At 68.6% G+C, this 112,254-nt stretch carries 105 protein-coding genes and 2 pseudogenes (1 of these 107 cut by a window edge); 60 read left to right on the forward strand and 47 right to left on the reverse strand.

Annotated elements, in window-relative coordinates; translation table 11 throughout:
- Positions 1-168: 168 nt before the first annotated feature.
- The 5 genes and pseudogenes from STARVERO_RS16595 to STARVERO_RS16615 all read left to right on the forward strand — a co-directional run.
- Positions 169-897, forward strand: a pseudogene (locus STARVERO_RS16595) (MBOAT family O-acyltransferase); the annotation flags it as partial.
- 13 nt (positions 898-910) lie between these two features.
- The gene (locus STARVERO_RS16600) at positions 911-2,020 is read left to right on the forward strand and encodes an alginate O-acetyltransferase AlgX-related protein (RefSeq protein WP_159600134.1); all 1,110 of its coding nucleotides are present in this window, start codon (positions 911-913) and stop codon (positions 2,018-2,020) included.
- 97 nt (positions 2,021-2,117) lie between these two features.
- Positions 2,118-2,657 carry a prolyl-tRNA synthetase associated domain-containing protein gene (locus tag STARVERO_RS16605; protein WP_159600136.1) on the forward strand — a complete coding sequence of 180 codons (540 nt, stop codon included), beginning with the start codon at positions 2,118-2,120 and terminating at the stop codon, positions 2,655-2,657.
- 76 nt (positions 2,658-2,733) lie between these two features.
- Entirely contained in the window at positions 2,734-3,663 is a 930-nt protein-coding gene (gene trxA / locus STARVERO_RS16610; RefSeq protein ID WP_159600138.1) for a thioredoxin, read from the forward strand.
- 60 nt (positions 3,664-3,723) lie between these two features.
- On the forward strand, positions 3,724-4,401 hold the full coding sequence (locus STARVERO_RS16615; protein ID WP_144341011.1) for an LON peptidase substrate-binding domain-containing protein: 678 nt from the start codon (positions 3,724-3,726) through the stop codon (positions 4,399-4,401).
- Positions 4,402-4,458: 57 nt separating this feature from the next.
- On the opposite strand, the gene STARVERO_RS16620 is transcribed toward STARVERO_RS16615, so the two are convergent.
- From STARVERO_RS16620 to STARVERO_RS16670, 11 genes are all read right to left on the reverse strand, one after another.
- Entirely contained in the window at positions 4,459-7,647 is a 3,189-nt protein-coding gene (locus STARVERO_RS16620) for an efflux RND transporter permease subunit (RefSeq protein ID WP_159600140.1), read from the reverse strand.
- Positions 7,647-8,906: an efflux RND transporter periplasmic adaptor subunit gene (locus STARVERO_RS16625; protein ID WP_159600142.1), complete on the reverse strand. Its 1,260-nt coding sequence runs from the start codon at positions 8,904-8,906 to the stop codon at positions 7,647-7,649. The genes STARVERO_RS16620 and STARVERO_RS16625 overlap by 1 nt, the downstream gene beginning before the upstream one ends.
- Positions 8,903-9,640, reverse strand: a complete 738-nt coding sequence (locus STARVERO_RS16630) for a TetR/AcrR family transcriptional regulator (protein ID WP_159600144.1) — start codon at positions 9,638-9,640, stop codon at positions 8,903-8,905. The genes STARVERO_RS16625 and STARVERO_RS16630 overlap by 4 nt, the downstream gene beginning before the upstream one ends.
- A gap of 416 nt (positions 9,641-10,056) precedes the next feature.
- Positions 10,057-10,569 (reverse strand): RNA pyrophosphohydrolase, encoded by a 513-nt coding sequence (locus STARVERO_RS16635; RefSeq protein WP_144341015.1) that lies wholly within the window; start codon positions 10,567-10,569, stop codon positions 10,057-10,059.
- Between the two features lie 98 nt (positions 10,570-10,667).
- Positions 10,668-11,210 carry a hypothetical protein gene (locus STARVERO_RS16640; protein WP_159600146.1) on the reverse strand — a complete coding sequence of 181 codons (543 nt, stop codon included), beginning with the start codon at positions 11,208-11,210 and terminating at the stop codon, positions 10,668-10,670.
- 147 nt (positions 11,211-11,357) lie between these two features.
- Entirely contained in the window at positions 11,358-12,707 is a 1,350-nt protein-coding gene (locus STARVERO_RS16645) for a S41 family peptidase (protein ID WP_144341016.1), read from the reverse strand.
- Positions 12,704-14,014: a murein hydrolase activator EnvC family protein gene (locus tag STARVERO_RS16650; RefSeq protein ID WP_159601843.1), complete on the reverse strand. Its 1,311-nt coding sequence runs from the start codon at positions 14,012-14,014 to the stop codon at positions 12,704-12,706. The genes STARVERO_RS16645 and STARVERO_RS16650 overlap by 4 nt, the downstream gene beginning before the upstream one ends.
- 156 nt (positions 14,015-14,170) lie before the next feature.
- Positions 14,171-14,653: a 23S rRNA (pseudouridine(1915)-N(3))-methyltransferase RlmH gene (gene rlmH, locus STARVERO_RS16655; RefSeq protein ID WP_159600148.1), complete on the reverse strand. Its 483-nt coding sequence runs from the start codon at positions 14,651-14,653 to the stop codon at positions 14,171-14,173.
- 6 nt (positions 14,654-14,659) lie between these two features.
- On the reverse strand, positions 14,660-15,073 hold the full coding sequence (gene rsfS, locus STARVERO_RS16660) for a ribosome silencing factor (RefSeq protein ID WP_144341018.1): 414 nt from the start codon (positions 15,071-15,073) through the stop codon (positions 14,660-14,662).
- A 262-nt stretch (positions 15,074-15,335) separates the two neighbouring features.
- Positions 15,336-15,917, reverse strand: a complete 582-nt coding sequence (locus STARVERO_RS16665) for a nicotinate-nucleotide adenylyltransferase (protein WP_159601845.1) — start codon at positions 15,915-15,917, stop codon at positions 15,336-15,338.
- Positions 15,918-15,982: 65 nt separating this feature from the next.
- The gene (locus STARVERO_RS16670; protein WP_244616927.1) at positions 15,983-17,224 is read right to left on the reverse strand and encodes a glutamate-5-semialdehyde dehydrogenase; all 1,242 of its coding nucleotides are present in this window, start codon (positions 17,222-17,224) and stop codon (positions 15,983-15,985) included.
- Between the two features lie 343 nt (positions 17,225-17,567).
- Between STARVERO_RS16670 and STARVERO_RS16675 the strand changes: the two genes are divergently transcribed.
- From STARVERO_RS16675 to STARVERO_RS16720, 10 genes are all read left to right on the forward strand, one after another.
- Entirely contained in the window at positions 17,568-18,401 is an 834-nt protein-coding gene (locus STARVERO_RS16675) for a YihY/virulence factor BrkB family protein (RefSeq protein WP_144341020.1), read from the forward strand.
- A gap of 146 nt (positions 18,402-18,547) precedes the next feature.
- Positions 18,548-19,003, forward strand: a complete 456-nt coding sequence (locus tag STARVERO_RS16680; protein WP_159600152.1) for a baeRF12 domain-containing protein — start codon at positions 18,548-18,550, stop codon at positions 19,001-19,003.
- A gap of 71 nt (positions 19,004-19,074) precedes the next feature.
- Positions 19,075-20,031 (forward strand): hypothetical protein, encoded by a 957-nt coding sequence (locus STARVERO_RS16685; protein ID WP_159600154.1) that lies wholly within the window; start codon positions 19,075-19,077, stop codon positions 20,029-20,031.
- A 237-nt stretch (positions 20,032-20,268) separates the two neighbouring features.
- Entirely contained in the window at positions 20,269-20,745 is a 477-nt protein-coding gene (locus STARVERO_RS16690) for a TspO/MBR family protein (protein ID WP_159600156.1), read from the forward strand.
- Between the two features lie 31 nt (positions 20,746-20,776).
- The gene (locus tag STARVERO_RS16695) at positions 20,777-20,980 is read left to right on the forward strand and encodes a twin transmembrane helix small protein (RefSeq protein WP_144341024.1); all 204 of its coding nucleotides are present in this window, start codon (positions 20,777-20,779) and stop codon (positions 20,978-20,980) included.
- 17 nt (positions 20,981-20,997) lie between these two features.
- Complete coding sequence (locus STARVERO_RS16700; protein ID WP_159600158.1) at positions 20,998-21,594, forward strand: cob(I)yrinic acid a,c-diamide adenosyltransferase; 597 nt, start codon at positions 20,998-21,000, stop codon at positions 21,592-21,594.
- Positions 21,595-21,605: 11 nt separating this feature from the next.
- A complete protein-coding gene (locus STARVERO_RS16705; protein WP_144341026.1) occupies positions 21,606-22,325 on the forward strand; it encodes a rhomboid family intramembrane serine protease in 720 nt (239 codons plus the stop codon).
- A 196-nt stretch (positions 22,326-22,521) separates the two neighbouring features.
- A complete protein-coding gene (locus STARVERO_RS16710; protein WP_144341027.1) occupies positions 22,522-23,271 on the forward strand; it encodes an electron transfer flavoprotein subunit beta/FixA family protein in 750 nt (249 codons plus the stop codon).
- A gap of 14 nt (positions 23,272-23,285) precedes the next feature.
- A complete protein-coding gene (locus STARVERO_RS16715) occupies positions 23,286-24,239 on the forward strand; it encodes an electron transfer flavoprotein subunit alpha/FixB family protein (RefSeq protein WP_200837924.1) in 954 nt (317 codons plus the stop codon).
- Between the two features lie 49 nt (positions 24,240-24,288).
- Entirely contained in the window at positions 24,289-25,170 is an 882-nt protein-coding gene (locus STARVERO_RS16720; RefSeq protein ID WP_144341029.1) for a 3-hydroxybutyryl-CoA dehydrogenase, read from the forward strand.
- A gap of 13 nt (positions 25,171-25,183) precedes the next feature.
- On the opposite strand, the gene STARVERO_RS16725 is transcribed toward STARVERO_RS16720, so the two are convergent.
- Positions 25,184-26,167: an aldo/keto reductase gene (locus tag STARVERO_RS16725; protein ID WP_244616794.1), complete on the reverse strand. Its 984-nt coding sequence runs from the start codon at positions 26,165-26,167 to the stop codon at positions 25,184-25,186.
- Between the two features lie 82 nt (positions 26,168-26,249).
- Between STARVERO_RS16725 and STARVERO_RS16730 the strand changes: the two genes are divergently transcribed.
- Positions 26,250-27,071, forward strand: coding sequence for a LysR family transcriptional regulator (locus STARVERO_RS16730; protein ID WP_159600162.1), 822 nt, complete (start codon positions 26,250-26,252; stop codon positions 27,069-27,071).
- Between the two features lie 6 nt (positions 27,072-27,077).
- Here the strand turns inward: STARVERO_RS16730 and STARVERO_RS16735 are convergent, their stop codons facing one another.
- A complete protein-coding gene (locus STARVERO_RS16735; RefSeq protein ID WP_422802175.1) occupies positions 27,078-27,983 on the reverse strand; it encodes a DMT family transporter in 906 nt (301 codons plus the stop codon).
- Positions 27,984-28,200: 217 nt separating this feature from the next.
- On the opposite strand from STARVERO_RS16735, the gene STARVERO_RS16740 reads away from it, so the two are divergent.
- The gene (locus STARVERO_RS16740) at positions 28,201-28,503 is read left to right on the forward strand and encodes a hypothetical protein (protein WP_144341034.1); all 303 of its coding nucleotides are present in this window, start codon (positions 28,201-28,203) and stop codon (positions 28,501-28,503) included.
- On the opposite strand, the gene tlpA is transcribed toward STARVERO_RS16740, so the two are convergent.
- A complete protein-coding gene (gene tlpA, locus STARVERO_RS16745; protein ID WP_244616795.1) occupies positions 28,500-29,321 on the reverse strand; it encodes a thiol:disulfide interchange protein TlpA in 822 nt (273 codons plus the stop codon). The genes STARVERO_RS16740 and tlpA overlap by 4 nt on opposite strands.
- A gap of 27 nt (positions 29,322-29,348) precedes the next feature.
- On the opposite strand from tlpA, the gene argH reads away from it, so the two are divergent.
- Positions 29,349-30,734 carry an argininosuccinate lyase gene (gene argH / locus STARVERO_RS16750; RefSeq protein ID WP_144341035.1) on the forward strand — a complete coding sequence of 462 codons (1,386 nt, stop codon included), beginning with the start codon at positions 29,349-29,351 and terminating at the stop codon, positions 30,732-30,734.
- Positions 30,735-31,354: 620 nt separating this feature from the next.
- Here the strand turns inward: argH and STARVERO_RS16755 are convergent.
- Entirely contained in the window at positions 31,355-33,721 is a 2,367-nt protein-coding gene (locus STARVERO_RS16755) for a heavy metal translocating P-type ATPase (protein ID WP_159600166.1), read from the reverse strand.
- Positions 33,722-33,799: 78 nt separating this feature from the next.
- Between STARVERO_RS16755 and STARVERO_RS16760 the strand changes: the two genes are divergently transcribed.
- From STARVERO_RS16760 to STARVERO_RS16770, 3 genes are all read left to right on the forward strand, one after another.
- Complete coding sequence (locus STARVERO_RS16760; protein ID WP_159600168.1) at positions 33,800-34,273, forward strand: MerR family transcriptional regulator; 474 nt, start codon at positions 33,800-33,802, stop codon at positions 34,271-34,273.
- Positions 34,274-34,292: 19 nt separating this feature from the next.
- Positions 34,293-35,345: an aldose epimerase family protein gene (locus STARVERO_RS16765; protein ID WP_159600170.1), complete on the forward strand. Its 1,053-nt coding sequence runs from the start codon at positions 34,293-34,295 to the stop codon at positions 35,343-35,345.
- Positions 35,346-35,641: 296 nt separating this feature from the next.
- The gene (locus STARVERO_RS16770) at positions 35,642-36,448 is read left to right on the forward strand and encodes a Bug family tripartite tricarboxylate transporter substrate binding protein (RefSeq protein WP_159600172.1); all 807 of its coding nucleotides are present in this window, start codon (positions 35,642-35,644) and stop codon (positions 36,446-36,448) included.
- On the opposite strand, the gene STARVERO_RS16775 is transcribed toward STARVERO_RS16770, so the two are convergent.
- A complete protein-coding gene (locus tag STARVERO_RS16775; RefSeq protein ID WP_244616796.1) occupies positions 36,364-37,338 on the reverse strand; it encodes a LysR family transcriptional regulator in 975 nt (324 codons plus the stop codon). The two genes, STARVERO_RS16770 and STARVERO_RS16775, sit on opposite strands and share 85 nt — an antisense overlap.
- 119 nt (positions 37,339-37,457) lie before the next feature.
- Here STARVERO_RS16775 and STARVERO_RS16780 point away from each other — a divergent pair, with 119 nt between their 5' ends.
- The 3 genes from STARVERO_RS16780 (at position 37,458) to STARVERO_RS16790 (ending at position 40,282) form a co-directional block, all read left to right on the forward strand.
- Positions 37,458-38,948, forward strand: coding sequence for a CoA-acylating methylmalonate-semialdehyde dehydrogenase (locus STARVERO_RS16780; RefSeq protein ID WP_159600174.1), 1,491 nt, complete (start codon positions 37,458-37,460; stop codon positions 38,946-38,948).
- 170 nt (positions 38,949-39,118) lie between these two features.
- Complete coding sequence (locus STARVERO_RS16785) at positions 39,119-39,829, forward strand: helix-turn-helix transcriptional regulator (RefSeq protein WP_159600176.1); 711 nt, start codon at positions 39,119-39,121, stop codon at positions 39,827-39,829.
- 78 nt (positions 39,830-39,907) lie between these two features.
- The gene (locus tag STARVERO_RS16790) at positions 39,908-40,282 is read left to right on the forward strand and encodes a VOC family protein (protein ID WP_159600178.1); all 375 of its coding nucleotides are present in this window, start codon (positions 39,908-39,910) and stop codon (positions 40,280-40,282) included.
- A gap of 27 nt (positions 40,283-40,309) precedes the next feature.
- Here STARVERO_RS16790 and STARVERO_RS16795 read toward each other — a convergent pair whose 3' ends face one another.
- The 3 genes from STARVERO_RS16795 to STARVERO_RS16805 are packed head-to-tail and all read right to left on the reverse strand — an operon-like array spanning position 40,310 to position 43,343.
- Complete coding sequence (locus STARVERO_RS16795; protein ID WP_159600180.1) at positions 40,310-41,245, reverse strand: prephenate/arogenate dehydrogenase family protein; 936 nt, start codon at positions 41,243-41,245, stop codon at positions 40,310-40,312.
- Positions 41,235-42,380 (reverse strand): histidinol-phosphate transaminase, encoded by a 1,146-nt coding sequence (gene hisC / locus STARVERO_RS16800; protein WP_159600182.1) that lies wholly within the window; start codon positions 42,378-42,380, stop codon positions 41,235-41,237. The genes STARVERO_RS16795 and hisC overlap by 11 nt, the downstream gene beginning before the upstream one ends.
- A 60-nt stretch (positions 42,381-42,440) precedes the next feature.
- Complete coding sequence (locus tag STARVERO_RS16805) at positions 42,441-43,343, reverse strand: chorismate mutase (RefSeq protein WP_159600184.1); 903 nt, start codon at positions 43,341-43,343, stop codon at positions 42,441-42,443.
- Between the two features lie 132 nt (positions 43,344-43,475).
- Here STARVERO_RS16805 and metX point away from each other — a divergent pair, with 132 nt between their 5' ends.
- Both metX and metW read left to right on the forward strand, forming a co-directional pair.
- Entirely contained in the window at positions 43,476-44,675 is a 1,200-nt protein-coding gene (gene metX, locus STARVERO_RS16810) for a homoserine O-acetyltransferase MetX (RefSeq protein ID WP_244616797.1), read from the forward strand.
- On the forward strand, positions 44,675-45,343 hold the full coding sequence (metW, locus tag STARVERO_RS16815; protein WP_159600188.1) for a methionine biosynthesis protein MetW: 669 nt from the start codon (positions 44,675-44,677) through the stop codon (positions 45,341-45,343). The genes metX and metW overlap by 1 nt, the downstream gene beginning before the upstream one ends.
- A 6-nt stretch (positions 45,344-45,349) precedes the next feature.
- Here the strand turns inward: metW and STARVERO_RS16820 are convergent, their stop codons facing one another.
- Positions 45,350-46,078 (reverse strand): class I SAM-dependent methyltransferase, encoded by a 729-nt coding sequence (locus tag STARVERO_RS16820; RefSeq protein ID WP_159600190.1) that lies wholly within the window; start codon positions 46,076-46,078, stop codon positions 45,350-45,352.
- Between the two features lie 312 nt (positions 46,079-46,390).
- Between STARVERO_RS16820 and STARVERO_RS16825 the strand changes: the two genes are divergently transcribed.
- Positions 46,391-48,097, forward strand: coding sequence for a DEAD/DEAH box helicase (locus tag STARVERO_RS16825; protein WP_422802151.1), 1,707 nt, complete (start codon positions 46,391-46,393; stop codon positions 48,095-48,097).
- A gap of 135 nt (positions 48,098-48,232) precedes the next feature.
- Positions 48,233-48,514 carry a translation initiation factor IF-1 gene (gene infA, locus STARVERO_RS16830; protein WP_144341050.1) on the forward strand — a complete coding sequence of 94 codons (282 nt, stop codon included), beginning with the start codon at positions 48,233-48,235 and terminating at the stop codon, positions 48,512-48,514.
- A gap of 30 nt (positions 48,515-48,544) precedes the next feature.
- On the opposite strand, the gene STARVERO_RS16835 is transcribed toward infA, so the two are convergent.
- The 9 genes from STARVERO_RS16835 to ccmA form a co-directional block, all read right to left on the reverse strand.
- Positions 48,545-49,273 (reverse strand): GntR family transcriptional regulator, encoded by a 729-nt coding sequence (locus STARVERO_RS16835; RefSeq protein WP_159600194.1) that lies wholly within the window; start codon positions 49,271-49,273, stop codon positions 48,545-48,547.
- A gap of 72 nt (positions 49,274-49,345) precedes the next feature.
- Complete coding sequence (gene tenA / locus STARVERO_RS16840; protein WP_159600196.1) at positions 49,346-50,035, reverse strand: thiaminase II; 690 nt, start codon at positions 50,033-50,035, stop codon at positions 49,346-49,348.
- A 78-nt stretch (positions 50,036-50,113) separates the two neighbouring features.
- Positions 50,114-50,530: a F0F1 ATP synthase subunit epsilon gene (locus STARVERO_RS16845; protein WP_144341053.1), complete on the reverse strand. Its 417-nt coding sequence runs from the start codon at positions 50,528-50,530 to the stop codon at positions 50,114-50,116.
- A gap of 68 nt (positions 50,531-50,598) precedes the next feature.
- A complete protein-coding gene (atpD, locus tag STARVERO_RS16850) occupies positions 50,599-52,032 on the reverse strand; it encodes a F0F1 ATP synthase subunit beta (protein ID WP_144341054.1) in 1,434 nt (477 codons plus the stop codon).
- Positions 52,033-52,057: 25 nt separating this feature from the next.
- Positions 52,058-52,942, reverse strand: a complete 885-nt coding sequence (locus tag STARVERO_RS16855; RefSeq protein ID WP_144341055.1) for a F0F1 ATP synthase subunit gamma — start codon at positions 52,940-52,942, stop codon at positions 52,058-52,060.
- Positions 52,943-52,980: 38 nt separating this feature from the next.
- Positions 52,981-54,510: a F0F1 ATP synthase subunit alpha gene (atpA, locus tag STARVERO_RS16860; RefSeq protein WP_144341056.1), complete on the reverse strand. Its 1,530-nt coding sequence runs from the start codon at positions 54,508-54,510 to the stop codon at positions 52,981-52,983.
- Positions 54,510-55,064: a F0F1 ATP synthase subunit delta gene (locus STARVERO_RS16865; RefSeq protein WP_159600198.1), complete on the reverse strand. Its 555-nt coding sequence runs from the start codon at positions 55,062-55,064 to the stop codon at positions 54,510-54,512. The genes atpA and STARVERO_RS16865 overlap by 1 nt, the downstream gene beginning before the upstream one ends.
- Positions 55,065-55,407: 343 nt before the next feature.
- Complete coding sequence (ccmB, locus tag STARVERO_RS16870) at positions 55,408-56,079, reverse strand: heme exporter protein CcmB (protein ID WP_144341058.1); 672 nt, start codon at positions 56,077-56,079, stop codon at positions 55,408-55,410.
- Positions 56,080-56,114: 35 nt separating this feature from the next.
- Positions 56,115-56,741, reverse strand: a complete 627-nt coding sequence (ccmA, locus tag STARVERO_RS16875) for a heme ABC exporter ATP-binding protein CcmA (protein WP_159600200.1) — start codon at positions 56,739-56,741, stop codon at positions 56,115-56,117.
- Between the two features lie 216 nt (positions 56,742-56,957).
- Between ccmA and acnA the strand changes: the two genes are divergently transcribed.
- The 6 genes and pseudogenes from acnA to STARVERO_RS16905 form a co-directional block, all read left to right on the forward strand.
- The gene (gene acnA, locus STARVERO_RS16880; RefSeq protein ID WP_159600202.1) at positions 56,958-59,642 is read left to right on the forward strand and encodes an aconitate hydratase AcnA; all 2,685 of its coding nucleotides are present in this window, start codon (positions 56,958-56,960) and stop codon (positions 59,640-59,642) included.
- 325 nt (positions 59,643-59,967) lie between these two features.
- Complete coding sequence (locus STARVERO_RS16885) at positions 59,968-60,795, forward strand: DUF1223 domain-containing protein (RefSeq protein ID WP_144341061.1); 828 nt, start codon at positions 59,968-59,970, stop codon at positions 60,793-60,795.
- A gap of 320 nt (positions 60,796-61,115) precedes the next feature.
- Complete coding sequence (locus STARVERO_RS16890; protein WP_159600204.1) at positions 61,116-61,415, forward strand: hypothetical protein; 300 nt, start codon at positions 61,116-61,118, stop codon at positions 61,413-61,415.
- 87 nt (positions 61,416-61,502) lie between these two features.
- Complete coding sequence (locus STARVERO_RS16895) at positions 61,503-62,372, forward strand: hypothetical protein (RefSeq protein WP_159600206.1); 870 nt, start codon at positions 61,503-61,505, stop codon at positions 62,370-62,372.
- Positions 62,373-62,380: 8 nt separating this feature from the next.
- Entirely contained in the window at positions 62,381-64,750 is a 2,370-nt protein-coding gene (locus STARVERO_RS16900; RefSeq protein ID WP_159600208.1) for a tetratricopeptide repeat protein, read from the forward strand.
- Positions 64,744-64,953 (forward strand): annotated as a pseudogene (locus STARVERO_RS16905) (IS3 family transposase); the annotation flags it as partial. The gene STARVERO_RS16900 and the pseudogene STARVERO_RS16905, both read left to right, overlap by 7 nt.
- Before the next feature lie 51 nt (positions 64,954-65,004).
- Here STARVERO_RS16905 and STARVERO_RS16910 read toward each other — a convergent pair.
- Positions 65,005-66,084: a helix-turn-helix domain-containing protein gene (locus tag STARVERO_RS16910; RefSeq protein WP_159600210.1), complete on the reverse strand. Its 1,080-nt coding sequence runs from the start codon at positions 66,082-66,084 to the stop codon at positions 65,005-65,007.
- 112 nt (positions 66,085-66,196) lie between these two features.
- On the opposite strand from STARVERO_RS16910, the gene STARVERO_RS16915 reads away from it, so the two are divergent.
- On the forward strand, positions 66,197-66,586 hold the full coding sequence (locus STARVERO_RS16915) for a nuclear transport factor 2 family protein (RefSeq protein ID WP_159600212.1): 390 nt from the start codon (positions 66,197-66,199) through the stop codon (positions 66,584-66,586).
- Positions 66,587-66,869: 283 nt separating this feature from the next.
- Here the strand turns inward: STARVERO_RS16915 and STARVERO_RS16920 are convergent, their stop codons facing one another.
- Positions 66,870-67,274: an ArsR/SmtB family transcription factor gene (locus tag STARVERO_RS16920; RefSeq protein ID WP_144343894.1), complete on the reverse strand. Its 405-nt coding sequence runs from the start codon at positions 67,272-67,274 to the stop codon at positions 66,870-66,872.
- Positions 67,275-67,278: 4 nt separating this feature from the next.
- On the reverse strand, positions 67,279-67,932 hold the full coding sequence (locus tag STARVERO_RS16925; protein ID WP_159600214.1) for a peroxiredoxin: 654 nt from the start codon (positions 67,930-67,932) through the stop codon (positions 67,279-67,281).
- 96 nt (positions 67,933-68,028) lie between these two features.
- Here STARVERO_RS16925 and STARVERO_RS16930 point away from each other — a divergent pair, with 96 nt between their 5' ends.
- From STARVERO_RS16930 to arsB, 7 genes are all read left to right on the forward strand, one after another.
- A complete protein-coding gene (locus tag STARVERO_RS16930) occupies positions 68,029-68,970 on the forward strand; it encodes an MBL fold metallo-hydrolase (protein WP_159600216.1) in 942 nt (313 codons plus the stop codon).
- A 72-nt stretch (positions 68,971-69,042) separates the two neighbouring features.
- On the forward strand, positions 69,043-70,728 hold the full coding sequence (locus tag STARVERO_RS16935) for a bifunctional protein tyrosine phosphatase family protein/NAD(P)/FAD-dependent oxidoreductase (RefSeq protein WP_159600218.1): 1,686 nt from the start codon (positions 69,043-69,045) through the stop codon (positions 70,726-70,728).
- Entirely contained in the window at positions 70,728-71,513 is a 786-nt protein-coding gene (locus STARVERO_RS16940) for a sulfite exporter TauE/SafE family protein (protein WP_159600220.1), read from the forward strand. Before STARVERO_RS16935 ends, STARVERO_RS16940 begins: the two co-directional genes overlap by 1 nt.
- Positions 71,514-71,752: 239 nt before the next feature.
- Positions 71,753-72,124, forward strand: coding sequence for an ArsR/SmtB family transcription factor (locus tag STARVERO_RS16945; protein WP_144343898.1), 372 nt, complete (start codon positions 71,753-71,755; stop codon positions 72,122-72,124).
- The gene (locus STARVERO_RS16950) at positions 72,117-72,659 is read left to right on the forward strand and encodes an arsenate reductase ArsC (protein WP_159600222.1); all 543 of its coding nucleotides are present in this window, start codon (positions 72,117-72,119) and stop codon (positions 72,657-72,659) included. Before STARVERO_RS16945 ends, STARVERO_RS16950 begins: the two co-directional genes overlap by 8 nt.
- 10 nt (positions 72,660-72,669) lie before the next feature.
- Positions 72,670-73,101 carry an arsenate reductase (glutaredoxin) gene (gene arsC, locus STARVERO_RS16955; protein ID WP_159600224.1) on the forward strand — a complete coding sequence of 144 codons (432 nt, stop codon included), beginning with the start codon at positions 72,670-72,672 and terminating at the stop codon, positions 73,099-73,101.
- 8 nt (positions 73,102-73,109) lie between these two features.
- Positions 73,110-74,165 carry an ACR3 family arsenite efflux transporter gene (arsB, locus tag STARVERO_RS16960; RefSeq protein WP_159600226.1) on the forward strand — a complete coding sequence of 352 codons (1,056 nt, stop codon included), beginning with the start codon at positions 73,110-73,112 and terminating at the stop codon, positions 74,163-74,165.
- Positions 74,166-74,568: 403 nt separating this feature from the next.
- Here the strand turns inward: arsB and STARVERO_RS16965 are convergent, their stop codons facing one another.
- Positions 74,569-75,204: an NAD(P)H-dependent oxidoreductase gene (locus tag STARVERO_RS16965; protein ID WP_159600228.1), complete on the reverse strand. Its 636-nt coding sequence runs from the start codon at positions 75,202-75,204 to the stop codon at positions 74,569-74,571.
- A 76-nt stretch (positions 75,205-75,280) separates the two neighbouring features.
- Between STARVERO_RS16965 and STARVERO_RS16970 the strand changes: the two genes are divergently transcribed.
- Positions 75,281-75,904 (forward strand): TetR/AcrR family transcriptional regulator, encoded by a 624-nt coding sequence (locus tag STARVERO_RS16970; RefSeq protein ID WP_159600230.1) that lies wholly within the window; start codon positions 75,281-75,283, stop codon positions 75,902-75,904.
- Positions 75,905-76,064: 160 nt separating this feature from the next.
- On the forward strand, positions 76,065-76,763 hold the full coding sequence (locus tag STARVERO_RS16975; protein WP_144343904.1) for a GntR family transcriptional regulator: 699 nt from the start codon (positions 76,065-76,067) through the stop codon (positions 76,761-76,763).
- Positions 76,764-76,787: 24 nt separating this feature from the next.
- On the opposite strand, the gene STARVERO_RS16980 is transcribed toward STARVERO_RS16975, so the two are convergent.
- The gene (locus STARVERO_RS16980) at positions 76,788-78,224 is read right to left on the reverse strand and encodes an aldehyde dehydrogenase family protein (protein ID WP_200837927.1); all 1,437 of its coding nucleotides are present in this window, start codon (positions 78,222-78,224) and stop codon (positions 76,788-76,790) included.
- 85 nt (positions 78,225-78,309) lie between these two features.
- Between STARVERO_RS16980 and STARVERO_RS16985 the strand changes: the two genes are divergently transcribed.
- On the forward strand, positions 78,310-79,716 hold the full coding sequence (locus tag STARVERO_RS16985; RefSeq protein ID WP_159600234.1) for an aminotransferase: 1,407 nt from the start codon (positions 78,310-78,312) through the stop codon (positions 79,714-79,716).
- Between the two features lie 106 nt (positions 79,717-79,822).
- On the opposite strand, the gene STARVERO_RS16990 is transcribed toward STARVERO_RS16985, so the two are convergent.
- Together STARVERO_RS16990 and STARVERO_RS16995 are read right to left on the reverse strand one after the other, a co-directional pair.
- A complete protein-coding gene (locus tag STARVERO_RS16990; protein WP_159600236.1) occupies positions 79,823-81,877 on the reverse strand; it encodes a hydantoinase/oxoprolinase family protein in 2,055 nt (684 codons plus the stop codon).
- A gap of 20 nt (positions 81,878-81,897) precedes the next feature.
- The gene (locus STARVERO_RS16995) at positions 81,898-83,733 is read right to left on the reverse strand and encodes a hydantoinase B/oxoprolinase family protein (protein WP_244616799.1); all 1,836 of its coding nucleotides are present in this window, start codon (positions 83,731-83,733) and stop codon (positions 81,898-81,900) included.
- A 164-nt stretch (positions 83,734-83,897) separates the two neighbouring features.
- On the opposite strand from STARVERO_RS16995, the gene STARVERO_RS17000 reads away from it, so the two are divergent.
- The 4 genes from STARVERO_RS17000 (at position 83,898) to STARVERO_RS17015 (ending at position 88,017) form a co-directional block, all read left to right on the forward strand.
- The gene (locus tag STARVERO_RS17000) at positions 83,898-84,992 is read left to right on the forward strand and encodes an ABC transporter ATP-binding protein (protein WP_159600238.1); all 1,095 of its coding nucleotides are present in this window, start codon (positions 83,898-83,900) and stop codon (positions 84,990-84,992) included.
- 37 nt (positions 84,993-85,029) lie between these two features.
- Positions 85,030-86,211: an ABC transporter substrate-binding protein gene (locus STARVERO_RS17005; protein WP_159600240.1), complete on the forward strand. Its 1,182-nt coding sequence runs from the start codon at positions 85,030-85,032 to the stop codon at positions 86,209-86,211.
- 91 nt (positions 86,212-86,302) lie between these two features.
- Positions 86,303-87,154 carry an ABC transporter permease gene (locus STARVERO_RS17010; protein ID WP_159600242.1) on the forward strand — a complete coding sequence of 284 codons (852 nt, stop codon included), beginning with the start codon at positions 86,303-86,305 and terminating at the stop codon, positions 87,152-87,154.
- Positions 87,151-88,017, forward strand: a complete 867-nt coding sequence (locus STARVERO_RS17015) for an ABC transporter permease (protein WP_159600244.1) — start codon at positions 87,151-87,153, stop codon at positions 88,015-88,017. The genes STARVERO_RS17010 and STARVERO_RS17015 overlap by 4 nt, the downstream gene beginning before the upstream one ends.
- Positions 88,018-88,138: 121 nt before the next feature.
- Here STARVERO_RS17015 and STARVERO_RS17020 read toward each other — a convergent pair whose 3' ends face one another.
- Positions 88,139-89,185 (reverse strand): HPP family protein, encoded by a 1,047-nt coding sequence (locus tag STARVERO_RS17020; protein ID WP_244616800.1) that lies wholly within the window; start codon positions 89,183-89,185, stop codon positions 88,139-88,141.
- 151 nt (positions 89,186-89,336) lie between these two features.
- A complete protein-coding gene (locus STARVERO_RS17025; RefSeq protein WP_159600246.1) occupies positions 89,337-89,795 on the reverse strand; it encodes an RrF2 family transcriptional regulator in 459 nt (152 codons plus the stop codon).
- 74 nt (positions 89,796-89,869) lie between these two features.
- Here STARVERO_RS17025 and STARVERO_RS23780 point away from each other — a divergent pair, with 74 nt between their 5' ends.
- Positions 89,870-91,183: a PAS domain S-box protein gene (locus tag STARVERO_RS23780; protein WP_159600248.1), complete on the forward strand. Its 1,314-nt coding sequence runs from the start codon at positions 89,870-89,872 to the stop codon at positions 91,181-91,183.
- Here the strand turns inward: STARVERO_RS23780 and STARVERO_RS17035 are convergent.
- Genes STARVERO_RS17035 through hutC form a run of 8 tightly spaced genes read right to left on the reverse strand, consistent with a single transcriptional unit; the run spans position 91,172 to position 98,000 of the window.
- Entirely contained in the window at positions 91,172-91,666 is a 495-nt protein-coding gene (locus STARVERO_RS17035) for a TIGR02444 family protein (protein WP_244616929.1), read from the reverse strand. The two genes, STARVERO_RS23780 and STARVERO_RS17035, sit on opposite strands and share 12 nt — an antisense overlap.
- Entirely contained in the window at positions 91,666-93,129 is a 1,464-nt protein-coding gene (locus STARVERO_RS17040; protein ID WP_244616801.1) for an FAD/NAD(P)-dependent oxidoreductase, read from the reverse strand. Before STARVERO_RS17040 ends, STARVERO_RS17035 begins: the two co-directional genes overlap by 1 nt.
- Positions 93,119-93,427 (reverse strand): (2Fe-2S)-binding protein, encoded by a 309-nt coding sequence (locus tag STARVERO_RS17045; RefSeq protein WP_159600252.1) that lies wholly within the window; start codon positions 93,425-93,427, stop codon positions 93,119-93,121. Before STARVERO_RS17045 ends, STARVERO_RS17040 begins: the two co-directional genes overlap by 11 nt.
- Complete coding sequence (locus STARVERO_RS17050; protein ID WP_159600254.1) at positions 93,411-94,526, reverse strand: NAD(P)/FAD-dependent oxidoreductase; 1,116 nt, start codon at positions 94,524-94,526, stop codon at positions 93,411-93,413. The genes STARVERO_RS17045 and STARVERO_RS17050 overlap by 17 nt, the downstream gene beginning before the upstream one ends.
- The gene (locus STARVERO_RS17055) at positions 94,523-95,266 is read right to left on the reverse strand and encodes an aspartate/glutamate racemase family protein (RefSeq protein ID WP_159600256.1); all 744 of its coding nucleotides are present in this window, start codon (positions 95,264-95,266) and stop codon (positions 94,523-94,525) included. The genes STARVERO_RS17050 and STARVERO_RS17055 overlap by 4 nt, the downstream gene beginning before the upstream one ends.
- Positions 95,267-95,278: 12 nt before the next feature.
- Positions 95,279-95,881: a UbiX family flavin prenyltransferase gene (locus tag STARVERO_RS17060; protein WP_144343918.1), complete on the reverse strand. Its 603-nt coding sequence runs from the start codon at positions 95,879-95,881 to the stop codon at positions 95,279-95,281.
- A 14-nt stretch (positions 95,882-95,895) separates the two neighbouring features.
- A complete protein-coding gene (locus STARVERO_RS17065) occupies positions 95,896-97,215 on the reverse strand; it encodes a UbiD family decarboxylase (protein ID WP_159600258.1) in 1,320 nt (439 codons plus the stop codon).
- Complete coding sequence (hutC, locus tag STARVERO_RS17070) at positions 97,212-98,000, reverse strand: histidine utilization repressor (RefSeq protein ID WP_159600260.1); 789 nt, start codon at positions 97,998-98,000, stop codon at positions 97,212-97,214. Before hutC ends, STARVERO_RS17065 begins: the two co-directional genes overlap by 4 nt.
- Before the next feature lie 250 nt (positions 98,001-98,250).
- Here hutC and STARVERO_RS17075 point away from each other — a divergent pair, with 250 nt between their 5' ends.
- From STARVERO_RS17075 to STARVERO_RS17100, 6 genes are all read left to right on the forward strand, one after another.
- Entirely contained in the window at positions 98,251-99,747 is a 1,497-nt protein-coding gene (locus tag STARVERO_RS17075) for an aldehyde dehydrogenase (protein WP_159600262.1), read from the forward strand.
- A gap of 67 nt (positions 99,748-99,814) precedes the next feature.
- Entirely contained in the window at positions 99,815-101,503 is a 1,689-nt protein-coding gene (locus tag STARVERO_RS17080; protein ID WP_159600264.1) for a thiamine pyrophosphate-binding protein, read from the forward strand.
- Between the two features lie 138 nt (positions 101,504-101,641).
- Positions 101,642-102,655 (forward strand): ABC transporter substrate-binding protein, encoded by a 1,014-nt coding sequence (locus STARVERO_RS17085; RefSeq protein WP_244616802.1) that lies wholly within the window; start codon positions 101,642-101,644, stop codon positions 102,653-102,655.
- Between the two features lie 154 nt (positions 102,656-102,809).
- Positions 102,810-103,910, forward strand: a complete 1,101-nt coding sequence (locus tag STARVERO_RS17090) for an ABC transporter ATP-binding protein (RefSeq protein ID WP_159600268.1) — start codon at positions 102,810-102,812, stop codon at positions 103,908-103,910.
- Positions 103,907-104,770: an ABC transporter permease gene (locus STARVERO_RS17095; RefSeq protein WP_144343924.1), complete on the forward strand. Its 864-nt coding sequence runs from the start codon at positions 103,907-103,909 to the stop codon at positions 104,768-104,770. Before STARVERO_RS17090 ends, STARVERO_RS17095 begins: the two co-directional genes overlap by 4 nt.
- Before the next feature lie 11 nt (positions 104,771-104,781).
- Positions 104,782-105,576 carry an ABC transporter permease gene (locus STARVERO_RS17100; RefSeq protein ID WP_144343925.1) on the forward strand — a complete coding sequence of 265 codons (795 nt, stop codon included), beginning with the start codon at positions 104,782-104,784 and terminating at the stop codon, positions 105,574-105,576.
- Between the two features lie 76 nt (positions 105,577-105,652).
- Here STARVERO_RS17100 and STARVERO_RS17105 read toward each other — a convergent pair whose 3' ends face one another.
- Positions 105,653-107,005 (reverse strand): formimidoylglutamate deiminase, encoded by a 1,353-nt coding sequence (locus tag STARVERO_RS17105; protein WP_159600270.1) that lies wholly within the window; start codon positions 107,003-107,005, stop codon positions 105,653-105,655.
- A gap of 96 nt (positions 107,006-107,101) precedes the next feature.
- Between STARVERO_RS17105 and hutI the strand changes: the two genes are divergently transcribed.
- The 4 genes in view from hutI to hutU are tightly spaced (at most 11 nt apart) and all read left to right on the forward strand, a layout consistent with a single transcriptional unit that may run on beyond the window.
- Positions 107,102-108,304, forward strand: a complete 1,203-nt coding sequence (hutI, locus tag STARVERO_RS17110) for an imidazolonepropionase (protein WP_159600272.1) — start codon at positions 107,102-107,104, stop codon at positions 108,302-108,304.
- Positions 108,301-109,836 (forward strand): histidine ammonia-lyase, encoded by a 1,536-nt coding sequence (hutH, locus tag STARVERO_RS17115; RefSeq protein ID WP_159600274.1) that lies wholly within the window; start codon positions 108,301-108,303, stop codon positions 109,834-109,836. The genes hutI and hutH overlap by 4 nt, the downstream gene beginning before the upstream one ends.
- A gap of 5 nt (positions 109,837-109,841) precedes the next feature.
- Entirely contained in the window at positions 109,842-110,660 is an 819-nt protein-coding gene (hutG, locus tag STARVERO_RS17120; RefSeq protein WP_159600276.1) for an N-formylglutamate deformylase, read from the forward strand.
- 11 nt (positions 110,661-110,671) lie between these two features.
- On the forward strand, positions 110,672-112,254 hold the 5' portion of the coding sequence (gene hutU / locus STARVERO_RS17125; RefSeq protein ID WP_159600278.1) for a urocanate hydratase. The gene runs 97 nt beyond the window's last position; only the first 1,583 of its 1,680 coding nucleotides appear in the window; its start codon is at positions 110,672-110,674; the stop codon falls past the right edge of the window.

Raw genomic sequence — 112,254 nt, forward strand, 5'->3', positions numbered from 1 at the left:
GCGACAGACCATCGAATATCGGCGCTTGCAGCACCGCAAGCTCGCCGCCTAACATCACCCCCCAGACGAGGCCCGCACTCCGCTAATTTACGCCGCGAGTTGCGCCAAATGTTCTGACGACGGACAGACAGCACCAGCACGCCCAACCTCGGCGAGGCGTGGCTCGGCGTCAGCGCCTATGCGCTGCAGATCTATTTCGACTTCGGCGGCTATTCGAACATGGCCATCGGCCTGGCCCTCGCCATGGGGTTGAAGTTCCCGCGCAACTTCAACCTGCCCTACGGCGCGCTCTCGATCACCGATTTCTGGCGCCGCTGGCACATGAGCCTGTCGAGCTGGTTCCGCGACTACGTCTACATCCCGCTCGGCGGCAACCGGCGCGGCCATGTCAGCACGGCGGTCAATCTGTGGACCGTGTTCCTGCTCTGCGGCCTCTGGCACGGGGCGAGCTGGACCTTCGTCATCTGGGGCGTCCACCACGGCACCTTCCTGGTGCTGGAGCGCACGCGCCTCGGGGCGATGCTGCGGGAATCCCCGCGCCTCGTGCGCCACGCCTATGTGCTCCTCGTGGTGCTGACGAGCTGGGTCTGGTTCCGCGCTAACAGCCTGCCCGGCGCGCTCGACCTGTTCGCCGGCCTCGCCGGGCTCAACGGCGCGGGGCCGCTGTCGGTCAATCTCATCACCGAGCTCACGCCCATGGCCGTCACCGTCATGGTGCTCGCCTGGCCGCTCGCCATGTTCGGCCTGCCGCAGCCCGGCGCCCGCCGCCTGGCGACGAAGCTGCGGCTGGCGCTCTACGGGGCGGTCGATACCGTGGTGGTGGCGCTGCTGTTCGGCCTCTGCGTCCTGTCGGTGGGAGCGGCGACCTATTCGCCCTTCCTCTATTTCCGGTTCTGAGGGAGAGCGGACGATGCCCTTGCTCATGGCCTTCCGCCGCTGGTGGGCGATCTTCTTCGTCGCCGTCCTCGCCTTGCCGACCATCGGGCTGGTCACTCCCGACCTGCCCGGCCCCATGCGCACGGTGCTGGAGCCGGAGGAGCACTGGTGGGAGGACGCCGCCCGGCGCCTCGACCCCTACATCAACAACGCGTTCGGCTTCCGCGGCGCGGTGCTCGCCGCCCATCGCCGCTATCTGCGCTTCATCGACGCGCCGCAGGGCGAGCGCGTCCTGCAGGGCGAGAACGGCTCTCTGTTCATCCGCGACAACAACGCGCTCGAGCAGTCGATCGGCCAACTCGTGCGGCCGGACGCCATCGCCGACTTCGTACGCGTCACCGCCGCGCTCGACGCGAAGATGAAGGCCCTCGGCGGGCACTTCGTCGCGATGATCCCGCCCAACGCGCACACCGTCGAGTTCCAGGACCTGCCGTCCTATGCCCGCCGGCAGAAGAAGGCACCGACCGAATACGACCTCGTGGACGAGCGCATGAAGGCGGCGGGCATCCCCTTCGTCGACCTGCGCCCGATCCTCGCCGACGGCAAGAAGGATGGCCGGGTCTATTTCCGCTACGATACCCACTGGAACGAGCGCGGCGCGCTGCTGGCCTTCAACGCCGCGATGGCGGCGGCAGGCCGCCCCGATCTCGCCGTCACGCCCGAGGAGGCCTACGGCGCGCCCGTCGACAAGCCCAGCGGCGACCTGCTGCGCCTCGGCGGGCTCGACGCGCGCGACCCGCCGGACCAGAAACTCCCCTGGAAGGAGCCCTTCGCGGAGCGCGAGGAGGGCCTCACGCCGCTCACCGGCGTCATCGAAGGCGGCAAGGAGAGCAATCTCTTTCCCTCCCAGGCCTTCGAGACCGGCCATGCCGGCCCGCGCATCATGGTGATCGGCGATTCCTTCACCCACGGCTTCTGGCCGGGCCTGCTGGCGGCCCGAAGCTCCGCCTTCGTCTGGACGCATCACCAGCTCTGCAATTTCGATCAGGGCGTGATCGATCGCTTCCGGCCGGACATCCTCATCTACGCGCCGACCGAGCGCTTCTTCCTCTGCGCGGGCAAGAAAAGCGGCGCGGCGAAGTAGCAGAACGCCCATGCGCCGCTCAAGCGCCTTGCCCCCGGTCCGCCGGCGGCATTAGAAGGCCGGCAGTCACTTTTTCCGCCCAGGACGCCGAGCCGCTATGTCCGCCCCCCTATCCGCCCCCCTTTCCTCGCAGGATCTCTTCGCCCGCCTCGCCGAACTCGGCATCGAGACCCGCACGGTCGAACACCCCCCGCTGTTCACCGTCGAGGACTCGCAGGCCCTGCGCGGCGACATTCCCGGCGGCCACACCAAGAACCTTTTCCTCAAGGACAAGAAGGGCAACCTCTTCCTCGTCGTGGTGGAGGAGGAAGCGCGGGTCGATCTGAAGAGCCTGCACGGTCCCCTCGGCGCCGCCAGCCGGCTGTCCTTCGGCAGCGCCGAGCTGCTGGAGGAGGTGCTCGGCGTGAAGCCCGGCGCGGTCACCGCCTTCGGCCCGGTCAACGACACGCAGGGCCGCGTGACCGTGGTGCTCGACGCCGAGCTGATGGCGCACGCGGAGATCAACTGCCACCCGCTGGTGAACACCGCCACCACCACCATCCGCAGCGACGATCTCCTGCGCTTCCTGCGCGCCACCGGCCACGAGCCGCGGGTGATGGCGGTGCCGCGGCGGAGCGAGGCGGCGGACGAGGCCTGACCATCCCGCCCGTTGCATTCGCTGCGCGGCGGGCCATCTTAACGGCGAGCACGAGCGAGTATTGCGAGGACGCCCCATGTTGCTGAACCAGCCCTCTTCTCCGGCCCAGAACGGCGCCGACGCGCCCGCCGGCGACGATGTCGTGATCGACGTCACGACCCGGAGCTTCATGAAGGATGTCGTCGAGGAATCGCGCACCCGCCCGGTTCTCGTCGATTTCTGGGCGCCGTGGTGCGGCCCCTGCAAGCAGCTTACCCCCATCATCGAGAAGGTGGTGCGCGAGGCCAAGGGCAAGGTGCGCCTCGCCAAGATGAACACCGACGAGCACCCCGCCGTCGCCCAGCAGCTTGGCATCCAGTCGTTGCCCACCGTCTACGCCTTCGTCAACGGCCAGCCGGTGGACGGCTTCATGGGCGCCCAGCCGGAAACGCAGGTGAAGGCGCTGGTGGACCGGCTCGTCGCCGGCGCCGGCGGGGCCGACGACATGGCCGAGGTGGTCGCCTCCGGCGAGGCGGCGCTGACCGAGGGCGACCTCGTCGGCGCGGCGGAGATCTTCGCCGCTGTGCTCGCCGAGGAACCGGCCAACCTCAAGGCCATCGCCGGCCTTGCCCGCACTCAGCTTTCCGCCGGCAATGCCGAGCAGGCCAGGGCCACCCTCGCCCTCGCCCCGGAGACGGCCGCGAACGACGGCGCCATCGCCGCCGTGCGCGCCGCCATCGAGCTGGAGGAGGCCGCGAGCGCCCTCGGCGACGTGAAGGAGCTGGAGGCGAAGGTCGCCGCCAACCCGCTCGACCATCAGGCGCGCTTCGACCTCGCCGTGGCGCTCGCCGCGCATGACAAGCGCGAGGAGGCGGTCGACGAACTGCTCGCCATCGTGCGCAAGGACCGAAACTGGAACGACGACGGCGCCCGCAAGCAGCTGGTGCAGTTCTTCGAGGCCTGGGGCCCGACCGACGAGCACACGATCGCCGGCCGTCGGCGCCTGTCCTCCATCCTGTTCGCCTGACACGCCGGCGGGGCCCGCCCCGCCGCGCAACGCCGCCGGAACGCGCGGCAAGGAGCGCCGATGGCGATCAACCGACCCTATACCGGGCCGTCCGAACTGGCGCCGATCATCCCGCTGTTTCCGCTGGAAGGCGCGCTGCTGCTGCCGCGCTGCCAGCTTCCCCTCAACATCTTCGAGCCGCGCTACCTCGCCATGGTGGATGCTGCGCTGGCGGGCAGCCGGCTCATCGGCATCGTCCAGCCGGCGCTCGACGCCGCCGGCCATGCCATGGCCGGCGGGGCGGCGCTGCTGCCGGTCGGCTGCGTCGGCCGCATCACCGAGATCGCCGAGAGCGGCGACGGGCGCTACGTGATGAATCTCAGTGGCGTCGCCCGCTTCCGCATCGTGGCGGAGGTCGATGCCGGCACGCCCTACCGCCAGGCCCATGTCGACTACGAGCCGTTCCGCAACGACTTCACGCCGAATCTCGGCGCCGAGGCGGTCGATCGAGGCACGCTGCTGCGCACCCTCGCCGAGTATCTCGACGCCAACCGGCTCGAGGCGGACTGGGAGAGCATCAAGGACGCGCCCAACGAGGCGTTGGTGAACGCCCTCGCGATGATGGCGCCCTTCGGCCCGCGCGAGAAGCAGGCGCTGCTGGAAGCGCCGAGCCTCGCCGCCCGCGCCGAGATGCTGATCGCCGTCACCCAGATGTCGATGGCCCGCACCGGCGGCGAAGGCGACGGCTCGCTCCAGTAGGCCTGCACTCTGCCCCTGCGCTTCCCTCTTCCTCGCGCGGAAGAGGGAACAGGTTCCTCACTCCGCCGCGATGGGCGGGCGCGGGGTGGCGTGCGGCTCGGCATGCACCACCGCGTGCACGGCCGCCGGCCGGTGTTCCTCGGGCTCGTCGCGCGCGCCGATGAAGCGGCCGAAGACGCGGGCGAGGAAGCGGCCGAGATCATCCATCAGCGTGAACACCGCCGGCACGAAGACCAGCGACAGCACGGTCGAGGCCAGCAGGCCGCCGATCACCGCGATCGCCATGGGCGAGCGGAAGTCGCCGCCCTCCCCCAGCCCCATGGCCGAGGGCACCATGCCCGCCGCCATGGCGATGGTGGTCATCACGATCGGCTGGGCGCGCTTGCGGCCGGCCTCGATCAGCGCCGTCGTGCGGTCGATGCCGGAATGCACCGCCTCGATGGCGAAGTCGACCAGCAGGATCGCGTTCTTGGTCACGATGCCCATCAGCATCAGGAAGCCGATCACCACCGGCAGCGTCATCGCGTTGTTGGTGAGGAGCAGGGCGATGAAGGCGCCACCCACCGACAGCGGCAGCGCCACCAGGATGGTGATCGGCTGCAACACGTTGGCGAAGAGCAGCACCAGCACCGCCAGCACCATCATCACGCCGGCGCCCATGGCGGTGGCGAAGCCGCCGAACACCTCGCCCATGATCTCCGCGTCGCCGGTCTCCTTCAGCGTCACGCCGGCCGGCAGGTTCTTGGCCACCGGCAGCGCGTAGACCTCGGCCAGCGCCTCGCCGAGCTGGGTGTTGCCGGCGAGGTCCGCCTCGATGGCGATGCGCCGGGCGCGGTCGTAGCGGTCGAGGCTGGAGGGCCCGGTGCCGAAGCTGATGTCGGCCACCGCCGACAGCGGCACCGAGGCGCCGGCGGCGGTACGCACCTTCAGCGTCTCGAAGGTCGAGAGGTCCGCGCGCGCCGCCTCGTCGAGCTGCACCCGGATCGGCACCTGGCGGTCGCCGGCGGAGAACTTGGCGAGGTTCTGCGACACGTCGCCGATGGTGGCGATGCGCACGGTCTGGGCGATGTCGGCGACCGAGACGCCGAGTTCGGCCGCCTCCGCCAGCTTGGGCACCACACGCAGCTCCGGCCGGTCGAGCGCGGCGCTGGTCATCACATTGGTGAGGCCCTTCACCTTCTCGCGCACCTCGCGCTCCAGCTCGAGCGCCGATTTCTCCACCGTCGCGCCGTCCGAGCCGGACAGGATGACGGTGAATTCGCGCTGGCCCGGGCCGGCGCCGCCCGAGGCGCCGAAGTTGAAGCGCAGGTCGGGAACCTGCGCGATCTCGTCGCGCATGCGCATCTCGAACTGCTTCTGCGTCGCCTTGCGGTCGGCGCGCGGCACGAGATTGATGATGATCGTCGCCTTGCGCACCTCGCCCGCGCCGGTCACCGCGCCGCCGGTCGCGCCCGAGCCGGCGGTGGCGAAGACGCTCTGCACCTCCGGCTGCGCCTTCAGCCGGTCGGAGATATCGTCGACCACCTGCTGGGTGGCGTCCAGCGTCGCGCCGGGCGGCAGCTCCAGCGCCAGCACCGAGCGCGAGACGTCGGAGTTCGGGATGAAGCCCGAGGGCAGCAGGGTCGAGAGCCACATCGAGCCGATGAACAGCGCGATGCCGGCCGCCACGGTGACGAAGCGGTGGCGGATCGAGCGGTGCAGCAGCCCGACATAAAGCCGCATCAGCCAGCCGTCCGGCTTCTCCCGGTGCCCGTGGTCGCGCAGGAAATAGGCCGCCAGCATCGGGGTGAGCAGGCGCGCGACCAGCAGCGAGAACAGCACGGCCACCGCGACGGTGATGCCGAACTGGCGGAAATACTGGCCGGCGATGCCGCCCATGAAGCTGACCGGCAGGAACACCGCGACGATGGTCAGCGTCGTCGCCACCACCGCGAGGCCGATCTCGTCGGCGGCGTCGATGGCGGCGCGATAGGCCGACTTGCCCATGCGCATGTGGCGCACGATGTTCTCGATCTCGACGATGGCGTCATCGACGAGGATGCCCGTCACCAGCGTGACGGCGAGCAGGCTCACCCCGTTCAGCGAGAAGCCGAGCAGGTCCATCACCCAGAAGGTGGGCAGGATCGACAGCGGGATCGCCAGCGCCGAGATGATGGTGGCGCGCCAGTCGCGCAGGAACAGCATCACCACGATGACCGCCAGCACCGCGCCCTCGATGAGGGTCTGCATGGCGGATTCGTAGTCGGCGTTGGTGTACTTCACCGTCGAGTCGATCATGGTGATCTGCACCTCGGGGTGCTGCGCTTCCAGCTTGCGCAGCGCCTCGTCGGCGCGTTCGGCCACCACCACGTCGGAGAATCCCTTGGCGCGGTAGACGCCGAAGGCGACCACCGGCTTGCCGTCGAGCCGGGCGAAGATGCGCGGCTCGGCCGCCCCGTCCGTCACCGTGCCGAGATCGGCGAGGCGCACATGGCGCGACGACGCCCCCGCGCTGGCGGGCAGCGCGATGCGGGTCTCGGCGAGCTCCGCCACCGTCGTGGCGCCGCCGAGCGTGCGCACGGACTGCTCCTGCGTGCCGATCTCGCCCCGCCCGCCGGCGAGGTCGACATTGGTCGCGGCGAGCTGGCGGTTCACGTCCGCCGCCGTCACGCCGAGCGCGGCCAGCTTGTCGGGGTCGAGCGAGATGCGGATCTCGCGGTCCACGCCGCCCTCGCGGGTCACCTGCGCGACGCCGCGCACGCCCTGCAGGGCGCGGATCACCGTGTCGTCGACGAACCAGGACAGCTCCTCCGGCGTCATGCCGGGGGCCGAGGCGGCATAGGTGACGATCGCCATGCCCTCGACGTCGACGCGCTGGATCAGCGGCTCCTCGATGTCCTGCGGCAGGTCGGAGCGGACCTTCGTCACCGCGTCGCGCACGTCGTTGACGGCGCGGTCGACCTGCGTCTCGAGCTGGAACTCGACCACCGTCAGCGACATGCCCTCGGTGATGGTGGAGGTGATGTGCTTCACCCCCTGCACGCCGGCGACGGAGGTCTCGACGACCTTCGTCACCTGCGTCTCCAATTCGCTCGGCGCCGCGCCCGGCTGGGTGATGGTCACCGAGACGATCGGCAGGTCGATGTTCGGCATGCGCGTGATCGGCAGCCGGTCGAAGGTGAACAGGCCGATCGCGGTCAGCACCACGAACAGGACGATGGAGGGGACCGGCTTGCGGATCGCCCAGGCGGAAATGTTGAGAGCCATCAGGCGCCGCCCTTTTCCCCGGCGGCGAGCGGCACCGGCGTCACCCGGTCGCCGTCGCGCAGGAAGCCGCCGGCGCGGGCCACCACGCTCTCGCCTTCCTTCACCCCTTCCACGATCTCCACGAAGCCCTCGCCCTTGAGGCCGGTCTTCACCGCCCGGCGGCTGACCAGATCGCCCTCCACCACGAGAATGAAGGTGCCCTCGGGGCTGAACTGCACCGCCGACTGCGGCAGCGCGACGCCCTCGTGGCGGGCCATCTCGATGATGCCGCGCCCATAGGCGCCGGGCCGCAGCCGCTCATCCTCCGGCAGCGCCACCGCCACCCGGGCGAGGCGCGTCGCCGCGTCCACTTTGGCGCCGACGAGGCGCACCTTGGCGGCCACCGGCGCGTCGAAGCCGGCGGGCGTCACCGCGACCGGCAGGCCCGGCGTCACGCGCGGCAGCGCCGATTCCGGCACCTCGGCGTCGAGGTCGATGGCGCCGTCCTTCACGATGCGGAACAGTGGCTCGGCATTGGCCGAGAGCACGATGGCGCCGAGACGCGCCGAGCGGGCCGAGACGATGCCGGCCTCCGGCGCCGTGATGGCGGTGCGGGCGAGGCGGACCTCGATCTCGTCGCGGTTCGCCTTGATCTGCGCCGCGTCGGCCTCGGCGGCGCTCACCGCCTCCTCATTGGCGGTCACCTGCGCGGCCGCGACCTTCACCGCGCGCTCGCGCTGGTCGAGCACCTCCTGCGAGGTGGCGCCGGTCTTGATGAGCGTGCGGGCGCGCTCCACCGCGGATTCCGCCTCAGTGCGCTGGGCCAGCGCCTGCTGGAGCTGCGCCTTCTGCTGGGCGATGGCGGCCTGCGCCCGCGCGGCGTTGGCGGTGTTCTGGGCGAGCAGGGTCTCCAGCGTGTCGCGCGACAGGCGGGCGAGCACCTGGCCCTTCTCCACCCGGTCGCCCTCCTCGACGAGGATGTCGGTAATCCGGTAGCCGTCGATCTCCGGCCCGACCATGATCTCCTCGCGCGCCACCAGCGTGCCGGTGACGGGCAGCGTCTCGATCACCTCGCGCCGCGACGCCGGCACCACCGAGATGGTGATGCCGCGCACCTGCGCGGGATCGGGCGCGGCAACGTCGGCCTGCGCGGGATCGCTGACGCTGAAGCCGGCGGCGATGCGGTCGCGGAACGCATAGCCGGCGATGCCCACGACCACGGCGGTCATGGCGAGGGCGAGCGTCACCCGCCCGCGGAAGGATGGCAGCTTCACGGTCATGATTTCTCTTCCGGGGAAACGGTTCGCGGCGTGCCGGCGGCGGGCGCCGGCGCCAGCATGCGTCCGATCAGGCTGGTGAGCGCCGGCATCAGGCCGGCAAGCCCCAGATCGGGCTCGAAACTGTTGCGCAACACCAGCCCGTCGCCAATGGCGCCGATCACCAGCAGCACGGTGTCCGGGTCCAGCGTCGCGTCGATCTCGCCGCGCTCCTGCGCGGCGACGAAGCAGCGGCGGATCGCCTGGTTCATCTCGTCTTCCACCGCGTCGAAGGTGGGTTTCAGCGCCGGGTTGCGAGCCGCCTCGGCATAGATCTCGGGGCCGAGCTTGAGGCACATCATCGGCACCTCGCCGGAGAACAGCGCATCGCCCATGCGCGACAGCCCCTCGATGAAGCTCGGCGCCGTCTCCAGCATCTCGACGCAGCTCGCGCGCAATGCCCGCTCCTCTTCGACGATGGCGATGATGATCGCCTCCTTCGAGGGGAAGTAGCGGTAGAGCCCGCCCGGGCTCATCCCGGCCTGGGCGCAGATCTCGTGCATCGAGGTGCCGTGGAAGCCGTTGCGGCTGAAGCAGGTGGCCGCGGCGTCCAGCACGCGCCGGCGCGGGTCCGGCCGGGCGCCGGAGGTGGAGCCAGACGTGGAACCGGGCGCCGGCGTGCCGGCGGCAGCGGCGCGCGGACGGCCGGTTTCCTTCTTCGGCACGGCGGCGCGCGGGCGCTTGGCAATGGCGGTCATGCACGGTTCCAGAATGAGAGCGAACGTTCGTTCGCATTTATGCCGGCGCCTCGCGGCGAGTCAAGAACGAACGTTCGTTCGCATGACACTCCCCCGCGCCGCACCCGCGATCACTGCCGGGGAAGTTCCCTGCCACCTATGGCGCCAACATGGCTGACGGATGGCATCATTGGTGGGATATATGTCAGCTCTTGTCGGGCCCGCGCGTCGGCCCCCCGCCCGCACGGCGGGGAGCGCGCCACCATAGACCTGGGCGCCCGCGGGAGGGCGCCCGAATGGGATTATGATTAAGGAACGAGGCGGGTTCGCCGCGCCTGGAGCATTTTCGAGCGGAGTGGGCACCGGTTCGCGTAAAGAAAATGCGACAACTCAAAGATCTAGAGCGTTTCAATGCTTCCGCTAAACCATGAAACGCTCTAGCCCGCCTTGGCGACGAGCGGGAGAAACTCGGCCACCACGCGGTCATAGACCGGACGCTTGAACGGGATGATCAGCGCCGGCGTGCGCTCCAGCCGCTCCCAGCGCCAGCCGGTGAATTCCGGCTTGTGGTGCCCGCCGCCGGGATGGCGCACGTCGATCTCCGCCTCCTCGCCGGTGAAGCGCAGCGCCACCCATTTCTGCTTCTGGCCACGATAGCGCCCCTTCCAGGCCTCGCGGGCGATCGGCTCGGGCAGGTCGTAGGCGAACCAGTCGGACGCCACCGCCAGCGGCTCGACGGAGGACACGTTGGTCTCCTCGTAAAGCTCGCGCAGCGCCGCCTCCTCCGGGCTCTCGCCCTCGTCGATCCCGCCCTGCGGCATCTGCCAGGAGTGCAGCGCGTCGACATGCTCCGCTCCGCCGACACGCTGGCCGAGGAAGACGAGCCCGTCGCGATTGACGAGCACCACCCCGACGCAGGGGCGGTAGGGGAGCTGGTCGAAGGGGATCATGGGTGCAACCGACAGATGGAAGGCTCAGAGGGAGCCATCATCCTAGGCGATGATGACATCCGCGCGTAGGGCTCCCGAGCGGCGGCCTGCGCGCGCGGTTAACGCAGCGGCGGCACCGTCGCGCCGACCGCAGGCGTCGCGCCAAACGCTGTCGCCGTCTCGGCAGATGCGGCCTCGCCACGCGCCGGGGCGGCGGTCACGGTCGCGGCGGCGTCGAGCGCGCCCTGCACGTTCATCACCGCGCCCACGGGCGCGCCGGTATCCTCGCCATCCGCCGCGGCGATGCCCGCCACCCCGAAGCCGGGGCGCAGCATCGGCGCGTCGGCGCCGACGCCGGTCGCCGAAAGCCCGACGGCGGACAGCCCGTCCGTCAGCAGGTCGGAGGCGGTAAGCATTTCCCTCGCGGGGCCGAAGGGGGTTCGCGCCGAATCGTAGGCATCGGCGCCGCCGAAGGCATAGGCACCGACCGCCACGCCCAGCACGGAGAGCACGGCGAGGCTGAAGATGCCGACCGCCGCATAGTGCCGCGCGCTGTCGCAGCGGGCATCATGGCCCGGCAGCGCCTCGCCCTCGGTCAGGGTCATCGCCTCGCGGCGGAAGGCCCGTTCCGGGGCGGCATGATTGAACGTCACGCGATTCATGAGCGGCTTTGTCGGCGCCGACCAAGGCGGGATCGGGGCAAAATCGGGCAGAGGCGACGGCGGCGGTAAAAAAAGACCCCGCTCTCGCGAAAGAGCGGGGTCCGTTGCTCATCCGCCACAGCCGGCGCGGGCCGGCCGGGCGCGGGATCAGTTCGGCACGGCGGCCTTGGGATCGGCCGGATAGGCGGCGTTCTTCTGCACGCCGTGCATCAGGTCGATGGCCAGCTTGAGCTGCGTGTCGTCCTTCGGATCCGGCGGCACATAGGCCGGCGAGCCGGTCTGCTCGTCCTCGCCGTTCTTCAGGTGGCCCTTGAGCGAGGCCTCGCCGCGCGTGGTCTCCACGCCCGCGGCTTCCGCCTTCTCCTTGACGTCCTGCGGCACGTCCTGGACCAGCTCGATGTCCGGCTGGATGCCCTTGGCCTGGATCGAGCGGCCCGACGGCGTGTAGTAGCGCGCCGTGGTCAGCTTGATCGCGGCGTTGCCGGAAACCGGGATCACCGTCTGCACCGAGCCCTTGCCGAAGGAGAGCGAGCCGAGGACGGTCGCGCGCTTGTGGTCCTGCAGCGCGCCGGCCACGATTTCCGAGGCCGAGGCCGAGCCGCCATTGACCAGCACGATGATCGGCTTGCCCTCGGCGAGGTCGCCCGGCCGCGCGTTGCGCCGCTCGGTCTCCTCGGGATTGCGTCCGCGGGTCGAGACGATTTCGCCGCGGTCGAGGAAGGTGTCGGAGACGTCGATCGCCTGGTCGAGCAGTCCGCCCGGGTTGTTGCGCAGGTCGATGACGAAGCCCTTGAGCTTGTCCTCGCCGATCTGCTTGGTCAGGTCGGCGATCGCCTTCTTCAGGCCCTCGCCGGTCTGCTCGCTGAACGAGGTGATGCGGATATAGCCGATGTCGTCCGCCTCGACGCGCGAGCGCACCGACTTGATGTTGATGATGTCGCGCGTGAGCGTGAGCTCCAGCGGCTTGTCCTGGCCCTTGCGGATGATGGTCAGCTTGATCGGGGTGGCGACCGCGCCGCGCATCTTGTCGACCGCCTGGTTCAGGGTCATGCCCTTCACCTCTTCGCCGTCGAGCTTGGCGATCAGGTCGCCGGCGAGCACGCCGGCCTTGGCGGCGGGAGTGTCGTCGATCGGCGCGACGACCTTCACCAGGCCGTCCTCCATCGTCACCTCGATGCCGAGCCCGCCGAACTGGCCGCGGGTCTGCACCTGCATGTCGCGAAAGTCCTTCGCGTCCATGTAGGTCGAGTGCGGGTCGAGCGAGGAGAGCATGCCGTTGATCGCCGCCTCGATCAGCTTGCCGTCCTCCGGCTTCTCGACATAGTCGGCGCGCACGCGCTCGAACACGTCGCCGAAGAGATTCAGCTGGCGATAGGTGTCGGAAGCCGCCGCCACCGCCTGGCTCGGCTGGAGCAGCAGCCGCGGCTGGGTGGCGCCGACCGCGATCAGGGCGCCGGCCGCCGCACCGAAGAGAAATACTGACGTCCTACGCATCATCCGCGTACCTTCTCGCTTTCGCTCGTCGCCCACCATGGCGTTGGATCGATCGAGTTTCCATCCTTACGGAACTCGACGTAAAGAATAGGTTGGGCGGTTCCAAGGCTGGCCGACGAAACAAGTTGCGGTCCTCGCCCCATGACCGCCACCGGCTCGCCGGAGAGCACGAACTGACCCAGTTCCACGGTGATCTTATCCATTCCCGCCAGAAGAATATGGTATCCGCCGCCGGCGTTGATGATCAATAGTTGTCCATAAGAGCGGAACGGGCCGGCATAGACCACCCAGCCGTCGCTCGGAGAGGCCACCTGGGCCTCCACCCGCGTGGTCAGCGACATGCCCTTTTCCTGGCCGCCATAGCCGTCGTCGGTGCCGAACGCCTTCAGCACGGCGCCGCCCGCCGGCAGCGGCAGCATGCCCCTGGCCTCCGCGAAGGGCATCCCGGGCGAGAGGCGGCCGGGGTCCTTCAGCGCCGCCAGCCGGGCCGCGGGGCTTTGATCGGGCTGCGTTTGCGCGGCCTCCTGCGCCGCCTTGCGGGCGGCGGCGATCTCGGTCTCCATGCGCTCCATCAGCTCGCGCACATTGCCCGCCTCGGCGGCGAGGGCGGCGGCCCGGTTCTTCTCGTTGACCAGCGCCGCCTCGCCCGCGTCGAGGGACTTCTTCTTCTCCTCGATCAGCGCCGCGGTGCGCAGCCGCTCGTCGGCGAGGGAGGCTTTCAATTCTGCGAGAGCGTCACGCTCGCGCGCCGTCTCCTGCCGCACCCGCTCCTGCGCCGCGAGTTCGCTGGCCAGAAGGTCGGTCTCGGCCTTCAGCTCGGGCAGCACCGCGCCCAGCAGCATGGCGGAACGGATCGACTGCAGCGCGTCGTCCGGGCGGACCATCAGCGCCGGCGGCGGGCGGCGGCCGAGCCGCACCAGCCCGCCCAGCACCTCGGAGAGCACCTGCCGGCGCGAGTCGAGGGATTCGCGGATATCGGCGGCCTCGCGCCCGAGCTGGAGCAGCCGCTGCTCGCTGGCGTCGAGCTTGCTCTCCACGTCGCGCACCCGGACGGCGGTGTCGAGCAGCGCCGCGTTCAGCTTCGCCCGGTCGCCCTTGATGTCCTCGATCTCCCTGACGAGGCGCTGCTGCGCCGCCGTCGAATCCTTCAGCTCCGCGTCGAGCCGCTCGATGCGCTGCTTCTGCTGGGCGGTGGCGTCCGGCTGCCCGCTGCCGGGCTTCGCCAGATCCTTCGCGGCGGCATCCTTCGGCGCGGGACTCTGGGCAAGGGCCGGCCGGATCGCCGTCCCCGGCGCCGGCGCGAGCGCCATCGACAGGGCGCCGGCGAGCACGAGGACGCGCCGGCCCGCCCGGCGAGGCGGGAGGGGGGAGGAAGGCGAAGCGGTGCGGCGGACGGGCATCGGCGCAGAGGAGGGTCGACGTGGTTAATCTTCGGTTAGCGCGGGTCGGCCCGCGTCGCCCGTCCGTCAGGCCTTGTGATAGGGGTGGCCGGACAGAATCGTCGTCGCGCGGTAGATCTGCTCCGCCATCATGACGCGGACGAGCTGATGCGGAAAGGTGGCTCGTCCGAAAGCGACGAGCCGGTCGGCCCGCCCCCGCGCCGCCTCGCTCAGCCCGTCCGCCCCGCCGATGAGGAAGGACAGCGCCCGCACGCCGCGGTCGCGCAGCGCCGCGATGTCGGCGGCCAGTTCCTCGCTGCTGGTCTCGCGCCCGCGCGGGTCGAGGGCGATCACCGCGCCGGGGTCCGGCAGGGCGCCCAGGATCCCCGAGCCCTCGTCCGCCATGCGGTCCTCTGGGCGGCGTGCCGCGCTTTCGGCGATTTCGATCACGTCGGGGCCGGACAGGCCCAGCACCCGTCCGCCCTTGCCCGCGCGGTCGAGATAGCGCGCGCAAAGCTCCCTCTCGGGCCCGGCCTTCAGCCGGCCCACGGCAACGATCACCAGCCGCAAAGCGGTCTAGCCGCGCGTCATCTTGGGCGAGCCGCCCGGAAGCGCGCCCGACCACATCTTCTCGATGTTGTAGAACCCGCGCACTTCCGGCTGGAAGACGTGGACGATGACGTCGCTCGCATCGATCAGCACCCAGTCGCAAGCCGGCATGCCCTCGACGCGTATGCCCTTGACGCCCTGCTCCTTGAGCGCCTCGACGAGGTGCTCGGCAATGGCGCCGACATGGCGCTGGGATCGGCCGGACGCAACGACCATGTAGTCGGCGATGGTCGTCTTGCCACGAAGTTCGATGGAAACGATGTCCTCGGCCTTGTCGTCTTCCAGACGGGCGAGAACGAGGGCTAGCATCCCCTCGGCGTCGAGACGCGCTTCGGAGACAGGTGCAGTCGCCGGGCTGGAGGCAGCTGCGGAGAGCGCCATGATGGACAGGGGTCCTGATCCTCTCGTCATTACGGCAGATCCGGGCGGACATTCCGCACCGTTCATGCCTTTTCAAGATAGTGCGGAACCCCGGTCCTTTTCAACCGGGGCCGGCCGGGGAACCGCTTCCGAAGGCGGCGTCGGCTCCCGAAGCGGCGAAACGCGGCCGGATTCCGCAGGCGCCGGCAGGCTCTACCAGTCAAAGATGACAGCTCCAAGGGCCGGGCGGCGACAATCGCCAGGCCGGACCGGGCCCTCCCCCCTATTTCCGCCGGGCTCCCGCCTCCGCCCCTTCGCGCAGCTGCGTCGAGGACATCGGCGACTTCAGCCCGTGCAGGAAGACCCAGGCGGGCGGCGCCATCCGGGCCAGCCGGCCCGCCGCGCTCTCCGGGCGCCGCCAGCGGGCGAGCGCGCCGGCGGCCGGTGCCGCCATGGCGGGAAAGGTGCAGCCCGGCCGGTCGATCACCGCCATCGGCACCAGCGCCGCCAGCTCGTCCCAGCGCTGCCAGCGGTGGAAGGAGGCGAGGTTGTCCGCCCCCATCAGCCAGACGAAATGCACCTGCGGGAAGCGCCGCACCAGCGCCGCCACCGTGTCGAAGCTGTAGCGCGTGCCGAGCCCGGCCTCGAGCCCGGTCGGCACCAGCGCGGGATGGCGCGCCACGCCGCGCGCCTGTTCGAGCCGCGCGGCGAGCGGCGGCAGGCGGTGATTGTCCTTCAGCGGGTTGCCCGGCGTCACCAGCCACCACACCCGGTCGAGCTTCAGCCGCTTGAGCGCGAGCAGGCTGGCGGCGCGGTGCGCGGCATGGGCGGGGTTGAAGCTGCCGCCATAGAGCCCGATGCGCATGCCCGGCGCAAGCGGCGGGATGCGCAGATCCGCCGCCCGCGGCCCGGTCGCCGGCCGTCGGTCGCTCACGGCCGGATCTGGCCGGTGCCGCGCACCCGGTACTTGAAGGAGGTGAGCTGCTCGGCGCCCACCGGCCCGCGCGCGTGCATGCGCCCCGTCGCGATGCCGATCTCGCCGCCGAAGCCGAACTCGCCGCCATCGGCGAACTGCGTCGAGGCGTTGTGCACCACGATCGCCGAATCGACCTCCGCGAGGAACGTCTCGGCCACCGCCGCGTCCTCGGTCAGCACCGCGTCGGTGTGGTGCGAGCCGTAGGTCTCGATATGGTCGATGGCCGCCTTCACGCCGTCCACCAGCTTCACCGAGATCACCGCGTCGAGATATTCGGTGCGCCAGTCCTCGTCGCTCGCCGGCTTCACGCGCGTGTCGACCGCCTGCGCCTGCGCGTCGCCGCGCACCTCGCAGCCCTCGTCGAGCAGCATGGTGACGAGCGGGGCGAGCAGCCGGCCGGCATCGGCGCGGTCGACCAGCAGCGTCTCCGCCGCTCCGCACACGCTGGTGCGGCGCAGCTTGGCGTTCTTCACGATGGTCAGCGCCTTGGCGAGGTCGGCGCCCTTGTCGACATAGACGTGCACGATGCCTTCCAGATGCGCGAAGACCGGCACCCGCGCCTCGCTCTGCACGCGGGCGACGAGGCTCTTGCCGCCGCGCGGCACGATCACGTCGACATTGCCGCCGAGCCCGGCCAGCATCTCGCCCACCGCCGCCCGGTCGCGGGTCGGCACGAGCTGGATGGCGTCGGCCGGCAGGCCGGCCCCCGTCAGCCCCTCGACCATCGCGGCGTGGATGGCACGGCTGGAATTGAAGCTGTCCGAGCCGCCGCGCAGGATCACCGCATTGCCTGCCTTCAGGCACAGGCTGCCGGCGTCGGCCGTCACGTTGGGCCGGCTCTCATAGATCACGCCGACCACGCCGAGCGGCGTGCGCACGCGCTCGAGGCGCAGCCCGTTCGGCCGCTCCCAGCTCTCCGTCACCTTGCCGACCGGATCGGGGAGCTCGGCGATCTCCTCGACGCCGCGCGCCGTGGCGTCGAGCCGCGCCTCGTTCAGCGTCAGCCGGTCGAGCATGGAGGCGGTCATGCCGGCCTCCCGCGCGGCGGCGACATCTTCCGCATTGGCGGCGAGGATGGCGGCGGCATGGGCGCGGATGGCGGCGGCGGCGGCCTTCAGCCCGGCGCTCTTGGCCTCGGAGGAAGCCAGCGCCAGCGTGCGGGCGGCGGCGCGGGCGCGGGCGCCGATCGCCAGCATCACCGTATGCACATCGCCCGCCGGCGGCTCATGTCCCGGCCCCTGCGCGCGCGGCGCTTCCGCGCCGAGACGAGTCTCGGTGACGGGAACGGCGCGCAGGGAGGAGGCGGTCATGGCTTCACTCGCAGGTCATGAAAGGGGCGCCCTATCTACCACAAGGCGGCGGCCGGGCGCCAAAGCGAAATGGGGGGCGCCTCCCGGCTCCGCCAGAGGCGCCCCGGCGGCCGCTTTACCATAGTGGCCGCAAAGGCTTGCCTTTTGGCGCCCGACATCCGATGTCACGCAGGGATTCGTTCGCCGTCCGCCCGCCTGCCTGCCCGCTTCCGCGAGGAGACCGGAACCGTTGCTGCGCGCCTTCGACATCGCCTGGGACGCCTTCTGGCGCTTCGTCGAGGACGACGGGTGGGCGATTTCCAGCCACATCGCGCTCTCCGCGCTGATGTCGCTCTTCCCCTTCCTCATTTTCGTCACCGCTCTGGCCGCGTTCTTCGATTTCAAGAACCTCGCGGACGAGACGGTGCAGCTCATGCTGGAAGCCTGGCCCGCCCAGGTGGCCGAGCCCATCGGCCGCGAGATCCGCAACGTGCTCACCCAGGTGCGCACCGATGTCCTGACCATCGGCGTGGTGCTCGCCATCTACTTCTCGTCCAACGGCATCGAGAGCCTGCGCATCGGCCTCAACCGCGCCTATGGCGTGCGCGAGGGCCGCGCCTGGTACTGGCTGCGCCTCGAATCCATCGGCTATGTGCTGGTCGGCGCCGCCGGCCTGCTGGCGCTGTCCTTCCTCGTGGTTCTCGGCCCGGTGCTGTGGCTCACGGCGGTGCGCTACGTGCCGGCGCTGGCGCCCTTCGGCTGGGTCATCACCTTCCTGCGCTACGCCGCGACCTCGGCCATCCTGATCGTGGCGCTGGTGGTGGCGCATATGTGGCTGCCCTCGGGCCGGCGCACGCTGGCGGAAGTGGCGCCGGGCATCCTGGTGACGCTCGGCCTGTGGCTCGCCGCCGGCGCCGCCTTCGGCCGCTATCTCGCGGAATTCGCCAACAACTACGTCACCACCTATGCGGGCCTCGCCTCGGTGATGGTGGCGCTCGTCTTCCTCTACACCACGGCCTCGATCTTCGTGTATGGCGGCGAACTCAACGCCGCGATCAAGCGGGCCCGCGAGGGCCGGCTCTAGGTCTTCCGCCCAGCTCTTCTGCCGCAGGCTCTTCGGCCCTCGCCGCGCCCGGCGGGAACTTCCGCCCCTCTCCTCCGCTTGACCAAGGTCAAGGCATCCGGCCCGCCGGCCGTGTGCACTGGCACGAAATGACGGAGGAGGCTCGCATGACGAGTTACGACAAGATCAAGATCGACGCCGGCGCCTGGGTGGTGGTCTGCGATGGACGCAAGGCCCTGATCCTGCGCAACGAAGGCGACGCCACCTTCCCCAACCTGCGCACCCACGAGACGCACGAGCACGAGAACCCGCCGACCCGCGAGCAGGGCACCGACGCCCCCGGCCGGGTGCACGAATCGGTCGGCACCGCCCGCTCGTCCGTCGAGCCGACCGACTGGCACGAGGAGGCCGAGCGCGCCTTCCTGCGCAAGCTCGCCACCCGCCTCGACGCCGCCGTGGCGGCGGGGGAGGCGCGCACCCTCGTCGTGGTCGCCGCGCCCCGCGCGCTCGGCGCGCTGCGCCCGCTGCTCGGCAAGGCGGCGCGCGAGGCGATCGCCGCCGAGGTCGATCGCGACATGGTGAAGCTGCCGGTCTACGAGATCGAGAAGCATCTCGCCGCCTGAGGCGCGGCCCTTCCCCTTCGGCCCGAAAGGGTTCTACGCTACCCCCGCCGCCGGAGCGGGGGTGGAACGACATGTGGGATTTCTCGATCGCGACGACGCTCGGGCTGGTGCTGCGCACCTGGCCCTTCGTGCTGTTGCGCCTCGCCGTCTACAGCCTCATCGCCGCCGGCTTCGTGTTCGGCACCGTCCTCGGCCTCGTCATCGGCTGGATCGTCGGCAATGCCCTCAGCGGCGAGAGCGGGCTCGTCGGCGCGACGATCGGCGGCCTGTGCGGCCTCGGCCTCGTCTTCGGCGTGCTCTGGTGGGTGCGCCAGTATCTCGTCTATCTGATAAAGGCCGGCCATGTCGCGGCGATGGACGCGCTGCTGCGCGGCGGCAAATTACCCAGTGGTCTTCCGCAGATCGCCCACGCCGTCGCCACGGTGAAGGCCCGCTTCCTCGAAGTGAACGTGCTGTTCGGCATCGACATCCTGATTCGCGGCGGCGTGCACGCCCTCGTCGGCCTGCTCGACATTCTGACCTTCTGGATTCCCGGCTTCAGAGCCGTCAACAACCTCATCAACGCCGTGCTCACCATCGCGCTCGGCCTCGTCGACGAGATCGTCCTCGCCTACATCATCCGTCGCGAGGACGAGCCGCCGGCCGACGCGGCGCGCGACGGGCTGGTGCTCTACGCCCAGAACGCCGGCCCGCTGATCCGCAACGCGGTCTGGATCGTGCTGTTCAGGCTGGTCGCGCTGGCGCTGATCTTCCTGCTGGTGCTCGGCCCCGCCATCGCCCTCGCCTATGCCCTGCCCGACGGGCTCGCCGGTGCCGGCGTGATCTTCGCCGCCATCTTCGCCTGGGGGCTGGCCGCGGCGCTGATCGAGCCGCTCGCCATCGCCGCGCTGCTGCAGGCCTATGACCGCGCCATTCGCGGGCAGACGCCCGACCCGGAATGGACGGCGAAGCTCGACGAGGCCTCCTCCGCCTTCCGCGATCTCGCCCGTCACGCGCCGGTGCCCGGCGCCGCGCCGCAGCCGACGTGAAGACCAGCTGCTCTTGGCCGGTCCTGGCCGGGAACCGCTCCAGGGGCCGTCATGGCCGGGCCTGGTCCGGCCATCCACGACCTCGGATACGGCCATGCGCCCGGCCCAAAAGCGCGGATCCCCGGGACAAGTCCGGGGATGACGGCCGGATACGGCGCATACGCCGATGCACTTGGCGACCGGATCGCGGCATAGTGGCGGCATAGTGCAGGTCTGTTGCATCGCCGAAGGAGCCGCATGAAAACCCTCTCCTTCTTCCGCCTCGTGCTGGCGGTCGGGCTGTGCCTCGCCGTCGGCGCCGTCGGCTCGCTCGTCACCGCCCCGAAGATCCCGACCTGGTACGCCGCCCTCGCCAAGCCGGCCTGGACGCCGCCCGACGCGCTTTTCCCCGTCGTCTGGACCACGCTCTACGTGCTGATGGCGGTGGCGCTCTGGCGGCTCTGGCAGCTCCACGGCCCTTCTCCGCGGCGGCGCGCCGCCATCGGGCTCTGGTTTCTCCAGCTGGCGCTCAACGCCCTGTGGTCGCCGGTCTTCTTCGGGCTGGAGGCGATCGGCGCGGCGCTCCTGGTCATCCTGGCGCTCTGGCTCGCCATCGCCGCCACCATTGTCGCCTGCGTGCGCATCGACCGCATGGCGGCGTGGCTCCTGGCCCCCTATCTCCTGTGGGTGTCCTATGCGACCGCGCTGAATGCTGCCATTCTCGCGCTGAACTAGATCGGTCCCGCAGGGGCCGCCGGAGACCTCGATGGACCTCGTCACCATCGCCAAATTCATGGTGCTGCCGATCGCCCTGGGCTCGGTCGCCTTGGTGCTGATTCTCGGCCTGGCCAACATGGCGCGGGGCGGCTCGCCCCTCGTCTCGCAGAAGCTGATGCAGTGGCGCGTGATCTTGCAGGCGGTGGCGCTCTGCTTCGTGCTGCTGACCATCATCCTGATGAACCGGGGCTGAGGCGAGGCGCATCTGCCATGGTCGTGCTGAACCGCATCTACACCCGTACCGGCGACGACGGCACCACCGCGCTCGGCACCGGCGAGCGCCGCGCCAAGCACGATCTGCGCGTCTGCGCCTACGGTACGGTGGACGAGACCAACGCCGCCATCGGCGTGGCGCGCCTGCACGCCGCCGCCCTGCCGGACATCGACGCGATGCTGGCCCGCATCCAGAACGACCTGTTCGACCTCGGCGCCGACTTCGCCACGCCCGACACCGGCGCCGATCTCGGCTACGAGCCGCTGCGCATCGTCGGCACGCAGGTCGACAGGCTGGAGCGCGACATCGACACCCTCAACGCCCCGCTGAAGCCGCTGCGCTCCTTCGTGCTGCCGGCCGGCACGCCGGCGGCGGCGCATCTGCACGTCGCGCGCACCGTCTGCCGGCGCGCCGAGCGGCTGGCGGTCGAGCTCTCCCAGACCCCGGGCGAGATCGTCTCGCCGGCGGCGGTGAAATATCTCAACCGGCTGTCGGATCTGCTCTTCGTCATGAGCCGCGCGGCCAATGCCCGCGCGGCGGACCAAACGGGTGGCGACGTGCTGTGGGTCCCCGCCGCCGGGCGCGGCGACTGAAGGCGCGGGCCATGCTCATCCCCTTCAACGACGACAACCCGCTCGAAGGCATCACCCACGCCTATGTCACCTGGGCGCTGATCGCGGCCAACGTGCTGGTCTTCCTGCTGCTCCAGCACGGCTACCGGCCGGAGATCGACGTCGCCTCGGCCTTCGGCTACGGCGCCATCCCCGCCGTGGTGACGCACGCCGCCGTGCTGCCGGACGAATATGCCCGCCTGCCCTCCGAGCTGACGCTGATCAGCTACATGTTCCTGCATGGCGGCTGGATGCATCTGGCCGGCAACATGGCGTTCCTCTGGGTGTTCGGCGACAATGTGGAGGACGCGCTCGGCCATGTGCGCTTCCTCGCCTTCTACCTGCTCTGCGGCATCGCCGGCGGCCTTGCCCATTCGCTCGCGGTGCCCGATTCCGCCTCGCCGCTGGTCGGGGCCTCCGCCGGCATTTCCGGGCTGGTCGGCGCCTATCTCATGCTGCATCCCAACGTGCGGATCTGGGTGCTGATGTTCATGCGCATCCCGCTGCGCATCCCCGCCGTCTGGCCGCTCGGCGCCTGGATCGCCTTCCAGCTGTGGAGCGTCATCGCGTCGGGCGACCAGGACACCGCCTGGTGGGCGCATATTGGCGGCCTGCTCGCCGGCGCGGTGCTCATCGTCTTCATGCGCCGCAAGGGCGTGCCGCTCTGGGTGATGACGCGCGACGGCACGCCGGACGGGCGTCCCCCGGTGTGAAATCGGGTCGCGCTCCGGCGTTGACAGGGCATAGGCCGAACCATAGTTTCGCGGCGTTTTCCGCGGGCCGATGCCGCTTCCCAGCCTCGCCTTCAGGCGCCCCTCCAAGACGCCCTGCTCGGCCTGCGGCGGCATCGCCTTCCCCGAATGCGGCTGCCAAGGGCGGACCCCTCCTCCGCCCGGCGGGAGAAGTGTGATGAAGATCCTGGTGCCCGTGAAGCGGGTGGTCGACTACAACGTCAAGATCCGCGTGAAGCCGGACGGCTCCGGCGTCGAGCTCGCCAACATCAAGATGTCGATGAACCCCTTCGACGAGATCGCCGTCGAGGAGGCGCTGCGCCTGAAGGAGGCCGGCAAGGCGAGCGAGGTCGTCGCCGTCTCCATCGGCCCGGCGAAGACCGACGAGACCATCCGCACCGCGCTCGCCATGGGCGCCGACCGCGGCATCTGGGTGAAGACCGACGAAGCCGGCATCGAGCCCCTCACCGTCGCCAAGCTGCTGAAGAAGGTCGTCGAGGCGGAGGGCCCGACCCTCGTCATCCTCGGCAAGCAGGCGATCGACGACGACTGCAACCAGACCGGCCAGATGCTGTCCGCCCTGCTCGGCTGGCCGCAGGCGACCTTCGCCTCGAAGGTCGTGCTCGGCGACACCGGCGTCGAGGTCACCCGCGAGATCGACGGCGGCCTTCAGACCCTGCGCCTCGACCTGCCGGCGGTGCTGACCACCGATCTGCGCCTCAACGAGCCGCGCTACGCCAGCCTGCCCAACATCATGAAGGCCAAGAAGAAGCCGATCGACGAGAAGTCCCCGGCCGATCTCGGCGTCGACCTCGCGCCCCGGCTCGAAATCCTCTCGACCTCGGAGCCGGCCGGCCGCACGGCGGGCATCAAGGTCGGCTCGGCCGCCGAGCTGGTCGACCATCTCAAGAAGGCGGGAGTGCTCTGACCATGGCCGATAGCTTGCCGACCCTGCTGCTCGCCGAACATGACGACGCCAGCCTGAACCCCGTCACCGCCCGCGCGCTCACCGCCGCGAAGGCGCTGGGCGCCCCGGTCCACGTGCTGGTGGTGGGCGAGAACGCCCGTGCCGCCGCCGAGGCCGCCGCGAAGCTCGACGGCGTCGCCGAGGTCCTCCTGGCCGACGCGCCCGCCTATGCCCATCGCCTCGCCGAGCCGGTCGCCGCGCTCGGCGTCGCGCTGGCGAAGGAATACGGCGCCGTCGTCGCCCCCTCCACCGCCGTGTGGAAGAGCGTGATGCCGCGCATCGCCGCCCTGCTCGACGTGATGCAGGTCTCCGACGTGATCGCCGTCGTCGCGCCCGACACCTTCGACCGGCCGATCTATGCCGGCAACGCCATCCAGCGCGTGCGCGCCACCGACGGCAAGAAGGTGCTGACCATCCGCACCGCTTCCTTCGCCGCCACCGGCGAGGCAACGGGCGTATCCTCGGCGCCGATCCGCGCCGTCGAGCCCGCCGGCACCGCGGCTGGGTCGAGCTTCGTCGGCGAGGAGATCGCCGCCAGCGCCCGCCCCGAGCTCACCGCCGCCCGCATCATCGTCTCCGGCGGGCGCGCCGTCGGCTCGGCAGAGAACTTCCACGCGGTGATCGAGCCGCTGGCCGACGCGCTGGGCGCGGCGGTCGGCGCCTCGCGCGCCGCCGTGGACGCGGGCTACGCGCCGAACGACTGGCAGGTCGGCCAGACCGGCAAGGTGGTGGCGCCCGACCTCTACATCGCGCTCGGCATTTCCGGCGCCATCCAGCATCTCGCCGGCATGAAGGACTCCAAGGTCATCGTGGCGGTGAACAAGGACGAGGAAGCGCCGATCTTCCAGGTGGCCGACTTCGGCATCGTCGGCGACCTGTTCGAGGTGGTGCCGGCTCTGAAGACCGAAATAGCTAAGGCAAAAGCCTGACGGGGCACTATACTGCCACCTGTCGGCGTGGGGCAAAACGGACGTTGTGATGGCTTTCGAGATCAAGCGAGTCGGCATTATCGGTGCCGGCCAGATGGGCAACGGCATCGCGCATGTGTGCGCGCTCGCCGGCTATGACGTCGTGCTGAACGACCTCGAGCTGGACCGCATCAAGTCGGGCCTCGCCACCATCAACGGCAACATGGCCCGGCAGGCCGCCAAGGGCCTGTATGGCGAGGACGAGAAGAAGGCCGCGCTCGGCCGCATCCACGGCACCGACCAGACGGCGGACCTCGCGGACGTCGACCTGGTGATCGAGGCGGCGGTGGAGAAGGAGGAGATCAAGCGCAAGATCTTCTCCACGGTCTGCCCGTTCCTGAAGCCGGAGGCGATTCTCGCCACCAACACCTCGTCCATCTCGATCACCCGCCTCGCCGCCTCGACCGACCGGCCGGAGCGCTTCATCGGCATCCACTTCATGAACCCGGTGCCGATCATGCAGCTCGTCGAGCTGGTGCGCGGTATCGCCACCGAGGATGAGACCTTCGAGCTGTCCAAGGCCTTCGTCTCGCGGCTCGGCAAGACCTATGCGGTGTCGGAGGATTTCCCCGCCTTCATGGTCAACCGCATCCTGCTGCCGATGATCAACGAGGCGATCTACACCCTCTATGAGGGCGTCGGCTCGGTGGACGCCATCGACACCGCCATGCGGCTCGGCGCCAACCACCCGATGGGCCCGCTGCAGCTCGCCGACTTCATCGGCCTCGACACCTGCCTGTCGATCATGCAGGTGCTGCACGAGGGGCTGGCCGATTCCAAGTACCGCCCCTGCCCGCTGCTGGTGAAATACGTCGAAGCCGGCTGGCTCGGCCGCAAGACCCAGCGCGGCTTCTACGACTACCGCGGCGAGAAGCCGGTCCCGACGCGGTGAGGGGCGGGCGTCCTCATCGGGGGCGCTCCTCCTCCGGCTGCCGCGCCAGCACCCTTTCGATCTCGGCCATGACGTCGGCGGGAAGTGGCCCGAAGGCGAGCGCACCGGCGAGGCCCTCGATCTGCGCCACGGTCCGCGCGCCCGGGATCGGGACGTTGCGGTCCGATTTCGCCCACAGCCACGCTAGCGCGCCCTGTGCCGGCGTGCGACCTCCACTCGTCAGCAGGTCGCGCACCGCGTCGAGCTGGGCGAGGAAAAGCGGATTGGGCCGCGCATTGCGGAAGTAGCCGGTCACGGTGTTCGCCGTCGCGCGAATGTCCCCGGCGGGCATGACCGACGCCGCGTCATATTTCCCGGTCAGCAGGCCCATGCCGAGCGGCGAGCGGATGAAGGCGTGCAGCCCTTTCTCCTGAACCGTCGCCTGCATCCCCGGCGCGTCAATGAAGATGTTCATGGCGTGCTGGACCGCCATGAAGCCGGGCCGGTCGGCCACCGCCCGCACGCTCGCCGACAGGTCGGTGCTCCAGCCATAGGCGCACACCTTCCCCATCCCCCACGCCCGTTCCATCGCCTCGAACAGCGGCTCCACCTGCGGCACGGAAAGGTCGTTGAGATGCAGGAACAGCACGTCGATCCTGTCGCGCTCCAGCCGGGCGAGGCAGCGGTCTATGGCCGGCAACACTGCGCGGGGATCGGTCTCCTCGCCCAGCAGTTGCCGCTTCTCCTCGTCGATGGCGATGCCGATCTTGGTGGCGACCAGCGCCTCCGGCCGACCTTTCAGAGCCCGCGCCAGCAGGCGCTCCGCATGGCCGGCGCCATAGACCGCCGCGGTGTCGAACAGCGCGATACCCGCTGAGAGCGCGGCATGAATGGCGCGGATCGATTCGCCGTCATCGGCATTCGTGTAGCCCAGCGGCTCGGCGCCGGAGAACATCGGCCCGCCGATCGGCCAGCATCCCATTCCCAGCGGCGCAATCTCGGTGTCGAGCAGTTTCATGGTGGCTTCTCGCGTTGCGAACCACGTCACTACGCCACACGAATGTCGCTTCACCTATGAAACCTGTTGTAACGATCATTTCATGAATGAAAGTGACTTCGACTGGGACGATCTTCGCCTGTTCCTCGCCGTGGCGCGACACGGAGGCCTTGGTCCGGCATCCGGCGCCACCGGCAAGAGCGCGCCGACGCTGGGCCGACGCATGCTGGCGCTCGAGCGCCGGCTGGGGCTGGAGCTGTTCGAGCGGCAGCCGCGCGGCTACGCGCTGACCGATCAGGGCAGGGAGCTTCTCTCCCGTGCGATCGAACTCGAAGGCCGCATCACCCCGCTCGCCGAGGCGCGGAACAACGGCGCGCTGCCGGTGGTCAAGATCTCGGCGGGAAGCTGGGTGACACGTCTGCTCTGCGCGCACGCCCCAACCCTCACCGCGGACGACGCGGTGGCGCTGCGCTTCATAGCGGCCGACCATGTGCTCGACATCGCGCATCGCGAGGCAGTGATCGGCATCCGCAACCGGCGGCCCGACCAGCCGGGCCTCGCCTACCGGCGCACAAGCCGTGTACAGTTCGCCGTCTATGCGGCGGATGCCGGCGTCGCCGCCTGGGTGCGGGTGATCGGCACGACGCCCTCCGCGCACTGGGTGAAGCAGCAGGCGGATGCCTCCCCGGCCATCGAGGTGACGCATCCACGCAACGCGCTCGACCTGGCGCTGGCGGGAGCGGCGAAGGCGGTGCTGCCCACCTTCGTCGGCGACGCCGAGACCGGCCTGCGTCGGCTCGGGGCGCCCATCGAGGAGCTGGAGCACGAGCAATGGCTGGTCACGCACCACGAGGACCGCTTCCTCACCCCCGTGCGCCGCGTCATCGAGCGCGTGCACGCGGTGCTGAAGACGACCTTGGGCTGATCCGCGTCAGGCGCGGCCGAAACCGTTCGCCACCCACCGCGCCGGCCGCCCGTCGATCGCCGCCAGCCCCAGCGCGATCACGCCGAAGCCGAGGAATTCGCGCGGCTCCAGCGCCTCGCCGAGGAACAGCGCCCCGAGCAGGATCGCGCTCACCGGCACGAGGAAGGTGACCAGCGAGATGTTGGTCGCCCCGTTCCGCGCCAGGATGCGGAAGAAGATGACATAGGCGATACCGGTGGAGAGCACGCCGAGCCCGGCCAGCGCGCCCAGCACGTGCGGCGAGGGTACCGGCAGCAGCCACGGCCGGTCGATCAGCAGCGCCACCGGCGCCAGCAGCAGGCTGGAGGCCGCGAGCTGCGCCATCGCCACGCCGAGCGGCGGCAGGTGCCGGAAGCGGCGGCCGTACACGCTGGCGAAGCCGTAGGAGACCGTCGCCCCGATCGCCGCAAGCTGCGCCGGCAGCTGGTGCCCGCCGAGCTGGCCGAGCAGCGCCGGCCCCATCATCACCGCGACGCCGGTGAAGCCCAGCGCGACGCCCACCAGCTTGCCGGCGGTGAACTTCTCGTCGCGCGTGAAGGCCTGTGCCACCAGCACGGTGAAGAGCGGCGTCGCCGCGTTGAGAATGGAGGACAGCCCGCTCGGCATGTGCTGCTGCGACCAGGCGATCAGCCCGAAGGGAATGATGTTGGCGATCAGCGCCAGCACCGCGAACTCCGCCGCCAGCCCCCGGTTCAGCGGCAGCCGGACGCCGCGCGCCCGCGCGATCACGAACAGCGCCAGAGCGCCGATGGCGACGCGGCACAGCACCATGGTCAGCGGCGGGATCTCCTTCACCGCCACCTTGCCGAAGAAGAAGGAGCCGCCCCAGATCAGCGCCAGCAGCACCAGCGCGCCCCAGTCGGCCGCGGCCATCGGCATCGGTCCGGCGACGGAAGTGGCGAGCCCGGTGCGGGCAACAGGCTTCGAAGCGGGCTCCGAAGCGGACATGGATGGCTCCTGCGGCGCGTGAAGCCGCCTCTTAGTCCTTCCCGCGACGCCACGCCACCCGTTTCGCGCCATCGCAGCCAATAGATGCATTATTATACAATACAACCTATAGTCATCGCAGTGGCGGGATCGGGAGGCGGGAATGGCGGTCTTGATGGTTTCCTTCCGCGTGGGCGACGCGGGAAATCAGGCGGAGCGCCGGCATTCCATCGTGCAGCACATCCGCGAGGCGGCCCTCGGGGCGGTGCTGCAGGAGGCGGGGTCGCTGTTCATCATCGAATCGGCCTGCGGCGCCTCGACGCTGGCGACGCTCATCCGCACCCGCTCGGCGATGGAGCCCCTGTGGGACGGGCTGCTCGTCATCGATCTCTCGGAGAAGGACTACCAGGCCTGCGGGCAGATCAGCTACCCCCTGACTCTCCACCGCCTCATGGTGCGCCGCTAGGGCGCCGGCGAGGCGGCGGCGGGCTCCCCCCCGGCCAGCGCCGCCTTCACCAGCGCCACCGCGTCCGCGCTCGCCCATTCGGCGGGGCCGGCGATATGGCCGATCTCGCAGCCCTTGGCGTCGATCAGCATCGTGGTCGGCAGGCCGAAGCCGCGCCCCACCGCGCGCAGGTCCTGGAAGGCCTGCGCCTTCGGGTCGGCATAGAGCGCCAGATTCTTGATGCCGATCTCGTCGAAGAACGCCTTCGGCTTGTTCGGGTCGCGCGTGTCGATGTTCACCGCCACCACCTCGAAGCCCGGCGTGCCCGCGCCGCCCTTGGCGCCGAGGCTGGCCTGCAACTCGTCGAGCGCCGGCATCTCCTTGCGGCACGGCACGCACCAGGTCGCCCAGATGTTGACGAGCTTCAGCCCGTCGCCGCCCACCGCCGACAGCGTCGTCGGCGCGCCGTCCGGGCCGAGGAAGGCGAGATCGGGAATGCGGGTGGGCTTCAGCGTCGGCGCGAAGGCGGCAAGCTCGCCCCTGGCGAGGCCGGCGATGCGCCGGGCGGTGTCGCTCGCGGCGCGGCAGGCCTCGTCGGGCGCCCCCGCCACGGCCGGCGCCGGCTCTTGCGCCACCTCCGCGCCGCCGTCCGGCGCGCTCTGCGCATCAGCTCCGACCGCAACGGCGTTGCGCCCGCCGCCCCCGATCCCGTATACGCCTGCCAGCCCGGCGATGGCGCCCAGCAAGACGGCGGCGGCCACGATCAGGGCGAACCGGCCGCCGGACCGCCCCGAACCGCTGCCAGCGGGCTCGACGGTGTCCTCAGGTCGTTCAGTCATGGCCGTCCTCGCGGAGAAAAGTCTAACATGAGCAACAAGATGTGGGGCGGCCGCTTCGAGACCGGGCCCGATGCGATCATGGAGGAGATAAACGCCTCCATCGGTTTCGACCAGCGCCTGTACGCGCAGGACATCGCGGGGTCGAAGGCCCATGCCTCGATGCTGGCGGCCCAGGGGATCATCGACAAGGCTGATGCCGAAAAGATCGTCGCCGGTCTAGACACGATCCTGTCAGAGATCGAGAAGGGCGACTTCACCTTCCAGCGGGCGCTGGAGGACATCCACATGAACGTGGAATCGCGCCTGGCGACGCTGATCGGCGCCTCCGCCGGCCGCCTCCACACCGCCCGCTCGCGCAACGACCAGGTGGCGACCGACTTCCGCCTCTATGTCCGCGACACCGTCGACACGCTCGACACCCAGCTCAGGGACCTCCAGCAGGCGCTGGTGGAAAAGGCGCTGGCCCATGCCGATACGGTGATGCCCGGCTTCACCCATCTGCAGACCGCCCAGCCCGTCACCTTCGGCCACCATCTGCTCGCCTATGTCGAGATGCTCGGCCGTGACCGCGGCCGGCTGGCGGATGCCCGCGCCCGGCTCAACGAGTGCCCGCTCGGCGCCGCCGCGCTCGCCGGCACCTCCTTCCCCATCGACCGCTTCGCCACCGCGAAGGCGCTCGGCTTCGACCGGCCGACGGCAAACTCGCTCGATTCCGTCTCCGACCGCGACTTCGTGCTGGAGACGCTGGCCGCCGCCTCGATCTGCGCCATGCACCTCTCCCGCTTCGCCGAGGAGATCGTGATCTGGACCTCGCCGCTCACCGGCCTGCTCAAGCTGTCCGACCGCTTCACCACCGGCTCGTCGATCATGCCGCAGAAGCGCAACCCGGACGCCGCCGAGCTGGTGCGCGCCAAGATCGGCCGCATCGCCGGCGCGTTCTCGGGCCTGCTGATGGTGATGAAGGGCCTGGCGCTCGCCTATGCCAAGGACATGCAGGAGGACAAGGAAGGCGCCTTCGACGCCCTCTCCACCCTCTCGCTGATGATCGCCGCGACGGCCGGCATGGTGCGCGACATGGTGCCGGACGCCAAGCGCATGAAGGAAGCGGCCGGCGGCGGCTATTCCACCGCCACCGACCTCGCCGACTGGCTGGTGCGCGTGCTCGGCCTGCCCTTCCGCGAGGCGCACCACGTCACCGGCCGCATCGTCGCGCTGGCGGCGGGCAGGGATGTGCCGCTGCACAAGCTCTCGCTGGCCGAGATGCAGGCGGTGGAGCCGCGCATCAACGAGGACGTGTTCGGCGTGCTCTCCGTTTCGAAATCGGTGGCGAGCCGCGTCTCCTATGGCGGCACCGCCCCGAAGAACGTGCGCACGCAGGCGAAGCGCTGGCTGAAGCAGCTCGCGAAGAAGTAGTCGAGCCGGCCGCACTCCCTCTCCCCGGCGGGGAGAGGGTTGGGGTGAGGGGTCTTGGACGCTCCGCAAGCGTGTCTCCCCCTCACCGACCCGCGGAGCCTGTCCTCGGGCTCGCCGCAGGCGAGACCCGTGGGCGGGGAGAGGAGTTTCCTGATCGTCATCCCGGACGAGCGGAGCAAGAGCCGGGATCGCGTTCCGCTCGCTTTTCTGCAGCCGATCCCGGATTGGCCTGCGGCCATTCCGGGATGACGATGAAACCCACCACAATGTCATCCCCGGGCTTGGCCCGGGGATCCGCGTCTTCCCCGCGCCAAAGGCGTGGATGGCCGGGCCGGGCCCGGCCATGACGGTGCATGGACGGCGCTCTTCTCCCGGGCACCCCACCCGCCCCACGACCATCACCCCGGCGCGCCCCTCGTGTCCCGGCCCAGCGATGCCAAAGGCGGAGCGCCGAGCCGGGACCCAGCGCAAGACTCTTCCGGCAAGTCCCCTTCGGCAATCACGGCCGGAAGCCACTCGCGAGGAAAGACGCGACGCTCCCGGACAACCGCCGTCATGGCCGGGCCCGGCCCGGCCATCCTCGCCTTCCCCGCGCTCCCAGGCTCGGCCGAATCCCCCGGTCAGCTCTCCCGTCGGCCCAGCAATCTCAGCGCATTCGCCGTCACCAGAACGGTCGCGCCGGTATCGGCGAGGATGGCCGGCCACAGGCCGGTGATCCCGGCGATGGTGGTGACGAGGAACACCGCCTTCAGCCCAAGCGCGAGGGTGATGTTCTGGTGGATGTTGCGCATGGTCGCCCGCGACAGCGCGATCATGCCGGCGACATCCGCGACCCGCCCGTGCAGCACGGCGGCGTCCGCCGTCTCCAGCGCCACGTCGGTGCCTCCGCCCATGGCGATGCCGACATCCGCCGCCGCCAGCGCCGGGGCGTCGTTGATGCCGTCGCCCACCTTGGCGACGGTCAGCCCCTCGGCCTTCAGTTCGCCGACGATGCGCTGCTTGTCGGCCGGCATCAGCCCGGCCCGCACCTCGATGCCGAGGTCGCCACCGATGGCCTTCGCGGTGCGCTCATTGTCGCCGGTGAGCATCACCGTGCGGATGCCCGCCGCCTTCAGCGCCGCGAGGCCGGCGCGGGCATCGGCGCGCGGCTCGTCGCGCATGGCGATGACGCCCTCGGCGCGGCCGTCCGCCAGCAGCACCGAGACGGTCTTGCCGGCATCGTTCAGCGCGCCGATGGCCGCCTGCTGCTCGGTGGTCAGCGGGGCGCGCGCGGCCGCCGCCTTGGGCGAGCCGAGGAACAGCGCCACCCCGTCCACCGTGCCGCTGACGCCCTCCCCGCCCAGCGCGCCGGCGTCGCGCGCCGCCGGATAGGCGAGCGAGCGGGCTTCGGCCTCGGCGAGGATCGCCACCGCCAGCGGATGGGTGGAGCCCGCCTCCAGCGCGGCGGCGCGGGCCAGCAGGGCCGCCTCGTCGCCGTCGAAGGCGATGAGATCCGTCACCTTCGGCTTGCCCTCGGTCAGCGTGCCGGTCTTGTCGAGCGCCACCGCATTGACCGTGCGCAGCACCTCCAGCACCGCGCCGCCCTTGATCAGCAGGCCGCGCCGCGCGCCCGAGGCGAGCCCGGCCGCGATGGCCGCCGGCGTCGAGATGACCAGCGCGCAGGGGCAGCCGATGAGCAGGATGGCGAGGCCCTTGTAGATCCACTCGTCCCAGGCCGCGCCGGCGACGAGCGGCGGCACCACTGCCACCAGCGCCGCCAGCACCATCACGAAAGGCGTGTACCAGCGCGAGAAGCGGTCGATGAAGCGCTCGGTCGGCGCCTTGCTCTCCTGCGCCTCCTCGACGAGGCGGACGACGCGGGCGATGGTGTTGTCGGACGGCTCGGTGGTGGCGCGGACGGTGAGCGCCGCCTCGCCGTTCACCGTGCCGGCGAAGACCGTGTCGCCCTTCTCCTTGCCCACCGGCACGCTCTCGCCGGTCACCGGCGCCTCGTTCACCGAGCCGGCGCCCTCCAGCACCTCGCCGTCGGCGGGAATGCGCTCGCCCGGCCGCACGAGGATGACGTCGCCGATCCGCAGGTTCTCGGCCGGCACCTCGCGCGTGCCGCCCGCCTCGACGACCCGCGCGGTCTTCGGCACCAGCGCCGTGAGGGCGCGGATGGAATCGCGCGCCCGGCCGGCGGCGACGCCTTCCAGCAGTTCGCCGACGAGGAACAGGAACACCACCGCCGCCGCTTCTTCCGACGCGCCGATGATCACCGCGCCGACGGCGGCGATGGTCATCAGCGTCTCGATCGAGAAGGGCGTGCCGGCCAGCGCCGCCATCACCGCGCGCCGGGCGATCGGCACGAGGCCGATCAGCAGGGCGGCGATGAAGATCCACGGATCGAACGCGGGAAAGAAATGCCCGACCCCATAGGCCGCCGCCAGCGCCGCGCCGCAGACCACCGTCAGCCGTGCCTTGCCGCTCCGCCACCACGGCCCGTCGCCCGGCAGATGGGTGTGGTCGTGCGCGTGGCTACCAGTGCTACCCGTCGCTACTCCATGGGCCTCGTCTGCTACTCTCCGGGGCCCGTCTGCTACGGGTTTTGCTACTCCCTCTGCTACCCTCCCGGCGGGGGTAGCGGCGCCGGCGGACGGCGCATGCCGATGGCCCGCATGATCATGGTCCGCGTGGTCGTGGTCCCCGTGGTCGTGCCCGCCGCATGCCCCGTGGTCGTGGTCATGATCATGCCGTGCCTCATCGGCCGGCGCGGGCCCCCGCGCGGCGGGCCGGAGCAGCGGCATGATGCCGTAGCCGAGGCCGGAGACGCGCTTCTCCACCAGCGCGAGATCGGCGCCATCATGTTCCACCGTCATGGTCCCGGCCGTCACCGAGACCGACACGTCCGCCACCCCGTCGAGCCGCCGGACGGCGGTGTCGATCTTGCTGGCACAGGACGCGCAGTCCATGCCGTCGATGCGGTAGCGGGTCTTCACGGCCGACATGTCGCGGCTCCTCTTCCTGCCTTGCCTTCACGTCGTCGGCACACTAATTCCTCTAGTGACTAGAGGAGCAAGCGCGAAATGAAGGGTCATTTCAGCATCGGGGAGGCAGCCCGCGCGAGCGGCGTGAAGGTGCCGACCATCCGCTACTACGAGGAGATCGGTCTCCTCCCCAGCCCGCCCCGCACCGAGGGCGGAAGGCGTTCCTACGGCGCCGAGGACATGCGCCGCCTGGCCTTCATCCGCCACGCGCGCGAGCTCGGCTTCGAGATCGATGCTATCCGCACGCTACTGCAATTGCAGGACAATCCGAATCAATCCTGTGCCGCTGCGGATGCTATTGCCCGGGATCATCTCGTTGCCGTGGAGCGCCGCATCGCCAGCCTCACGGCGCTGCAGGCCGAGCTGATGCGCATGGTGGAGGGCTGCTCCCACGGCCATGTCGCGGGTTGCCGGGTCATCGAGATCCTTGCCGACCATGGCGAGTGTCGGCACCATCACGGCCCCGCCGAGCCGACGGCCGGCAGCGCGCCGGCTTTCGCCGACCGGCTCTGAGACCTACCGACAGGGCGATATGATGAGTGGCACGGTCATGCAGATCGGCGCGGCGCCGGATGGCGATCCGATCCACGAGATCGTCCTGACCGGCCCGGACGGAACGCGGGCGCGGGTGCTGAGCTGGGGAGCGACGCTGCGCGACCTCGAGGTTCCCGGCTCGGGTGGCGTGATGCGTCGGGTCGTGCTCGGTTATGACGACCTCTCCTCCTATCTCGCCAACCCCGCCTATCTCGGCGCCACCTGCGGACGCGTCGCCAACCGCATCCGCAACGGCCGCTTCACCCTGAACGGGCGTGTCTACGAGCTGGCGCGCAACGAGCGGGGCGTCACCCATCTGCATGGTGGCGCGCGGGGCTTCTCGCATCGGTCGTGGCGGGTTGAAACAGCCGCGGGAAACGCCGTCACGCTCGCCTATCGTTCGACCGACGGCGAGGAGGGTTATCCCGGCACGCTCGACGTGCTCTGCACCTACCGGCTCGTCGCGCCGTCCACGCTGGAAATCGAAATGACGGCCCGAACCGACGCGCCGACGCCGGTCAGCCTCGCCCATCATTCCTATTTCACCCTCGACCCCGGCCATTCGGTGCGCGAGCTGGAGGTCGCGGTGGCCGCGCGGCACTACACGCCCGTCGATGCGGACCAGATCCCGACCGGCGAGATTGCACCCGTCGACGGGACACCGTTCGATCTGCGCAGCTTCCGGCGCCTCGCCGATCAGGGGATCGGCTTCGACACAAACTTCGTGCTCGATGACGCCGGCCCTGCTGCCGGCGATCCCGCCGCGCCCAGGCTCGTCGCCCGGGCCCGCTCGTCACGCAGCGGCATGGCGATGGAGGTGCGCACCACGGCGCCGGGCCTCCAGCTCTATGACGGCGCGCATCTGCCCGTCACGAACCATGGAATCGGTGCTCTGACGCATGGAGCGCATGCGGGAATCTGCTTCGAACCGCAGTATTTCCCGGACGCGGTGAACCGGCTCGGCTTCCCCCCGCCGTGGATCACGCCCGACGCGGGCTTCCGACAAGTAACGACGTACCGTTTTTGCACGGATAACGTGTCCCGACGGTAACAGGTCTGGCCGAAGCGACCTGATAGCCGCTTCGTCAGCTTCCCGCGCTCCGTGCAAACAATTATGTCGATATTGAAATCATCTTCGTGGCAAATCCCTCGCAGGCTGGCCGCGCAGAACCCATGCACCGTCGTCGCTTCATTGCCGGACTTGCCGCGGGCTGTCTCGGGCTCCCTGCAGCTTACGGTCAATCCGAGAACGGAACTCGCGCAACGGACACATCCGGGGCCGGCGAGCCGCTGACCCTGTTCGTGCCCGGTCCTGAGAACAGCGGCCTTGCGGCGCTGGGCCGAAGCATGGCCGCCAGCCTCGACGCGGAAGGCTTCGCTTCGACGCTCGCCTACGATCCGCGCGGCTCGGGCGCCGGAATAAGGAGCTTCGCCGACCGATTCTCTTCGCACGGCAATGCCCTGATGGCCGGAAGCTTCGGCATGATCGGCGCCTCCATACTGGCGCGCCTCCCCCTCACGCTCGACAATCTCACCCCGGTGGCGCGGCTCACCACCGAATACGCGGTGGCCGCCGTGCGACCGGATTCCCCCTATGTGTCGCTGCGCTCTTTCCTGACCGCGCTGAAGACCGATCCGGGCGCGATCCTGTTCGGCGGTGGCACCGTGGGCACGGTCGATCACATCCTCGCCGCGATGATCGCAAGGCAGGCGGGGCTCAAGGCCGGCCAGCTCCGCTACAAGTCGATCATCGGCGGTACCGGGGCCATCGATGCGGTGCTTCAGGGCGAGTTCACCTGCGTGCTCGGCGGCCTGAGCGAGTTGCAGCCGCGCCTCGCGCTCGGGCAGCTCAAGGCACTGGCCGTCTCGGCGCCACAGCGCCTTCCGGGCATCGCCATACCGACCTTTCTCGAGCAGGGCGCGCCCATCGAGCTGGCCAACTGGCGCGGTGTGTTCGCCCCGCCCGGCATCGACGCCCCGCGTCTCGCCCACCTCACCGCGCTGACCGACCGGATGGTGACCGGCGCGACCTGGAAGGCCATGCTCTTCCGCTACAACTGGACCGGCGACTATCTCGCGGGACCGGGCTTCGGCGCCTTCGTGCGCAGCGAAACCTCGCGCGTGCGGGTGCTGCTCGCCGAACTTGGGCTGTAGCCGGCCTCAGGCGTGAAGCCTGCCCGCTCCTCGCGCACCGCGCCGGCGATGAAATCCTCTACTATGCGGATGCGCCGCAGGTCGTGGATGTCGGCATGGGTGACGAGCCAGTAGGAGCGGCGGAAGCTCAACTCCGGAAGCACGCGGACGAGCCCCTCATGCCCCAGCGCGGCGTAGTCGTGCAGGATGCCGACACCTGCCCCCGCTCGCACCGCCTCCATCTGGCCGACCACGCTCGCGCATTCCAGCCGGCGCGCCTCCACCTCGCGGAACGCCTCGAAATAGTCCAGCGCCGGGCTGTAGACGAGGTCGGCCACATAGGTGACGAGCAGCCGTCCATTGAGGTCCTTGAGACTGTCGATCGCGCCGGTGCGCTCGAGATAGTCGCGCGCCGCATAGACGCCGAGCGTGTAGTCGGTGAGCTTGCGCGCCACGAGCCGCCCCTCCGCCGGCCGCTGGAGGGTGACGGCGATGTCGACCTCGCGCTTGGGCAGCGAGAAGCTGCGCGGCAGCGGGGCGAGCTGGATGTTCAGCCCAGGATGCTCCTCGGCGAGGCGGCCGAGGCGCGGGGCCAGGAAATAGGTGCCGAAGCCGTCCGGCGCGCCGATCCGCACCGTCCCGGCAAGCGCGAGGTCGACATTGCCCAGCGCCGCCTGCGCCTGCAGCATCTCGGTCTCGATGCGCTCGGCATGGGCAAGCAGCCGCTCGCCGGCCGGCGTCAGCTCGCTGCCGGTGGTGCGCCGCTCCAGCAACTTGGTGCCCAGGCCCGCCTCCAGCGCGCCGAGCCGGCGTCCCACCGTGGCGTGATCGAGCCCAAGCTGCCGCGCCGCCGCGAGCATCTGCCCGGCACGCGCGACCGCGAGAAAGATGCGGAGATGGTCCCAGTCCATGGCCTCCCGTTCCGATGTCTTTTTGTGTGATTCTGCACAACGGATGCGGAAACATCGTCGTTGAAGTGAAGTCTTTCGACAAGCACAACCATCGAAGGACAAACTGAGGGGAGATCGCCATGGCGGTCATCGGTCACTATATCGGCGGCAAGGTCGTCGCCACGGCGGGACGTTCGGCGCCGGTCTTCGATCCGTCCACCGGCGCCCAGTCGGGCGAGGTGCTGCTCGCTTCCACCGCCACGGTGGGCGAGGCGGTCGCCGCCGCCGCCGCCGCCTTCCCGCGCTGGGCCGACACGCCGCCGCTGACCCGCGCGCGCATCCTCTTCAAGTTCAAGGCGCTGCTGGACCGCGACATCGACGCGCTGGCCGCCGCCATCACCCGCGAGCATGGCAAGACCTTCGAGGACGCCAAGGGCGAAGTCACCCGCGGCATCGAGGTCGTCGAGTTCGCCTGCGGCATCCCGCACCTGATGCGCGGCGATTTCACCGAGCAGGTGGCGCGCGGCGTCGACGTGTTCTCCGCCCGCCATCCGGTCGGCGTGGTCGCCGGCATCACCCCATTCAACTTCCCGGCCATGGTGCCGATGTGGATGTTCCCGGTGGCGCTGGCCTGCGGCAACAGCTTCGTGCTCAAGCCCTCCGAGAAGGACCCGACCCCTTCGCTGATGCTGGCCGAGCTGCTGACGGAAGCCGGGCTGCCGGCGGGCGTGTTCAACGTCGTGCAGGGCGACAAGGAGGCGGTCGACACGCTGCTGACCCACCCGGACGTCGCCGCCGTCAGCTTCGTCGGCTCCACCGCCATCGGCGAGTACGTCTACAAGACCGCCGCGGCGCACGGTAAGCGCGCGCAGGCGCTGTGCGGCGCCAAGAACCACCTGGTAGTGATGCCCGACGCCGACCTCGACAAGACCGTCGACGCCCTGATGGGCGCGGGCTACGGTTCGGCCGGCGAGCGCTGCATGGCCGTGTCGGTCGCGGTGGCCGTGGGTGGCGTCGGCGACGCGCTGATGGAAAAGCTCGTGCCGAAGGTGCGTGCGCTCAAGGTCGGTCCCGGCCTCGACCCCGACAGCGAGATGGGCCCGCTCGTCACCAAGGAACATCTCGCCAAGGTGCGCGGCTATGTCGACGCCGGCCTCGCCGAGGGCGCGGAGCTCGTCGTCGACGGGCGCGGTCTCAAGCTGCACGGCTATGAGGACGGCTACTTCATCGGCGGCTGCCTGTTCGACCGGGTGACGCCCGAAATGAAGATCTACAAGGAAGAGATCTTCGGCCCGGTGCTCTCCGTCGTGCGCGTCGACCGCTTCGACGAGGCGCTGAAGTTGGTCAACGACCACGAATACGGCAACGGCGCCGCCATCTTCACCCGTGACGGCGACTCAGCCCGCGCCTTCGACCGCGACGCCAAGGCCGGCATGATCGGCATCAACGTGCCGATCCCGGTGCCGGTGGCCTTCCATTCCTTCGGCGGCTGGAAGCGGTCGATCTTCGGTGATCGCAACGTCTACGGCATGGAAGGCGTGGGCTTCTACACCAAGATGAAGACCACCACCGCCCGCTGGCCTGCCGGCATCCGCGAGGGCGCCCAGTTCGTCATGCCGACGACGGGCTGAAGCCTCGCGCCTTCCCGAAGATCGACGTCATGCCCGGCCTCGCGCCGGGCATCCACGACGCGCTTCTTCGCGCCGAGCTCCAAGGCATAGATGGCCGGGCCAGGCCCGGCCATAACGGCTGCACCCCTGCTGCCATTATCTGACAGCAGGGCTCGCGCTATGATCGGCGTATGTCGCGATCCGAACGCCTCTTCGATCTCCTGCAGGTGCTGCGCCGCCATCGCCGGCCGGTGAGCGGGCGCGCGCTCGCCGAGGAGATCGGCGTGAGCCTGCGCACCCTCTATCGCGACATCGCCAGCCTGCAGGCCCAGGGCGCCACCATCGAAGGCGAGGCCGGCGTCGGCTATGTGCTGCGTCCCGGCTTCCTGCTGCCTCCGCTGATGTTCCCGCCAGAGGAGATCGAAGCGCTGGTGCTCGGCTCGCGCTGGGTGGCCGAGCGCGCCGACGGCCGCCTCGCCGAAGCCGCGCGCTCGGCGCTCGCCCGTATCGGCGCGGTGCTGCCGCCGGACCTGCGCGAGGAGATGGAAGGTTCAGCGCTGTTCATCGCGCCGGGCGCCCCGATCCCCGCCGACGCCATCGACCCGGCGATCCTGCGCAAGGCGATCCGCACCGAGCGCAAGCTCGCGTTGCGCTACAGCGACGCCAACGGAACGGCGAGCGAGCGGGTGGTCTGGCCCTTCGCGCTCGCCTTCTTTGATCAGGTCCGGCTGTTGATCGGTTGGTGCGAACTGCGCGACGATTTCCGCAGCTTCCGCACCGACCGGATCGCCACGGTCGAGATGACGGAGACGCGCTACCCGACCCGGCGGGCGGACCTGCTGCGCCAATGGAAGCAGGTGAAATACGCGCAGCACGCGCAGGAATCGTTCAGCGGCGAATGATGCGGCGCCCGATCATGCTGACGAAAACTGGCAGCAGGTCCGGCTAGCTTCCCTCCGAACAATCGATCGGGGGCGATCATGATCGACGCAAGCAAGATCCTTCTCTACGTCAACGATCCCGCCGCGAGCGCGCGCTTCTACGGGTCGCTCCTGGAGCGCCGACCCATCAAGGAAACCCCCAGCGTGGCCGTGCTGGAGCTGGCGCCCGGCATGTCGCTCGCCCTGTGGCGGCGCGACGGGGTGAAGCCGCTGCCGCATCTGCGCGCCGGCGGCAACGAGATCGGCTTCCGGGTGGCCGACGCTGCCGCGGTCGACGCCCAGTACGAGTGCTGGGCCAACAAGGGCGTGCCCATCGCCCTGCCGCCGACCGACCTCGATATCGGCCGCAGCTTCGTGGCGCTCGATCCGGACGGGCATCGCCTGCGGGTCTACGCGACAGACAAGGACATGTGAGCCGGCGGGCGCGCCGCCGGCGCTCTCTCAATCCCGCTCGCGGCCGAAGTCCGGCGCGGCGGTCTCCTGACCGATCTCGATGATCGAGCGGCGGATGGCGCGCGTGCGGGTGAACAGGTCGAACAGCGCCTCGCCCTGTTCCCAGCGTATGGCCCGCTGCAACGCGATCAGGTCCTCGGTGAAGCGGCCGAGTACCTCGATCACCGCCTCGCGGTTGTTGAGGAACACGTCGCGCCACATGGTCGGGTCGGAGGCGGCGATGCGGGTGAAGTCGCGGAAGCCGCCGGCCGAGTACTTGATCACCTCGGACTGCGTGACCTTCTCGAGGTCCGCCGCCGTGCCGACGATGTTGTAGGCGATGAGATGCGGCACATGGGAGGTGATGGCGAGCACCAGATCGTGGTGCTCGGGCGTCATCGTCTCGACATTGGCGCCCATCGCCGTCCATAGCTCGGATAGCCTCGCCACCGCCGCCGGGTCGGCTCCCTCGGGCGGGGTGAGGATCGACCAGCGGTTCTTGAACAGCGTCGCGAAGCCCGCGTCGGGACCGGAATACTCGGTGCCCGCCACCGGATGGCCGGGGATGATGTGCACGCCTTCGGGCAGGTGCGCGCGCAGCGCGTTCAGCACCGCCCCCTTCACCGAGCCGACATCGGAGACGATGGCCCCACGCTTGAGGTGCGGAGCGATTTCCTGCGCCACCGCGCTCATGGCGCCAACGGGTACGCAGAGAATGACGATATCGGCATCCGCCACCGCCTGCTCGGGCGTATCGGCGACGAGATCGGCGAGGCCGAGCGCGCGGGCACGCTGGCGCACGGCGTCCGCGCCGTCATAGGCGACCAGCGTGCCGGCGAGGCCCCGCGCCTTGGCCGCGCGAAGGATCGACGAGCCGATGAGGCCGACGCCGATGACGGCGAGCCGCCCGACGATCGGGCTGGCCAGCGGCGGATCAAGCACCATGACCCGCGTCCTTCTTGCCCGCATCCTTCCCGCCAAAGAACTCCTTCAGCGTGTCGATCAGCAGACGGTTGGCCTCCTCGGTGCCCACAGTCAGGCGCAGGGCGCCCGGCAGGCCGTAGGAATCGACCCGGCGCAGGATCAGGCCGCGCTGGGTGAGGAAGGCGTCCGCGTCCTTCGCCGTGCGGCCCGGCTCGTCCGGGAAATGCACCAGCAGGAAGTTGGTCACGCTCGGCGTCACCGTGAGGCCGAGCGCCGTCAGCTCGCGGGTGAGCCAGGGCAACCAGGTCTCGTTATGCGCGATGGCGGTCTCGACATGCGTGGTGTCCTCGATCGCCGCGACGGCCGCCGCGATCCCCGGTGCGCTGACGTTGAAGGCACCGCGGATGCGATTGATCGCGTCCACCACCTCGGCCGGCCCATACAGCCAGCCCACGCGCAGCGCCGCGAGGCCGTAGATCTTCGAGAAGGTGCGTAGCATCACGACGTTCGGGCAGGTCGCCACCAGCTCGATGCCGGACTCGTAGTCGTTGCGGCGGACATATTCGGCATAGGCGGCGTCAAGCGCGAGCAGCACATGCGGTGGTAGCCCGCGCTGCAGGCGCTTCACCTCGTCGAAGGGCAGATAGGTGCCGGTGGGATTGTTCGGATTGGCGAGGAAGACGACGCGCGTCTTGTCCGTCACCGCCGCCAGCAGCGCGTCGACATCCGAACGGTAGTCCTTCTCCGGCGCGACCACCGGCGTCGCCCCCGCCGCCAGCGCGGCGATGCGGTAGACGAGGAAGCCATGCTGCGAATAGAGCACCTCGTCGCCCGGCCCGGCGAAGGCGACGGCGGTCAGCATCAGCAGCTCGTCCGAGCCAGTGCCGCAGACGATGCGCGCCGGGTCGAGCCCGTAGGTGGCGGCGATCGCCTCGCGCAGCTTCAGCGACGACCCGTCGGGATAGAGCTCCAGCGCGTTGGCGGACTGGAAGGCCTCGATGGCCTTCGGGCTGGCGCCGAGCGGGTTCTCGTTGGCGGAGAGCTTGTGCACCTTCACGCCCGCGCCACCCTGCGACTTGCCCGGCACATAGGCCTCGATCACCATCACGCCGGGGCGGGGGACGGGGCGGTTCGGACGGGAAGCGGCGGACGACATGGGAAAGGCTCCGGGAAGCAGGCGGATGCTGGATGGGCGGACGGGAAGGCGCCGGCAGGATCAACCCTGCGGCGAGTGGGTATAGCGGCTCGCGTGGCTGCCGACGAGAGCCGCGGCGCGGACCGACACGCCCGACGCGCGCAACGCCGACAGCACCGTCTCGAGATCGGCCTCGCCCCCAACCGGGATGGAGGCGAGCAGCGCGGCCCCGTCCAGTCCCCGGTCGGGCACGGCGATGGCCTCGGCCAGAGGCGCCAGCGCGCGGGCGGCCTGCGCGTTCCAGCCGGAGACGTGCAGGCTCCAGGTCTCGACCTCCGTCACCGCGCCATCCGTCACCGGGTGGGCGATACAGAAGACCGGTAGGCCCGCCGGATGGTCGGCGCGCTCCACGAAGGGCAGGCGCGCGATGATCTTCGGCGCATGCTCGCCTTCGAGCGCGGTCCACCACGCCCCCGCTCCCGGCGCCGCGAAGGCCGGCACCAGGCCGAGATCGCCGCGCGAACGCGCCACGGCGGCCACGACGCCGGAGGCGCCCATATGGCCGATGAACGGCACGGTGAAGCCGAAATGGAAGCGCGAGGCATCGCGCATCGCCGCCTCGCCGGAAGCGAGGTCGGCGTGAACGGCGTAGGGCGCCTGCACATAGGTGAAGGTGGAGATGATGACGCGCCAGATGCCCTCCACCGTGTCGAGCGGCAGGATACCGCGATGCCGGTCGACGAGGCGGCGCATCATCGAGGCCTCGCGCGCCGGACGGAAAGCCGAGCCACCCTCGGCGCCGCGCGAGCGCTTGACCGCCACGAGCCGGTCGATGATCTGCCCGCGCTCCATCAAAAGCGCGTGCATCGAGGCATCGATGCGGTCGATCTCCGCGCGCAGCGTCGCGAGGTCCGTCCCGGAGTCGGCGGACACCGGAGCGGTGGCGGATTGCGGCGCGGCCGGTATGTTGGCGATCTTGTCCATCGGCGGATGTCGTAGCGCCGCGCGCGGCCCGCGCAAAATAAAATCTGCCGGGCCCGCATATTGACAAGTCGCGGCTGTGGGATCATCCGATCGTCCGGTATAACGAACTCTTCGTCCGGTATGACGGTTCCCATGACGGCTTCTACCTCCGACAGCACGGCCAATGGCGACGTCCGGTCCTTCGAGCCGGCGCGGGGCGAGGCGGATCATCCGCATTCGGCGCTTGCGCGCTTCGGCGCCGACAAGCCGCTGCGCCTCGATTCCGGCGCTGTGCTGAGCCCGTTCCAGATCGGTTACCAGACCTACGGCACGCTGAACGCGGCGCGTACCAACGCGATCCTCATCTGCCACGCGCTCTCCGGCGACCAGCATGCGGCAAACGTCCATCCCGTCACCGGCAAGCCCGGCTGGTGGGAGACGCTGATCGGCCCCGGCAAGCCGGTCGACACGGACCGCTTCTTCGTCATCAGCTCGAACGTCATCGGCGGCTGCCTCGGCAGCACCGGCCCCTCCTCGACCAATCCCGCGACGGGCCAGCCCTATGGCCTCGACTTTCCCGTCGTCACCATCGGCGACATGGTGCGTGCGCAGGCGATGCTGGTCGATCATCTCGGCATCGAGAAGCTGCTCGCCGTGGTGGGCGGCTCCATGGGCGGCATGCAGGTGCTGCAATGGGCGGTGAGCTATCCCGAGCGGGTCTTCGCGGCCATGCCCATCGCCACCGCCGCGCGCCACTCGGCACAGAACATCGCCTTCCACGAAGTCGGCCGGCAGGCGATCATGGCCGATCCGGACTGGCACGGCGGGCGCTATCTCAGCGAGAATACCAGCCCGCGCCGCGGCCTCGCGGTCGCGCGCATGGCCGCGCACATCACCTACATGTCGGACTCCTCGCTGCACCGGAAGTTCGGCCGGCGATTGCAGGATCGCGAGGGGCGTACCTTCTCCTTCGACGCCGACTTCCAGGTGGAGAGCTATCTGCGTCATCAGGGCGAGGCGTTCGTCGACCGCTTCGACGCCAACTCCTATCTCTATGTCACCCGCGCCATGGACTACTTCGACCTCGCGGCAGACTATGGCGGCGTGCTGGCCAACGCGTTCAAGGGCTCCAAAACGAGGTTCTGTCTCGTTTCCTTCACCTCCGACTGGCTGTTCACCACGGCGGATTCGCGGGCCGTCGTGCACGCGCTGAACGCGGCCGGCGCCTCGGTCTCCTTCGCCGAGATCGAGAGCGACAAGGGCCATGACGCCTTCCTGCTCGACGAGCCGGAATTCTTCGCCATCACGCGCGGCTTCATCGACGCCGCCGCGCGCACGGTGGGAGTGAACTGATGTCGCCGCGCGATCTCGCCGTCCACGACCTCACGATGAAGGAAGCCGCACGCGCCGCCTCCGGCGCGCGCGTCGATCTGCTGCTGATCGCCGACATGGTGCAGCCTGGCTCGCGCGTCCTCGACATCGGTTCGGGCGACGGCGAACTGCTCGAGCTGCTCGCCACCACGCGCGGCTGCGACGCGCGCGGCATCGAGCTCTCGCGTGAGGGCGTGAATGCCGGGGTCGCCCGCGGCCTCCCCATCATCCAGGGCGACGCGGATGTCGATCTCGCGGACTATCCGGACAACGCCTTCGACTATGTGATCCTGTCGCAGACCATCCAGGCGACGCGCCGGCCGAAATGGGTGCTGGAGCAGATGCTGCGGGTGGGCAGCCACGCCATCATCTCCTTCCCCAATTTCGGCTTCTGGCGCATGCGGCTCGACCTGCTGATCAACGGCCGCATGCCGAGCACGGAAAACCTGCCCTATAGCTGGCACGACACGCCGAACATCCATTTCTGCACCATCCGCGACTTCGTGGACCTGGTCCAGGAGGTCGGCGCGCGCATCGACCGCGCCACCGCCCTCAATGCCTCCGGCTACCCGGTGCGCTTCAACCTGCCCTGGGCGGTGTGGAACCTGCTCGGCGAGCAGGCGGTATTCCTGCTGTCGCGGAAGGGATAAGCCGGCCTACCCGCCCACCGGCTGCGGCGCGAGGACCGGCTGCAGCACGCGCAGGCGCGAGCGGCGCTTGGTCGGCACCGGCTTGTAGACCTGCTTGGTCGCCTCGACGATGTGCACGCCGGCGAAGGGCAGCGCCAGCGTGGCCCCCGCCCGCTCCCACGCCACGGCCGAGCGCAGGAACCAGTTGCGCGCCACCGGCGGGATGAACAGCGCCTCGTCCCAGCCTACCGGCGTGAACAGCGCGCCGCGCAGCAGGTCGGTGATCTGGGTGCGCGAGAAGGGCCGGCCATGGCCGAAGGGGTTGTTCTCCGTGCGCGCCCAGATGCCGCGGCGGCTCGGCACCACGCAGAGCAGCCTTCCGCCCGGCGCCAGCACGCGCCAGACCTCGCGCAGCACCTCCCCGGCGTCCGGCGTCATCTCCAGCAGGTGGACCGCGATGACGCGATCGATCATGCCGTCGCGCAGCGGCAGCTCGGTCTCGTCCACCAGGGCCGCCAGCGTCGGCGCGGCGGAAGGCCAGCGCGTCACCCCCTGCGCACCGGGCATGAAGGCGAGCGAGCGCTCGCACTCCTCGCGGAACATGCCGAGATAGGGCGTCGCATAGCCGATGCCGAGCAGCGACAGTCCGCGCACATTGTCGAAGCGCGCGCGGACGGCGCGCCCGACCAGCCGGCGCGTCACCACACCGAGCGGCTGGGCATAGAAGCTGCGAAGGCCGACGACATCGGGATACATGGCCCGATTATATAGCCGGGCCGGTGACGCCTTGAAATCACCACCCTTTTAGGCCACATAGGCAGGGCATACGGGCAAGCGTCCGTATCGGGGCCGCGTCGCTCGATGTCCGCTTCGGCTGGGGAGCCGGATCCTTTCAGGTCAACCTGACCGGAAATTCCGTCTCCATCTTGCAAGCCGCGGCAGTCTTCGGCCCCTCATCATCGGAAATCGCCGACGTCCCAGGCCACGCGGGGTGTCTCACCGCCCCCGTGATTCGCGGTTCGTGCCCTTTTGTGCGCGCGGACGCAATCGCCCATGAAAGAACGTTACTTGACCAGTTTCGCCGAACTCGGCCTTGCCGAGCCCATTCTGAAAGCCCTCGCGGAAGCGAACCACACCACCCCCACCCCGATCCAGTCGCAGGCCGTGCCGCAGGTTCTCGCCGGCCACGATCTGGTGGGCATCGCCCAGACCGGCACCGGCAAGACCGCGGCCTTCGCGCTGCCGATCCTCCATCACCTCGTGACGCACCGCTTCCGGCCGGAACGCCGCTCGGCCCGCGCCCTTGTGCTGAGCCCGACCCGCGAGCTCTCCGGCCAGATCCTCGAGAGCTTCCGCCTCTATGGCAAGCACGTGCGTCCCTCGACCGCGCTCGCCATCGGCGGCGTGCCGATCGGCCGTCAAGCCCGCGCGCTGGCCAATGGCGTCGACGTGCTGGTGGCCACGCCCGGCCGCCTCGTCGATCTGCTTGAGAACAACGCGGTCCGCCTCGACATGGTCGAGGTCTTCGTGCTCGACGAAGCCGACCAGATGCTCGACATGGGCTTCATCCACGCCATCCGCGCCATCGTCGCCCGGCTGCCGAGGAAGCGCCGCAACCTGTTCTTCTCCGCCACCATGCCGCGCGAGATCGAGAAGCTTGCCGAGGCGCTGCTGACCGATCCGGTGCGCGTGGCGGTGACGCCCGTCGCCAAGACCGCCGACCGTATCGAACAGAAGGTGTTCCTCACCGACCGCGCCGGCAAGCCGAACCTGCTGATCGAGGTGCTCTCCGAGCCCACGCTCGACCGGGCGCTCGTGTTCTCGCGCACCAAGCACGGTGCCGACCGTGTGGTGAAGGGGCTGGCCGGTGCCGGCATCGCCGCCGAAGCGATCCACGGCAACAAGTCCCAGCCGCAGCGCGAGCGCGCCCTCGCGGCCTTCCGTCAGGGCACGGTGAAGGTGCTGGTGGCGACCGACATCGCCGCGCGCGGCATCGACGTGCCGGGCGTGAGCCATGTGATCAATTACGACCTGCCCAACGTGCCGGAGAGCTATGTCCACCGCATCGGCCGCACCGCGCGCGCCGGCCGCGAAGGCATCGCCATCTCCTTCTGCGACGGCGAGGAGCGCGCCTATCTGCGCGACATCGAGCGGCTGATCAAGCTGACCATCCCCTCGGTCGACCGCCGTGGCGAGACCCGCCGCGACGGCACCACCCGGCCGGTAGCCGGCCGCGAGGACAACAGCTTCCGCGAAGAGCGTGGCCCGCGCGAGAGCCGTGGCCCACGCCGTGAGGGCGAGCAGCGTCCGTTCCATCGCGGCCCCCGCCCGGATCACCGCGGCGGCGAGGCGCGGAGCGAGGAACGCGGCCCGCGCCGCGAGGGAGAGCAGCGCCCGTTCCATCGCAGCCCCCGCCCCGACCAGCGTTCGGGCGAAGGGCGCGGCGAGGAGCGTGGCGGTTTCCGCCCCGAGCGCGCCGCGCATGACGCGCCGCGCAAGGAGGGACACCGTCACGAAGGTTCCCGCCCGGACGGACGTCATCGTGACGGCCAGCGTGCCGAGGGCGCGCACCGTTCCGAGGGTGCCCGCCACGAAGGTTCGCGCCACGAAGGTCCGCGCCACGAGGGCGCTCGTCATGAGGGACACCGCCACGAGGGCCATCGTCATGAGGGCCATCGTCATGAGGGCGGCCGCCCCGATGGCGCCCGCCGCGAGGGTCCGGCGCGCGAGGGTCGTCGCCCGCCCCGGCGCAAGTCCTTCCGCGCGGCGCCCTGAGCGCCACGCCGTCATAACGACACGCGAAGCGGGACCATTGGTCCCGCTTCGTACATCTAAGCGAGACAAAAGCCTGCCGTCAGGGTATTTGCCTAGCGGCGAAGCCGGCAGCAGCCTGTACGAGGAGAGCCATTAATGGCGAAAGAGGAACTGCTCGAGTTCGACGGCACCGTGACGGAAGTCCTGCCCGACGGCAACTTCCGCGTCGTGCTCGACAATGAACACGAGATACTCGCCTACGCGGCGGGCAAGATGAAGAAGAACCGCATCCGCACCATCGTCGGCGACCGCGTTGTCGTCGAGATGTCGCCCTATGACCTGGAGCGCGGACGCATCAACTTCCGTCACAAGACCGGCGGGCCGACCCCGCCCGTGGGCAGCGGCCAGCGCCGTCCGCCGCCGGGCCGTCGCCGCTGATTCGTCCGCCGCCTGCCGGCCTGCACGCGCTCAGCGCGGCGGCCGCCGGCGTGGCGTGACACCGAGCACCTGCGCCAGCCCTTCCGGTCGCTCGACCGGATCGCTCACATCCATATCGGCCGCCACATGCGCGATATGCGTGCGCATCAGCCGGGCGGCTTCCTCGGCGTCGCCACGGCCGATGGCGTCGACGATGGCGCCATGCTCGTCCGGCGGGCAGGCGGCGCGCTCGCCGCGCGCGTAGAGCAGGATCGAGAGCGAGCTCAGCGCCTGCAGTTCGGTGAGAAGCCGGACGAAGACGGGGTTGCCCGCCACTTCCGCCAGAACGACGTGGAACTCGCCGGTCAGCCGCACGAGGGCGGCACGGTCCTCGGCCACGCGGACCTCGTTCTCCTGCGCGATGTGACGGTGCAACCGTTCGAGCCCGTGACGGTCGCAGCCACACGCCGCCGCGCTCGCCACTTCCGGCTCGACAACCGCGCGTGCCGCGAGCACATGCCGTGCCTCCGCCCGGCTGGGGGCGGCGACATAGGCGCCGCGATTGGGCCGCTGCTCGACGATGCCGTCCTGCGCCAGCCGCGCCAGAGCCTGACGCACCACCGTGCGGCTCACCCCGAACAATTCCCCGAGCCGATCCTCGGTCAGCTTTTCACCGGGCGGCAGACGCCGCTCGAAGATAGCTTCCAGTATGCGGCCACGGATACGCCGCTCCGACTGGCCGCGCGTCGTCTCGCCGGTGTGGATCGTCTGGACGTTCATATGTCAGCCGGAAAAATGCCCCGGCTATTCATGCATGTTTCGGGCCGGCGCGCCTAGTCCAGGCACGAGCGCTTACACCGGCCAATCGGCCAGCCTCCAAGCGGAATCCCAGAACATCCATTCGAGCTGCGTCGCCCGGCGGTAGGCGACGTGCATGCGCGCCAGCACATCCGGAGAGGCGCCGCTCGCCGCTCGGTCGGTCGTGGCGATCACCGCCCGCACCGCCTCGTGGAACTCCTCGCCGGCATAGGTGTCGATCCACGCATCATACGGATTGGGACGCGCGGCCCGGCCAAGGATATCGCGGCCGATCTCGGCATAGATCCAGAAGCAGGGCAGCAGGGCGGCCAGCACCACCGGATAGGGCTCGGCGTAGGCAGTGGCGATCAGGAAGTTTGAATAATGGTGGCAGACCGGCGACATCTCGGTCCGAGAGAACTCTTCCGGGCCGATGCCGAATGTCTCGAAGAAGTCGGCGTGCAGCGAGCGCTCGACCACGACGGCGACCTTGGCGGCTTCCGCGAACTGCACCAGCCCGTCCGGATCGTCGGCCTTGGCGGCGGCGATCGCAAGGCCTCGGCCGAAGGCGATGAGGTAATGCGCGTCCTGCACCATGTAGTGGCGGAAGCGTTCCAGCGAGAGCGTGCCGTCCGCCAGCGCGTCGTTGAACGGCATGGTGCGGATCGCCTCGTAGGTCGGCAGGTCACGGCCCCAGGCATGCGCGCTGAAGGTCGAGGCGCTGAAGCTCGTGGCGTCACTCATTCGCGTCTCCTGCGAAAATGAAAAGGGCCGCTGTAGCAGCGGCCCGAATCACAAGCATCTTATGGTCCGCAACGAGGCTCAGTGCGCGCCGCGCGCATCGGCCTCGATGGCGGCCGCGGACGACTTGAGCTGCTCGAGGAACAGCAGGCGGCGGGCGCGGGTGGCCTCGTCGCGGGCGTCCTCGACGTCTTCCTCGGCGTCCTTGATCATCTGCGCCAGCTTCTCTGGCCGGAACTCGGCCAGCGGAATGGCGGTCTCGGCGAGCACCGTCAGGCCCTGCGGATTGGCCTCCGCAAAGCCGCCGCGCACGAAGAGCTTGCGCGGCGCGCCCTCGCCCTTGATGGTCAGCACGCCCGGCTGCAACGTCGACACGAAGGGCGAATGGCCGGCGAGGATACCGAACTCGCCCTCGGTGCCCGGCACGATGACTTCCGTCACCTGGCCCGAATAGACCAGACGCTCGGGCGAGACGAGTTCGAACGGGAAGGTGGCCATGTGTCCTCCAGGGGATGCGTCAGCTCAGTGATCGACGCCCCGTGCCGTCACCGGCCGGGGCGCGCGGATCACGCCGCCTCGGCAGCCAGCTTCTTGCCCTTCTCGATCGCCTCTTCGATGGTGCCGACCATGTAGAAGGCCTGCTCCGGGAGGTGATCATACTTGCCTTCCACCAGGCCCTTGAAGCCCTTGATGGTGTCGGCGAGGTCGACGAGCTTGCCGGGCGAACCGGTGAAGACTTCGGCGACGTGGAAGGGCTGCGACAGGAAGCGCTCGATCTTGCGGGCGCGGGCGACGGTGAGCTTGTCCTCTTCCGAGAGTTCGTCCATGCCCAGGATCGCGATGATGTCCTGCAGCGACTTGTAGCGCTGCAGCGTCTGCTGCACCTGACGCGCCACGTTGTAGTGCTCCTCGCCGATGATCAGCGGCGAGAGAATGCGCGAGGTCGAGTCGAGCGGGTCCACCGCCGGGTAGATGCCCTTCTCCGCGATCGAGCGCGACAGAACGGTCGTCGCGTCCAGATGCGCGAAGGAGGCGGCGGGCGCCGGGTCGGTCAGGTCGTCGGCCGGCACGTAAATGGCCTGCACCGAGGTGATCGAACCCTTGGTCGTGGTGGTGATGCGCTCCTGCAGCGCGCCCATGTCGGTGGCCAGCGTCGGCTGATAGCCCACCGCCGAGGGAATGCGGCCGAGCAGCGCCGACACTTCCGAACCCGCCTGGGTGAAGCGGAAGATGTTGTCGACGAAGAACAGCACGTCCTGGCCCTGGTCGCGGAAATGCTCCGCAACGGTGAGGCCGGTCAGCGCGACGCGGGCGCGGGCGCCCGGCGGCTCGTTCATCTGGCCGTAGACGAGCGCGCACTTGGAACCCGTGGCCGAGCCGTTGTTCTCGTGCGGATCGATGTTCACCTTGGACTCGATCATCTCGTGGTAGAGGTCGTTGCCCTCGCGGGTACGCTCGCCCACGCCAGCGAACACGGAGTAGCCGCCGTGCGCCTTCGCGATGTTGTTGATGAGCTCCATGATGAGCACGGTCTTGCCGACCCCGGCGCCGCCGAACAGGCCGACCTTGCCGCCCTTGGAATAAGGCGCCAGCAGGTCCACCACCTTGATGCCGGTGACGAGGATCTCGGCCTCGGTCGACTGCTCGGCATAGGTCGGGGCCGGCTGGTGAATGCCGCGGGTGGCCTCGCCAACCAGCGGACCCGCCTCGTCCACCGGCTCGCCGATGACGTTCATGATGCGGCCGAGCGTGGCTTCGCCGACGGGCACCGAGATCGCGCCGCCCGTATCCTTCACCTCGGCGCCGCGGACCAGACCCTCGGTCGAGTCCATCGCGATGGTGCGCACGGTGTTCTCGCCCAGGTGCTGGGCAACCTCGAGCACGAGGCGAGCACCGTTATTGGTGGTCTCCAGCGCGTTCAGGATCTCCGGGAGGTGATCCTCGAACTGCACGTCCACGACGGCGCCGATGACCTGCGTGATGCGTCCGACCTTAGCCATGTTCGTCGTCCTTCCGGGTCCTGCCTCACAGCGCCTCGGCGCCGGAGATGATCTCGATCAGTTCCTTCGTGATCATCGCCTGACGGGTGCGGTTGTAGGTCAAAGTCTGCTTCTTGATCATTTCACCCGCGTTGCGGGTGGCGTTGTCCATCGCGCTCATGCGCGCGCCCTGCTCGGACGCGCCGTTCTCGAGCAGGGCCTTGAAGATCTGCACCGCGAGGTTGCGCGGCAGCAGGTCGGCAAGGATTTCGGCCTCGCCAGGCTCGTATTCGTAGACCGCCGCAGCACCCTTGTCGGCGGCGGCAGCCGGAGCCTCGAAGGTGGCGGGGATCAGCTGCTGCGCCGTCGGGACCTGCGAGATCACCGAGTGGAAGCTGCTGAAGAACTGGGTCGCGACGTCGAACTCGCCGGCCGAGAACATGGTGCCGATCTTCTCGGCGACCGCCTGGGCGTCGGCGAAGGTGACGCCCTTGTTCGCGCGCAGCTCGACGACCTCGATGATCTGCTTCTCGAACTGGCGGCGCAGCGCCTCGTAGCCCTTGCGGCCGACGCAGAAGATCTTGACCGTCTTGCCCTGCCCCATGAGCGAGAGCGCACGCTCGCGGGCGAGGCGGACGATGGACGAATTGAAGGCGCCGCACAGGCCGCGCTCGGCGGTCAGCACGAGGAGCAGATGCGTCTGCTCCTTGCCGTTGCCGGTCAGCAGCAGCGGCGCATCCGGCCCGCCGGAGATGGCGCTGGCGATGTTGCCGAGCACGCTCTCCATGCGCTGCGCATAAGGACGTGCAGCCTCGGCGGCCTGCTGGGCGCGCCGCAGCTTGGCGGCGGCGACCATCTGCATCGCCTTGGTGATCTTCTGCGTCGCCTTCACCGAAGCGATGCGATTGCGCAGTTCCTTAAGGCTGGCCATCTACCCTTGGCTCCCGTCCCCTCGTACCACCCGACCGATCAGGCGAAGGTCTTCGCGAAGGCGTCGAGCGCCTTGACGAGCTTCTCCGTGGTCTCCTTGGAAAGCTCCTTGGAGGTGCGGATGGTGTCGAGGATGTCGGCATGGTTCGAACGCAGGAACAGCAGCAGGCCGGACTCGAAGGCCCCGACCTTGGAGATCGGCAGGCTGTCGAGATAGCCGTTGGTACCGGCGTAGATCACCACCACCTGCTCCTCGACCTTCAGCGGCGAGAACTGCGGCTGCTTCAGCAGCTCGGTGAGACGGGCGCCGCGGTTCAGCAGCTTCTGCGTCGAGGCGTCGAGGTCCGAGCCGAACTGGGCGAAGGCGGCCAGCTCACGGTACTGGGCGAGCTCGCCCTTGATCTTGCCCGCGACCTGCTTCATCGCCTTGATCTGCGCGGCCGAGCCGACGCGCGAGACCGAGAGACCGACGTTCACCGCCGGGCGGATGCCCTGGAAGAACAGATCGGACTCGAGGAAGATCTGGCCGTCGGTGATCGAGATCACGTTGGTCGGGATGTAGGCCGAAACGTCGTTAGCCTGGGTCTCGATGACCGGCAGGGCGGTCAGCGAGCCGGCGCCGTTCTCGTCGTTCAGCTTCGCGGCGCGCTCGAGCAGGCGCGAGTGGAGATAGAACACGTCGCCGGGATAGGCTTCGCGGCCCGGCGGGCGGCGCAGCAGCAGCGACATCTGGCGGTACGCCACGGCCTGCTTGGACAGGTCGTCATGGATGATGAGCGCGTGCATGCCGTTGTCACGGAAGAACTCGCCCATGGCGGTACCGGCGAACGGCGCCAGGAACTGCATCGGCGCAGCATCCGAGGCGGTGGCGGCGACGACGATGGAATATTCCAGCGCGCCCTGCTCCTCGAGCACCTTCACGAACTGCGCGACGGTCGAACGCTTCTGGCCCACCGCGACGTAGACGCAGTAGAGCTTGGCCTTCTCGTCGGTGCCCTGGTTGATGGGCTTCTGGTTCAGGATGGTGTCGAGCGCGATCGCGGTCTTGCCGGTCTGGCGGTCGCCGATGATCAGCTCGCGCTGGCCGCGGCCGACGGGGATCATCGCGTCGATGGCCTTGAGGCCGGTCTGCATCGGCTCGTGCACCGACTTGCGCGGAATGATGCCCGGCGCCTTCACGTCGACGCGGCGACGCTCGGTGAACTCGATCGGGCCCTTGCCGTCGATCGGATTGCCGAGGGCGTCGACGACGCGACCCAGCAGGCCCTTGCCCACCGGAACGTCGACGATGGCGCCGGTGCGCTTGACGGTCTGGCCTTCCTTGATCTCGCGGTCGGAACCGAAGATGACGACGCCGACATTGTCGATTTCGAGGTTCAGCGCCATGCCGCGCGTGCCATTCTCGAACTCGACCATCTCACCGGCCTGGACCGTGTCGAGGCCGTAGACGCGGGCGATACCGTCACCGACGGAGAGGACCTGACCCACCTCGGAGACTTCGGCTTCCTGGCCGAAGTTCTTGATCTGCTCCTTGAGGATCGCGGAAATTTCAGCGGCGCGGATATCCATCAGCGAACCTCTTTCATCGCAGTGCGGATCGAATTGAGCTTGGTCTTGAGCGAGGCATCGACGAGCTTCGAGCCAAGCTTGACCTTGAGCCCGCCGAGCAGCGAGGGATCGACCTCGACGGCGAGCTTGACGTCCTTGCCGGTCATCGCATCAAGCGCCTGCTTGAGCGTCGCGGCGTGAGCATCGGAAAGCGGCTGGGCAACGGTGACGTCGGCCACCACTTCACCCTTGTAGGCCGCCACCAGTGCGGCGAAGGCGCGGATGATCGTCTCGACCGTGAACAGTCGGCGATTGGCCGCGACCGTCTTGAAGAAATTGCCGGCGAGACCGCCGATCCCGACCTTGTCGAGGATGGCGGCAACCGCCTTTTCCTGCTCCTCGGAGGTGAAGACCGGGCTGCGCACGAGGCGCTGAAGGTCGCTGCTCTCGGCGATCAGGGCGCCGAACCTGTCCAGGTCCGCCTTAACCGCATCGACGGCATTGGCGTCGCGGGCAAGCTCGAAGAGCGCCGTCGCGTAACGTCCTGCCACTCCGGATACGTAGGTCTCGGCCACTGTGCCTCTCTCGGGGCTTGTCCGGAGCGATGCCCGCCGCGGCGGGGCCGGCTTCCGGACTGGAAGGGTTCAAACTCAAGGCGGAGCGGGAGTTTCCCTCACCCGCCCTTGAGATCGGCGGTTCCCTAACACGGCTCCGGGCGTGCTGCAACACGAGGACGTGAGGGATGTAGGGGGTCAAATGACGTAGCGGCCTCGCAGCGGCCGACAACGCCGGGACTCACGGCAAATCAAGGCTTTTGCCGACCTGCGGCGCATTGCTGCACCAACTGGGGACACCGTGCCCGGCGGGGGTTTTCCACCCCTGCGCGGGGATGTCGCGCATTTCCGGAGGGAGCGACGCTCAGTCGCGCGTCACCCGCAGCGCCGCCGCCGCCGCGATCGGCCCCAGCACCAGCGCGGCGAGAGACAGGCCGACCAGAACGCGGAACGGCGTGCCGAACGGCACCGTGCCGCCGATCGCCGCGCCGGTCGCCGCCACGGCGAAGATCAGCACCGGAATGGTGAGCGGCATCACCAGCACGGCCACCAGCAGGCCGCCGCGCCGGAAGGCGCTCGCAAAGGCCGCGCCGATGAGGCCGAGGAAGGTGATCGCCGGGGTGCCGACCAGCAGCGTCAGGGTCAGCGCGCCGATTGACGCCGGCTCGAGGTTGAGCAGCAGCGAGAACACCGGCGCGGCGATCACCAGCGGCAGGCCGGTGGCGATCCAGTGCGCCAGCCCCTTGGCGGCGGCGATCAGTTCCATGGGAAGCGCCAGCATCGACATGACATCGAGCGAGCCGTCCTCGGCATCGGCGGCGAACAGCCGGTCAAGGCCGATCAGCGAGGCGAGCAGCGCCCCGATCCAGAGGATCGCCGGCCCGATCCGTGCCAGCAGCGCGAGGTCGGGACCGATGGCGAAGGGGGTGATGACGACCACCGCGAGGAAGAACACCACGCCGAGCCCCGCCCCGCCGCCGGCGCGCATGGCGAGCCGCAGATCGCGCCGCAAAAGGGCGAGGAAGGCCCCGCCCATGCCGCCTCGTTCCTTCCCGCCGCCGTCGCTCCGACTCATGCCGCCACCGGCCGCGCAGGGCGCCACGCGTCGAGGTCGAGCGCCTGCGAGGGGCCGAAATCGAGCGGGGCATGGGTCGCCGCGACGATGAGCCCGCCCTTTTCAGCGTGCGCGCGCGCGAGCGCGCCGAAGCGGGCCTGGGCGGACACGTCGAGCGCCGTCGTCGGCTCGTCCAGCAGCCAGAGCGGGCGCGCGCTCACCAGAAGGCGCGCCAGCGCCAGCCGGCGTTTCTGCCCGGCGGAAAGCACCGCGACCGGCAGGCGGCCGAGACCGCCGAGCCCCACCGCCTCCAGCGCCTCGTCCACGGCAAAAGCCGGACGGCCGAGCATGGCGCGCCAGAAGGCAAGGCTTTCCTCGGCGCTCAGCGCCGCCTTGTGGGCGTCGAGATGGCCGAGATAATGCACCTCCTCGGCAAAATCCTCCGGCTCCGGCGCGCCCTCGAGGCGAACCTTCCCGGCGGACGGCGCGGCGAGCCCCGCCAAAAGTCTTAGAAGCGAGGATTTGCCCGTGCCGTTCGGCCCGGTGACGATCAACGCGCGGCCCGCCTCGAGCGTGAAATCGAGGCGTTCGAACAGCTGGCGCGCGCCGCGCCGGCAGGCGAGCCCTTCAGCCACCAGCCGCATCGATGGTCTCCCTTCCCTTACCGGAGCCATCGCGTTGCACAATTTTTCGATGCATCGCGTGAGGCCACTAGGATCGGTGTTTGAAATGGCTCTATATAGAAATCCGAACGATGCGTCCTCGCCTCGGCGCAAGGCCGCGCGAGCTATAGCCCGCAAGGCCCTCTCCCTCCAAGGCCCACGCATCGGCGCCACATCGTTAGCGGGGATCAGTCAGCCGTGACGTCGCTCGACAGCTTCAAATGCCGTAAGGTTCTCACCGTCGGAAACAAGACCTACACCTATTACAGCCTGCCGGATGCCGAGAAGAACGGCCTCGGCGGCGTTTCCGCCCTTCCCTTCTCGATGAAGGTGCTGCTCGAGAATCTCCTGCGCTTCGAGGACGGGCGCTCCGTCACCAAGAACGACATCGTGTCGATCAAGGACTGGCTAGTGAACCGCGGCAAGGAAGAGCGCGAGATCGCCTACCGTCCCTCCCGCGTGCTGATGCAGGACTTCACCGGCGTGCCGGCGGTGGTCGACCTCGCCGCGATGCGCGACGCGATGGTGCACCTCGGCGGCGACCCCAAGCGGATCAACCCGCTGGTCCCGGTCGATCTGGTCATCGACCATTCGGTGATCGTGAACTTCTTCGGCGACAACGCCGCCTTCGGCAAGAACGTCGAGGAAGAGTACAAGCAGAACCAGGAGCGCTACCGCTTCCTGAAGTGGGGCCAGTCGGCCTTCGACAATTTCCGCGTCGTGCCGCCCGGCACCGGCATCTGCCACCAGGTGAACCTCGAATATCTGGCGCAGACCGTGTGGACCAAGGAAGAGGACGGGACGACCGTCGCCTATCCCGACACCTGCGTCGGCACGGACAGCCACACCACCATGGTGAATGGCCTCGGCGTGCTCGGCTGGGGCGTGGGCGGCATCGAGGCCGAGGCGGCCATGCTCGGCCAGCCCGTCTCCATGCTCATTCCCGAGGTGATCGGCTTCAAGCTCATCGGCGAGCTGAAGGAAGGCATCACCGCCACCGACCTCGTGCTCACCGTCACCCAGATGCTGCGCAAGAAGGGCGTGGTCGGCAAGTTCGTCGAGTTCTTCGGCTCGGGCCTCCAGCACCTCTCCCTCGCCGATCGCGCCACCATCGGCAACATGGCGCCGGAATACGGCGCCACCTGCGGCTTCTTCCCGGTCGATTCGGAAACCATCGCCTATCTCGACGAGACCGGCCGCGCGGATGACCGCATCGCCCTCGCCGAAGCCTATTCCAAGGCGCAGGGCATGTGGCGCGAGGCGGGCACCGCCGATCCGGTGTTCACCGACGTGCTGGAGCTCGACCTCTCCACCGTCCTGCCCTCGCTCGCCGGCCCGAAGCGTCCGCAGGACCGCGTGCTGCTCTCCGACACCAAGACCGGCTTCCTCACGGCGCTGGAAGGCGAGTTCAAGAAGGCGGGCGAGGCGGCCAGGCGCGTGCCGGTGGAAGGCACCGACTACACGCTCGGCCATGGCGACGTGACCATCGCCGCCATCACCTCCTGCACCAACACCTCGAACCCCAGCGTGCTGATCGCCGCCGGCCTGCTCGCCCGCAACGCGGTCGCCAAGGGCCTGAAGTCGAAGCCCTGGGTGAAGACCTCGCTGGCCCCCGGCTCGCAGGTGGTGGAAGGCTATCTGAACGCCGCCGGCCTGCAGGACGACCTCGACGCGCTCGGCTTCAACCTGGTCGGCTTCGGCTGCACCACCTGCATCGGCAATTCCGGCCCGCTGCCGGAGCCGATCTCGGAAGCCATCAACAAGAACGACCTCGTGGCCGGCGCCGTCATTTCCGGCAACCGCAACTTCGAGGGCCGTGTGAACCCGGACGTGAAGGCGAACTACCTCGCCTCCCCGCCGCTGGTCGTCGCCTACGCCATCGCCGGCTCGCTGCAGGTCGACCTCACGACCGAGCCGCTCGGCACGGGCGCGGACGGAAAGCCCGTCTACCTCAAGGACATCTGGCCGACCAACCAGGAGATCGCCGCCTTCATCCGCGAGAACGTCACCAAGAAGATGTTCCAGGAGAAGTACGCCGACGTGTTCAAGGGCGACGAGAACTGGCAGAAGATCTCCGTTCCGCTGGGCGAGACCTACGCTTGGGACAACCGCTCGACCTATGTGCAGAACCCGCCCTATTTCGAGGGCATGGAGATGAAGCCCGAGCCGGTGACCGACATCATCAACGCGCGGGTCATGGGGCTTTTCCTCGATTCGATCACGACCGACCACATCTCGCCCGCCGGCTCGATCAAGGAAGCCAGCCCCGCCGGCGTCTACCTGCGCGACCATCAGGTCCGCCCCGCCGACTTCAACCAGTACGGCACGCGGCGCGGCAACCATGAAGTGATGATGCGCGGCACCTTCGCCAATATCCGCATCAAGAACCAGATGCTGGGCGGCAAGGAAGGCGGCTTCACCAAGCACTGGCCGGACGGCGCGGAGATGCCGATCTACGACGCCGCCATGCTCTACAAGCAGGAAGGCGTGCCCACCGTCGTGTTCGCCGGCAAGGAATACGGCACCGGCTCCTCCCGCGACTGGGCGGCCAAGGGCACCAAGCTGCTCGGCATCCGCGCCGTCGTCGCCCAGAGCTTCGAGCGCATCCATCGCTCGAACCTGGTCGGCATGGGCATCGTGCCGCTCGTGTTCCAGAATGATGATTCCTGGCAGTCGCTCGGCATCAAGGGCGACGAAATCGTCACCATCCGCGGCATCGAGGGCGACCTCAAGCCGCGCCAGACGCTGGTCGCCGAGATCGTCTATGGCGACGGCTCCGTGAAGAACGTCCCGCTGACCTGCCGTATCGATACGCTGGACGAGCTGGACTACTTCCGCAACGGTGGCATCCTGGCCTACGTGCTGCGCAACCTCGCGGCGTGACGCCATCAAGGGCCGGCGCGGGGACATCCCCTCGCCGGCCTTTTTCCGTCCTCTGCCGGCTTTCGGCGGCCGCGGCGGGCATCGCCCGCAGCACGCGGGGAATCACCTTTCCGTGCGCCGCGACACCCGAATGTGACTGGTCCCGGCAGGCGCGCCGTCCTATTGCCTAGGGCGGTCCCGGTCGGGTCCAACCCGATCGGCGGCGTTCCCGTGCCATGTGACGAGGTTGTCGCCGTCGGATGCCGGAAGCGCCGACCAGGGCCGGTCAAACCGCTCCGTTTGAGCTCCTGCCAGCCGAGCTCGTGCCAGGGACGACCCGCTCGACATGTCCGTTCACGCCGCAGCCTCCACCTTCCGCCTCCCCGATCTCATCGACCCTTCCTGTCGGGACCGGGCTACGCGGATCGGCCTCGTGCGGCTCGTGCAACTGCTCGTGCCCGTGCTGGTGCTGACGATGCCGGGGACCGGCCGCGCCGAGGAGGCTCCGCCCAAGCCCGTAACCGCACCGAAGGCGATCATCGAGCTTTTCACCAGCCAGGGCTGCTCGGCCTGCCCGCCGGCCGACAAGCTGCTCGGCGAGATGGCGGAGCGCCCGGACGTGATCGCCCTCACGCTGGCGGTGGATTACTGGGACTATCTCGGCTGGAAGGACACGCTGGCCAAGCACGGCCATTCGCAGCGCCAGAAGGCCTATGCCCGCGTGCGCGGCGACGGCAAGATGTTCACCCCGCAGGCGGTGGTGAACGGCCGGGTCATGGCCATCGGCTCGGACCGCGCCACGCTGGAGCGCACGCTTTCCGCCATCGCCCGGCCGGCCGTGCCGGTCACGGTCGAACATGAGGGCGAACGGCTCAAGGTGAAGGTCGGCGCCGCCCCGGGCTCCGAAGCGGGCGAGGTTTGGCTGTGCCCCGTCGCCAGCAGCATGAAGGTGGAGATCGGCCGCGGCGAGAACGAAGGCAGCACCATGACCTACCACAATGTGGTGCGTGGCTGGGTCAAGCTGGGCGACTGGAACGGCAGCGAGGCGAGCTTCGACGCAACGTTGCGCCGGCTGCCGGGCGACCCCACCGACGCGGTGGTGGTGTTCATCCAGTCCGGCTCCTCGGCCGAGCCCGGCGCCATACTCGGCGCCAGCTTCCAGCCCCTGCCCTGATAGAGGCCTTCCCCGCCTGAAAAGAAAAAGGGCCGGCAACGTAGCCGGCCCAAAGGGCAATTCGGGGATTGAACCTAGAACATAACGTCAGGCCGGCCCACGAACGCCGCGGGGGGCTGGGGGGCTGGGAAACCGATGCGCCACGCGAACCGGCCCAACGCTATGGTGGAGAGATTGGAAGCCCCGCAAGGCATGGCAATGGTTGAATTCGGGCGGCTGTGTGTTTTTGGTTAACGAGCTGACCTGAGACCCTAATCTCCTCCGGTCTATGGTAGAGTCCTGGGTTTCGTTTGTGGCCTCATGCGGCCTGTTTTTCCAGCGTGGATTTCATTGCGAACTCGACCGGCGCCATGTTGCCGAGTGCCGGCCTTTACCGGCGATTTTTTCAAGGAGGGTTGGGTCTTCATCTTCGTTCCTTCGTCACTACGACGAAGCCCCAACCCTCCTTAATTCACAACCTCAAATCTGTGCCATTGGTGCTGACGGCGGACACGCCCCGCAAGCCGCAGAGCGAGGCCTATTCCGGACCCATCACACTCTCGGGTTACGAGCGTTTCAAGAACGTTCAGGACTCGTTGAAGGAGCAGGGCTTCTCGCTGCCGTTGCCGACCGGCAACTGAGCCGCGACACGACGGACGACGAAGGGGGAGCGGCGGGTGGGCTGTCCGCTGCCCCTTCATTTACGACCAACGCCGCGGGGGGAATGAATGGACAAGACACGCGCATCGACGGCGCGGCCGGCCCTCGGGCGCTGCGCCGGGCGGATCGGCACTCTGGCCGCTCTCATCGCCGGTCTTATATCCGGCGCTACGGCGCAGGCGGCGGATCGTCCCGCTCCGGCGGCGCCGGCGTCGCAGACGGCGGGACTGCCGGCTCCTGCCCCGGGCTGGGAATATCAGCTCTCGCTCTATGGCTGGGCGACCTCGCTGGTCGGCGATGTCGGCGTGCGCAATCTGCCGACGAGCTCCATCGACGTGCCGTTCTCCGAGGTGCTGAACCATCTCAACGGCGCCCTGATGGGCTCGTTCTTCGCCCAGAATGGCGAGTGGATTCTCCTTGCCGATGTCGTCTTCGCCAAACTCTCCGATGCGCGCGACCTCGGCACGTTCGGCGGCAGCCGGCTCGACGCGGAGGTCACGCAGACCATCGCCACCGGCGCTATCGGCCGCATGCTGCCGACGGGTCGGTCCGACCTCGATATCGCGATCACCGGCGGCGTGCGCTACATGAGCGTCAAGGGCGCGCTGAGCTTCGATCCCTTCGCGCTGCCGGTCGACATCGCGGGAAGCCAGCGTGAATGGTGGATCGACCCCACCGTCGGCGTCTTCGCCCATTGGGAGCTGAACCAGAAATGGTACGTCAACGCCATCGCCGACATTGGCGGGTTCGGCGTCGGCTCGAGGCTTTCCAGCACCGGCTATCTCGGCGTGGGCTACATGTGGACCGACAGCTTCTCCACCTCGCTGGGCTATCGCTACCTGTATGAGGATTACGTCGGCGAACGGACGGGGAGCGGTTCCTTCCGCTACAATACGACCATGCACGGGCCAACGGTGGCGGCGGCCTGGCGATTCTGAGCGCGACGATGTGGTTCGCACGGCCAAGCTGGAGCTTCGCTGTCGCGCTGGCGGCGGGTCTTCTCACGACCGGCGTGATCGCTCTGGCGAGCCTGCTCTTGCCCATTCGTTCCCAGGCGGCCGATGAAGCGGCCGCGCTGGGCCCCGGCGAGATCGGCGCGTTGCAGGCCTTCGCGCCTGAGGGCTTCGTCGGCTCGGCCTCCTGCGCCACCTGTCATGCGACACAAACCCGCGACTGGCTCGCATCGCAGCACGCGCGCGCCATGGCCCGCGCCACGCCGGACACGGTGCGCGGCGACTTCGGCGGCGTGCGCATCGAGCACCGCGGATCATCCGCCCGCTTCTATCGCGACGGCGCGCGCTACATGGTCGAGACCGAGGGGGCGGACGGAAAGACAGCGGCCTTCGAAGTCACGGATACCTTCGGTCTCGAACCTCTCCAGCAATATCTGGTCAGCTTTCCCGATGGCCGCAAACAGGCCTTGCCCTTCGCCTATGACGTCCGCCCTGCGAGCGAGGGCGGCCAGCGCTGGTTCCACCTCTACCCGGACCAGATGATCGCGCCCGCCGATCCGCTGCACTGGACGGGCGCGCAGCAGAACTGGAACTTCATGTGCGCGGAGTGCCATTCCACCGCGCTGCGCAAGAATTATGACGCGGCCACGGATCGTTTCGATACCCGCTTTTCCGAGATCAGCGTCGGCTGCGAGGCCTGCCACGGACCGGCGCGCGGGCATGTCGACTGGGCGAAGGGCGCGCGCGATGCCGCCACCCCGCACAGGGGGTTCGCATCCGTTGCCGCCTCGCGCCCCGTCCCGGACTGGGAGGTCGATCCCGCGACCGGAAGCCCGAAGGCCGGTGTTTCCCGGCCGGCGGGCGACGAGGTCGAAACCTGCGCCCGCTGCCATGCCCGGCGGGGCATCCTCTCGGAGAACTGGCATCCCGGCCGGCCGCTCACCGACACCCATCTGCCCACCCTCCTCTCCGAAGGGCTGTTCGAGGCGGATGGCGTGATGCGGGACGAGGTGTTCAACGATCACTCCTTCAAGCAGAGCCTGATGTATGCGAAGGGCGTGACCTGTTCCGACTGCCACGCGCCCCATTCCGCGAAACTGCGTGCGCCGGGACCGGCCGTGTGTGGGCAATGCCATCTGCCCGAACGCTTCGACACGGCCGCCCATACCGGCCACGCGCCGGGCCCCAACGCTCCCGATTGCATCTCCTGCCACATGCCCGCGCGGACCTATATGGTGGTGGACAAGCGGCATGATCATTCGTTCCGCATTCCACGGCCGGATGTCTCCGCCCGCCTCGGTACCCCGAACACCTGCAATGACTGCCATGCCGACAAGCCCGCCGACTGGGCGGCCGAGGCGATCGAGCGCTGGCACGGGCCGGAGCGAAAAGGCTTCCAGAGCTGGGCGGACGCCTTTCACGACGCCCGACGCAGCGAGCCGGCCGCGCGTGAGAAGCTGATCGCGCTGGCAAACGAAGCCGCCGTTCCGGCCATCGTCCGGGCGACGGCCGTTTCCGAGCTGCCGGGCTTTCCCTCCATTGCCAGCGAAGAGGCCATAGCCAGGGCCCTCGCGGATCCCGATCCGCTGGTGCGCATCGCGGGCCTGCGCGGACAGGCGGGGCCGCCGCTCGACGTGCGGTGGCGCCGCGTTTCACCGCTGCTCGCGGATCCCGTCGCGGGCGCGCGGATCGAGGCGGCGAGCCAGCTCGCCGATCAGCCCACATCCACGCTCACGGAAGCGGACAGGACAAAGTTGGAAGCGGCCTGGCGCGAATATGAGGCGGCGCAGCGGCTCAACGCCGATCGCGCGGAGGCGCGTGCCAATCTCGGCAATTTCCTGCTGCGGCGTGGCGATGTGGCGGGCGCGGAGATGGAATTCCTGGCCGGGCTGAAGCTCCAGCCGGCCAATGCGGGGCTGATGATCAATCTGGCCGAATTGTATCGTCTCCAGGGACGCGAGGACGAGGCGCGGGAGACCCTTCGCCGCGCCATCGCCGCGCAGCCGGAGGCTGCCGCGCCATACCATGCTTTGGCGCTCGCGCTCATTCGCCAGAGACATTATCCGGAAGCCGTGGAGCACCTGGCGCGCGCCGTGGCCTTCGCCCCGGAAAACCCGCGCTACGCTTATGTCTACGCTGTAGCGCTCAGTTCGACCGGTCGTCGGGCCGAGAGCGCGGCCGTTGTGTCGGACGCGCTCCGTCGCACGCCCAATGATGCCCCGCTGCTGACGCTGGCACTGAGTGAGGCGCTTCAGTCCGGGGACATCGACCGGGCCCGGACGCTTATTCCCCGACTGGTAAGCCTGCGCCCGGACGACGCCGAACTCGCCCGGCTCGCCGAGCGGTTGCGTAGCCCTCGATGAGCCGTCGCGGCAACTGTCATGACAACCTGCTCAAGCGCGAAGGCGGCCGCCGCAAGGTCTACCGCACGCGCGACGAGGCACGCCGGGACGTGCTCGATTCCATCGAGATGTTCTACAACCCGACCCGGAAGCGCGCACGGAACGGGATGCCGTCACCCATCGAGTTCGAACGGCAGCACAAAGCGAAAGCTGAGGGCGTCTAGAAAACTCGGGGCGATTCACGAGCGCGCTGCGCTGTCATCCCCCCTCGACGCCTATGCTTCAACTTCCGCGCTGTCTGGTTCAGATTCAACGGGCTGGGTTGAACCGGTGGATGAAGCGGGCAGACCCCGCAGCTCGAAGGGGATGAGGCCGAGATAGCTCGATGGCAGTATCCGAGGCACGAAGTCGGGCTTCCTACGCAGCGTTGCTGACGGCACTTCGCCGAAGAGCTGTCGATATGCCGTGGCGAACCGGCCGAGTTCTGCGAAGCCATGCTCCATGGCGATCGCCGTTACGGAGCTGCACGCCGGGTCCGCAAGTTGCAGGGCTCGATTGACCAGATGCATGCGGCGAAGCCAGAGATACCGGGTCGGGCTTATGCCGAACTGTTCCGTGAACACGCGACGAAGGGTACGTTCGGGTGCGCCGAGGCTTTCGCACAGTTCCGTGAGATACAGCGGCCGGCCGGCGTTCCTGGCGATGAACGCCTCCAGTCTTTCCAGGATATGCTGACGGTACCTGTGTCCACTTGCCGGGGCCTTCTCCTCACTGCAGTCGATGGCCGCCAGCATGGCGTGCACCATCGCCTGCTCCAGCGCGTTGGCCACCTCCTTGTGCGCGATCACATCCGGCGCCGATTTGGCGAGGGCTCCAGCGAAGTGATGGAGCGCGACAAGCCTGCGCATGGCATGCTCGTTCGGCCGAAGGACGAGCGTTTTCGCCGGGACGAAGATCTCGTGACCGAGAATGGCCAAGGCGGCCCTTATCAGCGCGTCCGGCTCAAGGGACATGGCTCCCCATCGGATGGCGGCGTCGGTGCGTTGGTACTGTTCGCTTTCGCGTCCCCAGAACACCAATTCGCCGGGCTGGACCTCTATCCCGCTGAGACGGGTCGAGGGTTGAGCGGCATCGGTCAGGAAGAAAATCGGCGCCCGGGCCTTGGGGATGGAAATATGCAGGGAGCGCGCCAGGTTTTCCGAGCCACGTTGCAGCCATAGTCGGCTGAAGTCGATGCGCGCCAATTCGCCCCGGAACGTGCCGCGTTCGTGGACCGCAGCCTGAACCTGCGCCGCCCGGACTGTATGAAGATACTCCTCGGCGGTATCGAAGACACGGTACGCGCTGCCCTGCACTGGATTTCCTTCATTCCCCTGCGCTGGTCTCGCTGACCGCACTGCGCTAGCCCCATCGACGTGACCAAGTTACCATCCAGCACCGCTTCGCCGGCAGAGTCAGAGGATCGTCGTGGACAACGCTACTATCATAAGCCAGCTATATGAGAGCTTCGCCAGAGGCGATGTTACGGCGGTCCTGGAGCGGCTCGATCCAGCGGTCGAGTGGTTCGAAGCCGAAGGATACCCGGCTGTCGGGGGTCGTCATGTGGGCCATGCTGGCGTTGTCGAGGCCCTGTCCCGGGTCGCGGCCGATTGGGATCAACTCGCTCTGATTCCGGATAGGTTCGTCGCGCAGGATAATTGCGTCATCGTTCTTGGAGTGGTGTCGGGCTCCTACAGGGCGTCGCGCAAGTCGTTTCGCAGCCGCTTCGCGCATGAATGGCTTCTTCGGAATGGCCTGGTTACGCTGTGGCGCGCGCATCTCGATACGGCGCTGGTGCGGGAAGCCACGACAGGATAGCGGGCTCTGCGGCGCAATCTGTGGCCGTCGCCCATAGGGACGAACCCGGAGTCATCAAGGCGGCTGTAATCCCTTCGGCCGTCATCGCTTCAGCTCGTACCATGCATTGCTCAGACCGGTTGATTGTGCGTCGCGGTCGCGGGTTGAGCGAGGCTTCGCGGATCGCGGTCTAAGAGAACGATACGACAAATTCTCGGCAGGGTGCTGAGCGCACTCATGAAGGGCAGGCTCCGGGCACGAACGGGTCGAGCCCGGCTGATCCGAAGCGCAGCTTAAGCGAGCCTTAAGCGGACGGTTCCCCCGGCGCCACGATGCGGGCGAAGAGCGCGGCGCTGCGATTGCGTACGCGGGGAGGAGGCAACGCGGCCGGGGCAAGATCCGGTGCGGGAAGCGCGGGAGCGCCTTTCCCGAACTGCGCCTCGATGCTGCGCACGCACTGCGCCACGCCCGCATCCGCCAGCCGGTAATAGACCTGCTTGGCGGCGCGCCGCGTGGCGACGAGGCCGGCCCGGCGCAACTCGCCGAGCTGCTGGCTGAGCGCGGGCTGTCCGATGCCGGTGGCGGCGTCGATCTCGCTCACCGTCATTTCGCCGGCCTGGAGATGGGAGAGAACCATCAGCCTCTGCGCCTGTGTGTAGCTGCGCAGCTTCTCGACCGCCTTGTCGGCCTCTTCGCGTGTCAGCGCCATCGGCTCAGTCCCGTTCCGCCACCTGGCAGAACCAGGCGGGATCCGCCTCAGAAAGCGTGCTTTCATCGGTCAGCGCGCGGAGAACGGGATCGCCCGGCTGCCAGCCCTCGGGCGTCACCACATCCCCCGCTTCGGCGCGCCTGAGCGCAGCGGCGAGCCGCAGCATCTCCCGCGCCGAGCGGCCGACCGACATCGGGTACCACTGAATGGCCCGCACAATGCCCTCCGGGTCGATGAAATAGCTGGCCCGCACGGTGGAGGAATCCTGGGCGGTCTCGTCCAGCATGCCGTAGGCGCGGCTGATGACCAGTGAGGTGTCCTCCACCACCGGGAAGGGCACATCGACGCCAAAGGCACCGTGGATCGCCCGCAACCAGCCGAAATGCGAGAACAGGCTGTCCACCGACAGCCCGATCAGCCCCACGCCGAGCGCCTCGAATTCCGGTGCGAGCCGGGCCAGCGCGATGAACTCGCTGGTGCAGACCGGGGTGAAATCCGCGGGATGCGAGAACAGCACCACCCACCGCCCCCGATAATCGGAGAGCTTCACCTGCCCCTGCGTGGAGCGGGCGCTGAACACGGGTGCGGCGTCGCCGATCCGGAGCGGACGGGGCGGAACGACCGAGGAATCATGAGCGGCGGCTGGGGTGGCTGTCATTCTCTTTGATTGCCTCTTGACGGGTTTCCGTGCAATCCGCATTTACAATTACACAACTTATGTAATTATGAAATTGAACAGCACAGGAGGAACGCCATGTCCGCCACCCATCTCGACATTGACCCGCCTCTCGAAGCCGCCGCCGCCCAGGTTCTGGCCGCCCGTGCCGCCAGCAACCGCCTCGCGGTCGAAGCCTTCTTCGATGAACCGACCAATACGGCGAGCTATGTGATCCACGACCCCGCCACCCGTCGCGCGGCCATCGTCGACAGCGTGCTGGATTTCGACGCGGCCTCGGGGCGAACCTCCACGGCGTCGGCGGACGCGATCATTGCTTACGTGAGACGTGAAGGTCTGAACGTCGACTGGCTGCTGGAGACCCATGCCCACGCCGACCATCTGTCGGCCGCGCCCTATATCCAGCGCGAACTCGGCGGCAAGCTCGCCATCGGGCGGGAGATCATCACCGTCCAGAACGTGTTCGGGAAGATCTTCAACTTCGGCACCGAGTTCGCCCGCGACGGTTCGGAGTTCGACCGCCTGTTCGAGGATGGCGACACGTTCAGCCTCGGCTCCATTCCCGCCATCGTTCTGCATGTGCCCGGCCATACACCGGCCGACATGGCCTATGTGATCGGCGACGTGGTATTCACCGGCGACACGCTGTTCATGCCGGATTTCGGCACGGCCCGTGCCGACTTTCCCGGCGGCGATGCCCGCCAGCTCTACCATTCCATCCGCCGCCTGCTGGCGCTGCCGGACGAGACGCGGCTGTTCCTGTGCCACGACTACAAGGCGCCGGGCCGCGATAGCTATGCCTGGGAAACCACGGTCGGTGCCGAACGTGCCGGCAATATCCATGCTCGCGACGGGGTGGACGAGGACGCCTTCGTCGATATGCGCACCAAGCGCGACGCGACGCTGGCCATGCCCAAGCTCATCCTCCCCTCCGTGCAGGTGAACATGCGGGCGGGGCACCTTCCCGATCCGGAAGAGAACGGGCGACGCTACCTGAAGCTGCCGCTCGACACGCTCTGAAACGGCCGCCGACCGGCGCGCCAACGCCGGCCGGTCCGCCGCGTCGGCCCAAAACGAGATCGAGGAACCCACATGACGCCGAAACAGATCGTGCCGGAATTTCACGTGTGCGGCCCATTGGATATGCAGGACCTTGCCGCCGCCGCCACCGCCGGCTTTCGCGCGATCATCTGCGCCCGTCCCGATGGCGAGGAGCCCGGACAGTTGCCGGCCAGGGAAATGGCCACGCTGGCGGAGGCGCTCGGCATGGCCTTCGTCCATATCCCGGTGACGCCCGGCAGCTTTGCCGATGCCGACGTGGCGACGATGCGCACCATGCTAGACCGGCTCCCCGGCCCGGTGCTCGGCTATTGCCGCACCGGCACGCGGGCGGCGACGCTGTGGGCGCTCGCGCAGGCGGGCCTTCGTCCGCCGGAGGCGATCCTGACGCTGGCGAACGCCGCCGGCTTCGACCTTTCCGCCCAGCGCCCCCGCCTTGCCGCCGGTGCCGTCGCCCCGCGCCCCGGCACGCCGAAGACCTATGACGTCGTCATCGTCGGCGGCGGCGCGGCCGGAATCGCCACCGCCTCCAGCCTGCTCAAGCGCCGGCCTTCGCTCGACATCGCCATCGTCGAACCGGCGGAGTGCCACTATTATCAGCCGGGCTGGACCATGGTCGGCGCCGGCGTGTTCCAGCCGGAGACCACCCGCGTGCCGATGGGCGCGGTGATGCCGGACCGCGTCACCTGGATCCGGCAGGCGGCGGCCGGTTTCGCGCCCGACGCACGGGAGATCGCACTCGCCGATGGCTCGTCCCTGCGCTACCGCATTCTCGTTGCCGCGCCGGGCCTCCGGCTCGCCTGGGAGGCCATTCCTGGCCTGGCCGAGGCGCTGGGGCGCAATGGCGTCACCTCGAACTACCGCTTCGACCTCGCCCCTTACACCTTCCGCCTCGCCAGCACGGTGCAGGGGGGGAGGGCTCTGTTCACCCAGCCGGCCATGCCGATCAAATGCGCCGGCGCGCCGCAGAAGGCGATGTACCTCTCCTGCGACATCTGGCGGGCGGCGGGCGTGCTGCCGCGCATGGAGGTCGAGTTCCACAATGCCGGCGGCGTGCTGTTCGGCGTGCCGACCTATGTCCCGGCGCTGATGGAGTATGTAGAGCGCTACGGCATCGGCCTCAATTTCGGCTCCACCCTCGTCGGCGTCGACGGCGACGCCGGGGTGGCGACCTTCGAGCGCAAGGGAAGCGACGGCACCGCCGAGCGCGTGGAGCGCGACTTCGATATGCTGCACGCCGTGCCGCCGCAGAGGCCGCTCGACGTCGTCGCCGCGAGCCCGCTGGCCGGTGCGGGCGGCTGGATCGAGGTCGACCCGGCGACGCTGCGCCATGTGCGTCACCCGGACGTCTTCGCCCTTGGCGACGCCACCAACACACCCAACGCCAAGACCGCTGCCGCCGCCCGCAAGCAGGCGCCTGTCGTGGCGGTCAATGTGCTGGCGGCACTGGAAGGGAAGGCGCCCGCCGCCCAGTATGACGGCTACGGCTCCTGCCCGCTCACCGTCGAGCGCGGCAAGATCGTGCTGGCCGAATTCGGCTATGGCGGCGCGCTTCTGCCGACCTTCCCGCGCTGGATTCTCGACGGCTCCCGGCCGACCCGGCTCGCCTGGTTTCTCAAGGACCGCATGCTGCCGCCGATCTACTGGCACGCCATGCTGAAGGGGCGGGAATGGCTGTGCCAGCCCCAGCCGGTGGTCCCGTCGAAAGAGGCCGCGTGATGCTCGAGCCGCTGCAATACGGCCTCGGCGCCGGTGCCGGCGTGCTGGTGGGGTTCACCCTCGGTCTGGTGGGCGGTGGCGGGTCCATCCTCGCCGTGCCGCTGATGGTCTATCTCGTCGGCGTGCGCAATCCGCATGTCGCCATCGGCACCAGTGCCTTCGCCGTCGCGATCAACGCCGCCGCCGGCCTGCTACAGCATGCCCGCGCGGGCACGGTGAAATGGCGCTGCGGTGGCATGTACGCCACCGCCGGCATCCTCGGCGCCTTTGCCGGCTCGAGCCTCGGCAAGCTGGTGGGCGGGGAGAAGCTGCTGTTCCTGTTCGCGCTGCTGATGCTGGTTGTCGGCTTTCTGATGCTGCGCGGGCGCGGCAATCCCGGCGAGCCGGGTGCAGAGTGCAACCGCGCGAAGGCGCCGAAGGTGCTCGGCTTCGGGCTCGGCACCGGCGCCTTTTCCGGCTTCTTCGGCATTGGCGGCGGCTTCCTCATCGTGCCCGGCCTCATCGGCTCCACCGGCATGCCCATCCTCAATGCGGTCGGTACCTCGCTGGTGGCGGTGACGGCGTTCGGTCTCACGACCGCGCTCAACTACGCGCTGTCCGGCCTCGTGAACTGGCCGCTGGCAGCCGCCTTCATCGCCGGCGGCGCGCTTGGCAGCGTCGCCGGGATGAAACTCGCCCGGCAGCTTTCCGGGCGTACCGGGCGCCTCACCACCGTGTTCGCGACGCTGATCTTCGTGGTCGCCAGCTACATGCTGTTCAAGAGCGCCTCGGCGCTGCTGGCCTGAGCCCTCAAGTGGCGGGCGGCACCACAACCTTCGTGCCGTCCGGGATGTGCTGATACAGGTCGATCACGTCCTGGTTCAGCCCTGCTCAAAAAGCATCGATTGTTCTCGACAATCGGCGGCGGGGCACGGGGAAATGAGGGTGTGGCGCTCCCTGGGGGCTGCCCGATCCTGCGGCTGTCGGTCGAAGCAAGATCGCCTTTCTCGTTGATTTATTTCCATGTGTCGTATATCGTCGACATATGGACACGGATAAAGCTCTGGCTTCCTTCGCAGCACTGTCGCAGCCCACTCGGCTTGACGTCTTCCGGCTGCTCGTCTTGCACGAGCCGGAAGGTTTGCCGGCCGGAGAGGTCGCTCGGCAACTCGACGTTCCCCACAACACACTTTCCAGCCATCTCGGCATTCTCGTTCGGTCCGGCCTGATCAAGGCGGAACGGCAGAGCCGCCAAATCATCTACCGGGTACGGCTGACCTCCGCGCGCGAGCTCGCCGCCTTCATCCTCAAGGATTGCTGCGGCGGGAGGCCAGAGGTGTGCGTTCCCCTGATCGCCGATCTCGAGCCCTGCTGCACACCAGCGAGCAATGCCGCCAGGGAGGCGAGCGATGCCTGATCTCACGTCATCCGGCCATGTCTACAACGTCCTGTTCCTCTGCACCGGAAACTCGGCCCGCTCGTTGATGGCGGAGTCCATCCTGACGAAGGAAGGTGGTGGAAGGTTCCGAGCGTTCTCCGCCGGTAGCCAGCCGAAGGGTATAGTGCACCCGCTGACGCTCACCACGCTGCGCAGCTTTGACTACCCGACTGACGGACTACGGTCGAAAAGTTGGGGCGAATTCGGAGTTCCGGATGCGCCGGTGATGGATTTCGTCTTCACGGTTTGCGACACGGCGGCCGGGGAGACCTGTCCGGTCTGGCCTGGGCAGCCCATGACGGCGCATTGGGGGATCGACGATCCCGCCGCCGTGACCGGCACGGACATCGAAAAAGAGGCCGCCTTCGCGCGCGCCTTCCGTTATCTCAAGAATCGCATCGCCGCCTTCACGGCCCTGCCGATCCGCAGCCTCGATACCATGACGCTCGGCGCCAAGCTGCACGAGATCGGCCGCGGCGAAGGCGCGACCAGCCCGCGCTCGAACGTGGCCTAGGGGAACCTGGATGTCGTCCGTAACGATCTATCACAACCCGGCCTGCGGCACGTCACGTAACGTGCTTGGCCTGATCCGCAACGCCGGTATCGAGCCAACCATCATCGAGTACCTGAAGACACCGCCAAGCCGCGATGAACTAAAGGGGCTGATCGCCCGCGTGGATGTGCCGGTGCGCGCCATCATGCGCGAGAAGGGCACACCCTTTGCCGAACTCGGTCTGGATGACCCGAGCCACACCGATGACGATCTTCTCGACGCCATGATGGCCCACCCGATCCTCATCAACCGGCCCATCGTGATCACGCCGCTCGGCCTGAAGCTGTGCCGCCCATCAGAGGCCGTACTCGACATCCTCCCCGCTCCGCAGCGGGGCCCGTTCCGCAAGGAAGACGGCGAGCTGGTCGTGGATGCCGACGGCCGCCGCGTGGCGGCGGCATAGGAGCGGGCATGTCGACCTTCGAACGCTACCTCACCGTCTGGGTCGCCCTCTGCATCGTCGTGGGCATCGCTCTCGGTCATGTTCTGCCGGGCGTGTTTCATTCGATCGGCGCGATGGAGATCGCCAGGGTCAATCTGCCCGTGGCGGTGTTGATCTGGCTGATGATCGTACCGATGCTGCTTCGCATCGACTTCGCCGCGCTGGGAGAGGTCACCCGGCATTGGCGCGGGATCGGTGTCACGCTGTTCATCAACTGGGCGGTGAAGCCGTTCTCCATGGCCGCGCTCGGCTGGCTGTTCATTGGCTGGCTCTTCCGCCCTTATCTCCCGGCCGACCAGATCGACAGCTACATCGCCGGTTTGATCATCCTGGCGGCCGCGCCCTGCACGGCCATGGTGTTCGTCTGGTCGAACCTGACCCGTGGCGAGCCGCACTTCACGCTGACCCAGGTGGCGCTCAACGACGCGATCATGGTGGTCGCCTTCGCGCCGATCGTAGGCCTTCTGCTGGGGCTGTCCGCCATCACCGTCCCATGGGACACGCTGGTGCTGTCAGTGGTGCTCTATATCGTCGTGCCGGTGGTGGTCGCGCAGGCCGTGCGCCGTGCGCTGCTGGCGCGGGGAGGGCAGGCGAGCCTCGATGCCTTGCTGACGCGCCTGCAACCGCTCTCCCTCGTGGCTCTGCTCGCCACGCTGGTGCTTCTGTTCGGCTTCCAGGGCGAACAGATCCTGGCCCAGCCGCTGGTGATCGCCTTGCTGGCGGTGCCGATCCTGATCCAGGTCTATCTGAACTCCGGCCTTGCCTACCTCCTCAATCGCCTCGCCGGCGAGAAGCACTGCGTGGCGGGGCCCTCCGCGCTGATCGGCGCCTCCAATTTCTTCGAGCTGGCCGTGGCTGCCGCCATCAGCCTGTTCGGGTTCCAGTCCGGCGCCGCGCTGGCGACGGTGGTGGGCGTGCTGATCGAGGTGCCGGTGATGCTGTCCGTCGTCTGGATCGTGAACCGGTCCAAGGGATGGTACGAGAGCGGGAGTTCGGTCCTGCAGGCCGCACATGAGACGCGCTGACAAATTTCGATAACCGTCGAAATAAACTTTGACGCTTATCCCCTGCGGCCTAGCGTACTTCCATGAATCTCGGACAAGCTGCTCGCCAACTTGAGGTCATCGGCTGTCCGGCTCGCCTTCTCATCTACCGCATGCTGGTGCGGGCGGGGATGGCATCGCCTTTCGAGCGATGGGCCAGCCGGCGTTCTCTTCCGCGGCGTTCTCGGCCTTCACCTTCCACCTCTATTCCTTGCTGATCGAAACAGGCTCTGAGACCGCGTCCGTCGTTGCCGCCATGACGTTGATCGGCCGGCGCAAGTCGCCGGTCGCATCGGCATATGGGTCTTCGCCCGGCGCGAGCCCGAGGGGCGGGTCGTCGGATTCTATGGACTCGAGGCCGATCGATCGCGACGGCGATCGTGGTTCAGATGGCCTTCGGCATGTCCGGATGCCGGTCCCTGGCAAAGAGATGGCGTCCGAGCGCTCGTGCGGTTTCGAGCTGCCTCTCCGCCGGTTCCGTAGCGGAGGGAATGAGTAATTCGGACGCGGCAACATGTGCGCCGCAATAGTCGAATATGCCGTGATCGATCTGGGTGCGCATGGCGCCGAGATAGCCGTGCCGGGTGTAGGTTCCCAGGCTCGCGCCGCCGATGGCGACGAGGTGGACCTTGAGCCGACCGAGTTTTTTCACCAGACCGGTATCGGCGCCTTCGTCATAGGCGCTGTCGTCATAGGCCCAGCCATTGGCAAACACCCGGTCGATCCAGCCTTTGAGCAGGCCGGGCATCGACCACCAATAGACGGGATAGACGAGGACCAGCGCATCCGCGCGATCGACGCGCGACTGCTCGCGGGAGACATCCGCGGGGGGCGGTCCCTGTCTCAGATGGGCCGCGAGGTCGGCCGCGTTGAAGCGCGGGTCGAAGCCCTCGGCATTGAGATCCGCAATCTCGAACGAATGCTCCGTGCCCGACGCGGAAATGCCTTCGGCAATCTTGCGGGCCGTCGAATGTGTCAGTGATTCCGGATGGGGATGCGAGATCACGATGAGCGCGTGCATGGGAGAAACTTCCGTCCGATTGCCGTGGCAGGGTGATTGTTATATACTTTTAGTAAGTTACTTTTGGTATATAGCTATGTCAACGTCGTCGCCGGAGCGTGATCCCCCGCCGCGCCGCCGCCTTCCACGCGAGGAAAGGCAGCGCCAGCTCATGCATGTTGCCTGGCGGCTTGTGCGGGAGGAGGGGACGGATGCGCTGACGCTCGGACGGCTCGCCGAGGAGGCGGGTATCACCAAGCCCGTCGTCTACGACCACTTCGGAACGCGCAACGGCCTGTTGATCGCCCTCTATCAGGACTACGACGCACGCCAGGCCGCGTTGATGGACGCCGCGATTCAGGCCAGTGCGCCGGGCCTCGACGCAACGGCCGGGGTCATCGCCTGCTCCTATGTCGCATGCGTGCTGACCCAGGGCCGGGAAATGCCGGGGGTGCTGGCGGCGCTCGCCGGATCCGCGGAACTCGAAAAGATCAAGCGCGCCTATCAGATGGCCTTCATCGCCAAATGCCGGGGCCTTCTCGCGCCTTTCACGGGTCCACGCGGCATCGCGCCGGCGGCGTTCTGGGCGATGCTCGGCGCCGCGGACGCGCTTTCGGACGCTGCCGTGAAGGGCGATGTCACGGCGGAGGAGGCGGAAGGCGAATTGTTCCGGACGATTCTCGCGCTCGTCGGCCGCAGCCACGGTATCGCGGCTTCCTGAGCGCCCGTGCCGGCCACCGGAACGGGCAAGGTGGACCTTTGCTGTTGCGATTGCTGCCGGTGGGTAGCATCCACGTTTGAAACCGATTAGATTAGTGATCACAAAGGTGGCATGTGTTGCCTATTCCCCCATCAAGGCGCGATGCGCCCCTTCGAATCTCATGACCGAACAGGTAGTTTTCGAAAAGCTCGAGAGGGATCCGCTCCATGAGCGCGTGCACCGCGAGCTTCGCTCCGCCATCATTGCTGCGCGTTTCGAGCCCGGGCAGAAACTGACCGTCCGCGCGATTTCATCGGCCTTCGGCGTCAGCACCATGCCGGTACGTGCCGCGTTCGCGCGATTGGCGGCGGAGAAGGCGGTGACGGCGCTCGCCAACGGCACCATCTCCATCCCGCTGCTGACGCGCGAGCAGTTCGACGAACTGATAGAGCTGCGCATGCTGCTGGAAGGCATTGCCACGGAAAAGGCGGCGCGCGTCATCACCGACGAGGAGATCGAGGCGCTCCAGCTGATCGCCGGAGAGCTGCACGAGGCGGCCCAGGCGAACGATGCCGACGCCTATCTGCGCCTGAACCAGCAGTTCAAGTTCGCCATCTTCAAGGCGGCGCGCGCGCCGGCGCTGGAAGACCTGATCGAGCGGCTGTGGCTGCAGATCGGTCCTTTCATGCGCCATTACGCGGCCGACATCCGCGGCCAGCTCGACACCGACCGTTACGACGCGGTGATCGCCGCGCTGCGCCGGGCGGATGGCCGGACGGCCCGCGCGGCGATGGAGGAGGATGTCGCCGGCGGCGCCGTCTTCCTCAAGCGCGTGGCCGTCTTCGCCGAGGCGCCGACGGAGCCGCCGACCGGCAAATGAGCCGGCCGGCGTCCGGCGCAACGGTCAGTCTTCCAGCAGGTATGACGTCTTGGTCTGGGTGAAGAAGTCGCGCGCGACGCGCCCCTGCTCCTTCGGCCCGTAGCCCGACGCCTTCGTGCCGCCGAAGGGCACGTGGTAGTCCACACCCGCCGTCGGCAGGTTCAGCATGGTCATGCCGGCCTTCACGTGGCGACGGAAATGGTGGGCGTATTTCATCGTCGTCGTGCAGATGCCGGCGGAGAGGCCGTAGGTCGTGTCGTTGGCGACCTCGAGCGCCTCCTCATAGTCCTTCACCCGGATCACCGAGGCCACGGGGCCGAACACTTCCTCGCGGTTGATGCGCATGTCGCGATGCGTGTCGGCGAACAGCGCGGGCGAGAGATAGAATCCCTCGGTGTCGCGATTGAGCCGCTCGCCGCCGGCGACCAGCCGTGCGCCTTCCCCGCGCGCGATGTCGACATAGGACATGTCCTTGGCGAGCTGCCGCTCGTCGATCACCGGGCCGACCTGCGTGCCGGCCTCCAGCGCATGGCCGACCTTGAGGCTGCGCACGCGCTCGGCCACCGCCTCGACGAAGCGGTCATGCACGCCTTCGGTGACGATGAGCCGGCTCGATGCCGTGCAGCGCTGGCCGGTCTGGTAGAAGGCGCCGTTCACCGCGCATTCGACCGCGACGTCGAAGGGCGCATCGTCGAGCACGACGAGCGGGTTCTTGCCGCCGAGTTCGAGCTGCACCCGTGCGCCATTCGCCACCGCATGGGCGGCTACCTTCCGTCCAGTGACGGTCGAGCCGGTGAAGCTGATGCCGTTGATCTCCGGCGAGGTGGCCAGCGCCTCGCCCACTTCCGCCCCGCCGATCACCAGATTGACCAGCCCCGCCGGAAGACCGGCCTGCTCCATGATCTCGAACAGCGCCACGGCGCTCGCCGGCACCAGTTCGGAAGGCTTCAGTACCACCGCGTTGCCGTAGGCGATGGCCGGGGCGATCTTGTTGGCGGGGACGGATGAGGGATAGTTCCACGGTGTGATCAGCCCGATCACCCCGACAGGCTCGGGCATCACCTCCACCTCGACGCCGGCCCGGATGGAGGGCAGGCGCTCACCGGCGAGGCGGAGCACCTCGCCCGCATAGAACTTGAAGAGCTGGCCGGCGCGCGTGACCTCGCCGATCCCGTCGGGGAGCGGCTTGCCCTCTTCGCGCGACAGCAGGCGGCCGAGCGCCTCGCGGCGCGTCAGTATCGCCGTGCCGACGGCATCCAGAGCCTCGCTGCGGGCTTGCAGCGTCATGGCGCCCCAGACCGGAAGCGCCGCCCGCGCGGCCGCGATCGCCTCGGCGACCTGGGCCGGCGTGGCGAGGGAGAACTCGTCGACCACATCGGAAATGTCGGACGGATTCACGTTCCGCAGGGCACCGGATCCTTCGACCCACGCCCCGCCGATGAAATTGCGCTGCACGTTCAGACCCTCTTCATTGCGAGATCAGTGATCACACTTTATAGTGCCCTCCGACCTGCTTCAACATGCCGTCCAGCCGGAGAGCCTGCGCATGAGCCTCGAACCGCACCACAACATGTCACTTGAGGAGATGGACAAGCGCAGCCTGTTCCATCCCTTCACCAGCATCGGCGACCATCTTGCCAACGGGCCGCGCATCATGAGCTCGGCCATCGGCGTGCATGTCACCGACAGCAAGGGCCGGCGCTATCTCGACGGCGCCGCAGGGCTCTGGTGCGTCAATGTCGGCTATGGCCGCCAGGAGATCGTCGAGGCGATGACGCGGCAGGCCGAGGCGCTGCCCTTCTTCCATTCGTTCACCTCGATGGCGAACGAGCCGTCGATCCGTCTCGCCGACCGCGTGCTGCGCTGGGCGCCGGACCATATGAGCAAGGTGTTCTTCGGCAATTCCGGTTCGGACGCCAACGACACCAACATCAAGCTGGTCTGGTACTACAACAATATGCGCGGCAAGCCCGCGAAGAAGAAGATCATCGCGCGCAACCGCGCCTATCACGGCGTCACCATCGGCGCCGGCAGCCTCACCGGACTGAGCTACTGCCACCAGTTCTTCGACCTGCCGCTGCCGCAGATCCTGCGCACCCATTCGGTCGACCAGTATCGCGAGAAGCCGGAAGGCATGAGCGAGGCGGAATTCAGCGCCTATCTCGCCAGCGAGCTGGAGGCCCTCATCCTCAAGGAAGGGCCGGACACGGTCGCCGCCTTCATCGCCGAGCCGGTGATGGGCACGGGCGGCGTGCTGGTGCCGCCGGCGGGTTACTTCCAGGCGATGCAGGAAGTGCTCGACCGCTACGACGTGCTGATGATCGCCGACGAGGTGATCTGCGGCTTCGGGCGCCTCGGCGCGCCCTTCGGCACCACCCATTTCGGCATCCGGCCGGACATCATGACCATGGCCAAGGGCCTGTCCTCCGGCTACCAGCCCATTTCGGCGAGCGTGATCTCGAACCGCATCTGGGACGTGCTGAAGGATACCTCCGGCGAGGTGGCCTCCTTCGCGCACGGCTTCACCTATTCGGCCCATCCGATTGCCGCGGCGGCAGCGCTCGCCAATCTCGACATCGTCGAGCGCGAGGACCTCGTCGGCAACGCCGCCAAGGCGGGTGCCGAGCTGAAGGGCGCGCTCCAGAAGCGGCTGGGCGATCACGCGATGGTCGGCGACATTCGCGGCGTCGGCCTGATGCTCGCGGTGGAGACGGTGGCGGACCGTGCGACCAAGCGCCCCTTCGACCTGTCGCTGAAGGTCGGCGCGCGCATCGTCGCCAAGGCCTACGAGCAGGGTGTCATCGTCCGCCCGCTCGGCAACATGATCGCCATGTCGCCGCCGCTCACCCTTTCGAGCGCGAATATCGAGGAACTGGTCACCGGCCTCGGCCGCGCCGTCGACGCGGTGGCGGACGAGCTGGCGCGCGAGGGGGCGCTCTCCCGCAAGCACTGATTCACTGCGCCTGCCCCCCTCCAGGCAAAGGCCCCGGACGCAATGTCCGGGGCCTTCTTTTTGCGTCGATCCTCGAAGAGGGGGAGCGGCCGGCGGCCGCTCCGTTTCAGTGCAGCTCGAGGCGGTAATTGCCGTCGCGGTCGGCCGTCGCGCTCCAGCGCGGCAGCAGCATGATCGTCGTGGTCGGCTCCTCGATCACGGCGGGGCCCGTTACACGGGCGCCGGCGCCGAGATCGGCGCCGCCATAGACCGGGCAGTCGATGATCCCGCCCGCCTCGCGCACATAGACGCGCCGGTGCGCCTTCGGTGCCGGCGCGCCCTGCTGCGCGGGACGGATGACGCGCTCCGGCCGTTCCGGCGCGAGCCCGATCGCCCGCACCTTCCAGGTGGTGAATTCCACCACGTCGGTCTCGGCCTTCACCGAATAGATGCGCTCATGCATGGCGTGGAAGGCCGCCACCAGGCGTTCGAGGTCGTCCGCGCCCAGTCCCGCCGCCGGCAGGTCGAAGGGTACCTCGATCTCCCAGGACTGGTACTGGTAGCGGCCGAGATAGACGGTCGCGAAGCGCTGGCGCTCCGCCGGCACGCCCGCCTCGGTCAGGAAGGCGCGTCCGCGTGCGGTGAGGCGCGCCACCGCCTCGTTGATGCGCGCCGGATCGAAGGCGGCCGAGGAGGTCAGCGCCGTCGCCTGCTCTTCCCAGCGTATGTCGGAGATGAGGCCGCCATAGGCGGAAAGGCCGGCGGCGAAGCGCGGGACCATCATCCGGCCGATGCCGAGCTCCTGGGCGATCTCGCAGATATGAGCCGCGGTCGCGCCGCCCCCGACCACCATGAAGCTGTCGCGCGGGTCGATGCCCTCCTTCACCGTCATGTCCTCGATGGCGCCGACCATGACATTGTTGCTGGTGGTGTAGATGGCATAGGCCGCCTCCTCCAGCGACACGCCGAGACCGTCCGCGATCTCGCCGATCACCCGCTCCGCGGCCGGCCGGTCGAGCTTCATCCGTCCGCCGAGGAAATAGTCCGGGTCGAGGATGCCGAGCACGACATTGGCGTCGGTGACGGTCGGGCGCTGCCCGCCGCGCCCGTAGCAGGCGGGGCCGGGACGCGCTCCCGAGCTGTGCGGCCCGACATGGAGCATGCCGCCCGCATCGATGGAGGCGATGGAGCCACCGCCGGCGCCGACCGAGCGTACGTCGATCTTGGGAATGCCCAGCATGTCGTCGCCGATCATCGCCTCCTGCGAGACGATGAAATGCCCGTCGCGGATCGCCGAGACGTCGAAGGTGGTGCCGCCCATGTCGACGACGATGACGTTCGGCTCCGGCGTGAGCTGCTGCGCGGCGACCGGCGCCAGCGTCGGGCCCGACATGACCGAGAAGATCGGCCGCGCGATGAGGTCGCCCGGCGGCATCATGCCGCCGACGCAGTTGGCGAGCAGCAGCTCGTCGCGGAAGCCGGCGGCGTCCAGGGCGCCCGTGAGCTTCGTCACATAGTCGCTGACGATGGGCAGCAGCGAGGCATCGATGACGGTGGAGATGGCGCGGCGATATTCGCGCCCTATGGGATTCAGCTCGTGGCTCAAGGTGACCGGCACGCCGGGCCAGACCTCGTGGACGATCTCCCGGGCGCGCCGCTCATGGCTGCCGTCGATGATCGACCAGAGGAAGCAGATGCCGATCGCCTCGGCCCCTTGCGCCTTCAGCCGGAGGGCCGCGGCGCGCACGTCATCCTCGTTCAGCGGCTCGATCACGTCGCCGCGAGCGCTGATGCGGCCGCGGATCTCCACCGTGTCGGCGGGCAGGACGTAAGGATCGGGAAAGTCGAGCCGCCAGTTGAAGACCGGTTTGCGCACCGCCTCCCGGAGGGTGAGGATATCCGGGTGCCCGGCATTGCACAGGAAGCCGGTGCGGGCCGACTTGCGCTCCACCAGCGCGTTGGTCGAGACGGTGGAGCCGTGCACGATGCGGCCGGTCTGGCCGAGGAAGTCGGCGAGGCCCAGCCCGAATTGCTCGGCCGCGAGCTTCAGGGCGTTCATGAAGCCGGTCTCGAAATCCGGTGGCGTCGACGATGCCTTGAAGATGTGAAGCTCACCCTGCCCGTCCTCGACGATGCAGTCGGTGAAGGTGCCGCCAATGTCGATGGCGATGGAAAAACTCATCGGAAATTCCGCCGGAATGGTCAGGAGGAGGGGGAGTGGTTGGCGCGTCGTTCGGCGGTCGCGGCCTCGTCGAGTTCCCAGCCGCCGATGGCGGGGCTCGGACGGACGACGACGCCATGGACCTCGCGGGCACGTTCGGGCGAGATCCAGCCCCGGCGGACCGAGCGCAGCACCCTTTCCGGTGCGCGCGCATAGGGTTCGCCATAGCCGCCCCCGCCGCAGGCCCGGAACAGCACCGCCTCGTCAGGGCCGATGGTGACGTCGCCGAAGGTCACGAGCTGCGTCACCGCGCCGTCGCGGTTCCGATGCCAGTTGCCGGAGGTCGCCGCGTCGCCACCCCCGCGCACGCCGCGCGCGGGGGTGATGTCGCCGTCGCTGCCCCAGTAGACCGTCATCGCGCCGACCAGCGGGCGATAGGTGCCGGCGATGCCGGGCGCACCGTCGAATTCGCCGGGCCCGCCGGAATCGACCGCCACGCGCCGCTCCTCGACGAGCATGGGGTACATGGCCTCGTTGATCTCGACGGAATCGACGGACATCTGCCCGCCGTCGCAGCCGGCACCCGAGAGCAGCCAGCCGTCGTAGCCGGAAAGGCCCGCACTGCCGCCATAGCCGAGGAAGATCTGATTCACATAAGGCTGCCCGCCCTTGGACAGGTCGCCCTGCGTCGGGTCGGTGCCGGAAATGACGGCTTCGCCGAGCGCCTGCGAATAGGCGAACTCGCCCATGCCGTGTGGCTCGCCGATCTGCGAGAAGCAGCTCGCCACCGCGGTGATCAGGCGGCTCGTCAGATTGGTCGTGGCGACCGAGGTGCCGACCGGATAGGCGGGCCGCCCCAGCGCGCTGCCGTCCTTCAGCAGGATGCGGATGCGCGAGGCGCTGCCCTCATTGTGCGGCAGCTCGGGATCGAGATTGTAGAACACGCCGATGCGGCAGGCGGCCAGGGCCGTCGCCTCGGTGAGATTGAGCCCGCCCGGCACGCAGTCCACATTGTCGGTGGCGTCGACGGTGATCATCGCCTCGTCCGGGTCGATGCTCAGCGTGACGCGCACCGGGATGCCGTCCTCGGCGACGTTCGGCACCGGGTCGTGACGGGTCTCGAAGCGCCATGTACCCTTGGGAAGCGAACGGACCTCGGCGATCATCCGGCGCTCGCCATAGGCCATCCACTCCTCGATGAACGCCTTCACCGTGGCGCGGCCGTAGCGGTCGCACAATTCCTTGAGCCGCCTTTCGCCGACCCGGCAGGCGCCGACCTGGGCCTGATAGTCGCCGTACCAGAGATCGGAGACGCGGATCTTCATCCGGCACATGCGGATGATGTCCGCCTTGTCCTTGAAGCCTTCCTGGATGCGCACGCAGGGAAGGTGGATGCCTTCCTCGTAGATGGTCCTGGCTTCCGGCAGGTAGGTCGTGGGGATCGGCGCGCCGATGTCGGCGTGGTGGGCGCGGGCCAGTGTCCAGAAAAGCGGCTCGCCATCGCAGAACACCGGCACGCAGAGGGTCATGTCCGCATGGTGGGTGTTGCCGGTGTAGGGGCAGTTGTTGATGAAGGCATCGCCTTCCCGGATGTCGTCGAAGAATTCGGTGATCGGCTTGGTCGTCAGGTCGAGGGCGGTGATGTGGATGGGGATGCAGTCCTCCACCGACAGCAGCCGGTGATCGTAGGTCAGCAGGCCGCAGGAGAAGTCGCGCGCGTTCTTGATGACCGCGGAGCGGCTCGACTTCATCAGGGTCGCGTTCATTTCCCGCACGATGGCGGAGAGCCGCGACGAGAGCACCGAGAGCAGGAAAGGCTCGATGGTCGTGACGGTTTCGCCCGCCATGCCGCCAGCGGGGGCATTTCTCGTCGCCATGCAAATCCCTCTTGTTGCTTTTTGCGATCAGTGATCACAGAATAGCGTCATGCTAAGCGAAGTGATGCGGCGGCTCAAGCACGGAACGACCGTTCGTCATGCCTGTCGCGCCGCCGTCGGAACGCCGCCAAATCGAGAGGTCCTGCCCTTGTTCGGAAGCGCCCATGCCCAGCCCTGCCGATAAAGCAAACGACGCGCCGGCGCTGGAGGTCATCCGCGCCTCGCGCCATTTCGGCGCCGTCAGGGGGCTGGACGACGTAACCGTCACCGCCGCGCGCGGCGAGTTCCTCACCATTCTCGGGCAGAGCGGCTCGGGCAAGACCACGCTCCTGCGCATCATCGCCGGGCTCGACCATCCGACCTCGGTCGCCGCGCTCCGCATCGGCGGCAAGGACGTGCTCGGCCTGCCGCCGCACAAGCGCAACGTCACCACCGTCTTCCAGCATTATGGCCTGTTTCCGCATATGAGCGTCGGGCAGAACGTGGAATACGGCCTGAAGCTGCGGGGCGTCGGCGCGAGCGAGCGCCGGACCCGTGCCGAGGCGGCGCTGGCCACGGTGCGGCTGACCGACAAATATGACCGGCGCATCCACCAGCTCTCCGGCGGCGAGCGCCAGCGCGTCGCCCTTGCCCGCTCCATCCTGACCGAGCCGGACGTATTGCTGCTGGACGAGCCGCTCGGCGCGCTCGACGAGCGGCTGCGGCTCGACATGCAGATCGAGCTCGTGGAACTGCAACGCCGGCTCGGCATGACCTTCGTGTTCATCACCCACAGCCAGGAAGAGGCGCTCACCATGAGCGACCGGGTCATCCTGATGAGGGGAGGGCGCATCGCGCAGGAAGGCACGCCGCGCGATCTGTTCGAACGGCCCTGTTCGCGCTTCGCCGGCTCCTTCATGGGTGTCGAGAACATCATCGACGGCACGGTTGCCGATTTTGCCAACGGCATAGCGGGGATCGCCACGCCCGCCGGCATCTTCCACGGCCTCTGGACCGGCGTTGAGCCCCCGCGCGTCGGGCAGGCGGCGGCGCTGCTGCTGCGCGCCGAGAAGCTGCGCATCGGCACGACCGCGTTCGCCGACAGCTTCGAAGGGCGGATTACCGCCCGGATCTACAAGGGCAAATACATCGACGTCGCGATGGAAACCCGCGTCGGCGTGATCCACGCTCGCGCCTGGACCGACGAAGACCTCACTTCCGATACCGTGCGGATCGGCTGGTCCGCCGGCGATGCCAGATGCGTCCCCGCAGAGGGATGAAGACCACAAAACCTTCCAGAACCAGGAGAACAGGCAGATGAACGGGCATGACCTCACCACGCCGCAGGGCCGGCCGGGCCTCAGCCGCCGTGCCGTCCTCAAGGCCGCGGCCGCCGGCGCCGCCGTGCTGACCACCCCGGCGCTGATCCGGCAGGCTCATGCGGCCGCGTCCACCGTGCGGATCATGGGCGTCGAGACCGCGGCGCTCAACGACTGGTCCTCCTTCGAGAAGGAAACCGGCCTGCAGGTCGAGTTCACCGGCATCAACTCCGATCCCGGCATCTTCCGCCAGGAGGTGGTCGCCAATGCCGCCGGCGAGCGCATCGACATTTTTCTGATGGACGGTGGCATCGAGGATGAACTCGGCGCCAAGGGCTTCTTCGCGCCCATCGATCCGGCCAAGGTCAAGGGCTGGAGCGAGGCACCGGCGGCGGTGATGAACTCCCCGCTGGCGCAGGGTCCCGACGGCAAGCAATACGGCATGCCGGTGGTGATGAACGCCGACTCCTTCGCCTATTATCCCGAGGTGATCGGCGAGGAGGAGCCGCTCTCCTACGCGCTGCTGTTCGAGAGCGACAAGACGCTCGGAAAGGTGGCGCTGGAGAACACCTGGCTTACCTCGCTGCCGATGGCGGCCACCTATCTCAAGGTTGCCGGCAAGCAGGCGATCGGCGATCCCTCCAACATGACGCCGGAAGAGGCGAAGGCCGTCGTCGACTTCCTCATCGCGCGCAAGAAGGCCGGTCAGTTCCGTGCGCTCTGGTCGACCTTCGAGGAATCCATCGACCTGATGGCCCGCAAGGAAGTGGTGGCGATCAACTGCTGGGAGCCGGCGGTGAAGGAACTGCGCAAGCAGGGCAAGGACGTGCGCTACGCCTTCACCAAGGAAGGCTACAACAAGTGGATGATCTGCGCCTATGTGCCGAAGGAGGCTGCCACCGGCGGGCGCGCCGAGGTTGTCGCCAAGGCGCTCTCCGGCTTCCTCGGCGGTGCCTATGCGGCGCAGATCGCCGTTCTGCGCGGCTATGCGACGGCCAACGCCAAGGCGGGCCTCGCCTACGCGGAGGCGCAGAAGATGTCGGCGGAGGATATCGAGTCGATCAAGGCCAACATCGCCAAGATCGAGAAGAAGTTCGCCGCCCCGCTGTTCTGGCAGAACGCCGCGCCGACGAACCTCCAGGCCATCGAGGCCGAATGGGAACGTTTCCGCCAGGCCTGATGCCGGGCCGGCTAACGCCGTATGATTGCGCGGGCGGCGGCAACACCGCCCGCGCGTTCCAGTCGCTTCACCCCCTGCGATCCACGGGCCGATGCTGCGCACCACCCTGATCCTCTTCATCGCCGTATGGGCGGTCTTCGTCGTGGTGCCGGTGGCGCTGCTGGTGCTGTGGTCCTTTCTCGAAATGAAGGACTACAGCTTCTCTTCCAGCCTGAGCACGGCCGCCTATGCCGCCGTCTTCGATTCCGGCCGCTACGAGGTCACCCTGCGCACCTTGCGCATCGCCGGCCTCGTGACCGCTATCGAACTCGGCCTCGCGCTGCCTTTCGCGCTGTGGCTGGCCAAGGGCGTGCGCTCATCCATGCTCAAGGCGATGGTACTGGCGCTGCTGACCGTTCCCTTCTTCATCAGCCTTGCCTCGCGCACCATCGTCTGGCGTTCGGTGCTGTCGCGCAGCGGCCTCGTGAACACGGCGCTCATGCATTTTGGCATCGTCGAGCAGCCGGTCGACTGGCTGCTGTTCTCCGAATTCTCGGTTCATCTCGGCCTGCTGGCTCCCTCCTTCCCCACCATGGTGCTGCCGATCTTCCTCTCCATCTCGCTGATCGACGACGAGTTGATCGAGGCGGCGCGCGATCTCGGGGCACCGCCGGCCAAGGTGCTGGGCGACGTGATCCTGCCGCTGGCGCTGCCCGGCATCATCGCCGGCATCATCTTCACCTTCGTGCCGCTGCTGGGCGAGACGGTGGTGCCACAGCTCCTTGGCGGCGGACGGGTATCGATGCTCGGCGCCTCGATCTCCAGCCTGCTTCAGGTGCTGAACTATCCCGTTGCCGCCGCGCTCTCCACGCTGGTGCTCGGCATCCTCGCGGCGTTGTTCATTGCGCTGCGTCTCATCGGCGGCGGCTCCATCGCCGCCGTCTTCGAGGGCATGAAGCGATGAGCGCGCCCGGCACGATCACGAGCATGGCGGCGGACGCGCCGCCCGAGGTCCGTCCCGTCCACGTTCGCGCCGGCCGGCTGGAGCACCGTCTCGGCCTGCTCGCTGCGCTCGGCGGCTTCGGCATGATCGCGCTCACCTATGCGCCGATGCTTTGGCTCGGCATCATGTCCGTCAGCGCCGATCCGCTCGGCGGGCTGCCGGGGCCCTTCACGCTGGAATGGTACGATCGGCTGTTCACCGATCGGCGCTGGGTCGGCCCGCTGCTCGCCAGCATGGGCTGCGGCGCCGTGGTCGGCCTCGCCTGCGCGGCCTCGGGACTGCTGGTGGCACGGGCACTGCCGCAACTGCGCGCGCGTGGCGCCCTGCTCATCGCCTTCCTGGCGCCGCTCTTCATCCCCGGCGTGCTGCTGGGGGCGGGGCTTTTCCTCTATCTGCGTGTCTTTCTCGGGCTGCGGCTGGGGTGGTGGTCGGTCTTCCTCGCCCATTTCGCCTGGGCTTATCCCTTCGCGCTGTTGGCACTTCTGGTGACGACCACACGTTTCGACACGCGGCTGAACGATGCCGCCGCCGATCTCGGGGCCGGTCCCTGGCGGCGCTTCGTCGATGTCGAGTTCCCGCTGATCATGCCAGGGGTGGTCTCGGCGGCGCTGTTCGGCTTCCTGCTGTCGTTCAACGAGCTCGCGCGAACCATCCTGCTGCGCGGAACGGCGACGACGCTGCCGCTTTTCGAATGGGCGCAGGCGACCTCGCACTCTTCCAACGTGCCGCTGATCTTCGCTCTCGCGACGCTGGTGCTGCTCGCCAGTCTCCTGCTGATCGGTGTCTCGTTCTGGATGCTCTTCGGGAGAGCGGCCGACCGGTAAGCGGGAAGACGCGTGGGCCGAAGGTCTCGCGCCCGGTTTCCATGAATGCCGGAGCTTTGCCGCGGCCGCCCCGATAGCGGCGGCGGCACGCGCGGCTGCGCGGCCGCCGGATTGCCCCGCCTTACTTCAGGCCGCGCGTCAGCACGGACAGCCAGTCGGCCTCGGTGATGACCCCGACCGGGCGGCTGTCCTGGTCGACGATGAAGACAGCGTGCACGCGGTCCTCCGCATAGCGCGCGAGGAGATCGATGGCGGGATGCGTGGGCGCCGCGGTCGAGGCCGGCGACATGATTTCCCGGACCGTCGCGGCGGGCCGGACGAGCTCGCGCAGGCCGACCGCCCCGACGACGCGGCCGTCGTCGTCGAGCACCGGGAGCCGCCGCACGTCCTTCTCGACGAGCCGCGCGCGCGCCTCTTCCGGGGACGCCGACGCGGCCACCGAGATGACGTGGGGCGTCATCAGGTCGCGGCAGGCGAGCTGCCGGTAGGAGCGCGCGAGCGCCCGCTGCTTGATGGTCTGCAGGATGGTCTCGAGGTCCGCCGGGCTGATGTCGAAGGTCTCGCCGAGTTCGTCGAGGGCCTCCGTCACGTCGCTGCGGCTGAAGGTCCAGGGCGGCGTGTCGGGCGAGGGCGGCGCGGCCGGCGCGGCCGGCACATGGGGGTAGGCGTGGCCGGAAAACCGGTGATAGATCCACGCGCTTCCCACCAGGATCACGGCGTTGGTACCGACCGGGAGGAGCGGGAAGAGGTAGCTCGACGAGGCGCCGGCGAACAGGCCGACGAGCGCCGCCGCCCCTCCGGGCGGGTGCAGGCAGCGCAGCAGCGACATGGCGGCGATGGCGCCGCCCACCGCGAGGGCCGCCGACAGCGCCGAGAGCGGCATGAAATGGGCGATGACGACGCCGATGAAGGCGGAGATGACGTTGCCGCCGATGGCCGGCCAGGGCTGGGCCATGGGGCTCGCCGGCACCGCGAAGAGCAGCACGGCGGAAGCGCCCATCGGCGGGACGATCCACAGAAGCTGCCGCGTGTCCTCGGCCGCGAAGGCGGTGAGGAAGGCGGTGAGCCCGATGCCGATCAGGGCGCCGAGGCTGGCAAGCAGCCGGTCGCGCAGCGTGGCACCCGCGAGAATGGGGCGGAAGAGCTTTATGCGTGCAAAGTCCGACAAGACCGACTCCAAAGGCACTGTAAGGAAAAGGCACTGGAGGCATCCGCTGGCAGTGGAAGCCTGCGGGGCCCGGCGAAGGACCGGCCGCCGAGGCGCCCTGCCGGGTCCCTCGGCCCGACCGGCGCGGAAGGCGAACGGTGCGAAAGCGATATCACTGCCGGGCCAGATGAGGGGAGGCCCGGTCGCGGCCGAGGGACTGGATGAGACTGCCGAAGCCGTGCCGGCGGGTAAGCAGGTCCGCGAGGCTGTAGCCGTCCAGCACCGAGAGGAACGCCATCAGCGCCTCGTCCAGCACCGAGGACAGGCCGCACCCGGCGGGAGAGAGGACGCAGCTCGGGCAATCGACCAGCTGCAGATCGTCTTCCGTATGCCGCAGCAATTGGCCGACGTTGATCTGAGCGGCGGGGCGCGCAAGGCGGAAGCCGCCGTTGCGGCCGCGCGTGCTGACGACGAACCCCGCCCTGCCGAGATCGTTGAGCACCTTCATGAGGTGATTCTGCGAGATGCCGTACGCCGCCGCCATTTCGGAGATCGAGCAGGGCTGGTCGTCTCGCGCCGCGAGGTAGAGGAGGGCGCGCATCGCATAGTCTGAGTAGCGGGTCAGTCGCATGACGCGTGCCTGGAGCTTTTCTAACGAGCCAATACATGTATACCATATACATCATTTGATCGGGAGGCCAGCTCATGACGGACACGACGGCATCAACCGACACGCTCCCGGTGCCGGGCGATCTCGGGCGGGCGCCGCGTCCGTTCGTCATCGAAAGTCGCCATCCGGAAAGCGAGACGATCACCTCGTTCCGGCTGAGGCCCACGGATGGGAACCCGCCCTGGCCGCATGTCGCCGGCCAGCATCTGACACTGTTCGCGGAGGTGCCGGGACAGGGGCTGCAGAAGCGCAACTACACGATCTCCTCCGCGCCCGACGGCCGAACCTACCGGATCTCGGTGAAGCGCGAGGCGCAGGGCACGGTCTCCCGCTGGCTCCACGACGAGGCCCGGCCCGGCGCGCCGGTGAGCGTCGCGCCGCCCGACGGCAGCTTCGTCCTGCCGGCGGACGATGCGCGCCCGGTCGTCATGCTCAGCGCCGGCGTCGGGCTTACGCCGATGGTGGCGATGCTGGAGGCGGCAGCGGCCGACCGGCGGGCGGGGGATCTGCTGTTCGTGCACGGCACGCGGGACGGGGCGACGCATGCCTTCGGTCCGCATGTGCGCGAGCTGGCGGCGGGGCACGCCGGCATCCGCACGACCTTCTTCTATTCGCAGCCGCGCGCGGCTGATGTGGCGGGGCGCGACTTCGACGTCGCCGGCCATGTGAGCCTCGACTGGCTGGCCGGGCACACGCCGCTCGACACGGCGGAATATTTCGTCTGCGGCCCGCTGCGTTTCCTGCGCAGCTTCGTGCCCGGCCTCGTGCAGCGCGGCGTGCCGCCGGAGCGGGTGCATTACGAGTTCTTCGGCGATGTCGAGGATCTGTTCGGCGAGGCGACGTCGCAGCAGAGCCCGCCTGCTTCCGGCGCGGTAGTGGCGGCGCGCCGCTCGCAGGCCATCGGCGGGTTCGAGCGCGCGGCGATCGGCGAGGCGCTGCTCGACAGCGCCGCCGACGCGATCGTCGCCAGCGATGCCGAAGGCGCCATCGTGCTGTGGAACGCTGGCTCTGAGCGCATCTTCGGCTTCACCGAGGACGAAGCCCTCGGCCAGTCGCTCGACATCATCATTCCCGAGCCGTTTCGCGCGCGGCATTGGGAGGGCTACCGCGAGACGGTGGCTTCGGGGCAGAGCCGCTACGGCGCCGGCGACCTGCTCGCCGTGCCGGGCCTGCACCGCGACGGCCGGCGCATCTCGATCGAGTTCACCATCGTGCTGCTGAAGGACGCGGCCGGGAAGGTGACGGGCATGGTCGCCTCGGTCCGCGATGTCACCGCCCGGTTCGAGGAGACGAAGGCGCTGCGCAAGCGGGTCGCGGCGCTGGAGGAGCAAGCGGCGTCACCGGGCTGAGGGGAGGGCGCGTGCCGCGAGGATCGTGGCGAGCGCCCGCTCGACCGCTTCCTCCGTCTCGGGCGAGGCGGCGCGCGGACCCAACACATGGCCGATCACCTCGGGCAGGGGCCGACCGGCCGGTAGCGCGCGGCGCTGCAGCCAGGCTTCGGCCAGCGCGAGCTGCAGCTTCTCCGCGCTGAGTTCCACGGCCTTGACGGCCGAGCGGAGCTTTTCCTTTTCCGCGTCTCGACCGGGAAGAGGCGCGCGGAGATGGCGGCGCGCCGCGCGCAGCGGCAGCACGACGCCCTCCCGCCAGTCCTTCATTTCCTCCCGCAGCGCTTCCACGGCATTGCCGTCCAATGGTCGGCCGTGGATGTCGGCATAGATGGCCGTAAGGAGGAGGATGACATCGGCACCCGCCTCGTCCTGCAGGGTGAGACACGCGGCCGAGACGCCGGGCCGGGCGTAGAAATCCAGCGCGAAATCCCAAAGCGTGGTCATCACGAGGGCCTTTCCCTGTTGCGTTCGGCGTTTGGCGCGCCATGCTCGGCGAGCCCGGCCAGCTCGCCGACGGTGACGGGCTTAAGCGGGGTGCGCACGCGATAATAGCCGGTCTCTTCCGGCGCCCGCTGCGTCGCTGCCGCGATGATGGCGGTGGCGGTCGGCCCGCAGAGCCGTCCCTGGCAGGGCCCCATGCCGCAGCGCAGGAACGCCTTGGCCTGATTGGGGCCGGTGACGCCGTGGCCGACGGCCTCGCGCAGAGCGCCGGCGGTCACGTTCTCGCACCGGCAGATGACGGTGTCGTCCGCCGGGGCGAGAATTTCCGCGCGGGGCGGATAGAGGCGGTCGAGGAAAGGGCGCACCGTGAGATGCGCGTGCCTGGCACGGGTCTCCGCGGCGATGCGCGGTTCCGCGACCTCCGGCGCAAGTCGGCCGATATCCCGGAGGATCACCAGCGCCGCGATGTTCCCGTCATGCGCGCTCGCCTGCGCGCCGATGATGCCGCCGGCATCTCCCGCGACATGGATGCCCGGAAGGTCCGTCGTTCCCGAAGCGCCGAGCACGGGCCGGAAGCTCCCCTGCGCTGGATTGAATTCATGGGCGCAGCCGAGGGAGCGGGTGATCTGCTGCTGGGGGATCACCCCCTCATGCAGCCCCACCGTGTCGCATGCCAGCCGGGCCGTGCCGCCGCGATGGACGAAGCGTATCGCGGTCACATGACGCTCGCCCTCCAGGGCAATGCCGCGTACGCCGCGATAGTAGGGGACGCCGGCACGGCGCAGGGCCGCCAGCAGGCCAGCGCCCTTGAGCAGATAGCGCCAGCCCTCGCCCGTCAGCGCCCGCGGCAGAAGCGGCAGCCCGCCCAACAGATGCGTGCTGTCGGAGGTGTCGAGCAGCACCATGTCCCGGACACCCGCTGCGAGGCATTGCCGGGCGAAAAGCAGGAACAGCGGTCCGCTGCCGGCGAGGACGAGCCGGCCGGCCGGGACGAGGCCGCCGGATTTCAGCGCGATCTGCAGTGCGCCGATTCCCATCACCCCCGGCAATGTCCAGCCGGGCGTCGGCACCGGACGCTCCATGGCGCCGGTCGCGAGGACGACGGCTCGCGCGCTCACCCGCTCGATCGCGCCGTGCCGGCGGATCCAGACGCCGCGCTCCTCGTCAATGCGCCAGACCAGCGTGCCGAGCGAGATCTCGGCGCCGCTGGCGCGCAGGCGCTCGGCGAGCGGGGCGCCGCGCAGGTAATCCGCACCCAGAATGCGCGCGAGCCGCGAATGGTTCCGGTTGCGCTCGATGGCGCGGTAGATCTGGCCACCGATCTCCGGCTGCTCGTCGACGACCAGCGTGCGGGCCCCGCCCTCGGCGAGCGTCGCGGCCGCCGCCATGCCGGCCGGGCCGGTGCCGATGACGACGGCGTCCCAGTCACGAGATATTCGGCCGGCATCCATGCGGTCAGCGGTCATGGCCGCGCTCCGGAATCTGCCGCGCGCCCGTCTGGACGTGCACCACCATGCCGTCGCGCGCCGGAATGAGGCAGGCCTGCTGGTTCTGGCGTCCGTCGATCTCGACCAGGCATTCGAAGCAGATGCCCATCATGCAGTAGGGCGCGCGCGGCGCGGCATCGCGCGGGTGGTCGCGGAAGCGCTCCACCCCTGCCGCGATGAGCGCCGTGGCGACGCTGTCCCCGGCCTGGAAGGCAATCGATCGGCCGTCGAACACCAGCGTGCCGGCTGCCGATGCCGGTTCAATGCGCCTGAACATCGAATCTGTCGCTCCGGAAACTGGCCACCGCGTCAGGCAGCGCGCCGGTGGCGATGGCCGGGCCGAGCACGAAGGCGTGCGCGCTGCACAGGGTAACCCCGCTGTGGCAGGTGGCGGCGAAAGCGCCGGGATGGCGCTGCGATTCCTCGTAGATCGGCTTGCCGTCCGGCGTCATCACGCGCAGCGAACTCCACTGCCGGACGACGTTCACGTCGGCGATCTGCGGAAAGGCCCGCACCGCCGCGGCGCACAGCGTCCCGGCGGTGGTCACGTCGGTTTCCTCGCTGAAGCCGGCTTCCTCATGGCTGGAGCCGATGAGGAAGGAGCCTTCCGCCGTTTGCCGCACGCCGCTGCCGACATAGGAAAAGAAGGGCTTCACCCGCTCGGTGACGATGATCTGGCCGCGCTCCGGCCGGACGGGCATGGAGAGCCCGAGCTGGGGGGCGAGGGCCGCCGCGCCGAGGCCGGCGGCGATGACGATCCGACGGCCCCGGACGACGCCGCGTGCCGTGTCGGCCGCGAAGCCGCCGGGCTCGGCGCGCAGGGCGGAGACCCGGGCGGCGGGAAAATAGGTGCCGCCGCGTGTCTGAAGTCCCTGCTGGAGTGCACGCAGCAGGTAGAGCGGACTCACATGCGAATCCAGCAGGGAATAGGAGGCGCCGACCACCTGCGGGCCGATCTCGGGAACGCGCTCGAGAAGCGCCGCCCGGTCGAGAATCTCGATCTCGATGTCGCCGCCATCGGCGCGTGTCGCGGCAGCGACGCGGCGCCGGGCGTCGAGTTCGGTTTCCGAGAAGCAGAATTGCAGGCCGCCCGGCTGGCTCCAGCCGATGTCGATGCCGGTTTCGTCGACCAGCGCTTGCGCGAAATCCCGCCACAGATGCCCGGCCCGCAGGGACCAGTGCATGTAGGCGGGCGCGCCGACGCCCTTTCCCTGCAGCCAGACGAGGCCGAAATTGCCGCGCGCGGCGCGATGGGCGACATCGCCCTCGTCGAGCAACGCGACATCGGCACCCGTGCGCGCCGCCCCCCAGGCGATGGCGGAACCGATCAGCCCGCCGCCGACCACGATCAGGTCGTGCTGCCGGCCGGTGGTCATCTCTCTGCGCCGGACCCGAACCGCCGGGGCCGCAACCCGGCGTGCAGCCAGTCCACCAGCGAGACGATGTCGTAGACCGGCAGGCCGAACGTCTCGCGGATGGCGGCCGAGAAGGGAGGAAGATTGGCGCATTCGCAGACGATGGCGCCGATGGACGGCGTCTCCTCCAGCATGCGTGCCACGACATCCAGCACCTCGCGCTCCTGCGCGGCGGCGTCGGCGCGCGGCGCATTGGTGCGCATATGGGTGCGGATCGGCCCGTCGAACGCCAGCTCGCCGAGCGGCAGCCCGGTCGGAGCGCCCACATTGAGGAAATGGGTGTCCTTGAGGGCTGCCTTGTCGGAGACGATGACGCCGACCGTGCGGTCCTCCGGCAGGAGGCTCAGGGCGAGCGGGATCTGCATCAGGCTGGAGGTCGCGATCGGCACCGGACTGTGCCGCCTCAGCTCCGGATGCACGGCGGCGAGGAAGCCGCAGCTTGTGGTGATGCCGTCGATGCCGGTCGCCACCAGATCGTCGATCGCCTCGAAGAAGCGGGCCAGCGCCTCGGCCGGGTTGCCTTCGATGACATCCTGCGGGCGCACGCCGCGCACCACGCGGAACTGAACGGGAAACGGCCAGGTTGCTGCGTTGGCGATGTCGCCGGGCAGCCGCTCGAAGCGGGTGTCGAGCACCATGATGCCGATCATGGTGCCGTGGACTGGCCGGGGCCGGCGCGGCGTGAGAAGACTGCGGGGCATCGCGCCGTGCTCCTACGCGTCGGCCCGGCGCGCCGCGGGCATGCCGGCCCAGCGCCGGCAGGCGTCGTTGTCGATGTCGAACAGATCGAGCGCCCGGCCCACCGAATGGTCGACCATTTCCGCCACCGAGCCCGGAAGGGCATAGAAGGCGGGCACGGGCGGCATGATGATCGCGCCCATCTCGGTGAGTGCGGTCATGGTGCGCAGATGGCCGAGGTGAAGCGGCGTCTCGCGCACCATGAGCACCAGCCGGCGGCGCTCCTTCAGCACCACGTCGGCGGCCCGGCTCATCAGGCTGGACGTCACGCCGGTGGCGATCTCCGACATGGTGCGGATCGAGCAGGGTGCGACCAGCATGCCGAGGGTGCGGAACGAGCCGCTGGAGATCGTCGCCCCGACATCGGCGACGTTGTGGACGACGCTCGCCTTCCGCGCCAGCGCGGCCGGCGAGAGGCCCAGCTCCTGCGAGAGGGTGAGATGGGCGGAGCGGGTGACGATGAGATGCGTCTCGATGCCCGCCGCTTCCAGCAGTTCCAGCGCCCGCACGCCGTAGACGGCGCCGGAGGCGCCGCTGATGCCGACGACGATGCGGGGTCTTTCCTGCGTGCCGCTCATGTCCCTGTCCACGCTCAGGCGTTCGCGAACCAGTCGGCGAGGTTCACCGTGTCGGCGAGCCGGATCTTCTTGCGCTCGAACTCGGCGCGCCGGTGGAACGGCTTGGTGGCGTCGATCAGCAGCCGGCCCCAGTGGTCCTTCTGCTCGTCGCGATAGAAGGACGGGGTATCGGGAATGATGATCATGTCCTTGTCCGGCCGGCAGCGCGTCAGCACAGCCCACATCACGTCGTCCATGCTGTAGATATCGACGTCCTCGTCGACGACGGTGATCACCTTGGCCCAGATCGGCTCGGCGCCGATGGTCGCCAGCATGACCTGCCGCGCATGCCCCTCGAACTGTGGGTCGATCTTGACGATGGCGTGGGTGACGAAGGGCTGGCACGTCACATCGAGAATGCCGGGCAGCGCGGCGCTCAGGCGCTGGTAGATGTTGGCTGAGACCGACAGCTCCAGCGTCAGCACCTCTTCCGCCGAACCGCACAGGATGGAGTGGAACACCGCGTCCTTGCGTACGGTGACGCCCAGCACCTCGAAGACCGCGTTTGGTCCCTCGGGCACGTAGTAGCCCATGAACTCGCCGAACGGGCCTTCCGGGCGGCGTTCGTTGGGCAGGAAGCGGCCCTCGATGACGATCTCGGTATCGGCCGGGACCTCGAGGTCGATATGTCTGCACCTACGCATGGCGATCGGGCTGCCCTTCAGCCGCGCGGCGACCTCCAGCTCGTCGACGTCGTAGGGCAGGGGGGCGGCGGCCGTGAGGAAGGAGGTCGCCGGCGCGCCGATCAGCATCGCCGCTTCCAGCGGCTTGCCCATCTTCTCCGCCTTTTCGTGGTAGATGGTGAGGTGATGGCGCGGGGCGAGGCGGCAGCGCAGCTCCTGATCGTTGACATACATCGAGCGGTGATAGGACAGGTTGCCGACCCCGGTTTCGGGATCCTTGGCGATGAACATCGCCGAGGTGAAATAGGGCGCGGCGTCGCGGTCGGAATAGGTGATCAGCGGGAGGTCGGAGAGCTTCACCTCGATGAGACCGTCATCCTCGGCATGGACGAAGGGCTCGCCCGAGCCCTGGCCGAGATTGGCGAGGTTGCTCCACTGGCGGCAGAAATCCTTCGCGTCGATGCCGATCACTTCCGCAAGGCGTTCGCGCGAACCGTAGACATTGGTGACGACCGGAAAGCGGGTGCCCTTCACATTGGTGAACAGGATGGGCTTGCCCCAGCGCTTCTGCGCGGCGTGGGTGACGGCGGCGAGCTCGTGAAAGGGGTCGATCTCCTTGTCGACCACGAGCAGGTCGCCGCGCTCGCGCAGGCGCGCAATATAGTCCCTCATCGAATTCTCCGGGGAGGCAGGTTCATTGTGGCCGGGCCGGCGGACAGGGGCCGCGCGGTGGCCGTGGTGGCTTCATGGGAACTGCGCAGGCGATAGCGGTCCCCCGGATAGAGGAACCGGCTGCGCGTCACCGGGACGTCGCCGCGCCAGGTGCGGCGGTCGAGCAGCAGGCAGGGCTGGTTGGCGTCGATTTGCAGGAGCGCCCGGCTTTCCTCGTCGGGCCGGATGGCGCGGATAGTGTTGTCGACGAAGGTGACCTCGGTCTCGCGCAGCAGATAGGTGTGCGGCGTGATGCGGGTGAAGTCCTGATCCAGATAGGCCGGCGCTTCCTCCGAATTGATGAAGCGGTCCTCGAGCTGGATCGGCGTCCCGTCTTCCTTGTGCAGGATGCGCGAGTGGAAGACCACGCCGTCATTGGGCAGCGGCAGCAGGTTGGAGAGCGGGTCGCCGGGCCGCAGCGCGAGAAGTGATATCACTTCGCTCGTATGGACGCCGCCGCCGTCCTCGATCTCCTCGGATACGTCCGGAAGCTCGAAGACCGCGCACTGCATCTTGGGGCCGATGACGAAGGTGCCACGTCCCTGGATGCGCACCAGCATCCCCTCGGTCTGCAGCTCGCGCAAGGCGCGGCGTACCGTGAGGCGCGAGGCGCCGAATTCCTCGGCGAGCTCTTCCTCCCGCGGGACCTGGAAGTCCGCCGGCCATTCGGCGGCGCGGATGCGCTTTTCGATCGCGGATTTGATCCGGCCGTAGAGGGGCTGATCGATGGGGGCGACCTCGTTCATGGGCTCTCTTTGCGGCATGAAATAGATATCACTTTCACAACGATATGCCGGCTCAAAGCCCGCTGTCCAGTCAGGAATGGCATTGGACACATCCAAAACCACCTTGACAGCCTCATATAATGATATCAGTTTCGATCAAAGAGATATCATTATAGGTCTCAATCAATAGTGTTTTGTTGCCCGCGCATCCGTTGCGGCGGGAGTGCCTGCGCCGTCGTGTGGCGGCGGTAGTGTCATGGGAGAGGTGTGAATGACATCGCGCACGGACGCGCTGCCGAAGCTCGACATGTATATCGGCGGCGAGTGGGTCGCGCCGGCTTCGGGCGAGTATTTCGAGACGATCGATCCGTTCACGGCCAAGCCGTGGGCGCTCGTCGCCCGCGGTGACGCCTCCGATGCCGACCGTGCCGTCCGCGCCGCCCACAAGGCCTTCACCGAAGGCCCGTGGCGACGGATGCACCCTTCCAAGCGCGGGCGGATTATCCATCGCTTCGGCGAACTCATCGAACAGCACGCCGACGAACTCGCCGAGATCGAGGTGCGCGACAATGGCCGCCTCCTCGCCGAGATGCGCCACCAGATCCGCTACATCCCGAACTGGTACTATTATTACGCCGGTCTCGCCGACAAGATCGAAGGCGCCGTGCACCCCTGCGACAAGCCGGCCCTCAGCTTCTCCCGGCACGAGCCGCTCGGCGTGTGCGTGGGCATCGTGCCGTGGAACGCGCCGCTGTTCCTGCTCTCACTGAAGCTTCCGGCCGCGCTGGCGGCCGGCAACACCGTGGTGCTGAAGCCCGCCGAGCACACCTCCGCCACCGCGCTGAAGCTGATGGAGCTGGTCGAGAAGGCGGGCTTCCCTCCCGGCGTGATCAACGTCGTGACCGGCTATGGCAGGGAGGTGGGCGAGCCGCTCGTCACCCACCCGCTCACCCGCCATGTCGGCTTCACCGGCTCGACGGCCACCGGCGCGCATCTCTATTCGCTGGCGGCGAAGGACGTGAAGCGCGTCAGCCTGGAGCTGGGCGGCAAGTCGCCGAACATCGTCTTCGACGACGCGGACCTCGACAATGCGGTGCGCGGCGTGGTCGGCGGCATCTTCGGCGCGGTGGGCCAGACCTGCATCGCCGGCTCCCGCCTGCTGGTCCAGCGCAAGGTGCACGATGCCTTCGTCGAGAAGCTCGCCGCCTTCAGCAAGTCGGCCCGCATCGGCGACCCGCGCAACGCCGCCACGCAGATCGGCCCGATCGCCAATCGCATGCAGTACGACAAGGTGCTCGGCTATATCGACATCGCGCGGCAGGAGGGTGCCGAGCTGGTGCTCGGCGGCAAGCGGCCGGACGAGGCGGAATGCGCCGAGGGCTTCTTCGTCGAGCCGACCATCTTCACCGGCGTGAACAACGACATGCGGATCGCCCGCGAGGAGGTGTTCGGCCCGGTGCTCTCCACCATCGTCTTCGACGAGATGGAGGAGGCGGTCGCCATCGCCAACGACACCGAGTTCGGCCTCGCCGCCGGCCTCTGGACCGCCAATATGCGGCGGGCGCTACGCATGTCCGAGCTGCTGGAGGCTGGCAGCGTGTGGGTGAACACCTATCGCGACGTGTCCTACACAACCCCGTTCGGCGGCTACAAGAAGAGTGGCATTGGCCGCGAGAACGGCGTCGAGGGCATCCGCGAATATCTGCAGACCAAGGCGGTCTGGCTCTCCACCGCCGAAGAGATCGCCAATCCCTTCGTCATCGGCTGAACGACCGGCCGGGTGGCCGCTGCGGCCGCCCGGTCCCGCCAAGCGTACCTATCGAGAAGGACAGGCTGTGAAGCGCAAGGGCAGTGAGATTCTCGCCGACGAACTGGCCCTCAACGGCACGGATATCGTCTATCACGTGCCGGGGGAGAGCTTCCTGTGTGCACTCGACGCGCTGGCGGTGCGCCATCCCGGCATCCGCGCCGTCGGCTGCCGCCATGAAAACGGCGCCGCGCAGATGGCCGAGGCCTACGGCAAGCTCACCGGCCGGCCGGGCGTCGCCTTCGTCACCCGCAGCCCGGGTGCCACCAATGCGGTGAACGGCGTCCACACCGCCTATCAGGATTCCTCGCCGATGATCCTCATCGTCGGCCAGGTGAAGCGCGCTCTGATGGAGCGCGAGGCGTTCATGTCCTACGACTTCCGCACCATGTTCGCCCCGACGGCGAAATGGGTGGCGCAGATCGACGATGCCGCCCGCATCCCGGAATTCGTCCAGCGCGCCTATCAGACGGCGATGACCGGCCGCATGGGCCCGGTCGTGCTCGTCGTGCCCGAGGACGTGCTGGAGGAGGAGGCGAGCGTGCCCTCCGGCAAGCGCTCCGTGCCCGCCCACGCCGGCACGCCCGCGGCGGAGGATGTCGAGACCATCTTCTCCCTGCTGGCGCAGGCCGAGCGCCCGTTGCTCATCGTCGGCGGTTCCGGCTGGACGGAAGCGGCGCGCGACGACATCCAGGTCTTCGCGGCGGCGAGCAACGTGCCCGTCGTTACCACCTTCCGCCGGCGCGACATCATCGACCACCGGCTGCCCTGCTATGTCGGCGAGATCGGCATCGGCTCCAACCCGGCGCTGCTCGCCCACATCAGGGACGCCGACTTCGTCATCATGTGCAACGACGCGCTCAGCGACGTTAACACGATCGGCGCTGGCTACATGGAGGGCTTCACGCTTTTCAGCATCCCGGTGCCGAAACAGAAATTCGTGCATGTCACCAATAATTTCGCCGAGCTGAACCGCGTCTTCCAGGTCGATCTCGCCTTGCTCGCCGACAACGGCGCCTTCTGCCGGGCGCTCGCCGCCCATGCGCCGGTCGCGCATGCCGCCCGCGACGGCTGGACGGCGAAGCTGCGCGAGACCTTCGAGGCCGAGACCCGTCCCGGCCCGTGCCCCGGCTCGATCGACCTGCCGCAGGTGATGAAATGGCTGCGCGAGCGTCTGCCGGAGGACGCCATCGTCACCAATGGCGTCGGCGCCTATGCAACGTGGAGCCAGCGCTACTTTGCCCATTACCGGCTGCACACCCAGCTCGGGCCGATCAGTGGCTCGATGGGCTACAGCCTGCCGGCGGCGATCTCGGCCAAGCTTGTCCATCCCGAGCGCGTGGTGGTCGATTTCGTCGGCGACGGATGCTTCCAGATGAGCTCAGAGGAGCTGATCACCGCCGTGCAGTACGGCGCGAACGTGATCGTCGTCCTGTTCAACAACAACATGTACGGCACCATCCGCATCCATGAGGAAAACCGCCTCGAGGGGCGGGTCAACGGCACCCAGCTGGTCAATCCCGATTTCTACGCGCTGGCCAAGGCCTATGGCGCCCATGCCGAGCGCGTGACCACCACCGAGGAGTTCGCGCCGGCCTTCGAGCGCGCGCTTGCTGCCGGACGGCCGGCGCTGATCGAGCTCACCGTCGATCAGGAGGCTATCCACTCCCGCTACTCGCTGACCGACCTGCGCAATCGCCGCAAGGCGAAGGGCTGAACCGTCCCGACGGAAGGGCGGCACGACAGGCTGGCGGCCGGAATTGGCAGGCAGTCTCCCCACGAGAAGGGAGACGCGATCGTCGAGGGAAGAAACGTCCAGAGAGACATCCAAAGGGGAACGGATATGAAAACGTCAGTGCCAGCGTTGCTCCTTGCCGGAGCGCTCCTCGCCTTCGCCGCACCGGTGCGGGCGGAAGACTGCACGCTCCGCGTCACCACATGGGGCGGTAACTACCAGAAGACCTACGAGGCGGTCGCCAAGGGCTTCGAGGAAGCCCACAAGTGCAAGATCGAATGGGTGGTCGGCTCCAGCCCCGATCACCTGATCAAGTCCCGTCTGGGGCAGGTCGACGTGACGACCAACACCCTGCTCAATTCGATCGCCGGGGAGAAGGAAGGCCTGTGGCTCGAGCTCGACAAGAGCAAGATCCCGAACATGGCCAATCTCTATCCCAATGCCGTTTATTCGCCCTACACGATCTTCGCCAATGTCGGCGACTACGTGCTCGCCTACAACTCTGACAAGGTGAAGACCCCGCCGACGAGCTGGGACGAGCTCTGGAAGCCGGAATACAAGAACCATGTCGTCATCTACGGCATGCAGCACATCCCCACGCTCAGCCTGACGGTGCTGGAAGCCAACAAGAACGGCGGCAGCATCGACAATATCGAGCCCGGGCTGAAGAAGATGGCGGAGCTGTTCAACAGCGGCAATCTGATCGGCGCGCTCGATGTCGAGAGCCAGATGGTTTCGCTCTTCCAGACCGAGGATGCCTGGATCGGCATTCTCGCGACCGGCCGCATGAAGGACCTGCTCGACAAGGGCGCCACGAACATCGCCTTCGTCCGGCCGGAGGAGGGTACCTTTCCGCTGATCAGCAGCGTGAACGTGCCGAAGACCGCCAAGGACCCGGCGATGGCCTTCGCCTTCGTGAACTACATTCTCAGCCCGGAGGTGCAGCAGGCCTTCGCCACCCGCAACCTCTACGCCCCCACCGTGCAGAACGCGAAGATCCCCGAGGACTTCGCCTACAAGAACCTGCTGGTGCAGAACGAGCAGTTCAAGCGCCTCTTCCTCCCCGATCAGGACAAGATCACCGCCAACAAGGCGAAGTGGCAGGAAGAGCTGAGCAAGCTGACCACCAAGTGACGCGAGGAATGGCGGCGGGAGACCGGCATCGGCCGGCTTCCCGCCGCGGTCCGTCCATGATGCTTTTGTGGGAAGGGCCGGCACCGCCTCGCCGCGACGAGCGTCGCGCCGCGTGCCGCGCCCCAGGCCCGACTTCCCCGGAGACCCTCTGACGATGAACGATTCCACCGGCAAAGCCATTCAGGTCGAGGGGGTCTGCAAGCGATATGGCCACGTATCGGCCGTGAACGACGTGTCGTTCGATGTCCGTCATGGCGAGTTCGTCTCGCTGCTCGGCCCCAGCGGCTGCGGCAAGACCACCACGCTGCGCATGATCGCCGGCTTCGTGATGGCCTCGGACGGGCACATCCGCATCAACGGCCGCGACGTCACCTACCTGCCGCCGGAGAAGCGCGAGGTCGGCTTCGTCTTCCAGAACTACGCGCTGTGGCCGCATATGACGGTGGCGGAGAACGTCGCCTTCGGGCTGAAGCTGCGCAAGCGCGACAAGGCTTTCATCCGCAACAAGGTGGAGGAATCGCTCGCCGTCACCGGGCTTTCCGGCTTCGAGGGGCGCCTGCCGCGCCAGCTTTCCGGCGGTCAGCAGCAGCGCGTGGCGCTTGCCCGGGCGCTGGCGCTGGAGCCGCAATTGCTGCTGATGGACGAGCCGTTGAGTAATCTCGATCGCGCCCTGCGCGTGGCGATGCGCCGGGAGTTGAAGAAGCTGCAGCAGCGGCTGAACATGACCACCCTCTACGTCACCCACGATCAGGAGGAAGCCCTGTCCATGTCGGACCGGGTGGTGATCATGAGTGGCGGCGAGATCGTTCGCGTGGCCCGGCCGCTGGAGGTCTATGAGGACCCGCAGTCGGAATTCGTCGCCGATTTCGTCGGCACCACGAATTTCTTCGACGGCATCGTCAGCGACATCGGCGAAGGCGTGGCCACGGTGAAGGTGGGCGAGACGCTGACGCTGCGCGTCGGCAACCGCATATCCGCCGCTCCCGGCAGCGCGGTGCGCGTGCTGCTGCGGCCCGAGCGGGTACGCATCCTCGCCGAGCGCCGGGAGGGGGCGAATATGCTCGCGGCGCGGGTCGATTTCATCGAATATTACGGCCCGACCCTGCGCTACACCGTGGTGCTTCCCGGCGGCGAGGCGCTCTTCGTCGAGGCCCACGACATCCATGGCTCGGCGCAGATCGGCGAGACCGTGTGGCTGAGCATCGAGCCGGATCATTTCCGGCTGATCGACCGCAAGGGGGCGCCGGTGTCATGAAGGCACGCAACGCCGCCCTGCTGCTGGCGCCGGCCGCTCTCGCGCTGACGATCTTCGTCATCCTTCCCCTGATGTGGGTGGTGCGCACCAGCTTCAACCACACGGTGGACGGCGCCTACATGGTGTCGGCCTTCACCTTCGAGAACTACACGCGATTCCTCGGTTCCGGCTGGTACCTCGTCAACACGCTCTGGTTCTCGATCCGTGTGGCGATCCTCACGACGGCGATCTCTGTGCTCCTCGGCTACCCGGTGGCGCTCTACATCGCCGGCACGCGCGGCGTGCAGCGCAACGTGCTGATGACCATGGTGCTCTCGCCGCTGCTGATCGGTCTCGTGACGCTGGTCTATGGCTGGATCGTCATCTTCCGCGGTGGCGGCCTGCTGAATTCCCTCATGATCGCGCTGCGCGTCTATGACGAGCCGGTGCGCTACATGTGGGACCTGAAGGGCGTCGTCATCCTACTCGTCTACATCGGCATGCCCTATATCGTGCTGTCGCTGCTCGACAGCATCGAGCGCATCAACCCCTCCTTCGTGGAGGCGGCGCGCAATGTCGGGGCGAGCCGCTGGCGGGCCTTCTGGAGCATCACCTTCCCGCTCACCATGCCCGGGCTCTATGCCGGGCTGGTGATCGTCTTCACGCTGAACTTCTCCGCCTTCGCCGTGCCGCTGATGGTCGGGGCGACCGACACGCAGATGATCGGCCTCGTGATCTACCGCGAGGCCCTGCTCAACAACGACCTGCCCTTCGCCTCCAGCCTCTCGGTGATCATGATCGCCGCCAACGCGACCATCCTCCTCGGCATGTCCTTCCTCTTCGGGAAGCTCATCCTCAACCGTCTCGAAGCGAAGAGATGAGGACGCCCGTCATGCGCTCCCCCGATATCGGCACCGCCGCCCTGCGCCTGTTCACCTATGCGGCGATGGCGTTCCTCTTCTTCCCCATCATCATCACGTTGATCGTCTCGGTGAACCCGCGCGAGTTCATCCTGCCGCCATCGGGCTTCACGCTCGACTGGTTCAAGGCCGCCTGGACGTCGGAGACCTTCGTGCGGGCGATGGGGGTGAGCCTCATCCTTGGCATCGTCGCCTCGCTCGTCGCCAACACGCTGGCGCTGCTCGCGGTGCTGGCGATGGTGCGCTACGACTTCAAGGGCAAGGCGCTGATCAACCTGCTGATCATGTCGCCGCTGCTGATTCCGACCACCATCTTCAGCCTGGCGCTCTACGTCTATTTCGTGCAGCTCGGCTTCGGCGGCGGCATTCCGGCGCTGGTCATCGGCCATGCCATCCACGTGCTGCCCTTCGCGGCCCGCATCCTCACCGCCAGCATGCAGAACTTCGACACGTCGCTGGAGGAGGCCGCCCGCAATGTCGGCGCCGGCCCGGTGCGCACGATGCTCTCGATCACCCTACCGGTGATGAAGACCGGCCTCATCTCCAGTTTCGTGCTGTGCTTTGTGCTCTCGTGGAACGACTTCCCGATCTCGGTCTTCCTTGCCCCGCCGGGCTGGACGCCGCTGCCGGTCGAGCTCTTCACCTACATCAAGTTCCAGTACGACGCCGTGGGCGCGGCGCTGGCGAGCTCGCTGATCCTGATCTCCGGCATCGCGATGGTGGTGATCGACCGCATGGCCGGGCTGCGGCGGGTGCTGAGGGGCTGACCGGATGAGAGCGGCGGCCGGGAGGGAAAGCACCCGGCCGGGCCGGCTCGCGATCGGGGCCGGGCTCCCCGCCTCCTCAGCTCGCGATGCGGGCGAGCGCGGCGCGGAAGCGCTGCCGGACGGCATCGCGGTCGCGGTGGCGGCCGGCTTCGACCAGCTTGACGCCGCGCCGCCAGACGCAATCGATGCCGTTCTGCGCCGTCGCGAAGATCCAGCCGTCGAGCGCCGCCGCTCGCTGCCGGCCTTCGAGCGAGGGATGGCGGGCATCGAGGCTGACGATGTCGGCCGGCGCGCCCACGGCGAGACCGGGACCGCCATCGAGCGCCTGCGCGCCGCCCTTGAAGGCGGCGGCGAACAGGGCGGCGCCGGTCGAGCGACCTTCGCTCATCGCCAGCACGTTGCGGGCGCGGTGGGCGAGGCGCTGGGAATATTCCAGCAGGCGCAGCTCCTCGGCGGCGTCGATCCGCACGTTGGAGTCCGAGCCGACGCCGTAGGCGCCGCCCGCCTCGACGAAGGCGGGAGCGGGGAAGATGCCGTCGCCGAGATTGGCCTCGGTGATCGGGCAGAGGCCGGCGACGGCCCCGCTCTTCGCCATGCGGCGGGTCTCGTCGGGTGTCATATGCGTCGCGTGGATGAGGCACCAGCGCCCGTCGACGGGCGCCTCGTCCAGCAGATACTCCACCGGCCGGCGGCCGCTCCAGGCGAGGCAGTCCTCGACCTCCTTCACCTGTTCGGCGACATGGATGTGGATCGGTCCAGCCGTGAGCGGCAGGATGGCGGCAATCTCCCCGGTGGTCGCGGCGCGCAGGCTGTGCGGGGCGAGGCCGAGCACGGCGTCGGGCAGGGAGGCCAGAGCGCGCCGCGCCGACTCCATCAGCCGGCCGAAGCTCTCGACGTCGTTGATGAAGCGCCGCTGGCCGTGGTTGGGCACCTGCGCGCCGAAGCCGCCATGGGCATAGAAGACCGGCAGCAGCGTCAGCGCGATGCCGGTCGCTCCGGCGGCCGCGGCGATGCGGGCCGAGAGTTCGCCGATGTCGGCGTAGGGCGTGCCGTCACGGCCGTGGTGCAGGTAGTGGAACTCGCCGACACGGGTGAAGCCGGCTTCCAGCATCTCGACATAGGCCAGGGCGGCGATGGCCTCCACGTCCTCCGGGTCCATGCGGTCGACCGCCCGGTACATGGCCTCGCGCCAGGTCCAGAAACTGTCGCCCGTGGGGCCGCGCACCTCCGTGTTGCCGGCGAAGGCGCGCTGGAAGGCGTGGCTGTGCAGGTTCGGCAGGCCCGGCAGGCCGACCGCGTGGCGCTCGGCATCCGCTGTCGGCGCCGTGTCATGAGTGAGCGAGACGATGGCGCCATCTTCGATGCCGACGCTGACATCGGAGGCCCAACCAGTTGCCAGATAAGCGGATTCGAACCAGAGGCGGGTCATGGCGGCGTCGCTCCGAAGACTATGGACAGGCGGCGAGATGTGCTATTATGTATAGACATTAATTCACCCCCTGTCATCCGTTCCGAGGAGAGGTTGATGCGCTGCGACCGATTATGGCGAGGGGCGCGGCTGGCGACACTGGCCGTGGGGCGCGAGGGTCTCGGAATCGTCGAGCAAGGGGTCGTCGCTGCAAAGGACGGACGCATCGTCTATGCCGGCGCGGCGGACGAGGCGCCGGCCTTCGCGGCGGATGAGACCATAGACTGCGAGGGGCGCTGGATCACGCCGGGCCTTGTCGATTGCCACACCCATCTCGTCTTCGGCGGCGACCGTGCGCACGAGTTCGAGCTGCGCCTGGCCGGCGCCTCCTATGAGGAGATCGCCCGGGCGGGCGGCGGCATCGTCTCCACCATGAAGGCGACGCGCGAAGCGGGCGAAAGCGACCTCGTCGCCTCCGCCGTGCGCCGTCTCGACGCGCTCATCGCCGAGGGCGTGACCACGGTCGAGATCAAGTCGGGCTACGGCCTCTCGGAGGAGGCGGAGCTGAAGAGCCTGCGCGCCGCGCGGGCGGTCGGGGCCGCGCGTCCGGTATCGGTGGCCACCACCTTCCTCGGCGCCCATGCGCTGCCGCCGGAGGCCAAGGGCGACAAGGCGGCCTATATCGACCGGATGATCGCGCTGCTGCCGCGCATCGCGGCGGAGAAGCTCGCCGACGCGGTGGATGCCTTCTGCGAGGGCATCGCCTTCTCGCCCGATGAGGTGGCGCGGCTGTTCACGGCGGCGCGGGAACTCGGCCTGCCGGTGAAGCTGCACGCCGACCAGCTCTCCAACCTGCACGGCGCGAAGCTGGCGGCCGGTTTCGGCGCGCTGTCGGCCGATCATCTCGAACACACCGACGAGGAAGGCGCGCACGCCATGGCGCAGGCCGGCACCGTCGCGGTGCTGCTGCCGGGCGCGTTCTATTTCATCCGCGAGACCAAGGTCCCGCCCGTCGAGCTGTTCCGCCGGCACGGCACGCATATGGCGCTTGCCACCGACTGCAATCCCGGCACCTCGCCGCTCACTTCCCTGCTGCTCACCATGAACATGGGCGCGACGCTGTTCCGCATGACGGTGGAGGAATGCCTCGCCGGCGTGACGCGCGAGGCGGCGCGGGCGCTAGGACGGCTCGGCGAGATCGGCACGCTGGAGGCCGGCAAGAGCTGCGACCTCGCGATCTGGGACATCGAGCGGCCGGCGGAGCTGGTCTATCGCATGGGGTTCAACCCGCTTCACGCCCGTATCTGGAGAGGCGCATGACCGAGATCATCCTCAAGCCGGGCGAGGTCTCGCTCGGCCAGTGGCGGACCGTCTATCGCGGCGCGCGGGCGCGGCTCGATCCGTCCTGCCTGCCGGCGGTGGAGCGCTCGGCGAAGGCGGTGGCCGACATCCTCGCGAAGGGCGAGCCGGTCTATGGCATCAATACCGGCTTCGGCAAGCTCGCGACGGTGCGCATCGGCGATGCCGATCTCGCCCGGCTCCAGCGCAACATCGTGCTCTCGCACGCCGCGGGCGTCGGCGAGCCGATGCCGGTGCCGGTCGCCCGGCTGATGATGGCGCTCAAGCTCGCCAGCCTCGCCCAGGGCGCTTCCGGCATCCAGCCGGACACGCTCGCCCTGCTGGAGGCGATGCTGGTGAAGGGGCTGACGCCGGTCGTGCCCTGCCAGGGCTCGGTCGGCGCCTCCGGCGACCTCGCGCCGCTCTCGCACATGACGGCGACCATGATCGGCGTCGGCGAGATCTTCGTCGACGGCGTGCGCAAGCCCGCGGCGGCGGCCCTTGCCGAGGCGGGCCTCGCCCCGGTCGAGCTGGGTCCGAAGGAAGGGCTCGCGCTGCTCAACGGCACGCAGTTCTCGACCGCCAACGCGCTTGCCGGCCTGTTCGAGGCGGAGAACCTGTTCCGCTCCGCCCTCGTGACCGGCGCGCTGTCGACCGACGCGGCGCGTGGTTCCGATGCGCCCTTCGATCCGCGCATCCACGCCCTGCGCAAGCATCGCGGCCAGATCGAGACCGCCGAGGCGCTGCGCCGGCTGATGGAGGGCTCGGCCATCCGCGCCTCGCATCTCGTCGGCGACGAGCGCGTGCAGGATCCCTATTGCCTGCGCTGCCAGCCGCAGGTGATGGGCGCCGCGCTGGACGTGCTGCGGCAGGCCGCGAGCACGCTGGAGACCGAGGCCAACGGCGTCTCCGACAACCCGCTGATCTTCGCCGAGGCCGGCGAAGCGCTCTCCGGCGGCAATTTCCACGCCGAGCCGGTGGCCTTCGCCGCCGACATGATCGCGCTGGCGGTGTGCGAGATCGGCTCGCTGAGCGAGCGGCGCATCGCCATGCTGGTCGATCCGGCGCTGTCGGGCATGCCGGCCTTCCTCACCCCGAGGCCGGGCCTCAACTCCGGCTTCATGATCCCGCAGGTGACGGCGGCGGCGTTGGTCTCGGAGAACAAGCAGAAGGCCTATCCCGCGAGCGTCGATTCCATTCCGACCTCCGCCAATCAGGAAGACCACGTCTCCATGGCCGCGCATGGCGCGCGCCGGCTGAAGGGGATGGTGGAGAACGCGGAGGCCGTCGTCGGAATCGAATTGCTCGCCGCCGCGCAGGGCTGCGATTTCCACGCTCCGCTGGCTTCCAGCCCGGTGCTGGAGAAGGTGCGCGCCGCGCTGCGCATCGAGGTGCCCTCGCTAGATGAGGACCGCTACTTCGCCACCGACATGGAAGCGGCGAACGGCCTCGTCCGTTCCGGCGCCGTCGCCGCGCTGGCGGCGGAGCTGCTGCCGTCGATCAGCGGGGAGTGAGCGGCGTGACCCACCCCTCCTTCATCTCCGTCCATCGCGGCACCGCGCCGCTCGTCGTCTCGCTGCCGCACACCGGCACCGAGATTCCCGACGACATCGCCGCCGATCTCCTCTCGCCCTGGCTGGCGCGCAAGGACTGCGACTGGTGGATCGAGACGCTGTACGACTTCGCGGCGCGCATGGGCGCGAGCGTCGTGCGCACCGCCATCTCGCGCACCGCCATCGACGTGAACCGCGACCCGTCCGGCGTCTCGCTCTATCCGGGACAGGCGACGACCGAACTCTGCCCGACCACCACCTTCGACGGCGAGCCGCTGTACAAGGAGGGGCGCGGACCGGACGTTGCCGCCCGCCGCGCCGCCTATTTCGACCCCTACCACGCGGCCCTCGAGGCCGAGATCGAGCATGCCCGCGCCGTTCACGGCACGATCGTCGTCTATGACTGCCACTCGATCCGCTCCGTGGTCCCGCGCCTGTTCGAGGGCACGCTGCCGAATTTCAATGTGGGCACCAATTCCGGGACCACCTGCGCCCCCGAGTTGCAGGCGGCGATCGAGTCGATCTGCGACGCGACCGACTTCAGCCGTGTGAGCAACGCGCGCTTCAAGGGCGGCTGGATCACCCGCCATTACGGCCGGCCCGAGGCGGGCGTGCACGCGGTGCAGATGGAGCTCGCCTGCCGCACCTACATGCCCGAGCCGCTCGGGCCCGTCGGCCCGGAGAACTGGCCCGCCGCCTACGACCCCGATCATGCCGCGCCCTGCCGCGCGGCGCTCGTCCGCATCTTCGAGGCGTGCATCGCCTTTGCACGCTCGCGCGCCTGAGGGAGACACTCATGACCCGCCAACCGGTTCGTATCGACAACACCCGCGTCATCCGCGCCGCCCACGGCACCGAGCTTTCGGCCAAGAGCTGGCTCACCGAGGCGCCGCTGCGCATGCTGATGAACAACCTCGACCCCGACGTCGCGGAGAAGCCGGGCGAGCTGGTGGTCTATGGCGGCATCGGCCGCGCGGCGCGCAATTGGGAGTGCTTCGACAAGATCGTCGCCGCGCTGAAGACGCTGGAGGCCGACCAGACGCTGCTGGTGCAGTCGGGCAAGCCGGTTGGCGTGTTCCGTACCCATAAGGACGCGCCGCGGGTGCTGATCGCCAATTCCAACCTCGTGCCGCGCTGGGCGACCTGGGAGCACTTCAACGAGCTCGATAAGAAGGGGCTCATGATGTACGGCCAGATGACGGCCGGCTCCTGGATCTATATCGGCGCCCAGGGCATCGTGCAGGGCACCTACGAGACCTTCGTGGAGATGGGCCGCCAGCATTTCGGCGGTTCGCTGAAGGGCAAGTGGATCCTCACCGGCGGCCTCGGCGGCATGGGTGGCGCGCAGCCGCTCGCCGCCACCATGGCGGGCGCGAGCTGCCTTGCGGTCGAGTGCCGGCCGTCCTCCATCGATTTCCGCCTGCGCACCGGCTATCTCGACACTTCCACCGACAATCTCGACGAGGCGCTGCGCCTGATCCAGGAGTCCTGCGAGGCGGGCAAGCCGCTCTCCGTGGGTCTGCTCGGCAACACCGCCGAGGTGCTGCCGGAGCTGGTGCGGCGCGGCGTGAAGCCGGACATGGTGACCGACCAGACCTCCGCCCATGATCCGGTGAACGGCTACCTGCCGATCGGCTGGACGCTGCAGCAGTGGGAGGACCGCAAGCTCTCCGATCCGGCCGGTGTCGCCAAGGCCGCCAAGGCCTCGATGGCGGTGCATGTGAAGGCGATGCTCGACTTCTTCCACGCCGGCATCCCGACCGTCGACTACGGCAACAACATCCGCCAGATGGCGCTGGAGGAAGGCGTGACCAACGCCTTCGACTTCCCCGGCTTCGTGCCGGCCTATATCCGTCCGCTGTTCTGCCGCGGCATCGGTCCGTTCCGCTGGGCGGCGCTGTCGGGTGATCCGGAAGACATCGCCAAGACCGACGCCAAGGTGAAGGAGCTGATTCCCGACAATCCGCACCTGCACAACTGGCTCGACATGGCGGCCGAGCGCATCAAGTTCCAGGGCCTGCCGGCGCGCATCTGCTGGGTCGGCCTGGGTGATCGCCACCGGCTGGGGCTCGCCTTCAACGAGATGGTGCGCAAGGGCGAGCTGAAGGCCCCCATCGTCATCGGCCGCGATCATCTCGACAGCGGCTCGGTCGCTTCTCCGAACCGCGAGACCGAGGCGATGCAGGACGGCTCCGACGCCGTGTCCGACTGGCCGCTGCTCAACGCGCTGCTCAACACCGCCTCGGGCGCCACCTGGGTGTCGCTGCACCATGGCGGCGGCGTCGGCATGGGCTTCTCGCAGCATGCGGGCATGGTGATCTGCTGCGACGGCACGGCGGAGGCGGATGCCCGCATCGCCCGGGTTCTGTGGAACGACCC

It is taken from the genome of Starkeya nomas (assembly GCF_902703545.1).
In the GTDB taxonomy this organism is placed as follows: domain Bacteria; phylum Pseudomonadota; class Alphaproteobacteria; order Rhizobiales; family Xanthobacteraceae; genus Ancylobacter; species Ancylobacter moscoviensis.

Coding starts and splice junctions, on each gene's coding strand:
- STARVERO_RS16600 (WP_159600134.1), top strand. CDS start 911: ATGCCCTTGCTCATGGCCTTCCGCCGCTGGTGGGCGATCTTCTTCGTC.
- STARVERO_RS16605 (WP_159600136.1), top strand. CDS start 2,118: ATGTCCGCCCCCCTATCCGCCCCCCTTTCCTCGCAGGATCTCTTCGCC.
- trxA (WP_159600138.1), top strand. CDS start 2,734: ATGTTGCTGAACCAGCCCTCTTCTCCGGCCCAGAACGGCGCCGACGCG.
- STARVERO_RS16615 (WP_144341011.1), top strand. CDS start 3,724: ATGGCGATCAACCGACCCTATACCGGGCCGTCCGAACTGGCGCCGATC.
- STARVERO_RS16620 (WP_159600140.1), bottom strand. CDS start 7,647: ATGGCTCTCAACATTTCCGCCTGGGCGATCCGCAAGCCGGTCCCCTCC.
- STARVERO_RS16625 (WP_159600142.1), bottom strand. CDS start 8,906: ATGACCGTGAAGCTGCCATCCTTCCGCGGGCGGGTGACGCTCGCCCTC.
- STARVERO_RS16630 (WP_159600144.1), bottom strand. CDS start 9,640: ATGACCGCCATTGCCAAGCGCCCGCGCGCCGCCGTGCCGAAGAAGGAA.
- STARVERO_RS16635 (WP_144341015.1), bottom strand. CDS start 10,569: ATGATCCCCTTCGACCAGCTCCCCTACCGCCCCTGCGTCGGGGTGGTG.
- STARVERO_RS16640 (WP_159600146.1), bottom strand. CDS start 11,210: ATGAATCGCGTGACGTTCAATCATGCCGCCCCGGAACGGGCCTTCCGC.
- STARVERO_RS16645 (WP_144341016.1), bottom strand. CDS start 12,707: ATGATGCGTAGGACGTCAGTATTTCTCTTCGGTGCGGCGGCCGGCGCC.
- STARVERO_RS16650 (WP_159601843.1), bottom strand. CDS start 14,014: ATGGCGCTCGCGCCGGCGCCGGGGACGGCGATCCGGCCGGCCCTTGCC.
- rsfS (WP_144341018.1), bottom strand. CDS start 15,073: ATGGCGCTCTCCGCAGCTGCCTCCAGCCCGGCGACTGCACCTGTCTCC.
- STARVERO_RS16665 (WP_159601845.1), bottom strand. CDS start 15,917: ATGCGCATCGGGCTCTATGGCGGCAGCTTCAACCCCGCCCATGCCGCG.
- STARVERO_RS16670 (WP_244616927.1), bottom strand. CDS start 17,224: ATGCTGGCGATCGGCGCCCGCGCCCGCGCCGCCGCCCGCACGCTGGCG.
- STARVERO_RS16680 (WP_159600152.1), top strand. CDS start 18,548: ATGACGAGTTACGACAAGATCAAGATCGACGCCGGCGCCTGGGTGGTG.
- STARVERO_RS16685 (WP_159600154.1), top strand. CDS start 19,075: ATGTGGGATTTCTCGATCGCGACGACGCTCGGGCTGGTGCTGCGCACC.
- STARVERO_RS16690 (WP_159600156.1), top strand. CDS start 20,269: ATGAAAACCCTCTCCTTCTTCCGCCTCGTGCTGGCGGTCGGGCTGTGC.
- STARVERO_RS16695 (WP_144341024.1), top strand. CDS start 20,777: ATGGACCTCGTCACCATCGCCAAATTCATGGTGCTGCCGATCGCCCTG.
- STARVERO_RS16700 (WP_159600158.1), top strand. CDS start 20,998: ATGGTCGTGCTGAACCGCATCTACACCCGTACCGGCGACGACGGCACC.
- STARVERO_RS16705 (WP_144341026.1), top strand. CDS start 21,606: ATGCTCATCCCCTTCAACGACGACAACCCGCTCGAAGGCATCACCCAC.
- STARVERO_RS16710 (WP_144341027.1), top strand. CDS start 22,522: ATGAAGATCCTGGTGCCCGTGAAGCGGGTGGTCGACTACAACGTCAAG.
- STARVERO_RS16720 (WP_144341029.1), top strand. CDS start 24,289: ATGGCTTTCGAGATCAAGCGAGTCGGCATTATCGGTGCCGGCCAGATG.
- STARVERO_RS16725 (WP_244616794.1), bottom strand. CDS start 26,167: ATGAAACTGCTCGACACCGAGATTGCGCCGCTGGGAATGGGATGCTGG.
- STARVERO_RS16730 (WP_159600162.1), top strand. CDS start 26,250: ATGAATGAAAGTGACTTCGACTGGGACGATCTTCGCCTGTTCCTCGCC.
- STARVERO_RS16735 (WP_422802175.1), bottom strand. CDS start 27,983: ATGGCCGCGGCCGACTGGGGCGCGCTGGTGCTGCTGGCGCTGATCTGG.
- STARVERO_RS16740 (WP_144341034.1), top strand. CDS start 28,201: ATGGCGGTCTTGATGGTTTCCTTCCGCGTGGGCGACGCGGGAAATCAG.
- tlpA (WP_244616795.1), bottom strand. CDS start 29,321: ATGACTGAACGACCTGAGGACACCGTCGAGCCCGCTGGCAGCGGTTCG.
- argH (WP_144341035.1), top strand. CDS start 29,349: ATGAGCAACAAGATGTGGGGCGGCCGCTTCGAGACCGGGCCCGATGCG.
- STARVERO_RS16755 (WP_159600166.1), bottom strand. CDS start 33,721: ATGTCGGCCGTGAAGACCCGCTACCGCATCGACGGCATGGACTGCGCG.
- STARVERO_RS16760 (WP_159600168.1), top strand. CDS start 33,800: ATGAAGGGTCATTTCAGCATCGGGGAGGCAGCCCGCGCGAGCGGCGTG.
- STARVERO_RS16765 (WP_159600170.1), top strand. CDS start 34,293: ATGATGAGTGGCACGGTCATGCAGATCGGCGCGGCGCCGGATGGCGAT.
- STARVERO_RS16770 (WP_159600172.1), top strand. CDS start 35,642: ATGGCCGCCAGCCTCGACGCGGAAGGCTTCGCTTCGACGCTCGCCTAC.
- STARVERO_RS16775 (WP_244616796.1), bottom strand. CDS start 37,338: ATGGACTGGGACCATCTCCGCATCTTTCTCGCGGTCGCGCGTGCCGGG.
- STARVERO_RS16780 (WP_159600174.1), top strand. CDS start 37,458: ATGGCGGTCATCGGTCACTATATCGGCGGCAAGGTCGTCGCCACGGCG.
- STARVERO_RS16785 (WP_159600176.1), top strand. CDS start 39,119: ATGTCGCGATCCGAACGCCTCTTCGATCTCCTGCAGGTGCTGCGCCGC.
- STARVERO_RS16790 (WP_159600178.1), top strand. CDS start 39,908: ATGATCGACGCAAGCAAGATCCTTCTCTACGTCAACGATCCCGCCGCG.
- STARVERO_RS16795 (WP_159600180.1), bottom strand. CDS start 41,245: ATGGTGCTTGATCCGCCGCTGGCCAGCCCGATCGTCGGGCGGCTCGCC.
- hisC (WP_159600182.1), bottom strand. CDS start 42,380: ATGTCGTCCGCCGCTTCCCGTCCGAACCGCCCCGTCCCCCGCCCCGGC.
- STARVERO_RS16805 (WP_159600184.1), bottom strand. CDS start 43,343: ATGGACAAGATCGCCAACATACCGGCCGCGCCGCAATCCGCCACCGCT.
- metX (WP_244616797.1), top strand. CDS start 43,476: ATGACGGCTTCTACCTCCGACAGCACGGCCAATGGCGACGTCCGGTCC.
- metW (WP_159600188.1), top strand. CDS start 44,675: ATGTCGCCGCGCGATCTCGCCGTCCACGACCTCACGATGAAGGAAGCC.
- STARVERO_RS16820 (WP_159600190.1), bottom strand. CDS start 46,078: ATGTATCCCGATGTCGTCGGCCTTCGCAGCTTCTATGCCCAGCCGCTC.
- infA (WP_144341050.1), top strand. CDS start 48,233: ATGGCGAAAGAGGAACTGCTCGAGTTCGACGGCACCGTGACGGAAGTC.
- STARVERO_RS16835 (WP_159600194.1), bottom strand. CDS start 49,273: ATGAACGTCCAGACGATCCACACCGGCGAGACGACGCGCGGCCAGTCG.
- tenA (WP_159600196.1), bottom strand. CDS start 50,035: ATGAGTGACGCCACGAGCTTCAGCGCCTCGACCTTCAGCGCGCATGCC.
- STARVERO_RS16845 (WP_144341053.1), bottom strand. CDS start 50,530: ATGGCCACCTTCCCGTTCGAACTCGTCTCGCCCGAGCGTCTGGTCTAT.
- atpD (WP_144341054.1), bottom strand. CDS start 52,032: ATGGCTAAGGTCGGACGCATCACGCAGGTCATCGGCGCCGTCGTGGAC.
- STARVERO_RS16855 (WP_144341055.1), bottom strand. CDS start 52,942: ATGGCCAGCCTTAAGGAACTGCGCAATCGCATCGCTTCGGTGAAGGCG.
- atpA (WP_144341056.1), bottom strand. CDS start 54,510: ATGGATATCCGCGCCGCTGAAATTTCCGCGATCCTCAAGGAGCAGATC.
- ccmB (WP_144341058.1), bottom strand. CDS start 56,079: ATGGGCGGGGCCTTCCTCGCCCTTTTGCGGCGCGATCTGCGGCTCGCC.
- ccmA (WP_159600200.1), bottom strand. CDS start 56,741: ATGCGGCTGGTGGCTGAAGGGCTCGCCTGCCGGCGCGGCGCGCGCCAG.
- STARVERO_RS16885 (WP_144341061.1), top strand. CDS start 59,968: ATGTCCGTTCACGCCGCAGCCTCCACCTTCCGCCTCCCCGATCTCATC.
- STARVERO_RS16895 (WP_159600206.1), top strand. CDS start 61,503: ATGGACAAGACACGCGCATCGACGGCGCGGCCGGCCCTCGGGCGCTGC.
- STARVERO_RS16900 (WP_159600208.1), top strand. CDS start 62,381: ATGTGGTTCGCACGGCCAAGCTGGAGCTTCGCTGTCGCGCTGGCGGCG.
- STARVERO_RS16920 (WP_144343894.1), bottom strand. CDS start 67,274: ATGGCGCTGACACGCGAAGAGGCCGACAAGGCGGTCGAGAAGCTGCGC.
- STARVERO_RS16925 (WP_159600214.1), bottom strand. CDS start 67,932: ATGACAGCCACCCCAGCCGCCGCTCATGATTCCTCGGTCGTTCCGCCC.
- STARVERO_RS16930 (WP_159600216.1), top strand. CDS start 68,029: ATGTCCGCCACCCATCTCGACATTGACCCGCCTCTCGAAGCCGCCGCC.
- STARVERO_RS16935 (WP_159600218.1), top strand. CDS start 69,043: ATGACGCCGAAACAGATCGTGCCGGAATTTCACGTGTGCGGCCCATTG.
- STARVERO_RS16940 (WP_159600220.1), top strand. CDS start 70,728: ATGCTCGAGCCGCTGCAATACGGCCTCGGCGCCGGTGCCGGCGTGCTG.
- STARVERO_RS16945 (WP_144343898.1), top strand. CDS start 71,753: ATGGACACGGATAAAGCTCTGGCTTCCTTCGCAGCACTGTCGCAGCCC.
- STARVERO_RS16950 (WP_159600222.1), top strand. CDS start 72,117: ATGCCTGATCTCACGTCATCCGGCCATGTCTACAACGTCCTGTTCCTC.
- arsC (WP_159600224.1), top strand. CDS start 72,670: ATGTCGTCCGTAACGATCTATCACAACCCGGCCTGCGGCACGTCACGT.
- arsB (WP_159600226.1), top strand. CDS start 73,110: ATGTCGACCTTCGAACGCTACCTCACCGTCTGGGTCGCCCTCTGCATC.
- STARVERO_RS16965 (WP_159600228.1), bottom strand. CDS start 75,204: ATGCACGCGCTCATCGTGATCTCGCATCCCCATCCGGAATCACTGACA.
- STARVERO_RS16970 (WP_159600230.1), top strand. CDS start 75,281: ATGTCAACGTCGTCGCCGGAGCGTGATCCCCCGCCGCGCCGCCGCCTT.
- STARVERO_RS16975 (WP_144343904.1), top strand. CDS start 76,065: ATGACCGAACAGGTAGTTTTCGAAAAGCTCGAGAGGGATCCGCTCCAT.
- STARVERO_RS16985 (WP_159600234.1), top strand. CDS start 78,310: ATGAGCCTCGAACCGCACCACAACATGTCACTTGAGGAGATGGACAAG.
- STARVERO_RS16990 (WP_159600236.1), bottom strand. CDS start 81,877: ATGAGTTTTTCCATCGCCATCGACATTGGCGGCACCTTCACCGACTGC.
- STARVERO_RS16995 (WP_244616799.1), bottom strand. CDS start 83,733: ATGGCGACGAGAAATGCCCCCGCTGGCGGCATGGCGGGCGAAACCGTC.
- STARVERO_RS17000 (WP_159600238.1), top strand. CDS start 83,898: ATGCCCAGCCCTGCCGATAAAGCAAACGACGCGCCGGCGCTGGAGGTC.
- STARVERO_RS17005 (WP_159600240.1), top strand. CDS start 85,030: ATGAACGGGCATGACCTCACCACGCCGCAGGGCCGGCCGGGCCTCAGC.
- STARVERO_RS17010 (WP_159600242.1), top strand. CDS start 86,303: ATGCTGCGCACCACCCTGATCCTCTTCATCGCCGTATGGGCGGTCTTC.
- STARVERO_RS17015 (WP_159600244.1), top strand. CDS start 87,151: ATGAGCGCGCCCGGCACGATCACGAGCATGGCGGCGGACGCGCCGCCC.
- STARVERO_RS17025 (WP_159600246.1), bottom strand. CDS start 89,795: ATGCGACTGACCCGCTACTCAGACTATGCGATGCGCGCCCTCCTCTAC.
- STARVERO_RS23780 (WP_159600248.1), top strand. CDS start 89,870: ATGACGGACACGACGGCATCAACCGACACGCTCCCGGTGCCGGGCGAT.
- STARVERO_RS17035 (WP_244616929.1), bottom strand. CDS start 91,666: ATGACCACGCTTTGGGATTTCGCGCTGGATTTCTACGCCCGGCCCGGC.
- STARVERO_RS17040 (WP_244616801.1), bottom strand. CDS start 93,129: ATGACCGCTGACCGCATGGATGCCGGCCGAATATCTCGTGACTGGGAC.
- STARVERO_RS17045 (WP_159600252.1), bottom strand. CDS start 93,427: ATGTTCAGGCGCATTGAACCGGCATCGGCAGCCGGCACGCTGGTGTTC.
- STARVERO_RS17050 (WP_159600254.1), bottom strand. CDS start 94,526: ATGACCACCGGCCGGCAGCACGACCTGATCGTGGTCGGCGGCGGGCTG.
- STARVERO_RS17055 (WP_159600256.1), bottom strand. CDS start 95,266: ATGCCCCGCAGTCTTCTCACGCCGCGCCGGCCCCGGCCAGTCCACGGC.
- STARVERO_RS17060 (WP_144343918.1), bottom strand. CDS start 95,881: ATGAGCGGCACGCAGGAAAGACCCCGCATCGTCGTCGGCATCAGCGGC.
- STARVERO_RS17065 (WP_159600258.1), bottom strand. CDS start 97,215: ATGAGGGACTATATTGCGCGCCTGCGCGAGCGCGGCGACCTGCTCGTG.
- hutC (WP_159600260.1), bottom strand. CDS start 98,000: ATGAACGAGGTCGCCCCCATCGATCAGCCCCTCTACGGCCGGATCAAA.
- STARVERO_RS17075 (WP_159600262.1), top strand. CDS start 98,251: ATGACATCGCGCACGGACGCGCTGCCGAAGCTCGACATGTATATCGGC.
- STARVERO_RS17090 (WP_159600268.1), top strand. CDS start 102,810: ATGAACGATTCCACCGGCAAAGCCATTCAGGTCGAGGGGGTCTGCAAG.
- STARVERO_RS17095 (WP_144343924.1), top strand. CDS start 103,907: ATGAAGGCACGCAACGCCGCCCTGCTGCTGGCGCCGGCCGCTCTCGCG.
- STARVERO_RS17100 (WP_144343925.1), top strand. CDS start 104,782: ATGCGCTCCCCCGATATCGGCACCGCCGCCCTGCGCCTGTTCACCTAT.
- STARVERO_RS17105 (WP_159600270.1), bottom strand. CDS start 107,005: ATGACCCGCCTCTGGTTCGAATCCGCTTATCTGGCAACTGGTTGGGCC.
- hutI (WP_159600272.1), top strand. CDS start 107,102: ATGCGCTGCGACCGATTATGGCGAGGGGCGCGGCTGGCGACACTGGCC.
- hutH (WP_159600274.1), top strand. CDS start 108,301: ATGACCGAGATCATCCTCAAGCCGGGCGAGGTCTCGCTCGGCCAGTGG.